105 protein-coding genes and 1 other annotated feature (1 of these 106 running past the window's edge) are annotated in these 115343 nt (G+C 49.3%); of the genes, 29 read left to right on the forward strand and 76 right to left on the reverse strand.

The window, feature by feature from the left end:
- Window positions 1-144: 144 nt before the first annotated feature.
- The 10 genes from IJG50_05150 to infC form a co-directional block, all read right to left on the reverse strand.
- Entirely contained in the window at window positions 145-1164 is a 1020-nt protein-coding gene (locus IJG50_05150) for a radical SAM protein (protein MBQ3379237.1), read from the reverse strand.
- Window positions 1161-1862 carry a ribonuclease III gene (locus IJG50_05155; GenBank protein MBQ3379238.1) on the reverse strand — a complete coding sequence of 234 codons (702 nt, stop codon included), beginning with the start codon at window positions 1860-1862 and terminating at the stop codon, window positions 1161-1163. The genes IJG50_05150 and IJG50_05155 overlap by 4 nt, the downstream gene beginning before the upstream one ends.
- A 225-nt stretch (window positions 1863-2087) precedes the next feature.
- Window positions 2088-3104 (reverse strand): phosphate acyltransferase PlsX, encoded by a 1017-nt coding sequence (gene plsX, locus IJG50_05160; protein ID MBQ3379239.1) that lies wholly within the window; start codon window positions 3102-3104, stop codon window positions 2088-2090.
- Between the two features lie 15 nt (window positions 3105-3119).
- Window positions 3120-4427, reverse strand: coding sequence for a methylenetetrahydrofolate--tRNA-(uracil(54)-C(5))-methyltransferase (FADH(2)-oxidizing) TrmFO (gene trmFO, locus IJG50_05165; protein MBQ3379240.1), 1308 nt, complete (start codon window positions 4425-4427; stop codon window positions 3120-3122).
- The gene (gene topA / locus IJG50_05170) at window positions 4387-6525 is read right to left on the reverse strand and encodes a type I DNA topoisomerase (protein MBQ3379241.1); all 2139 of its coding nucleotides are present in this window, start codon (window positions 6523-6525) and stop codon (window positions 4387-4389) included. Before topA ends, trmFO begins: the two co-directional genes overlap by 41 nt.
- 103 nt (window positions 6526-6628) lie before the next feature.
- Window positions 6629-7837: a DNA-processing protein DprA gene (gene dprA, locus IJG50_05175; protein MBQ3379242.1), complete on the reverse strand. Its 1209-nt coding sequence runs from the start codon at window positions 7835-7837 to the stop codon at window positions 6629-6631.
- A gap of 25 nt (window positions 7838-7862) precedes the next feature.
- On the reverse strand, window positions 7863-8639 hold the full coding sequence (locus IJG50_05180) for an RNA methyltransferase (protein MBQ3379243.1): 777 nt from the start codon (window positions 8637-8639) through the stop codon (window positions 7863-7865).
- 128 nt (window positions 8640-8767) lie between these two features.
- Window positions 8768-9121: a 50S ribosomal protein L20 gene (gene rplT, locus IJG50_05185; GenBank protein ID MBQ3379244.1), complete on the reverse strand. Its 354-nt coding sequence runs from the start codon at window positions 9119-9121 to the stop codon at window positions 8768-8770.
- A gap of 58 nt (window positions 9122-9179) precedes the next feature.
- Window positions 9180-9377 (reverse strand): 50S ribosomal protein L35, encoded by a 198-nt coding sequence (gene rpmI / locus IJG50_05190; GenBank protein MBQ3379245.1) that lies wholly within the window; start codon window positions 9375-9377, stop codon window positions 9180-9182.
- A 38-nt stretch (window positions 9378-9415) separates the two neighbouring features.
- Window positions 9416-9907 carry a translation initiation factor IF-3 gene (gene infC / locus IJG50_05195; protein MBQ3379246.1) on the reverse strand — a complete coding sequence of 164 codons (492 nt, stop codon included), beginning with the start codon at window positions 9905-9907 and terminating at the stop codon, window positions 9416-9418.
- Window positions 9908-10267: 360 nt separating this feature from the next.
- Here infC and IJG50_05200 point away from each other — a divergent pair, with 360 nt between their 5' ends.
- Window positions 10268-11695, forward strand: coding sequence for a nicotinate phosphoribosyltransferase (locus tag IJG50_05200; protein ID MBQ3379247.1), 1428 nt, complete (start codon window positions 10268-10270; stop codon window positions 11693-11695).
- Window positions 11696-11757: 62 nt separating this feature from the next.
- Here the strand turns inward: IJG50_05200 and IJG50_05205 are convergent, their stop codons facing one another.
- From IJG50_05205 to IJG50_05240, 8 genes are all read right to left on the reverse strand, one after another.
- Window positions 11758-13323 (reverse strand): CTP synthase, encoded by a 1566-nt coding sequence (locus tag IJG50_05205; protein ID MBQ3379248.1) that lies wholly within the window; start codon window positions 13321-13323, stop codon window positions 11758-11760.
- Window positions 13324-13395: 72 nt separating this feature from the next.
- On the reverse strand, window positions 13396-14322 hold the full coding sequence (locus tag IJG50_05210) for a hypothetical protein (protein ID MBQ3379249.1): 927 nt from the start codon (window positions 14320-14322) through the stop codon (window positions 13396-13398).
- A 135-nt stretch (window positions 14323-14457) separates the two neighbouring features.
- Window positions 14458-14802, reverse strand: a complete 345-nt coding sequence (locus IJG50_05215) for a DUF3795 domain-containing protein (protein MBQ3379250.1) — start codon at window positions 14800-14802, stop codon at window positions 14458-14460.
- 57 nt (window positions 14803-14859) lie between these two features.
- Window positions 14860-16137 carry a GTPase ObgE gene (gene obgE, locus IJG50_05220; protein ID MBQ3379251.1) on the reverse strand — a complete coding sequence of 426 codons (1278 nt, stop codon included), beginning with the start codon at window positions 16135-16137 and terminating at the stop codon, window positions 14860-14862.
- A 74-nt stretch (window positions 16138-16211) separates the two neighbouring features.
- Window positions 16212-16496, reverse strand: a complete 285-nt coding sequence (gene rpmA, locus IJG50_05225) for a 50S ribosomal protein L27 (protein MBQ3379252.1) — start codon at window positions 16494-16496, stop codon at window positions 16212-16214.
- 3 nt (window positions 16497-16499) lie between these two features.
- A complete protein-coding gene (locus IJG50_05230; protein ID MBQ3379253.1) occupies window positions 16500-16820 on the reverse strand; it encodes a ribosomal-processing cysteine protease Prp in 321 nt (106 codons plus the stop codon).
- Between the two features lie 3 nt (window positions 16821-16823).
- Window positions 16824-17135, reverse strand: coding sequence for a 50S ribosomal protein L21 (gene rplU, locus IJG50_05235; protein MBQ3379254.1), 312 nt, complete (start codon window positions 17133-17135; stop codon window positions 16824-16826).
- Window positions 17136-17423: 288 nt separating this feature from the next.
- Window positions 17424-17843 carry a YegP family protein gene (locus tag IJG50_05240; protein MBQ3379255.1) on the reverse strand — a complete coding sequence of 140 codons (420 nt, stop codon included), beginning with the start codon at window positions 17841-17843 and terminating at the stop codon, window positions 17424-17426.
- 211 nt (window positions 17844-18054) lie between these two features.
- On the opposite strand from IJG50_05240, the gene IJG50_05245 reads away from it, so the two are divergent.
- Genes IJG50_05245 through IJG50_05260 form a run of 4 tightly spaced genes read left to right on the forward strand, consistent with a single transcriptional unit; the run spans window position 18055 to window position 19999 of the window.
- Complete coding sequence (locus IJG50_05245) at window positions 18055-18597, forward strand: ribonuclease (GenBank protein ID MBQ3379256.1); 543 nt, start codon at window positions 18055-18057, stop codon at window positions 18595-18597.
- 2 nt (window positions 18598-18599) lie between these two features.
- Window positions 18600-18908: a barstar family protein gene (locus IJG50_05250; GenBank protein MBQ3379257.1), complete on the forward strand. Its 309-nt coding sequence runs from the start codon at window positions 18600-18602 to the stop codon at window positions 18906-18908.
- On the forward strand, window positions 18905-19660 hold the full coding sequence (locus tag IJG50_05255; protein ID MBQ3379258.1) for an SDR family oxidoreductase: 756 nt from the start codon (window positions 18905-18907) through the stop codon (window positions 19658-19660). Before IJG50_05250 ends, IJG50_05255 begins: the two co-directional genes overlap by 4 nt.
- Entirely contained in the window at window positions 19661-19999 is a 339-nt protein-coding gene (locus IJG50_05260; GenBank protein MBQ3379259.1) for an arsenate reductase family protein, read from the forward strand.
- A gap of 18 nt (window positions 20000-20017) precedes the next feature.
- Here IJG50_05260 and IJG50_05265 read toward each other — a convergent pair whose 3' ends face one another.
- The 37 genes from IJG50_05265 to IJG50_05445 all read right to left on the reverse strand — a co-directional run bounded on the left by IJG50_05265 (window position 20018) and on the right by IJG50_05445 (window position 64665).
- On the reverse strand, window positions 20018-20842 hold the full coding sequence (locus tag IJG50_05265; GenBank protein MBQ3379260.1) for an HAD-IIB family hydrolase: 825 nt from the start codon (window positions 20840-20842) through the stop codon (window positions 20018-20020).
- The gene (locus IJG50_05270; protein ID MBQ3379261.1) at window positions 20829-21773 is read right to left on the reverse strand and encodes an RluA family pseudouridine synthase; all 945 of its coding nucleotides are present in this window, start codon (window positions 21771-21773) and stop codon (window positions 20829-20831) included. The genes IJG50_05265 and IJG50_05270 overlap by 14 nt, the downstream gene beginning before the upstream one ends.
- A complete protein-coding gene (lspA, locus tag IJG50_05275; protein MBQ3379262.1) occupies window positions 21742-22215 on the reverse strand; it encodes a signal peptidase II in 474 nt (157 codons plus the stop codon). The genes IJG50_05270 and lspA overlap by 32 nt, the downstream gene beginning before the upstream one ends.
- A gap of 63 nt (window positions 22216-22278) precedes the next feature.
- A complete protein-coding gene (gene ileS / locus IJG50_05280; GenBank protein ID MBQ3379263.1) occupies window positions 22279-25071 on the reverse strand; it encodes an isoleucine--tRNA ligase in 2793 nt (930 codons plus the stop codon).
- Between the two features lie 98 nt (window positions 25072-25169).
- A complete protein-coding gene (locus tag IJG50_05285; protein MBQ3379264.1) occupies window positions 25170-25643 on the reverse strand; it encodes a DivIVA domain-containing protein in 474 nt (157 codons plus the stop codon).
- A 39-nt stretch (window positions 25644-25682) separates the two neighbouring features.
- The gene (locus tag IJG50_05290) at window positions 25683-25913 is read right to left on the reverse strand and encodes a YggT family protein (protein MBQ3379265.1); all 231 of its coding nucleotides are present in this window, start codon (window positions 25911-25913) and stop codon (window positions 25683-25685) included.
- A 72-nt stretch (window positions 25914-25985) separates the two neighbouring features.
- Window positions 25986-26312: a cell division protein SepF gene (locus tag IJG50_05295; protein ID MBQ3379266.1), complete on the reverse strand. Its 327-nt coding sequence runs from the start codon at window positions 26310-26312 to the stop codon at window positions 25986-25988.
- A 71-nt stretch (window positions 26313-26383) separates the two neighbouring features.
- Window positions 26384-26857, reverse strand: a complete 474-nt coding sequence (gene sepF, locus IJG50_05300) for a cell division protein SepF (protein MBQ3379267.1) — start codon at window positions 26855-26857, stop codon at window positions 26384-26386.
- A gap of 12 nt (window positions 26858-26869) precedes the next feature.
- Window positions 26870-27574, reverse strand: coding sequence for a YggS family pyridoxal phosphate-dependent enzyme (locus tag IJG50_05305; protein ID MBQ3379268.1), 705 nt, complete (start codon window positions 27572-27574; stop codon window positions 26870-26872).
- Between the two features lie 11 nt (window positions 27575-27585).
- Window positions 27586-28830, reverse strand: coding sequence for a hypothetical protein (locus IJG50_05310; GenBank protein MBQ3379269.1), 1245 nt, complete (start codon window positions 28828-28830; stop codon window positions 27586-27588).
- A gap of 10 nt (window positions 28831-28840) precedes the next feature.
- Complete coding sequence (miaA, locus tag IJG50_05315; GenBank protein ID MBQ3379270.1) at window positions 28841-29785, reverse strand: tRNA (adenosine(37)-N6)-dimethylallyltransferase MiaA; 945 nt, start codon at window positions 29783-29785, stop codon at window positions 28841-28843.
- A 36-nt stretch (window positions 29786-29821) separates the two neighbouring features.
- Window positions 29822-31753 carry a DNA mismatch repair endonuclease MutL gene (mutL, locus tag IJG50_05320; GenBank protein ID MBQ3379271.1) on the reverse strand — a complete coding sequence of 644 codons (1932 nt, stop codon included), beginning with the start codon at window positions 31751-31753 and terminating at the stop codon, window positions 29822-29824.
- Window positions 31754-31755: 2 nt separating this feature from the next.
- A complete protein-coding gene (gene mutS, locus IJG50_05325) occupies window positions 31756-34335 on the reverse strand; it encodes a DNA mismatch repair protein MutS (protein ID MBQ3379272.1) in 2580 nt (859 codons plus the stop codon).
- A gap of 109 nt (window positions 34336-34444) precedes the next feature.
- On the reverse strand, window positions 34445-34834 hold the full coding sequence (locus IJG50_05330) for a YlbF family regulator (protein MBQ3379273.1): 390 nt from the start codon (window positions 34832-34834) through the stop codon (window positions 34445-34447).
- A gap of 33 nt (window positions 34835-34867) precedes the next feature.
- A complete protein-coding gene (miaB, locus tag IJG50_05335; protein MBQ3379274.1) occupies window positions 34868-36325 on the reverse strand; it encodes a tRNA (N6-isopentenyl adenosine(37)-C2)-methylthiotransferase MiaB in 1458 nt (485 codons plus the stop codon).
- 72 nt (window positions 36326-36397) lie between these two features.
- Entirely contained in the window at window positions 36398-36811 is a 414-nt protein-coding gene (locus IJG50_05340; GenBank protein ID MBQ3379275.1) for a hypothetical protein, read from the reverse strand.
- 118 nt (window positions 36812-36929) lie between these two features.
- On the reverse strand, window positions 36930-38228 hold the full coding sequence (locus IJG50_05345) for a glucose-6-phosphate isomerase (GenBank protein ID MBQ3379276.1): 1299 nt from the start codon (window positions 38226-38228) through the stop codon (window positions 36930-36932).
- 128 nt (window positions 38229-38356) lie between these two features.
- Window positions 38357-38830 carry a VanW family protein gene (locus IJG50_05350; GenBank protein ID MBQ3379277.1) on the reverse strand — a complete coding sequence of 158 codons (474 nt, stop codon included), beginning with the start codon at window positions 38828-38830 and terminating at the stop codon, window positions 38357-38359.
- A gap of 135 nt (window positions 38831-38965) precedes the next feature.
- Window positions 38966-39289: a hypothetical protein gene (locus tag IJG50_05355; protein MBQ3379278.1), complete on the reverse strand. Its 324-nt coding sequence runs from the start codon at window positions 39287-39289 to the stop codon at window positions 38966-38968.
- A gap of 255 nt (window positions 39290-39544) precedes the next feature.
- Window positions 39545-40012, reverse strand: a complete 468-nt coding sequence (locus IJG50_05360) for a nucleoside deaminase (protein MBQ3379279.1) — start codon at window positions 40010-40012, stop codon at window positions 39545-39547.
- Window positions 40009-41238: a hypothetical protein gene (locus IJG50_05365; protein ID MBQ3379280.1), complete on the reverse strand. Its 1230-nt coding sequence runs from the start codon at window positions 41236-41238 to the stop codon at window positions 40009-40011. The genes IJG50_05360 and IJG50_05365 overlap by 4 nt, the downstream gene beginning before the upstream one ends.
- Window positions 41239-41247: 9 nt before the next feature.
- On the reverse strand, window positions 41248-42714 hold the full coding sequence (locus IJG50_05370; protein MBQ3379281.1) for an MBOAT family protein: 1467 nt from the start codon (window positions 42712-42714) through the stop codon (window positions 41248-41250).
- Window positions 42715-42723: 9 nt separating this feature from the next.
- Window positions 42724-43914 (reverse strand): beta-hexosaminidase, encoded by a 1191-nt coding sequence (locus IJG50_05375; protein ID MBQ3379282.1) that lies wholly within the window; start codon window positions 43912-43914, stop codon window positions 42724-42726.
- Between the two features lie 134 nt (window positions 43915-44048).
- Entirely contained in the window at window positions 44049-45584 is a 1536-nt protein-coding gene (gene rho / locus IJG50_05380) for a transcription termination factor Rho (GenBank protein ID MBQ3379283.1), read from the reverse strand.
- 53 nt (window positions 45585-45637) lie between these two features.
- On the reverse strand, window positions 45638-46498 hold the full coding sequence (gene folD, locus IJG50_05385; protein ID MBQ3379284.1) for a bifunctional methylenetetrahydrofolate dehydrogenase/methenyltetrahydrofolate cyclohydrolase FolD: 861 nt from the start codon (window positions 46496-46498) through the stop codon (window positions 45638-45640).
- 2 nt (window positions 46499-46500) lie between these two features.
- Entirely contained in the window at window positions 46501-47331 is an 831-nt protein-coding gene (gene lgt / locus IJG50_05390) for a prolipoprotein diacylglyceryl transferase (protein ID MBQ3379285.1), read from the reverse strand.
- Between the two features lie 16 nt (window positions 47332-47347).
- The gene (locus tag IJG50_05395) at window positions 47348-48652 is read right to left on the reverse strand and encodes an insulinase family protein (protein ID MBQ3379286.1); all 1305 of its coding nucleotides are present in this window, start codon (window positions 48650-48652) and stop codon (window positions 47348-47350) included.
- A complete protein-coding gene (locus IJG50_05400; protein MBQ3379287.1) occupies window positions 48645-49931 on the reverse strand; it encodes an insulinase family protein in 1287 nt (428 codons plus the stop codon). Before IJG50_05400 ends, IJG50_05395 begins: the two co-directional genes overlap by 8 nt.
- A gap of 92 nt (window positions 49932-50023) precedes the next feature.
- Entirely contained in the window at window positions 50024-57538 is a 7515-nt protein-coding gene (locus tag IJG50_05405; GenBank protein MBQ3379288.1) for a hypothetical protein, read from the reverse strand.
- 130 nt (window positions 57539-57668) lie between these two features.
- Entirely contained in the window at window positions 57669-58520 is an 852-nt protein-coding gene (locus IJG50_05410; GenBank protein MBQ3379289.1) for an RnfABCDGE type electron transport complex subunit B, read from the reverse strand.
- A 27-nt stretch (window positions 58521-58547) separates the two neighbouring features.
- The gene (gene rsxA / locus IJG50_05415; protein MBQ3379290.1) at window positions 58548-59132 is read right to left on the reverse strand and encodes an electron transport complex subunit RsxA; all 585 of its coding nucleotides are present in this window, start codon (window positions 59130-59132) and stop codon (window positions 58548-58550) included.
- A complete protein-coding gene (locus IJG50_05420; GenBank protein ID MBQ3379291.1) occupies window positions 59132-59758 on the reverse strand; it encodes an electron transport complex subunit E in 627 nt (208 codons plus the stop codon). Before IJG50_05420 ends, rsxA begins: the two co-directional genes overlap by 1 nt.
- Before the next feature lie 16 nt (window positions 59759-59774).
- Window positions 59775-60377: an RnfABCDGE type electron transport complex subunit G gene (locus tag IJG50_05425; protein ID MBQ3379292.1), complete on the reverse strand. Its 603-nt coding sequence runs from the start codon at window positions 60375-60377 to the stop codon at window positions 59775-59777.
- Window positions 60374-61330 (reverse strand): RnfABCDGE type electron transport complex subunit D, encoded by a 957-nt coding sequence (locus tag IJG50_05430; protein ID MBQ3379293.1) that lies wholly within the window; start codon window positions 61328-61330, stop codon window positions 60374-60376. The genes IJG50_05425 and IJG50_05430 overlap by 4 nt, the downstream gene beginning before the upstream one ends.
- A 102-nt stretch (window positions 61331-61432) precedes the next feature.
- Window positions 61433-62794 carry an electron transport complex subunit RsxC gene (rsxC, locus tag IJG50_05435; GenBank protein ID MBQ3379294.1) on the reverse strand — a complete coding sequence of 454 codons (1362 nt, stop codon included), beginning with the start codon at window positions 62792-62794 and terminating at the stop codon, window positions 61433-61435.
- Window positions 62795-63002: 208 nt separating this feature from the next.
- Complete coding sequence (locus IJG50_05440) at window positions 63003-64196, reverse strand: trypsin-like peptidase domain-containing protein (protein ID MBQ3379295.1); 1194 nt, start codon at window positions 64194-64196, stop codon at window positions 63003-63005.
- Between the two features lie 118 nt (window positions 64197-64314).
- On the reverse strand, window positions 64315-64665 hold the full coding sequence (locus IJG50_05445) for a nuclear transport factor 2 family protein (protein MBQ3379296.1): 351 nt from the start codon (window positions 64663-64665) through the stop codon (window positions 64315-64317).
- Between the two features lie 159 nt (window positions 64666-64824).
- On the opposite strand from IJG50_05445, the gene IJG50_05450 reads away from it, so the two are divergent.
- From IJG50_05450 to rsmI, 9 genes are all read left to right on the forward strand, one after another.
- Window positions 64825-65661, forward strand: coding sequence for an epoxyqueuosine reductase (locus tag IJG50_05450; GenBank protein MBQ3379297.1), 837 nt, complete (start codon window positions 64825-64827; stop codon window positions 65659-65661).
- On the forward strand, window positions 65649-66698 hold the full coding sequence (locus IJG50_05455; protein MBQ3379298.1) for a peptidoglycan bridge formation glycyltransferase FemA/FemB family protein: 1050 nt from the start codon (window positions 65649-65651) through the stop codon (window positions 66696-66698). Before IJG50_05450 ends, IJG50_05455 begins: the two co-directional genes overlap by 13 nt.
- Window positions 66699-66715: 17 nt before the next feature.
- Window positions 66716-68005 (forward strand): alanine racemase, encoded by a 1290-nt coding sequence (gene alr, locus IJG50_05460; protein ID MBQ3379299.1) that lies wholly within the window; start codon window positions 66716-66718, stop codon window positions 68003-68005.
- Window positions 67956-69320 (forward strand): aminotransferase class I/II-fold pyridoxal phosphate-dependent enzyme, encoded by a 1365-nt coding sequence (locus IJG50_05465; protein ID MBQ3379300.1) that lies wholly within the window; start codon window positions 67956-67958, stop codon window positions 69318-69320. Before alr ends, IJG50_05465 begins: the two co-directional genes overlap by 50 nt.
- Entirely contained in the window at window positions 69317-70321 is a 1005-nt protein-coding gene (locus IJG50_05470) for a DNA polymerase III subunit (protein ID MBQ3379301.1), read from the forward strand. Before IJG50_05465 ends, IJG50_05470 begins: the two co-directional genes overlap by 4 nt.
- Window positions 70314-71177, forward strand: coding sequence for a stage 0 sporulation family protein (locus IJG50_05475; protein ID MBQ3379302.1), 864 nt, complete (start codon window positions 70314-70316; stop codon window positions 71175-71177). Before IJG50_05470 ends, IJG50_05475 begins: the two co-directional genes overlap by 8 nt.
- A 122-nt stretch (window positions 71178-71299) precedes the next feature.
- A complete protein-coding gene (locus IJG50_05480) occupies window positions 71300-71470 on the forward strand; it encodes a 4Fe-4S binding protein (GenBank protein ID MBQ3379303.1) in 171 nt (56 codons plus the stop codon).
- Between the two features lie 84 nt (window positions 71471-71554).
- On the forward strand, window positions 71555-72289 hold the full coding sequence (locus IJG50_05485; protein ID MBQ3379304.1) for a tRNA1(Val) (adenine(37)-N6)-methyltransferase: 735 nt from the start codon (window positions 71555-71557) through the stop codon (window positions 72287-72289).
- Window positions 72290-72291: 2 nt separating this feature from the next.
- On the forward strand, window positions 72292-73149 hold the full coding sequence (gene rsmI, locus IJG50_05490; protein MBQ3379305.1) for a 16S rRNA (cytidine(1402)-2'-O)-methyltransferase: 858 nt from the start codon (window positions 72292-72294) through the stop codon (window positions 73147-73149).
- 64 nt (window positions 73150-73213) lie between these two features.
- Here the strand turns inward: rsmI and fba are convergent, their stop codons facing one another.
- From fba to IJG50_05565, 15 genes are all read right to left on the reverse strand, one after another.
- On the reverse strand, window positions 73214-74143 hold the full coding sequence (gene fba / locus IJG50_05495; protein MBQ3379306.1) for a class II fructose-1,6-bisphosphate aldolase: 930 nt from the start codon (window positions 74141-74143) through the stop codon (window positions 73214-73216).
- Between the two features lie 86 nt (window positions 74144-74229).
- Window positions 74230-76059 carry an ABC transporter ATP-binding protein gene (locus tag IJG50_05500; GenBank protein ID MBQ3379307.1) on the reverse strand — a complete coding sequence of 610 codons (1830 nt, stop codon included), beginning with the start codon at window positions 76057-76059 and terminating at the stop codon, window positions 74230-74232.
- Window positions 76060-78174 carry an ABC transporter ATP-binding protein gene (locus IJG50_05505; protein ID MBQ3379308.1) on the reverse strand — a complete coding sequence of 705 codons (2115 nt, stop codon included), beginning with the start codon at window positions 78172-78174 and terminating at the stop codon, window positions 76060-76062.
- Window positions 78175-78276: 102 nt separating this feature from the next.
- Window positions 78277-78816 (reverse strand): MarR family transcriptional regulator, encoded by a 540-nt coding sequence (locus tag IJG50_05510; GenBank protein ID MBQ3379309.1) that lies wholly within the window; start codon window positions 78814-78816, stop codon window positions 78277-78279.
- A gap of 157 nt (window positions 78817-78973) precedes the next feature.
- A complete protein-coding gene (locus IJG50_05515) occupies window positions 78974-79804 on the reverse strand; it encodes a hypothetical protein (GenBank protein ID MBQ3379310.1) in 831 nt (276 codons plus the stop codon).
- Between the two features lie 14 nt (window positions 79805-79818).
- Window positions 79819-80556, reverse strand: coding sequence for a 16S rRNA (uracil(1498)-N(3))-methyltransferase (locus tag IJG50_05520; protein MBQ3379311.1), 738 nt, complete (start codon window positions 80554-80556; stop codon window positions 79819-79821).
- Window positions 80557-80642: 86 nt separating this feature from the next.
- On the reverse strand, window positions 80643-81611 hold the full coding sequence (gene prmA / locus IJG50_05525) for a 50S ribosomal protein L11 methyltransferase (GenBank protein MBQ3379312.1): 969 nt from the start codon (window positions 81609-81611) through the stop codon (window positions 80643-80645).
- A 75-nt stretch (window positions 81612-81686) separates the two neighbouring features.
- Entirely contained in the window at window positions 81687-83018 is a 1332-nt protein-coding gene (locus IJG50_05530; GenBank protein MBQ3379313.1) for a 4-hydroxybutyrate--acetyl-CoA CoA transferase, read from the reverse strand.
- A 92-nt stretch (window positions 83019-83110) separates the two neighbouring features.
- Window positions 83111-84445, reverse strand: coding sequence for a 4-hydroxybutyrate--acetyl-CoA CoA transferase (locus tag IJG50_05535; protein MBQ3379314.1), 1335 nt, complete (start codon window positions 84443-84445; stop codon window positions 83111-83113).
- A gap of 107 nt (window positions 84446-84552) precedes the next feature.
- On the reverse strand, window positions 84553-85884 hold the full coding sequence (locus IJG50_05540; GenBank protein ID MBQ3379315.1) for a 4-hydroxybutyrate--acetyl-CoA CoA transferase: 1332 nt from the start codon (window positions 85882-85884) through the stop codon (window positions 84553-84555).
- 50 nt (window positions 85885-85934) lie between these two features.
- Window positions 85935-87263 carry a 4-hydroxybutyrate--acetyl-CoA CoA transferase gene (locus IJG50_05545; protein ID MBQ3379316.1) on the reverse strand — a complete coding sequence of 443 codons (1329 nt, stop codon included), beginning with the start codon at window positions 87261-87263 and terminating at the stop codon, window positions 85935-85937.
- Window positions 87264-87288: 25 nt separating this feature from the next.
- Window positions 87289-88620, reverse strand: coding sequence for a 4-hydroxybutyrate--acetyl-CoA CoA transferase (locus tag IJG50_05550; protein MBQ3379317.1), 1332 nt, complete (start codon window positions 88618-88620; stop codon window positions 87289-87291).
- Between the two features lie 30 nt (window positions 88621-88650).
- A complete protein-coding gene (locus IJG50_05555; protein ID MBQ3379318.1) occupies window positions 88651-89985 on the reverse strand; it encodes a 4-hydroxybutyrate--acetyl-CoA CoA transferase in 1335 nt (444 codons plus the stop codon).
- 252 nt (window positions 89986-90237) lie between these two features.
- On the reverse strand, window positions 90238-90975 hold the full coding sequence (locus tag IJG50_05560) for a hypothetical protein (GenBank protein ID MBQ3379319.1): 738 nt from the start codon (window positions 90973-90975) through the stop codon (window positions 90238-90240).
- 79 nt (window positions 90976-91054) lie between these two features.
- Complete coding sequence (locus IJG50_05565; protein MBQ3379320.1) at window positions 91055-91786, reverse strand: hypothetical protein; 732 nt, start codon at window positions 91784-91786, stop codon at window positions 91055-91057.
- Window positions 91787-91953: 167 nt separating this feature from the next.
- On the opposite strand from IJG50_05565, the gene IJG50_05570 reads away from it, so the two are divergent.
- The 7 genes from IJG50_05570 to IJG50_05600 all read left to right on the forward strand — a co-directional run bounded on the left by IJG50_05570 (window position 91954) and on the right by IJG50_05600 (window position 102487).
- Entirely contained in the window at window positions 91954-92337 is a 384-nt protein-coding gene (locus IJG50_05570) for a GntR family transcriptional regulator (GenBank protein MBQ3379321.1), read from the forward strand.
- Window positions 92334-93230, forward strand: a complete 897-nt coding sequence (locus IJG50_05575) for an ABC transporter ATP-binding protein (GenBank protein MBQ3379322.1) — start codon at window positions 92334-92336, stop codon at window positions 93228-93230. The genes IJG50_05570 and IJG50_05575 overlap by 4 nt, the downstream gene beginning before the upstream one ends.
- The gene (locus tag IJG50_05580; GenBank protein MBQ3379323.1) at window positions 93208-95409 is read left to right on the forward strand and encodes an ABC transporter permease; all 2202 of its coding nucleotides are present in this window, start codon (window positions 93208-93210) and stop codon (window positions 95407-95409) included. Before IJG50_05575 ends, IJG50_05580 begins: the two co-directional genes overlap by 23 nt.
- Window positions 95410-95986: 577 nt before the next feature.
- Entirely contained in the window at window positions 95987-97327 is a 1341-nt protein-coding gene (locus IJG50_05585; GenBank protein MBQ3379324.1) for an MFS transporter, read from the forward strand.
- A 525-nt stretch (window positions 97328-97852) separates the two neighbouring features.
- Complete coding sequence (locus tag IJG50_05590) at window positions 97853-99202, forward strand: MFS transporter (GenBank protein MBQ3379325.1); 1350 nt, start codon at window positions 97853-97855, stop codon at window positions 99200-99202.
- A gap of 714 nt (window positions 99203-99916) precedes the next feature.
- On the forward strand, window positions 99917-101272 hold the full coding sequence (locus tag IJG50_05595; GenBank protein ID MBQ3379326.1) for an MFS transporter: 1356 nt from the start codon (window positions 99917-99919) through the stop codon (window positions 101270-101272).
- Window positions 101273-101506: 234 nt separating this feature from the next.
- Window positions 101507-102487: an MFS transporter gene (locus tag IJG50_05600; protein MBQ3379327.1), complete on the forward strand. Its 981-nt coding sequence runs from the start codon at window positions 101507-101509 to the stop codon at window positions 102485-102487.
- Between the two features lie 170 nt (window positions 102488-102657).
- Here IJG50_05600 and ruvX read toward each other — a convergent pair whose 3' ends face one another.
- Together ruvX and csaB are read right to left on the reverse strand one after the other, a co-directional pair.
- Entirely contained in the window at window positions 102658-103080 is a 423-nt protein-coding gene (ruvX, locus tag IJG50_05605) for a Holliday junction resolvase RuvX (protein MBQ3379328.1), read from the reverse strand.
- A 13-nt stretch (window positions 103081-103093) separates the two neighbouring features.
- Window positions 103094-105319 carry a polysaccharide pyruvyl transferase CsaB gene (gene csaB, locus IJG50_05610; GenBank protein MBQ3379329.1) on the reverse strand — a complete coding sequence of 742 codons (2226 nt, stop codon included), beginning with the start codon at window positions 105317-105319 and terminating at the stop codon, window positions 103094-103096.
- Window positions 105320-105550: 231 nt separating this feature from the next.
- Between csaB and IJG50_05615 the strand changes: the two genes are divergently transcribed.
- The 8 genes from IJG50_05615 to rplL all read left to right on the forward strand — a co-directional run bounded on the left by IJG50_05615 (window position 105551) and on the right by rplL (window position 110210).
- Window positions 105551-106444: a LemA family protein gene (locus IJG50_05615; protein ID MBQ3379330.1), complete on the forward strand. Its 894-nt coding sequence runs from the start codon at window positions 105551-105553 to the stop codon at window positions 106442-106444.
- Between the two features lie 265 nt (window positions 106445-106709).
- Window positions 106710-106859 (forward strand): 50S ribosomal protein L33, encoded by a 150-nt coding sequence (rpmG, locus tag IJG50_05620; protein ID MBQ3379331.1) that lies wholly within the window; start codon window positions 106710-106712, stop codon window positions 106857-106859.
- 20 nt (window positions 106860-106879) lie between these two features.
- Entirely contained in the window at window positions 106880-107101 is a 222-nt protein-coding gene (gene secE / locus IJG50_05625) for a preprotein translocase subunit SecE (protein ID MBQ3379332.1), read from the forward strand.
- A 70-nt stretch (window positions 107102-107171) separates the two neighbouring features.
- Window positions 107172-107699: a transcription termination/antitermination protein NusG gene (nusG, locus tag IJG50_05630; GenBank protein ID MBQ3379333.1), complete on the forward strand. Its 528-nt coding sequence runs from the start codon at window positions 107172-107174 to the stop codon at window positions 107697-107699.
- Window positions 107700-107827: 128 nt separating this feature from the next.
- Window positions 107828-108253 carry a 50S ribosomal protein L11 gene (gene rplK / locus IJG50_05635; GenBank protein MBQ3379334.1) on the forward strand — a complete coding sequence of 142 codons (426 nt, stop codon included), beginning with the start codon at window positions 107828-107830 and terminating at the stop codon, window positions 108251-108253.
- Between the two features lie 67 nt (window positions 108254-108320).
- Window positions 108321-109010 carry a 50S ribosomal protein L1 gene (rplA, locus tag IJG50_05640; protein ID MBQ3379335.1) on the forward strand — a complete coding sequence of 230 codons (690 nt, stop codon included), beginning with the start codon at window positions 108321-108323 and terminating at the stop codon, window positions 109008-109010.
- A 29-nt stretch (window positions 109011-109039) separates the two neighbouring features.
- Window positions 109040-109184: a sequence feature (ribosomal protein L10 leader region), on the forward strand.
- A 31-nt stretch (window positions 109185-109215) separates the two neighbouring features.
- Window positions 109216-109752 (forward strand): 50S ribosomal protein L10, encoded by a 537-nt coding sequence (locus IJG50_05645; protein ID MBQ3379336.1) that lies wholly within the window; start codon window positions 109216-109218, stop codon window positions 109750-109752.
- 68 nt (window positions 109753-109820) lie between these two features.
- Entirely contained in the window at window positions 109821-110210 is a 390-nt protein-coding gene (gene rplL, locus IJG50_05650) for a 50S ribosomal protein L7/L12 (protein MBQ3379337.1), read from the forward strand.
- Window positions 110211-110267: 57 nt separating this feature from the next.
- Here the strand turns inward: rplL and IJG50_05655 are convergent, their stop codons facing one another.
- The 4 genes from IJG50_05655 to IJG50_05670 form a co-directional block, all read right to left on the reverse strand.
- Window positions 110268-111716 (reverse strand): hypothetical protein, encoded by a 1449-nt coding sequence (locus IJG50_05655; protein MBQ3379338.1) that lies wholly within the window; start codon window positions 111714-111716, stop codon window positions 110268-110270.
- A 14-nt stretch (window positions 111717-111730) separates the two neighbouring features.
- Complete coding sequence (nrdG, locus tag IJG50_05660) at window positions 111731-112264, reverse strand: anaerobic ribonucleoside-triphosphate reductase activating protein (protein MBQ3379339.1); 534 nt, start codon at window positions 112262-112264, stop codon at window positions 111731-111733.
- A gap of 1 nt (window position 112265) precedes the next feature.
- A complete protein-coding gene (locus IJG50_05665; GenBank protein ID MBQ3379340.1) occupies window positions 112266-114593 on the reverse strand; it encodes an anaerobic ribonucleoside triphosphate reductase in 2328 nt (775 codons plus the stop codon).
- Between the two features lie 151 nt (window positions 114594-114744).
- Window positions 114745-115343: the 3' portion of an MBL fold metallo-hydrolase gene (locus tag IJG50_05670; GenBank protein MBQ3379341.1), read on the reverse strand. 388 nt of this gene lie beyond the right edge of the window; 599 of the gene's 987 nt are visible here — the last part of the coding sequence; its start codon lies beyond the right edge, outside the window — the gene reads right to left on this strand; it ends in the stop codon at window positions 114745-114747.

Here is a 115343-nt window from a genome sequence, read left to right on the forward strand (position 1 = left end):
GCAGCAATTCACGAATTTTCTCCCTCCGTGCTCGTTCCTCGGAACTGCGTTTTCTTCTGCTGCTCATAATTAAACCTCCAATATGGTGCTTCTATTTTACACCTTATCGGAGGTTTACACAATTTTCGGGACGGCCTCTCTTTTTTATATGCTCTTTATGATCACTTGAAAACCCTTAAGGCTGTCGTCCTCTCTTACTTTGATATGATCGAGTGAAAAGCGCTCTTTAAGCTTTTCTATATTGCTTCGTTTGTATCCCGTCATCTTTGACGACGCGCGCGCCGGAACGCGTATCTCAATGCGCGTCGGCCTGCCCAAACGCTCTATCTCGCCGCAGGCGGCGTTATAAAACACGCGCGAATAGCAAAGCTCGCCGAGCGACGGGTGGTATGCGCCCAACACCTTGCCGGAAGACAAGATCTCGTTTTCCATAAGTCCCACGCGCAGTATCGTTATATTTTCGCGCACGAACATCGGTATAAGCTCGGCGCACAGGCTTACCGCCTCAGATACGCTCTGCGGCTCGTACTCGCCGCGTTCGGCCATATCCCAAAGCGCCGTGCCGGGGAGCACTACGCAGGGGTATATCCTCACCGTGTCAGGGCGAAGCGCGATAAGCTCGCGCGCCGTGTAAAGGCTCGTTTCACGGTCGTCTCCCACAAGGCCCGTCATCATCTGAAGCCCCAAAGAGAAGCCGGCGTCCTTTATAAGGCGCGCCGCACGGCGCGTATCGTCGGCAGTATGACCGCGGTTCGACAGCGAAAGCACGCGGTCGCTCATCGACTGCGCGTCCAGCTCTATCGCGGTAACGCCGTAAGCGCGGAGCTCTGAAAGTATTTTTTCGTCTATCGCGTCGGGGCGCGTTGAAAGGCGTATCCCGTTGATCCTTTTCCTGTACTCGTGCGCCGCCGAAAGAAGCTCGCGCCTAAGCGCCTCGTCTATCGCCGTAAAGCTGCCGCCGAAAAAGGCCGCCTCAACGTGAACGCGCCCGGGCAGTTTTTCTGTATATTCAAGCGTTTTTTCGATAAGCTCGCGCACACGGCCGCCGTTTGGAACGTATGTATTCATCGTTATTTTATGCTGATCGCAGAAAACGCAGTCGTTCGGGCATCCCAAATGCGGCACGAATATCGGCACGTTTATCGTGCGAATGCGCTCGCTCACTGCTTTATTTCCCCCATCAGCACGAGCGCAAGACGCGCCGCGTCCTGCTGCGCCTCTTTTTTGCTTCGTCCCCTTCCGGAAGCGAAAACGTTGTTATTGAGCATTACGTCCACTTCAAACACCTTTAAGTGGTCGGGACCGCTCTCGCTTTTTAATTCGTAGCTTAAAACTTCTTCTTTATTCTTCTGCACGATCTCCTGAAGCATCGTCTTATAGTCTTTGAGCGACTTTCCGGTCGCCGCCTTCTTTATCGGCTCAATAAAGCGCGGCATGAAAACATGACGTACGGCCGAAAGCCCACCGTCAAGATATACGGCTCCCATAAGCGCCTCGTAAGCGTCGGCCAATATGGACGTGCGGCTTCGTCCGTTCGTCGCCTCTTCGCCTCGTCCGAGATATAAAAATGCGCCTAAGTCCAGCTCCTTTGCGCGTTCGTAAAGCGAACGCTCGCATACTACGTTCGAGCGTATCTTCGTAAGCTCGCCCTCCGGCATATTATAATAATGCTTATAAAGATACTCCGAGACCATTATGCTTAAAACGCTGTCGCCCAAAAATTCAAGACGCTCGTTCGAATGACCGTGCTTCGCATGATTTTCATTGGCGTATGAGCTGTGCGTCAGCGCGTTTTCAAGTATCGATATGTCTTTGAATCCATATCCTATTTTTTCACAAAGCTTCTCTTCTCTTTTGTCCATGAGTCCTCCTTTTATTGCTTTAACGAAAAAATAAGACCATATCAAAAATCGAGAGATACCCGCGTTCTTTGATACGGCCTGCTTTTTTGCAAAAAGCTCTATTCTTTATTATGTCCGTTCTTCGTCCCCGCTTTCGATAAAGACCGCCGTATGCTTTTTAAAACTCCTTAAACGTGCGGCACACGCGACCGCACGTTTAAATCATACTCCATAAAAGCTCCGCTGTCAAATGCTCGGCTTTTTTCTTTCGCCGTCGGAGGCTTCTATGCCCTTTCTTATCTCATTTGTCACGTCGGCTTTAACATAGTCGCTCACATTGATTATCGTGCTGTAGAATGTGCGCGCGTCAGACGAACCGTGCGTTTTGAACACCGGCTTTTTAATGCCTAAAAACGCCGTGCCGCCGACTTCTTTATAATCGTACCGCTTTTTTAAATCGGTAAACGAATCTTTTACCATCATTGCGCCGAGCTTTGCCTTCGTTCCCGACATGAACACGTCTTTAACGCTGCCCATCAGCACCTTTGCAAGTCCCTCATACAGCTTTAAGGCCACGTTGCCGGTAAAGCCGTCGGTAACTACTACGTCGGCGCCCGAATACGGCACGTCGCGCCCTTCGATATTTCCTATAAAGTTTATATCCGCTTCACTTAAAAGCTTATATGCTTCAAGCTGAAGCTCCGTGCCCTTGGTGTCCTCGGCGCCCACGTTCAAAAGTCCCACTCTCGGATTTTCAATGCCCTTTACCATGCGCATATATATGCTGCCCATAACGGCGAACTGCATAAGCATCTGCGGAGTGCACACGATATTTGCGCCTGCGTCTATAAGCATGAACGGCCCGTCCTTTGCGGGAAGCAGCGGAGCGAGCGCTCCTCGCTTTACTCCCGCTAAGCGCTTGACTATAAGCGTGCCGCCCGCAAACAGCGCGCCTGTATTGCCGGCGCTTATAAAGGCGTCGCCTCTTCCTTCGGAAAGCGCCCGAAGGCCCGTCATCATAGACGAGTCGGGCTTATTTTTAACGACCGAGGTGGGGTCGTCGTGACCGTCTATGACAAAAGGGGCATGAAGTATTGAAAACCTGCCCTGAGCTCCCGCCGCCGCGATCTCCGCGCCAAGCTTTTCCTCATCGCCCGAAAGCGTTATCTCTATATCGCTTCTCTCATTCATCGCCATAAGCGCGCCGTCTATCGCTGCGCGCGGGCCCAGATCGCCGCCGTATGCGTCGATAATTATATTCATATATATACACCTGCCTTAAATATCAAAGCTCTTTTTTAACTCCTCTATTTTTAAAAGCGCGCGTTCGGAGATTTTTAAATTCTTCTCACGCTTCGGCTTCACCTTATATCCAAGCGGCGACATTATGCCGAAATTCACGTTCATCGGCTGAAAATTCACAACGGTCTCGTCGCTTATATAATGAGAAAGCGCGCCTATCGCCGTGTCGCGCGTAAAATCTATGGGGCTTTTGCCCGAAAGTATGCGCGCAAGATTTATACCGCACAAAAGCCCGCTCGACGCAGACTCCACATACCCCTCGACGCCCGTTATCTGACCGGCGAACCATATATTTTTATCATCCTTCATACGATAGGATTTGTCAAGTATGCGCGGAGAGTCGATGAATGTATTGCGGTGCATGACGCCGTATCGCGTAAAAGCGGCGTTATTAAGCCCGGGTATCATGGAAAAAACGCGCTTCTGCTCGGGGAATTTTAGGTGCGTTTGAAATCCCACCATATTATAAAGCGTACCGTCGGCGTTGTCGCGCCTAAGCTGCACCACGGCATACGGCGTATTGCCCGTATGCGGGTCTCTAAGCCCTACTGGCTTTAAGGGGCCGAAAAGCAGCGTTTCTCTTCCCCTCGCCGCCATTACCTCAACGGGCATACATCCCTCGAATACGCGGCTGTTCTCAAATTCGTGAAGCTCGGCGCATTCCGCGCTCACGAGCGCATCGTAAAAAGCGTCGTACTCCTTTCGCGTCATGGGACAGTTTATATAATCGGGCGTGCCCTTGTCGTAGCGCGACGCAAGATAAGCCTTGTCCATATCTATAGACTCGTATTCTACTATAGGCGCCGCCGCATCGAAAAAGTGAAGGCTCTCGCGTCCCACCTTTTTTCGTATCTGTGAAAAAAGCTCGTCATCCGTAAGCGGCCCGGTGGCTATTATCGTGGGAACGTCCGCGTTTATTTCGGTCGCTCTTTTTGTAACTACCGTGATATTCGGCTCGGACTTTATGCGCTCTGTCACGCTTTTTTCAAAACCTTCGCGGTCAACGGCCAGCGCGCCGCCCGCAGGCACGCGGTTCTCGTCGGCGCACTGCATTATAAGCGACGAAAGCGCGCGCATCTCATGCTTTAAAAGACCTACCGCGTTCTCGAGCGTGTCGGCTCTTAAGGAATTGGAGCATACAAGCTCTGCAAAGCCGCTGCTTTTATGCGCGGGCGAAAAATATTCGGGCTTTTGTTCAAAAAGCTCCACCTTCACGCCCCGGCGGGCAAGCTGCCACGCGGCCTCACTTCCCGCCAGTCCCGCTCCTACTACCCTTGCCTGCACCGTCTAAGCTCCTCGCGTAATCGCAATCCTCGTTCATACAGTAGAGCTTTCTGCCCCAGCGCGTCTTTTTAAGGATCATCCCGCCGCATTTGGGACATACCTCGTTTGTAGGCTCATCCCACTGTATGAACTTGCAGTCCTGATTTTCACATGCGTAAAAGACCTTATTGGTCTTCGATCTTCTCTTTATTATATCGCCGCCGCATTCGGGGCATTTCACGCCTATCTTCTCGACTATAGACTTTGTATTGCGGCATGCGGGAAAGCCCGGACACGCCAAAAAGCGCCCGTTTCGTCCCATTTTATATACCATTTTTCTTCCGCAAAGCTCGCAAACGACGTCGCTTTCCTCATCAGGTATCTTAAGGCTGAGATCTCCGAGCTTATTTTCGGCTTCCTTTAAGGAAGTGTCAAAATCTCCGTAGAACTCGGAAAGCACGCTCGTCCACGAACGGTCTCCCTCTTCTACCTCGTCGAGCTTTTTCTCCATATTCGCGGTGAACGACACGTCTACTATATCGTCGAAGTTCTCCTTCATTATTTTAGTCGTAAGCTCGCCCAGCTCTGTGGGAACAAGCATCTTCTTGTCGCGCACAACATATCCGCGTGCGATTATAGTAGTAACAGTAGGCGCATAAGTGCTTGGACGGCCTATCCCATTCTCCTCCAGCGTTTTGATAAGCGTAGCTTCATTGTAGCGTGAAGGCGGCTGAGTAAAGAGCTGCTCCGAATGTATGGCTTGAAACTTCAGCTCGTCTCCCTCAAAGATCTCGGGAAGGCTCTTTTGACGTCTGCCCTTTTGGGCGCTCTGCGCTTCGGTATCCGTAGTATCTACGTATACGGCCGTATATCCGGGAAATATAAGAGTGCTTCCCGAAGCCTTGAAGATATGGCCGTTAGCCTCTATATCCGCGCTTGTCGCCGAATATACGGCGCTCGACATCTGACTTGCTATAAAACGCTCCCATATAAGCTTATAAAGCTTGTAATTATCTTTGGAAAGACTGTTCTTAAGCTTCTCGGGCGTAAGATCTGTATATGTCGGGCGTATAGCCTCATGCGCGTCCTGCGCGCCCGACTTTGCCTTATAGATACGCGGCTGCGGCGGATAATACTCTTCGCCGTACTGCGATATTATAAGATCGCGCGCGGCCTGTCTTGCCTCGTCGGAAATGCGCAGCGAGTCGGTCCTCATATAAGTGATAAGACCTACCGAGCCGCGTCCGGGAATGTTTACTCCTTCGTAAAGCTCCTGTGCCACAGACATCGTTTTGCGCGGCTGAAATCCCAGCTTGTACGACGCCTCCTGTTGAAGCGTGCTCGTTATAAAAGGCGCATACGGCTTTTTTTGCTTCTGTGCCTTCTTTACGCTTTTTACCGTATACTGCGCGTCCGTTACGGCGGCAAGTATTTCGTCTGCCTGCTCTTTGTTTTTCACCGTTTCCTGCTTTTTTTCGCCCGAGGGAGCGTAATACTTTGCGTTGAACGAACGCTTGTGCTTTGCGCTTAAAAGGTCAACGTCAATATTCCAGTATTCCTTCGGTTCAAAACTGTTTATCTCCGCTTCTCTGTCGACCACGAGCCGCGTTGCGACAGACTGAACGCGTCCGGCGCTCAGGCCTTTTTTTACGGTGCGCCAGAGCACGGGGCTTATCTTATATCCCACTATCCTGTCGAGCACACGGCGCGCCTGCTGCGCGTCCACAAGGTTTTTATCTATAACTCGCGGATTTTTTATGCCGTTCTTTACGGCTGTCTTCGTTATCTCGTTGAACGTAACGCGGATCGGCTCGTTTTCGTCAAGCCCCAATATCTGCGCAAGATGCCACGATATCGCCTCTCCCTCGCGGTCGGGGTCGGTAGCGAGAAAAACCTTATCGGCTTTCTTTGCGTCTTTCTTCAGTTTAGCGATAAGCGAACCTTTGCCGCGTATCGATATATATTTAGGCTCAAAGTTGTTTTGCACGTCAACTCCGAGCTGGCTTTTAGGCAAATCTCTCAAATGGCCCATCGAGGCCTCTATTGTATAGTTGCTCCCCAGGTATCGACCTATTGTACGCGCCTTTGAAGGAGACTCTACAATAACAAGATATGACATCGGATCATTCCTTTCGTCTGTAACTTTGATCACATGTTTAAGGATCATTCGTTTCCATGAACTGTAAACGGCGTATGGCCGCTAATCATTCTACCACAAGATTTTAAATAATAGAATACCGTTTGTCTAGTTTTTTTAATATTATTCCTTCCATTTCCAGTTTGATGAGCGCCGCAGCAAGCTGCGACGATGAGGCTTCTGACCTTGAAAGCATTTCGTCAAGCGTCATATCGCTTTCACAAAGCATGGAAAGCACGTCTCTTTCCGATTCCTCGTATTTATCCAAATCAATATTGTTTTGTTTTTTACCGTCTTCCAATACGGCCTTTTTTACCTCTTCCTTGGAAACGCGCACCTCCGTTTTCGGCGCGGGCTTTTCATCGGGATCGCTTTTATATTCCGAAATACGCCTTGTAAGGTTTTCGCGCATCACCGGTATGAAGTATCTGTACTGGCTTACGATATCGTAAGCCTCCGTAACAAGATACGCGCCCTCCTTTATAAGCGCGTTCGACCCCTCGCAGAATTTGCTAGTTATCCTGCCCGGCACGACGAAAACGTCGCGTCCCTGCTCAAGCGCATGCCTTGCCGTTATCAGCGCTCCGCTCGTCCGGGGCGCTTCAACTATCAGTACGCCCTGCGACAGTCCGCTTATTATTCTGTTCCTTGTGGGAAAATTCATTTTCGCAGGCGGCGTGCCCATCGGATACTCGGATATTACGGCGCCGTTTTTTGATATGGCCCCAAAGAACCTTTTGTTCTCGGTCGGATATACTATGTCTGCTCCGCAGCCCATAACGGCTATCGTGCGGCCGTACGACTCATATGCTCCCTTCAGCGCGGCGGTATCTATGCCGCGCGCTCCGCCGGAGATCACGGTAACGCCCGTTTTTGCCAGTTCACTCCCGAAATATTCGGCGGCGGCAATTCCGTATTCGGAACAGCTCCTTGTACCTACCACGGAAATGCAAAGCTCCTCGTCTATATTTCCAAGGTCGCCTTTCACATATAATATGTGCGGCGGACAGTAAATATTTAAAAGACGCACGGGAAATTTTTCCGAATAGCTCGGTATGACGCCTACTCCCGCTTTATGGCATCTTTCAAGCTCCCTTTTTGCCTCGTCAAGGCTTTTATTGCTTAAAATGCGCTCTATCGTATCCTGTTTAAGACCGCCCACAGATACGAGCTCGCCCTTTGTTTTGCGGTAGACCTCCTCTGCGCTGCCGAAAGCGTTTATAAGCAGGTCGAGGTCGATGTTTTTAACTCCCAAAAGAAGAGTAAGCCACAAATGATATATAAGCTTGTCCATAACCTTCACTCCCCGTTTTTGCCTGTTATGCACGGCGCCCTGCCGTTTCCCACATGATAACGCCTGCCGAAACGGCGGCGTTCAAAGATTCCGTTTCTCCGCTCATCGGTATGATAACGGCGTCGTCGCATTCATTTAAAGCCTCCAAAGATACGCCTCTCGCCTCGTTTCCGATAACAAAAGCCGAAAGCTTCGAAGGTTCAAATCCTCCCAGCCTTTTTGCGTCTTTTTCAAGCGCGGCCGCGTATACGCGCGCTCCCATGCTTTTAAGCTTTTTTACGGCGGATACGGCGTTTGGCTCGTAAAATACCGGCTGTCTGAACGCGCTGCCCATAGTGGCGCGAAGCGTCTTGTCGTTATATACGTCGGCGCACGCTCCGCAAAGCACTACGCCGCGTACTCCGAAGGCCTCCGCCGTGCGTATCACCGTTCCAACGTTCCCGGGGTCGGACACCTCGTCGAGCAATATATAAACGCCGTCTTCTTCGCCGGTGCTTCTTATTTCTTTAAAAACTCTTTTCTTAATTAGCGCCGTTATCCCCTGCGGCGCGGACGTTTGTGAAAGCAGCCCTATTATCGAATCGTTCACCGTTATCGTGCGAACGCCGCTTTCGCCCATATCGGGCATTTTACCGCCGTAAGCGTCGGATATAAGCAGCGCCTTTATCTCAACGCCGCTCTTTATCGCCTCGGATATCAGCTTATATCCCTCGATAAGACAGAGCTCGCTCTTTTTTCCCGCTTTTTTAACGGCGTAAAGCTCCTTTATATAAGGGTTTTTTCTGCTTGTTATAATTTCCATACGATGCGCTCCGCTTTTTTCTTTGATTATACTTGCAAACGATATGATATTTCAAGCCGCATTTTCTTATCCATAAATAAAACGTCCGCTTATTGTTAAAAACGGACGTTTTACGATAGTGCTTTTTATTAAAGAGCCGCCTTTGCCTTCTCAACGAGCGCCGTGAAAGCCGCAGCGTCGGAAATGGCGATCTCGGAAAGCATCTTTCTGTTGATGTCGATGCCCGCCTTCTTAAGGCCGTTCATAAATCTCGAATAATTTATGTCGTTCATCTTGCAGGCTGCCGAAATTCTCGTTATCCAAAGACGTCTAAAATCTCTCTTTTTCTGTTTTCTGCCTATATATGCATAAGTAAGCGACTTCATTACCGCTTCGTTGGCGGTACGATAGAGCTTGCTTTTCGCTCCTCTGTAACCCTTCGCAAGCTTTAATACTCTCTTTCTTCTCTTTTTGGTGCTTAAGCCACCCTTTACTCTTGCCATTTCTTATATCTCCTTACTGAATTATCGAATTTCGTTTGTATCTCTTACCGCCTAAAGCTTATGCATAAGGGATAAGCTTCTTGATGGTGGGTGCATTAGCGTCGGATGCGTATATGCCCTTTCTTAATGCTCTCTTTCTCTTGGTAGACTTCTTCGTAAGAATATGTCTTCTATATGCCTGCGAACGCTTTACTTTTCCGCCCTTAGTAAGGGAAAATCTCTTTTTTGCACCGCTGTGCGTCTTTATTTTAGCCATTCTCTATGTCCCTCCGCAAAAAATTGTTTTATGAAAAATTATTTAGCCGTCAAAAACATGACCATACTGCGACCTTCCAGCTTGGGCTTTTTATCGACCGAAGCGACTTCGCTCATAGCCTCTGCAAAACGGTCTAAAAGCTCGACGCCCTGGCTCTGATGCTGCATCTCACGCCCGCGAAATCTCACGGACACCTTCACCTTGTCGCCGTTCTGAATAAATTTAAGCGCATGCTTTACCTTTGTATTAAAATCATGCACGTCTATCATGAGCGACAGGCGTATCTCCTTTACCTCCGTCACCTTCTGGTTTTTGCGCTGTTCCTTTTCCTTTTTGGAAAGCTCAAAACGATACTTGCCGTAATCCATGATACGACAAACAGGCGGATTGGCCTGCGGGGCGATTTTTACAAGGTCAAGATTTTTTTCTTCAGCGATGTCCATGGCCTTTTTTATGTCCATTATGCCAAGCTGACTTCCGTCAGCGTCGATAAGACGTATCTCCTTATCGGTTATCTCATCGTTGATCATCAAATCCTTGAAGCTAATAATTAAACACCTCTTCTAAAATATTAAACAAAAACGGGCGCACATAATGCACCCGTCAAAATACAAGAAAAAACAAAAGTTATTTTCCGATCGTATTGACCCGGCAACGAGATCGCCAAGGTGAGACGGGCGCACCGCCTTCTTTGTTCCGATACATAATATCACAGCCGCTTTTTAATGTCAAGCGTTTTATTCATGATTTGTCGGATAATTAAAAAACGCAGACTCATTTTCTTTATTTTTTAATTGATTTATTAAAAAAGCGTGATATACTATAGTTTAATATGACCCAAAGAGGTGTTTTAAATGGCAAGATCAAACGGTCTCAGGCTCAATATGTCGATGCTCAGCGACTTTTACGAGTTTACGATGAGCAACGGCTTTTTCCAGGGGAAAATGCGTGACCGAACTGCATATTTCGACGTTTTTTTCAGAAAAAATCCCGACAACGGCGGTTTTTCGATAATGGCGGGTCTTGAGCAGGTAATAGAGTATATAAACAATCTCAAATTCACGAAAGAGGACATTGAATATCTGCGCGGCAAAAAGATGTTCAACGAGGAGTTTTTAAAGTATCTTGAAAACTTCAAGTTCACCTGCGACGTGTGGGCCGTGCCCGAGGGAACGCCGATATTTCCCGGAGAGCCGATACTTACGGTGCGCGGCAACGTAATAGAGGCGCAGCTTCTCGAAACGATGATACTGCTTACGCTGAATCACCAGTCGCTTATCGCGACAAAGACGAACCGCATCGTGCGCGCGGCGCAGGGGCGCTCTGTCATGGAATTCGGCGCGCGGCGCGCTCAGGGCGCCGACGCCGCAAATTACGGCACGCGCGCGGCGTACATAGGCGGCGCAAGCTCAAGCTCGAATACGATAGTCGACCGCGAATACGGCGTGCCCGCCTCCGGCACGATGGCCCATTCGTGGGTGCAGCTTTTCGACTCGGAATACGAGGCCTTCTATGAATACGCAAGGCTTTATCCGTCAAGCTGCGTTCTGCTCGTCGATACGTACAACGTGCTCAAATCCGGCATACCTAACGCGATAAAAGTATTCAACGAAGTGATCGTGCCCTCCGGCAACAGGCCCGTGGGGATACGCCTTGACTCCGGCGATATCACGTATCTGTCGCGCCGCGCCCGTCAAATGCTCGACGAGGCGGGATTTCCCGACTGCAAGATAGTCGCTTCGAATTCTCTCGACGAATACGTTATCCGCGATATGCTATTGCAGGGCGCGCAGATAGACTCGTTCGGCGTGGGCGAGCGTCTTATAACGGCAAAGAGCGATCCCGTATTCGGCTGCGTTTACAAGCTCGTTGCCGCTGAGGACGAAAACGGCAATATCATACCTAAGATAAAGATATCGGAGAACGTGACGAAAATAACCACGCCTCATTTTAAAAAGCTCTACCGTCTTTTTGAGCGCGGTACCGACAAGGCCATCGCCGACGTTGTGGCCCTTCACGACGAAGTGATAGACGATACGAAGCCTTACGAGGTGTTCGACCCGGCGTTCACGTGGAAGCGTAAGAAGATAGAAAATTACTACGCAGTCGAGCTTATGACAAGGATCTACGACAAGGGCAGGCTCGTCTACGATATGCCCTCGCTTAAAGAGATCCAACAGAAATGCCGCTGCGAAGTCGATAAGCTGTGGGACGAGGTAAAGCGTTTTGAAAATCCGCACAATTATTACGTCGATCTCTCGCAGAAGCTTTGGGATATAAAGGACGCGCTCATCGCAAAGAACAAATTCGTGCTTTGACGAGCATAAATTTACGGCCTGCATCGTTTTGATGCGGGCCGTTTTTATTACTCATGTTTTAATTATTCCGCGCAGACCTTTATGAAGCTCTTAAAGAGCGGATGCGGTCTGTTCGGGCGCGACTTGAACTCCGGATGGAACTGTGTTGCAACGTACCAGCGCTTATCGGGAAGCTCGGCTATGTCGGCGTACTTGCCGTCGGGGGCAAGGCCCGAGAATACCATTCCGGCCTTTTCAAGCTTTTCTTTATACACAAAATCAAGCTCATAAAGATGGCGGTGTCTTTCCTGTATGCGGCCGGAGAAATACGCCTCGTGCGCCTTAGTGCCGGGGCTGAGCAGGCACGAATAAAGCCCAAGCCTCATGCCCTCGCCCTTTATGTAAAGCGGCGACTTCGTATCGGGGTCAAATTCTACTGAATTTGCATCGGGTATTCCGGCAACATTTCTTGCGAATTCTATAACGGCAAGCTGCATGCCCTCGCCCAATGCGAAAAGCGGCACGTCGTTCTCTCTTGCAAACCTAAGCGCCGCAAGCTTTCCTTCGATACCTCCGTCGCCTATCGCTCCGGGAACTACTATACCCTGGCAGCCTGCGAACTTTTCTTTTGCGTTCTCGTAATTAAGCCCCTCCGAAGGCACCCACTCGATATCGACGCTCACGCCGTTTGCAATGCCTCCGTGGAAAAGCGCCTCGGCAACGCTTAGGCAGGCGTCGTGAAGCTCGTTATACTTGCCCGCTATCGCCACCTTAACGCACTTTTTCGCCGTTTTTATCTTCTCGACCATGGCGCTCCATTCCGCAAGGTCCGGCTTTGTTTGGGGGAGGTTTAAACGCTTTAAAACTACTTGGGCAAGTCCCTCCTTCTCCAAAAGGAGCGGCACCTCGTAAAGCGTGTCCGCCGTGGGGTTAAGTATCACGCAGTCGGGCTCTATATTGCAAAATAGCGCTATCTTCTCCCTTACGTCCTTTGGCATCTCGCTTTCGCAGCGGCATACGATAACGTCGGGCTGGATGCCGAGGCTTAATAACTTCTTCGCGCTGTGCTGCGTCGGCTTCGTTTTAAGCTCGCCCGAGCCGGAAATATACGGCACGAGCGCAACGTGGATATACATACAGTTTGAGCGTCCCACGTCCTTCATTATCTGGCGTATCGCCTCTAAAAAGGGCAGGCCCTCGATGTCGCCGACAGTGCCGCCTATCTCCGTTATTACGAAGTCGGCGTCCGTCTCTCTCGCCACGCGGTGTACGCATTCCTTTATCTCGTTCGTTATATGAGGTATTACCTGAACGGTGCGTCCGCCGTAGTCGCCGTGGCGCTCCTTCAATATAACGCTCTTATATATCTTTCCCGTAGTTATATCGGAATCGACGTTCAGATTCTCGTCGATAAAGCGCTCGTAGTGACCTATGTCGAGGTCGCCCTCCGCGCCGTCGTCCGTCACGAATACCTCTCCGTGCTGATACGGGCTCATCGTTGCCGGATCGACATTAAGATACGGGTCGAACTTCTGATTTCTCACCTTATATCCGCGCGCCTTTAATAGGCGTCCCAAAGACGCGGCCGTTATTCCCTTTCCGAGTCCCGAAACGACTCCTCCCGTTACGAATACGTACTTTACAGGCATATAAAAATCCCCCTAAGAGCATACTTGATTTTACATATATTTTATTAGTTCAAACCGTTTCTTCGGCCGTCTCTACTTCGTCATCTCCCTGTAGGCAGTCAGGGGGATCCAGCTGTTTTTGTTCATCACGAAGATACTGAGCTTCTCCACGCTGCCGTCGTTTTTTATAGTCGCGCCGGCGTTGTAGATGTTCTCAAGCTCGCTCGGCGTAAGCTTTACCATTTTGATGCCTAAAAACCGGCCGTCCTTTGCAAAGCTTGCCATAAGCACCAATATCGCATCGCTGTCGGCTGACTCGCCCGTCACCTTTATCCTGACTTCCGTATAAAAGTCGTCTTCAGTATCGGGAAGCTTCGTGGGAGAGACTGTATTATCGGTGCTTGCGTAGAGTATATCTATATCCCGCTCCACGGCAGGCTTTGTATTAAGTCCGCATACGGCGTCGATGTCCGCGCCCGGCCAATCGCCCGCGGGATTGTTTCCCGTGTCCGTCAGGCGCACATAGAGGATGCTTGCGCTTGTCGGAACTTCTCCGTCTTTAAAGTCGAGCCCTGCGGTGCGTCCCTCAGCCACTCCGATATCGTACCATGTGACCATATCCTCGCTTACCTCTACGCGTGTCTCCTCCACATAGCCGCCGACCTCAAAAATGTAGATGTCGTCGCCTTCGCCGTCGTAGATCGGCGCGTCAAAGGCAAGCACAAGAACGCCGTTGATCCCGAGACAGAGATCGCCCGTGCTTGAGTTGCTGTCGTCGGCGTCCGGCAGGCCGAGAGCTATAACGGGATCCGTATTGGCCCCGGTACGCCAGGGAGAGCCGGGAATGAATTCAACGACTCGGCTGGCAAAGGCGCTCACAGGTACGGTAACAAAGTTGCCCTCACGATCGGTGAATTTGTACTGATCTCCGTCAACGTATCCTTCCTCGGCAGAAGCCGAGACCGCCATTGCAATACATAAAAGGAGCGCAAGTAACAAAGAAAGAATGCGTTTTTTCATTGCCGTTTCCTCCTATAATATTATTAGACAGACAGTTCCTTTAAGTATTTTATACAAAACGGCGAAAAAGGTCAATAAAATTCGCGTATAAACCGAAAAAAGAGACGGCTTCGTCCCTTTTTTCATCGATGTATTTTATTCGCCCTTTATCCTCTTTAAATTCTTAAGAGCGTCGCTGTTATTTGAAATGACTATTGCGGCCTTTTCGCAATTTTCAAGCTCGGCGCAGTCGCCGCAGGTAACAACGCCTTTTTTAACGGCGCACCGGCGTATCGGGCAGAGGCTTTGGCAGTACACGGTCTTTTTGCCGTCCCTTCGGCAGCCTTCGCAGTTTATATGCTCCGGCAGAATAGGCGCATTATTGAGTTCTGCCCACAGCTTCGCCGTTTTTTCGCGCAGCGCCCAGTCGTCGTTTACCGTTGCGATATATGCGTCGCATTTTTCGCAGTCAAGCCCGCAGTATGCGATCATTGTATTCATAATATTTCCTCCCGCCGCCGCGTCCGTGCGGCGTTATATATGCGATCGATGCGGCGTTTACTCCATAAAGTCGAACTCTAAATTGTACATGATGACGGTGTCGCCGTCCTTAACGCCGGCCTCGGTGAGCTTGTCGATAACTCCCGTGCGTCTCAGCGTGCGCTGGAAATACGCCATGCTCTCGTAGTCGTCCATGTTGACGGAATTAAGAAGCACGTAAAGCCAGTCGCCCTCGACGACGTAAGCGTCTCCCTCGCGCGTTATCGTAATGTCGTTCGGGTCCTCGGCTATCGGCTTTTCGGGCTCGAAGTAATCGGGCTCAAAGCGTTCGGGCTTCGGTATTTTCGACAGCCTCTCAGCCGCGGCGTTTATCACCTCGCGCGTGCCGGACGCCGTTGCCGCCGACATGGTATAAAACTCGTATCCGAGCTTTCGCACATAGCTTTCAAACTTTTTAAGGAGCGCATCGTCTGTGATTATGTCAACCTTGTTGCCTACGACGATCTGCGGCCTCTCTGAAAGCTCGGCGCTGTAATTTTTAAGCTCTCTGTTTATCGTTTCAAAGTCCTCTATCGGGTCGCGTCCCTCGCTGCCCGACACGTCCACTATATGGATAAGAAGGCGGCAGCGGTCAACGTGCCTTAAAAAGTCGTGTCCCAGTCCCACGCCTTCGCTTGCGCCCTCGATAAGTCCCGGTATGTCCGCCATAACGAACGAAAGCTCGTCCGATATGCGCACTACGCCGAGATTCGGCGTAAGCGTTGTAAAGTGATAATTGGCTATCTCGGGGCGCGCTGCCGATACCACCGAAAGGAAAGTCGATTTCCCCACGTTGGGAAAGCCCAGTAATCCCACATCGGCAATGAGCTTTAACTCCAATATAACGTCGCGCCTCTGACCCGGCAGTCCCGCCTTTGCAAAGCGCGGAGTCTGGCGCGTAGGCGTGGCAAAATGCGTATTGCCCCAGCCGCCGCGTCCGCCCTTGGCCGCGATGAACGGCTCGTCAGACGACGACATGTCCCATATGAGCTTGCCCGTTTCGGCGTCTTTTATGAGCGTGCCTTCCGGCACCTTGATAACAAGGTCCTTCCCGTTCTTTCCGAAGCACTTCTTCTGTCCGCCGCCCTGGCCGTCCTCGGCAAAATATTTGCGCTTATATTTAAAGTCCATAAGCGTAGACATATTTCGGTCCACAACGAATACCACGTTGCCGCCTTGCCCTCCGTCGCCGCCGTCAGGGCCTCCCGCGTTTATATATTTTTCGCGGTGGAACGACACCTTGCCGTGGCCGCCGTCGCCGCCTTTTATCGTTATTTTTGCGACGTCTATAAACATATGCGTCCTCCTTGCCTGCGCCATATAAAAAAATCTCAGACCGCAGTCCGAGATTTTTTAAGCCCTTACTTATATTACTGCTCGATCGCGTAAACGGATACTTTCTTTCTGTCTTTACCCATTCTCTCGAACTTTACCTTGCCGTCTATAAGAGCGAAAAGCGTATCGTCGCTGCCCTTTCCTACATTGGTTCCGGGATGGATCTTCGTACCTCTCTGACGAACGAGGATGTTGCCTGCAAGCACGAACTGACCGTCTGCACGCTTTGCGCCGAGACGCTTGGACTCGCTGTCGCGGCCGTTCTTCGTGGAGCCAACGCCCTTTTTATGTGCAAAAAACTGTAAGCTTATCTTTAACATTACCTACACCTCCAAAATACAGAATTTGATATTTTCATTGTAATCTTCGCTTAGTATCTCCATATGAAGCGCGAATGCAGCAAGCAATATCTGAGCGCCGTCATTGTCGGGAGACGTTCTGAGCGTGATCTCTGCGGTCTTTTCGTTTACCGATACATCCGCTTCGGCTCCGGCTACTTCCGTTATGCCGTTCGCCGCGAACTGAACTGCCGACGAAACTGCGGAGCAGACTATATCTTCTCCTTCTTCGTCGTAGCCGCTGTGATCGGCTACCGAAAATCCGCAAAATCTGCCGTTCGTTTTAAATACTTTAACGGTAGTCATCGGTTACGCGTTGATCTTGGTTATCTCAACCTTGGTATAAGGCTGTCTGTGACCCTGCTTGCGTCTGTAACCCTTTTTAGACTTGTACTTGAAGATGATAATTTTCTTAGCCTTACCGTTCTTGGCTACATTGGCCTCAACAGTTGCGCCGTCAAGCACGGGAGCGCCGACCTTCAGACCGTCGTCGGTCCCAACTGCAAGCACCTCGTCAAACGTAACGGTACCGCCTTCCTCAACGGGAAGCTTTTCTACAAAAATCGTGTCGCCTTCCTGCACCTTGTACTGTTTTCCGCCTGTTTTGATTATAGCGTACAAAAAGATGCACCTCGCTTTCTTAAAAACTCGCTGTATACGGCAGGGCGTGACCTTTAAAAACCGTAGACACGCGGCTAAAGGAAAGTATAACACTAAAAATATTGCTTGTCAAAGGTTTTTTGCGTGAATATATAATAATTATTTATATAACAAAACAGGCTCATGAGCCGCCTTAGCCGCTTGCTAACAAAAACAGAGGGGAGGCCGGACAAATCCGCCTCCCCTGCCGTGTCGTGCGCTCGCTTTCGCCGCATCGAACAGTAAGCGGGAAAAGTAAAACGAGATATTTTATTTCTTCTTAGCCTTAGCCGCTTTCTTCGGAGCCGCCTTTTCCTCTTCCTTTGCCGTCTCCACCTTGGCGTCGGCTGCGTTCTTCTTAACGGAGTCTATGCCGTTTACACAGCTCTTCATCGCCTTGTAGCCCTCGCTTACGGCGATTATCTGGCCGTTGGTAGCCTTTAAACGGAATCTGAACTCGCCTGCTTTGTCTTTGTATATCTCAAATTTGGGGTGCTTTTCCTTGGCAAAGCCTTCAACGGTCTGATCCTCTACCGCAGCTTTCGGAGCGTTTTTCTGAACGCTGGCTATGCCCTTTTTGCAGGAATTGAGGCTTTTATATACCTCGGAAGTTGCGATCACTTCTCCGTTTCCCGCCTTAAGGTCGAACTTGATGCCGGTTTTAGTTGTTTTAATAACAAATTTGCCCATGAGTATACCTCCCCTGATATTTTTTTGTTTATTTAATATAATAGTACTCTTTAATTCGACAAAAATCAATACAATTTGCACATATTATGCAATATTTTTCGCCGTAAAAAATTGAAATGCGCGCACATAGGCAGTATAATGAACGAAGGAGTGTGATTTTATGAAATTCAAAAGGATCGCAGCGCTGTTTTTGGCGTTTATTATGCTTATCATGTTCGCCGGATGCGGCGCTTCCGACAGCGGCTCGGACGAAAGAGGAGCGTACGACGACCCATACGAGGAAGAGCAATACGACGACTCGTATGACGACACTTATGATGAGCAGTACGACGACTCGTATGACGAGCCGTATGACGAACGATACGACGAACCGTACGCACAGCCCGAGGAGCAAATGGAGCCGCTTATAGACGAAAACGGAAGCTACACCCATGCAGAGGACGTGGCGCTGTATATCCACACCTACGGCCGTCTGCCCTCGAACTTCATCACGAAAAAAGAAGCGCGCGCTCTCGGCTGGTCCGGAGGCCGACTTGAAAAATATGCCACCGGAATGTGCATAGGCGGCGACAGGTTCGGAAATTACGAGGGGCTTTTGCCGGATAAGAAAGGGCGGACGTATACGGAATGTGACATTGATACGCTGGGCGCAAAATCACGCGGCGCAAAACGCATCGTTTTCTCAAACGACGGCCTTATATATTACACCGAAGACCATTACGAAAGCTTTACGCTGCTTTACGGGGAGGAATAGATATGACTACTGTAATTATCGACGGAAGCGCGGTTAAAAGCCACGAAGATATACATACTATATTCGAGACCTCGCTTAAACTTCCGCCATGGTACGGGCGAAATCTGGACGCGCTTTACGACTGTCTTACCGACATGTCGGAAAGCGTAACGATACAGCTTAAAAATCTGCCTGCGCTTGAAGCGGCGATGGGCGCGCGATATCCGGCGCTTCTTCGTATGCTTTACGACGCATCGGAAGAGAACCACAGAATAACCATACGGGAAACAAACGAGGATAAAGACGATCTAAAAGGAGAAAAATTTCCGTGAAAGCATTGATAACGGGCGCAAGCTCCGGCATAGGGCGCGACTTTGCGCGCGCGCTTGACAAAATGGGATACGATCTTATTTTAGCCGCAAGGCGCGAAGACCGCATGAAAGAGCTTGCGGCCGATCTTACGCACGGCGCCAAGATAATACCCGTCGACTTATCGATACGCGAAAACTGCTTTAAGCTTTACGAGCTTACAAAGGACGAAGATATAGACCTTCTTATAAACAACGCAGGCTTCGGCATATTCGGCGCGTTTTCCGAGATAGACCTTGGGCGCGAGCTTGAAATGATAGACGTTAATGTATGTGCCGTCGATATCCTGATGAAGCTTTTCCTTAAAGACTTCATAAAGAAGGACTCGGGGCGCATACTGAATGTTGCGTCTGTCGCCGCCTTTATGCCGGGCCCGCTTTTGTCGTCGTATTACGCCTCCAAGGCTTATGTTCTAAGGCTTACCGAGGCCGTAAGCTACGAGTTGAAAAAACGCGGCAGCCGCGTTCGCCTTTCCGCTCTTTGCCCCGGCCCGGTAGATACCGAATTCAACGATACGGCAGGCGTAAAATTTGCGGTAAAAGGTCAGAACTCCGCCGCCGTAGCTGAATATGCGCTAAAGAAAATGTTTGAAGACAAGGTGACGATAGTTCCCGGCGCGGCATTTAAGGTCGGCAGCTTCCTTACGCGCCTTATGCCTAAGGGCGTACTTTTATCAATAGGCTACAGCTTCCAAAGACGAAAGGGAGAGAGATAAATGAACATACAGATATACGGAAAATCAAAGTGCTTCGATACGAAAAAGGCAGAACGCTACTTTAAGGAGCGGCGCATAAAGTATCAGTTCATAGATATAATGCGCTATCCCATGAGCCGAGGCGAATACAGAAGCGTTAAGGCCGCCGTTGGCATGGCGGCGCTTATAGACGAAAAGTCAAAGGATTACGAGCGGCTTTATATAAAGTATCTCTCGCCCGAAAGCGCGATAGAGGAAAAGCTTTTGGAAAATCCGGGGCTTATGAAAACTCCCGTTGTGCGAAACGGCAAAAAAGCCACCGTGGGCTACGCTCCCGAAGTCTGGAGCGAGTGGGAATAAAATTTGCGGCAGGGCGCGTCACCCTGCCGTGTTTTTTATAATATCTATTACGTCCGCTATCGCGCCGTCAAAGCTTTCGCTCACTATGGCGTCGGCCGCGCATTTCACTTCATCGACCGCGTTTTTCGGCGCTGCCGCAAAGTCGGCGGCCGAAAGCAGCTCTAAATCGTTAAAATTGTCTCCTACGGCGTATACCTTTTTAAATCTGTCCCCGCAGGCTTTTAAAAGCTGTGAAAGCGCGCCGCCCTTCGAAGCGTCGGCGGGCAGTATCTCAAGAAAAATATCCTCCGAAAAAACAAAACGATAGTCGGGATATTTTTCCTTTATGCCGCTTTTTTCGATCCTCTTTGAAACGGCGATAAGCTCATTTGGCTCGTCCGTAAGTATGCCCTTATAAAGCGGCGCGGGCACGTCATGAAGCGGCGAAGCATAATAATCCTTGGAGTCGCGCGCCTTGTGTACCTCCGTCATAGCGTTGCCGCGAACGACGCACATGCCTCTGCCCGTGAATATTTCCACGCCCACGCTTTCTTCAAGCGCCATTATATCGAAAAGCATCTCCTTTAAGCGTTTTTCGTCGGAATAACGCTCCCAAACAACGCGCTCTGCCGCCGCGTCGTAGATCATGCAGCCGTTTACAAGAATGCACGGCGCGTTTATTTCGATCTGGCTTGTGACGGATTTTATCGAGTTTTTGTTCCTGCCCGTAGCAAGACAAAAAGCGCCGCCTTCCCTTATGAACTCGGAAACGGCGCGTCTGTTTCGTTCGCTTACGCGCATATCTTTAGACATAAGCGTTCCGTCAACGTCGGTTATGAGTAATATACCGTTATATTTCTTCATTCGTCCTTTCCTTTTTCTTTAAGACAAAATCTTTAAAATACTTGGGCGGCTCAACGTCGAATTCCATGCGCTCGCCCGTTCGCGGATGGGTAAGCTCAAGATGCACGGCGCAAAGAAGCTGCGCATCCTCTCCCGACTTGTCGTTCTTTGCCCCATAGAGCGGGTCGCCCGCTATAGGATGGCCTATCGAGGCCATATGCACGCGGATCTGATGTGTGCGTCCCGTTTCAAGCTCGCACATAACAAGCGTATATCCGTTTAAGTATTCAACGACTTTATAATGCGTTACCGCCTCGCGCGAAGCCGCGCCGAAGGCGGCCATCTTTTTTCTGTCGGCCTTATGACGGCCGATGGGCTTGTTCACCGTGCCGTCTTGCCGCACACGTCCCAGTACTACGGCCATGTATCTGCGCCGTATTTTATGCTCCTTCAAATCGTCGGAAAGCTTTATATGCGACTCGTCGTTCTTCGCCGCCACCAAAAGCCCCGAAGTGTCCTTGTCGATGCGATGGACTATCCCCGGGCGAAGCTCTCCGTTGATCCCCGAAAGCGACTCTCCCGCATGGTACATGAGCGCGTTTACGAGCGTGCCGTCCTCATGGCCGGGCGCGGGGTGCACCACAAGCCCCTTGGGCTTATTTATCACTATGATATCGTCGTCCTCATACACTACGTCGAGCGGGATATCCTGCGCCGTAAGCGACGTCTGCTTCGGCGGCGAAAGCGTTACGCTTACGGCGTCGCCCTGTCTCAGCTTGTAATTCTTTGTGCGGTTTTCGCCGCCCGCCGTGACGAGACCTCCGTCTATCATATGCTGGCAGGCGCTTCTCGTTGCGCCGAGCTTCTTGGAAACGAAAACGTCGAGCCGCATTCCCGCTTCGGCGTCCGAAACTATAAACTCAGCTTTCTCCACGTCGTTTTCTCCCCGCATGCGTAAGATCCTTAAGAGCGTATATCACTAAGATCACCGCGCCTATGCTTATAAAAGAATCGGCCACATTGAATATCGGAAAATTGATTATCCTGAAATCTATCATATCCACCACGTAAGAAAGGCGGACTCTGTCTATAAGATTGCCTATTGCTCCTCCGATTATGAACAGGAGGCTCCATCGAAGCAGCGCACTTGATCTGTAATACTTTATCAAAAGAATGAGCGCGACGACAACGAACACCGCCGAGATTACTATAAGCAGATCCGTATGCGACGTAAATGACGAAAACGCCGCCCCCTTGTTTTCGGCATAAGTGAACTGTATCGCGTTCCCGACGACAGGTATGGAACCTGTGAATCTCAGCGAGTATGACGCCCACCATTTTACTATCTGGTCAAACGCGATTATGAGAATAATGACGATTATATTAAGTGGCATGTTTATCTCCGTTCGGAAAGAAAGCGGCACAAACGTGCCGCTTACATATTTACTTTACATCTTTTATCCCACAATGCCTGCGCAGCGCTTGCAAAGCGTAGGATGATTTGAATCATCAGAAAGCTCGTCGACATACATCCAGCAGCGTTCGCACTTATGACCGTCGGCCTTTTTAACAAGCACGGATATGCCTGCGAATTTTTCGCCGGGCAGCGCGTCCGCGCTCTCGCCCTTTTCTACGTGAACGTGAGACGCTATGAATATCGTCGGAAGGTCTTCCTTTATGGAATCTACAAATTCGTATGATTCGTCATTGCAGAATATCGTGACCTCGGATTCAAGCGAAGCGCCTATGATCTTTGCGGCGCGCGCGCTTTCAAGCGCTTTCTTCGCGTCCTCTCTTAAAAGAAGTATCTTCTCCCACTTTTCCTCTAAGGCCGCGTCCTCGTACTGTCCGCTGTAAGACGGCATTTCGTTAAAGCTTACGCTGCCTGTGTCATGCTCCTTCGTGTGCGGCATATACTGCCATATCTCCTCCGCCGTAAAGCAGATCGCCGGAGAGAGTAAAAGCACGAGCGACTCGAGTATCTTATACATTGCCGACTGAGCCGAACGGCGCGCAAGTCCGTGTGTCTCTTCAATATACAGCCTGTCTTTGATTATGTCAAGATAAAAATTCGACATGTCTACGACACAGAAGCCGTGTACGGCGTGGAAAACGCCGTGATACTCCGATGCGTCGTATGCCTCGCGCACGCGCTTAACAAGCTTTTCAAGCCTCATAAGCGCCCACCGGTCTATCTCATACATATCCTTAAAATCTACCATATCGGTATTGGGGTCGAAGTGCGTAAGGTTGCCTAATATAAACCTTGCCGTGTTTCTTATCTTTCTGTACGACTCCGAAAGCTGCTTTAAGATATCCTTTGAAAGTCTTACGTCAACGCGGTAGTCGGAGGACATTACCCAAAGTCTTAAAATATCTGCGCCGTATTCCTTTATTATATTGAGCGGGCTTATTACGTTGCCGAGCGATTTTGACATCTTCTTGCCCTCGCCGTCAACAACGAAGCCGTGCGTGAGCACCGTTTTATACGGGGCCACTCCGCGCGTTGCCACAGAAGTGAGCAGCGACGACTGGAACCAGCCTCTATACTGATCCTGACCCTCAAGATACATGTCGCTCGGATAGCGAAGGTCGTCTCTTACCTCCAAAACGCCGCGGTGCGACGAGCCGGAGTCGAACCATACGTCCATGATGTCGCTTTCTTTTCTGAAATGATCATGGCCGCACTTTTCGCACTTGGAGCCCTTCGGCAGTATCTCCTCTGCCGAATACTTGTACCATGCGTTCGAGCCCTCTTTTTTGAACAGAGCCGCAACCGCAGCTATCGTATCGTCGTTTATAAGCTCGTGGCCGCATTCCTCACAATAGAATATCGGTATCGGAACGCCCCATACCCTCTGGCGCGAAATGCACCAGTCGTAGCGGTCGCGCACCATGCCGGTTATTCTTTCCTCGCCCCATGCGGGTATCCACGTTACCTTCTTTACTTCCTCTACAGCCTTGTCGCGGAATTTATCTATCGACGCGAACCACTGCTCAGTCGCGCGGAAGATTATCGGCTTTTTGCATCTCCAGCAGTGCGGATACTGGTGCTCTATGTCGAAATGCGCCAAAAGAAGTCCTCTGCTCTCTAATTCCTCGATTATGAGCGCATTTGATTTTTCGTAATATATGCCGGCAAACTTGCCTGCCTCCTCGGTAAGATAGCCCTTTTCGTCAACGGGTACCGCAACGGGTATGTTGTACTTCTTGCCCACGGTAAAGTCGTCGGCACCGTGGCCGGGAGCCGTGTGAACGCAGCCCGTGCCGGCTTCAAGCGTTACGTGGTCGCCCAAAATAACGGTGGAATCTATATCGGGAAGATACGGATGCTCGGCTACCATATATTCAAACTCGGAGCCCGTCATTTTTGCTATGATCTTATATTCCTCTATGCCCGCCGTCTTCATAACGCCGTCGGTAAGCTCCGACGACATGATATAATACTCGCCGTTTGCCGAAACTACGGCATATTCAAAGTCGGGATTGAGCGCTATCGCACGGTTCGCGGGTATGGTCCACGTCGTAGTCGTCCAGATAACGAAATACGTCTTTTTAAGGTCGCCCGTTATGCCCGAAAGCTTTCCCTTGTCGTCCTTAACTCTGAATTTTACGAATATCGAAGTGCAGGGGTCGTTATCGTATTCTATCTCGGCCTCGGCCAGAGCCGTCTGGCAGTCGGGACACCAGTAAACGGGCTTTAAGCCCTTGTAGATGTAGCCCTTCTTCGCCATTTCGCCGAATACCTCTATCTGCTTTGACTCAAATTCCGGACGAAGCGTGAGGTAAGGAGTTTCGTAGTCGCCGATGCTGCCCAAACGGACGAACTGCTCCTTCTGATTGTTTACATAACCTAGAGCAAACTCTTCACATGCCTTGCGGAAGGTTATCGGGTCTACCTCCTCACGGTTGAGCTTAAGCTTTTTAACGGCCTGAAGCTCTATCGGCAGTCCGTGCGTATCCCATCCGGGAACGTAAGGCGCCTTAAAGCCCGACATGTTTTTATATCTTATGATAACGTCCTTTAATATCTTATTCAGGGCGTGACCGAGATGTATGTCGCCGTTTGCATAGGGCGGCCCGTCGTGGAGTATAAACAGGGGCTTGCCCTCGTTTTTCGCCATTATCTGCTCGTATAATTTTTCATCCTGCCACTTTTTTAATATTTCGGGCTCTCTCTTCGGAAGATTTGCCCTCATCGGAAAATCGGTCTTCGGCAGGTTCACCGTGGCATTGTAGTCGTTTGCCATATCTCTAATTCTCTCCTTTTATCCCCCGCATCGGGGCCTCTGTAATGAAATATAGGCGGACTTTTTATGTCCGCCGTAATTTTGATAATTATTATAACTTACTGCCCGTCCTCTTGTTCGCCGCTTTGGTCGATCCCCGGGATCGTTTCGAGCATCGTTATCTGTGATTTATACAGCGACAGCAGACGTCCTTTGAATATCTGCGTCTCTCTTTTTACCTCTTCAAGCTTTCGCTTCTCCGTAAGTATCTGAAGGTTTACGTTGTTCATGGCGCGCTCGGCTTTTTCTCTTGCATCTGCAATTATAGCCTCGCCCTGACGGCGGGCGTCCATGGTAACGGAATCTCCCATGCGCTGCGCCGATACAAGCGCCGCCTTAAGTGACTCTTCCGCTTCGCGGTATTCCTGTATCTTATCGGCAAGTATGGTCATTTTATGCTTTAAGTCGCTGTTCTCCTGCAAGATCCGCTCATACTCTGACGCGACCTCAGAGACAAAAGCATCTACATCGTCTATCTTGTACCCGTGAAGAGCTTTATCAAATTTGCGGTCGGTTATATCCTGCAAAGTCATAACATCACACCTTTCACCAATAAAATAACAAGCCGCCCCTTAAAAAAGGCTGTAATAATACAAACGTCTGATCATTCTTGAAACCAACGCTAAAATAAAATATGCTGCCACCGGAGAAAAATCGACCGGAAACTGACGCAAAAAAGATGAGCGCATCATCAGCTTTCTTATCGGCGCAAGTATCGGTTCCGTTATGCGTACTATCCAATATGTAACCTTATTTGGATTTATACGTATCCACGAAATGACCGCGCGTATTATGATAAGCATCTGAAGGATCCATAATATGCCCGTTATAAGGCTTACAAACGCTCCTATACGTCACTCCTCCTTTTCGTCTCCTTAGAACGAAATGTTGTCGAAGGATGCGCCGCCCAACGAACCGCGCATCTCGTTAAGCGTCTCAACAAAATACGGCGTAACTACAAAGGTGCTGGCCGCGATCTTTGAAAGAGTAGCGCTGTTTGCATAAGCCACTCCCGAAAGAAAATCCACTACGCGTCTTTCTATATCCTGCGGCGCGTTCTCAAGATTCACTACCACGAGCTTCTTCTCGTTTATACTGTCCGCAACGTCTCTTGACTCGGCAAATTTGCTTACCTTTGAAAAAACAGCCTCCAGCTGCGCCCCTTCTATAGCCTGGCGGGTGTTATCTGCATCTTCATACATGGAAGTATCATTCCTTTCCTAATCTATCTCTTTGAAAGCAAAATCTTTTAAACTCGTGAAATCAAATCGCATCAAAAGAATATTCCGCTGTTTTCGATCTCGTCAAGTATCTCGCCCCTCATTTCCACGTTATAGGGGATTATTATAAAGGTGCTTGAGGCAACCTTCTGAAGTCTGCCGCTGTTTGCATATGCAACTCCCGACAAAAAGTCGATAAGTCTTCTTGAAGTTTCGTTGTTGGCAGATTCAAGGTTTAAAACAACGGTTTTCTTCGTATTCAGATGATCGGCGATCTCCCGCGCATTCTCGAACTGCTCCGGCTTTACCAAAACGACCTGAAGGTTTGATGCATTAGGCACCGAGGAAGACACAGATGTGCTGAAAGAGGGTCTGCTCCTCTTAGGAGGCTCCGGCGTGGGGTCGGGAGTATAGACAGGCGCCTCATCCACCGCTTCATCGTCTTCGGGGTCGTATATGCCCTCGCCCTCGAGTTCATCGGGATCGTCCATACCTACCATATCCTTGAATTTCTTTAAGATACTCATAGCTAATCTCCTTTATCCGTTGTTTATATTTTCAAAAAATGCTGTTCCGACTCGTATCATATTTGAGCCGCATTCTATTGCCAGCTCAAAATCTGAGCTCATTCCCAGAGAGAGTACTTCCATTTTTATATTATCTTTTATATTATCATATTTTTTTGCGCGCGTGTCAATAAATAATTTATACATATCCGAAAAGCATTGGCGTATTTTTTCTTTATCGCCGTGAAGAGGGCCTATTGACATAAGCCCCCTTACCCTTATGTTGGGAATTTTAGCTATTTCCGCTAAAAAGTCGTCGAGCTCCTCTTTTTTTATGCCGTATTTATTTTCGTCTCCGCTTATGTTTATCTCTACAAGCGTGTCGACAGTGACGCCGCGGTTTACGGCGATACGCGATATCTCTTTTGCAAGCCTTATGCTGTCTAGCGACTGGATAAGGTCTGCGCGTCCCACTATCTTAGCCGCCTTGTTCGTCTGCAAATGTCCGATAAAGTGGCATTTCGCCTCATCATGGAGCGCTTCATATTTTTTTAAGAAATCGGGCGCCCGGTTTTCTCCTATTATCCTCACTCCCGCTCTTAGGGCTTCTCTCGCCGTTTCGGCGTCAACAGATTTTGAAACGCATACTATCTCTATTTCATCGGGGCTGCGTCCGCACCTTTCGGCTGCCAAGCGCACACGCTCCTTTATTTTTTCATAATTCTCTTTTACTGTCACGGCTCTTTCACCTACCTCATAACCTTGCCTTCATATATATCCGTACCCTGCACTATTATCTGGTCTCCCAAAAGCAGAGCGTTGTTTGATGTGTTATCTTCCCTGACGATATAATAATCGCCCTCAAGATACTGCGTCTGTATCTCCCTGAATCGCGCTATTGAGCCGACAAGCACAAAAACGCCCTCCTTGCCGTCTATCATTCTTACTGCGCTCTTCGGCACTCTTATGCCTGAATACTGCGCCGTTATTATCTCCGCCTCGGGCATACGCTCAAGGTTCATCGCGTTCGAGGTATAATTCGACTTGAACCTCACAACGTACGTATTGTCATACGGTCCGATCATTTCGGACACCGTGGCGGGATACAGCATATCCTCCGAGCCCTTGAACCTTATCTGTACGCTCTGGCCCTTTTGGAAATTGTCGGCGATCGATTTGTCCGCAAGCGCCACGTAATAAAACTCAAAGCTTGCGACCACCTTTCCTATGCCGTACATCGTAAGGTCGTCCGGCTGCGAAGCCATCAGATCCTTTATCGCCGGCACGTCGTAATATTCCATCGTATAAGTATTCAATCGCTCCTCATATCCGTCGAACGTCCTCGAAAAATATCCGCCTATCGGCGCGTATATCTCGCTTAAAACGCGGCTTTCCGACACGCCTATCTCACTTAGCTTCGCTGCTATTTCGTCTATCTCGCTGTCAAAGCTCAGCGCCTCGCCGGCAATGTATCGCTTTCTGTTTATGAGCATTCTTATCTCGTTCTTCATGGAGCTTGAGCTTCTGTAGTCGCCCTTTTTATTATAGTTCATTATAAGCTGTATATTTCTGTCCAGCGAAAGGTCGTTCATCCTCGCGTCGGTGCTGCCCACCTGGGCGCTCGCCAAAACGTCGGTATAGCTTGCAAGCTCAGCCTCAAGCGCGGCCGCCTTCTGGCGGTTGTCTATATCCTCCTGAGACGGATAATACTGCGCCACAGTAGCGCCTCTCGCAAGCTTTTCGCCGTTGTCAACGATATAATCTATCATGCCCTCCCTGCCGTAGCCGTAAAGCATCTCCTCGTCTCTAAACACAACTCCCGTGACGTTATACGACTCCGTAGCGACTCCGCGCGACGCGCTCTCCGTGGGAACGCTCCTAAAAACGGCGTTGTATCCCTGAACGCACAAGAACAGCACGAAAGCTGCCGCCACAAAATATATTATGAACGAGCCCATGCTCGTAGTGCTTTGCTTATTCTCATCTCTGTTCATATTTCACCTTTTATTTCAAAAACTCGCCGACAAGCTTTTCAGCGTCGCGCCGCATCGCCTCAAAGCCTCCGTCTCCGTCCGCATAAAGCCAATTTATATCATTATTTCTGCGAAACCACGTAAGCTGACGCTTTGCATAGCGCGTAGAAGCTCTTTTTATGCTTTCAATAGTATTTTCCAGCGTTTCCTCTCCGCGAAGAAAGGGGAAAACCTCCTTGTATCCTATGCCTCTTGACGCCGTGGATGATAAAAACCCGTCTATGCGCGATAAAGTATTTACTTCTTCCAATAGCCCCGCGCGCATCATTTCGTCTACACGCGCGCGTATACGTTCATACATAAGCGCGCGGTCATGGTAATTAAGACCTATATAAAGCGGAGCGTATCTGCTTTCCTGCAATTTCGAGCATTCTGAAAAATATGATTTCGTCTTGCCCGTGACATGGTATATCTCAAGAGCGCGGATTATGCGCTTTTCGTCGTTTATGTTTATCTTCTCAGCCGAGCTCGGATCGATTTTTAAAAGCTCAGTATAAAGCGGCGCCGTGCCCTCGTTTTTTATGCGCAAGCTTAAAGCCGCTCTATACTCATAGTCGTTTTCTATGGGAGAGAAGTCTACGCCTCCGATAAGAGAATCGATATAAAGGCCCGTGCCTCCCACCAAAAAGGGCAGCTTTCCTCTTTTGTTTATATCGGCTATACATTCGCCGGCCATTTTACAATAATCCGACACGTTGAAGCTTTGGGCCGGATCCACAACGTCCATCATATGATGCGGTATGCCGCCGCGCTCGCGTTCGCCGGGCTTGGCCGAGCCTATATCAAGCATTCTATAGACCTGCATGGAATCGGCATTTACGACTTCGCCCGAAAACTTTCGGCACAGCTCTACCGAAAGCTTTGTTTTTCCCGTAGCGGTAGGGCCGCATATAACAACTACACGTATCTTTTCCATAATTATACCAAAAACTATATAAAAAACATACTGCGCCTATGTGCGCGAAAACTGTTTTTTCAAATCGTCATTTGTAAGCTTCAGATAAGTCGGTCTGCCGTGCGGACAGTATTTATATCTTGAGTCTGATAAAACGAGCTTAGAAAGCTCCTCCATCTCTCTTTTCGACGTCACATACCCCGCCTTTATCGCCGCCTTGCAGGCAACGGTTTTAAGCATTTCTTCCGTTGCAGACGCGCTTTTCCTATCATGCGCGCGTTCGATATCGGCTATAAGCTCATATATGAGCTGCTCTGTATCGGCCTCTGCCGCATCAAACGGAACGGCGCGTACAAGCACGGTATTCGTGCCGAAGTCCTCTATATCAAATCCCATATTCGAAAGCGCTTCTTTTCCCGACATGACGATCTCAAAATCCTTGGGCGACAGCGTTATGCTTTCCGGCGAAAGAAGGATCTGTGAAGCAGCCTCGCTTCGACCGCGTATCCGTTCAAAAATTATGCGCTCATGGGCGGCGTGCTTATCGATAATATACGTTATATCGCCGCTTTGAGCTATGATATATGTTGAATAGAGCTCTCCCACGACAAAAACATCCGGCGTTATTTCTTCGCCTGTGTTTATGATCGGATGATCGGGATACGTCTCATTTTTAAGAGTGTTCCCAAACTTGGGCGTTTTGTTTTCTTTTCTTATATTCGCTCTTATGTCCGCACTGTCCGGATCATATACATAAACGCGGTCTGTCATGATGCCGTCCGGCGTGTCGTCGGGCTTTTTCGGCGCATCTTTGGAAAGATCGGGCAAGGTCAGCGCGCCGCCCTGTTTTACGGCGTTTTTTAATACGCTGTCCTGCCTTAACGAAAAAGCGTTTTGCGCTTTTTCATCCTCTGCTCGCGGCGATATGAACGCCGTCTGAATCGGTGCGGATCCAAAGTCGGCCGCCGTATACTTCGGGCCTATGCGCGCAGGCTTTACGCCGCTTTCGGAAAGCGCGCTCTTTACGGCAAAATATACCGTATCAAAAAGGTCTCTCTCATTTGAAAACTTCACTGTAAGCTTTTCGGGATCGACGTTAACGTCTACCGCGGAAGGCGCGATCTCGATATGAAGCACGGCCACGGGGAACCTGCCTGTAAAAAGATTGGGCGAATATGCTTCCGAAAGCGCCGCCGACAAAAGCTTCGAGCGCACAAATCTTCCGTTTATATAAAAATTCTGAAACGACCTGTTGTTTTTTGCGGCATACGGCGCGCACACAAGTCCGCTTACCTTTATGCCCGATTTTTCATAATCGACGTCTGTCATGCCGTCTAAAATTCTTTTGCCCCATACGGCGTAAACGGCGTTTTTAAGCTCTCCGTCACCATAAGTCTGCATTACCGTATTGCCGTCGCGTATGAGCTTAAATGCTATAGAGGGATTTCCCAGCGCGATGCGCGACATTATATCCGAAATATGCGCCGCTTCCGCCGAATCGCGCTTTAGGAATTTAAGCCTTGCGGGCGTATTGTAAAAAAGGTCGCGCACGATCACCGTAGTGCCCGTGGGACATCCCGCCTTTGAGATAGAAAAGATCTCGCCGCCCTCGGCTCTTAAAAGTATTCCCGCCTCGTCGTCTTTTGTTTTCGTAAGTATCTCCATGCGCGAAACGGCGCAGATCGAGGAGAGCGCCTCGCCGCGAAAGCCGAGGCTCGTTATCGCCTCCAGCCCAGCCTCGTCTGAAAGCTTGCTCGTCGCATGACGAAGCAGGCAAAGTCCTGCGTCCTCCTTGGTCATGCCGCAGCCGTTGTCGGAAACGCGCATGAAAGCGCTGCCTCCGGCCTTTATCTCCACGCTTATACTGTCCGCTCCCGCATCTATTGAGTTTTCAACAAGCTCCTTTATAACGGAGCCGCTTCTTCCCACTACCTCTCCGGCAGCGATAAGCGAAGCTACATGTTTGTCGAGGACCTTTATCTTACCCATGACTATTTCCTCTTTAAACGTTTTTTAAGCTCATAAAGCCTGCCCAGCGCGTCCATCGGCGTAAGCTCGTCGGGGTTTATCGCTATAATCTCTGCGCATATCTGCCTGTACTGTTCATACTCGGGAGGCACACAGGCGGGAGCAGGCACCTTTCCCGCGTTTGCGGCGTTTTCTTCCTCCAGCGAGCAAAGCACCTCTCTTGCGCGCCGTACAACGCGCGAAGGCACGCCGGCCAGCGCCGCTACCTCTACGCCGAAGCTACCGTCAGCCGCTCCGGGGCGTACTTTTCGCAAAAACTCCACCGTGCCGTGTTCTCTTACGGCCGATACGTTGTAATTCTTGATCCCGTCAAAATCGCGCTCCATTTCGGAAAGCTCGTGATAATGCGTGGCGAACATCGCGCGCGCGCCCAGTCTCTCCTTTGAATTTACCTCCTCAACAACGGCGCGCGCGATAGCCATGCCGTCGTAGGTGCTCGTGCCGCGTCCTATCTCGTCAAAAACGAGGAGCGAACGCGAAGTTGCGTTCTTTAAAATATTCGCCACCTCGCTCATTTCAAGCATAAAGGTGGACTGTCCGGCCGAGAGGTCGTCCGAGGCTCCAGCCCTCACAAAGACCTTGTCTGCGACGCCTATTTTTGCGTACTTCGCCGGCACGAAGGAGCCCATCTGCGCCATTATCGTGATTATTGCGCATTGTCTCATGTACGTAGACTTGCCCGCCATATTAGGGCCCGTTATTATCATCGTCCTGTTTTCCGCGCAGTCGAGATATACGTCGTTGGGGACGAACACCTCCGATGGATTCATCTTTTCCACCGAAGGGTGGCGTCCCTCTTTTATTATAAGCTCGTCTCCCGTATGGATAACGGGGCGCGTGTAATCATACTTTAACGCCGCCTCCGAAAGCGCGCAGGCCGCGTCAAGCCTCGACAGCGCAGAGGCTATGTCCTGTATGCGCCGCATCTCGGCCTTTACTTCGTCTCTTAATGAACAAAATATCTCATATTCAAGCTCTATGGCCCTGTCGTGCGCGCCGAGCACCGTGTTCTCGAATTCCTGAAGCTGCTTTGTCGTATACCGCTCGCTGTTTGCCAGCGTCTGCTTTCTTATGTATCCGTCCGGCACGAGGTCGTAATAAGATCGCGTGACCTCGATGTAATAGCCGAACACGCGGTTATGCGCTATCTTCAGATTTTTTATGCCCGTTTTTTCGCGTTCGTCGGCTTCAAGCTTCGCTATGTATTTTTTGCCGTTCTCGCCTATATCTCTCAGTCTGTCGAGCGTCTCGTCAAAGCCGCTTCTTATTATGCCGCCCTCCTTTATCTGAACGGAGGGCTCATCCGTTATCGCGGCGGATATTTTCGTATAGAGTTTTTTCAGATCGTAAAGCTCGGAATTTATCTTTTTTATATATCCGCATGAAAGCGAAGAAATAGTCTCCTTTATATTCGGAATGCACGCAAGCGAGCGCGCGAGCGCGTTTAAGTCGCGCGCGTTCGCTCTTTGATATGCTACCTTCGACATGAGCCTTTCGATATCGTATACCTCGTCGAGGGCATCACAGACCTCGCCCAAGATATACGGATTTTTATGAAGCTCGTCAACGGCGTCGAGACGCGCGTTTATGCGCGCGGGATCGAGCAGCGGCATCTCTATGCGCTTTTTTATGAGCCTTCGTCCCATCGGCGTGCGCGAAAGATCGAGCACCCATAAAAGCGAGCCGCGCTTGTCTCCGCGCATCGCCCCGGTAAGCTCAAGATTTCTCATTGTGGACATATCTATGTCCATGTATTCGTCTATCTCAAAAAACGATATATTCGTAAGGTTTGAAAGCGCGCCTCTTTGCGTATCCGTAAGATACATGATAAGTATATGTGCGGCGCTTGCAGCCCCGCGCGCATCGGCGCTCATAAGCTCATCGGGCAGCACGTCTCCAAACTGCTCTTTAAGCGCAGCCGCGGATAAAAGCGCATCGGGAGTGTAGCTTATCTCCTCGCCCGAAACGCCGAGCCGCGTTTTCACAAACTGCATAAGGCTTTTGTTTAAAGCAGATCCCCTGTTTAATAACACCTCTTTCGGCAGGAATTTATAAAGCGTATCGCATATGCTCTGCTCGTTTTCGCCCTCGATGCGGCACACATGCATCTCACCAGTTGAAATGTCGCAGAATGCCGCGCCGCACGACGTCGGCGACGTAAACACGGCCGCGATAAAATTATTGTCGGATGCGGCGACGAGCGGATCCTCGATAAGAGTTCCCGGCGTTACCACTCGTATCACTTCTCGCTCCACAAGTCCCTTCGACTGCTTCGGGTCGGTAGTTTGTTCGCATACGGCTACCTTGTATCCTTTTTCAATGAGCCGTTTTATATAGCTCTCGGCGCTGTGATACGGCACTCCGCACATGGGCGCACGAACGCCCTGTCCCCACTTTCGCCCCGTAAGCGTAAGCTTAAGCTCACGCGCCGCAATGTCGGCGTCGTCAAAGAACATCTCATAGAAATCGCCCAATCTGAAAAAGAGCAGATGATCCTTATGCTCTGCCTTAAGTCTGTAATATTGCTCCATTATAGGAGTCATCTTAGGTGACTTGTCACCGCTCACTGAAATTCCTCCCGAAAAAGGTGTGATTTAAGAAAAAGCGGGCGGACAAGCCGCCCGCTTATCATTATTATCAGAGACGTTTATTTTAGTGGCATCCTGCGCAGCCGGAGCAGTCTCCGCCGCACTCGTCGCTCGAACCTGCAAAGCAGGAGCTTATCGTGCGAATGATATAGTTCATTATCTGCTGAACCTCGTTGTTGGCATCGGTCATATCCGACATAATGGGGCTTGCCATGATCTCCTCATATATGCTCATTATCTGAGAATTCTGCGTCTCCATCTCTTCGTTCGACGCGCCGTCATTCTGCATCTGAACGAGCTTCTGACGCTGCATCTCAAAGTTGCCCACCTTGTCTCTGAGCGCTTCATCTGCCTCAAACGCCTCGTTTGCGGCCAGAAGTCTTTTGACCTGCTCGGTCTCTCTCATAAGCTCGCCTATTTCCACTGCTTTAGATAAAATAAGATCCATCGACATTTTAAAATTTTCCTTTCGTTATATAAATATTTTTTATAATTTTCCGTATAGCGACCATGTGTTGGCCTTTATTATCTCAAGGTCGCAGAACTTCCCCTTAAGGTCCTTCGTCCCCTCGAAATTCACTGTTTTTCCGCCGTCAGTGCGTCCCGTCATCATATTCGCATCGGTACGGCTCTCCCCCTCTACCAAAACTCGCACGCGGCGATGAAGCAAAGCCTTGTTTTTCTCAAGAGAGATACCGTTCTGAAGCGCCGTAAGCTCGTCGAAGCGGCGTTTTTTTACGTCTCGCGGCACCTGCTCATCCATAGCGGCGGCGGGAGTTCCGGGCCGCCTTGAATAGAGAAAAGTAAAGAGCATATCGAACTGCCCCTCGCGAACGAGAGCAAGCGTATTTAAAAACTCGTCCTCCGTCTCGGACGGAAATCCCACGATAACGTCGCTCGTGACCGTAAGGTCGGGCATATAAGAACGCGCAAGCGCAAGCTTGTCAAGATACTGCTTTTTCGTATATCCGCGGTTCATCGCACGAAGCACCCTGTCGTCTCCCGCCTGGAACGGAAGATGCAGATGGCGCGCCGCCTTTTGGCATTCTGCCATAGTGCGAAAGAGCTTCCCCGTCGCGTCCTTCGGATGCGACGTCATGAACTTTATGCGAAAGTCGCCCCGAATATCGTTTATGCTTCGCAGCAGATCGGAAAAGTCTATATCTTCACTAAGGTCGCGCCCGTAGGAGTTTACGTTCTGCCCCAAAAGCATGATCTCCTTAACGCCCGACTCAAGCGCCGCAGTGACTTCATCAAGTATCTTTTGCGGCTCGCGCGAGCGTTCGCGTCCGCGCACATAAGGCACGATGCAGTACGAGCAGAAGTTGTTGCAGCCGTACATTATGGATATATTGGCCGAAAACCCGTTGTCGCGCAGTATCGGCAGCCCCTCGTATATGCGTCCGTCGGTATTTAGAACGTCGAACGTGCGGCCGCCGTCTTTAAGCGTATTTAAAAGTATTTCGGGAAAACGCGCCAGCGTGTGCGTGCCGAATACGGCGTCAACGTGGGGATAGCGCATTTTTATGCGGCGGGCGTTTTCTTCTATCTGCATCATGCAGCCGCATACGGCTATCTTCATATCGGGATTCTTTCTCTTTTCGTGCACAAGCGCGCCCACGTTTCCGAACAATCGCATCTCGGCCCCCTCGCGCACGGCGCAGGTGTTGAACACGACCAGATCGGCGCCGCGTCTTTCCGAAACGAGCCTGTATCCCATCTCAAGGAGCATTCCGCGCAGCCGCTCCGAATCGTTCTCGTTCTGCTGGCAGCCGTACGTCACCACGCAGGCAGTATGATCCCTGCCGCGAAGCGCGCCCTTTTTAGATATTATTTCACGCACCGCCAAAGCATACTCTCTTTGCCGCATCATGTCAATTATTTCGTTTGGCAATGGTCCACTCTCCGATTTTCCTAAAATACCTTGTTTTTTATCATAACACATAAACGCAATTAAAAAAAGACTCTTTATGAGTCTTTTTTTAATTTTAAATAAATATTAACATTTGGGCCGCCGTCAGCTTATTATGTACTTTTTGGAATCACCCATATTTGCGGGGTCCATACTTGCGGAAATGAAGAACTCTATTCCCGTTCTGTCGGAAAACTCCGCCATCTCTTTTATAAACACTTCAAACAACTCGTCGGTATTGTTTTTAACGATCTTAAAAAGGCCGTCAATATAAATATTCGTTATATCGTAATTTCCTGCATGAAGTCCCTTCACAAAACCTGTGAATCTGTCGTAATTCTGTAAGTCGTACTCAGATGCGTCCACAAGTCTTATATCGCGGTCGAGATCATACATGAGCTGATTCGATTTTTCGATAAATACTACATTTCCTTTTGCCGTCTTAACGGTATTGTTGGCGTCGCTTATTATTTTCTTCGTTTTACCCGAGCCTTTAAGTCCTGCAACAATCTTTATCATGGCATTCACTCCTATAATGTTTTTGGGTAATAATATAATACTACATCTTATCGGCTTTTTCAATCAAATACGCATATTTTTTTAAAGTAATGTATATTTGACCTCTTTATTCGCCCGATCACTTCATTGGCTTATTCAAAAATTTTCTCATATAACGTTTGTAAGCCTCTACTCCCGGCTGATTGAACGGATCCACGCCCAAAATATATCCCGACAGCGCGCACGCCTTTTCAAAGAAATACGTAAGGTATCCGTATGAATATGCGTCGGCGCGCGGGAATGTGACGGTAAGATTAGGTACGCCTCCGTCGCGATGCGCCGCAGCCGACGATATCATCGCATAACGGTTTATTTCCGACAGCTTCATGCCTGAAAGATACGAAAGAGCGCCGTCCTTCGCGCTGTCCGAAAGCGTTATATCGGAAAGCGGGGAGTCGGGCCATAAAAGCGTTTCGAACTGGTTCTTCGTGCCGTCCTGTATATACTGGCCAATCGAATGAAGGTCGGTCGAGAACGTGGAGAACACGGGGAATATGCCGCCGCCGCTCTTTCCCTCGCTTTCGGCAAAAAGCTGCTTTAACCATTCGCCGAAGGCATGAAGATTTGGCTCGAACGAGGCGAAAACTTCAACGCATTTGCCTTTACTGTAAAGATAGTTTCTAACGGCAGCGTATTGAAGACATAGATTGTCTTCAAACTCAGGCTCCATAAAATCGCGGTAAGCGTCGCGCGCGCCGCGCATTACCTCGTCTATATCTACGCCGCATACGGCCATAGGAAGAAGCCCTACCGGCGTGAGCACCGAATAACGTCCTCCCACGCCTGGGGGAATGTCGAACGATTCATATCCGCGCTCGTCTGAAAGCTCTCTTAAAAGTCCCTTTGTCGGGTCGGTCGTAACGTATATCCTTTGCGCCGCCTCGCTTTCGCCGTAACGTTCTTTTATAAGCTCCAAAAATATCTTGAACGCCAGATCCGGCTCAAGCGTCGTGCCTGATTTTGATACCACGTTTATGGAAAAATCACGTTCTCTCAGCATATCCATCACAGAGTTTATGCTGTCCGGCGACAAATCGCATCCGCTGTAAAAGATCATCGGCGTATCCTTCGCCGTAAGGTTGTAATTTCGCCCCTTTATGAACTCTATGGCTCCCCGCGCGCCCGCGTATGAGCCGCCTATCCCTATGAGCACAAAGGCGTCAGAGCTTTGTTTTATCCTCTCCGCGCATTCTTTTATTCTATTAAGAGACTCATCGCTCGTGCTTTCGGGCAGGTCGTGCCAAATCGTCATGTTCGCTCCTGCGCCGTTTTTTGATATAAGCGCGTAATACGCGTCAAGCGAGCGTATTTTATACGCTTCAAATTCCGCCAAAGAAAAAATATCGCCGCAATTTTTAAAATCAATATTAAAGGACATTATTTCACCTCATTAAAAGTCTTTCGTCTGTTAATTGTTCTAATTAAGATTATACTCTTAAAAGCGCATGTTATCAAGATTATTATGTCGTATTGCGCGAAACGAAAGAATTAAAGGGGGCGCCAAGATCACGCCCCCAGGCTTGTCAGCGTTACCGTAAGCTCGTCGCTTCCCAAATAAAAATCCATTCTTATCGGCTTGTCTGTCGAATTTAAAAACTTAAGATCAAGCTCGCCGTAATATACCGTGGCGTCTTCGCCTTTCGGCACATAGTCAACTAAAAGTCCGTGCTCGTGGCGCTCCGTTACGGTAAGTCCGGCGTCCTTCGCCGCTTTATAAAGCGCGGAGCTTACCTGGCATATACCTCCGCCGACTTCTTTTTCCTTTTCATTGTCCTTAAAAACAACTGCCTTCTTAAAACCGCGCTCCATTGTACGCCGCCCGACGCTCTCGTTGAATGAAAACTCTTCTTTGGGACCAAGCACCTTTCCCTGAAGCGTCTCCACGGTAAGGCGTATATTCTCTATGCGCCCCTCGCGCTTGTCCAAAAGCGGCGTAACGACACTTATAAGCTCGGTTTCGTAAGTTACGGCTTCGTCCAAAGCTTCGCTCTCCTTCGTCTGCTGCGCCGCGGCGTATATATTTTGCGTTATTCTTTCTCCTGCCTGAGTTTGCGCGCAGGATGCGCAAAGCGCCGCTAAAAGCAAAAAAGCAAATGCCGACACTTTTCTCATACGCTAAAACGACTGAAAATCCGTCAGTATCCTGTATTTCCCGTACCAATCAAGCGGCATGGGTCCGAGCGGCGTATAGAATCTTATATAAGAAGGCTCTCCCGCAACGCCGCCTTTATCATCAGCCGCACGGCTTCTTTGTGTGCGCGTCCCCAAAAAAAGCGCGCCGTCCATAACGTCCGCCGAGCCGGTCGTCTCCGTTATGAGCGCGCCGCTTTGGCTTCGGCCGACGCCTTCATAAGAGGTCACGCCGTTTCGAGCGCTCTGACACCCAAAAAGAGAAATCGCGATAAGGCATACGACGGCTGCAGCTGCAAATTTTTTCATATCATCTCTCCTTTTTACGAAGCACACGTCTTCGCAAGCGTATTATTTGCCGCCAAACGAGAGATTAAACTTGAAAAAATATATAAAAAAACCTCGATCGCTCACATCGAGGTCTTTTGTGGGGAGTTAGGGGGAATCTTTATTAAAAGTTTGAGGTTTCTTTTTACACTTATATAATAAACCTTCCCTTTCCCCATTTCATGTATAATATTTGTTTAAAATGTGAACTTTGTGTAAAGGCATGTAAACAAATTATTAAATGTCCGCACTTTTTCGCATTTTTTCAAAAAAGCGCGATATTATACGCGCGCAGTCGTCTTTTAAAACGCCGTACTCTATTTTCGGCTTCGGCGCCATATCCCAATCGAACAGATTGAATTTTGAGCCGCACGCTCCCGTTGTAAAATCGAGCGCGCCAATGTATATTTCATCTATCCGCGCAAGCATTATCGCTCCGGCGCACATGGGACACGGCTCCAGCGTTACAAAGATCGACGCGCCCTTTAAATTCCGCCTTCCGAGCCTTGCGCATGCGTCCTCAATGGCCACGATCTCAGCATGCGACGTGGCGGACGCGCGCGCCTCTCTTAAGTTTCGGCCCCTTCCTACGATACGGCCGTTTTCAACAACGACGCATCCTACCGGCACATCGCCTGCGGCGGCGCACTTTTCGGCCTCCGTGAGCGCTTCTTTCATATATGACTGTTTTTCTTCTCTTGTCATGGCCGTTCTCCCTGACTTACGCATAATCCGTCAAAGTGTGCGTCGTCAAATACTTCTGTATTGTACATAACTATAACGGCGTCGAAATCGTGCTCGCGCATGACGTTTTCGGCAATGGGCGCGCCCGTGTCGCGCGGGTCCAAAAGCCACAGCTCGGAGATGCACGTTGAAAGATATGCGGCAAGCGGCAGCGCGAACGAATCCTTTATTATTAGGAGCTTTATGTCGTTTTCGGCGCTGTTGTTTTTTATTTTCATAAGGCCGTAATCATATCCGAAATACGCGGCGTATCTGTTGGCCGTTATGTCTTCGTCCGAAAGTATGCTCTCCCTTGCTACCGCGTCGCCGAAACCGCCCTCCGCGAGCGGCCAGTCGGGACGGCGCACCATATCGCTTACCACATAATCAAAGCTGTCCTTCGGCGCAATGAATGTATAATCGTCTACTCCGGCTATAAACTTACCTACGCGCCTCCCCTGGGAACCTAAAAAGCACTTTTTATAATACGTTATATCATAGTTTTCAATATTTCTGTGATATCCCGAAGGGTCGCAGTTTATTTTGAAGCGCGAATAAAGCTCAGCCGCGACCTCTCCAAACGCCCAGAAGGCCGTTTCATTTGTCCAGTGATGATCTGTCGCATAAAACATATCGGCATAAGGGATGCCGCTGCCCGAAAGACGTTCTCTCAGATCCAGCGTTTCAACTCCCGCTTCGCCGAGAAATGATATAAGCTCGTCTGCATCCTCATTGGAATCGTTCCTTGCTCCCGGCGGGAATACGGTGTATCCGCGTATGCGTTTATTCGGCGCCTGGATATAGATAAACGGTATGCCCGCCGCCTTTGCTTTGCCGGCCAAAGTCAAAAGCTTTTCGCCGTATTCGTCTTTATATGCGCGCTTCTCGGAAAAATGGAGCTTGCCCTGCATATCCTTTATGAGATAGCCGTAAGCCGCATCCTCGAATATATGCGAGCCGGAAAAGACCTCGAATGCGGAGTATAGGTTTAAAAAACCGTCAAACATAAAAAGCCTGTCTTCAAAGATGTTGCCTTCCGAGCTTTCTTCCGTCTTTATATCTTCCGCTTCAACGCTGACATCTGCGTCGTCGCCGCTTTCTTTGGCAAAGGAGGTTATGAGCGTCATAATACCTACAAAAAACACAAGGAATGTAAGTATTAAAGCCGTTACGCGCTGTTTAACTTTTTTTCGTATATCGTTATTCATATCGTCCGCCTAAAAATTAAAATAAATAAACGGGTTATAAGTGTTCTTTAAAAGGAATGCGGTACACAGAAGCAAAAGCGCTGCATAGGCCGCAGGATATATTATATCCGCCGCAAGCGACAGAGCGCGCCGAGGCGCAGTCTGCTCTTTGAAGGCGTTAAGCTTTTCGGATATATACGGCGCAAGCGGGCACGATAAAACAGCCCCCAAAATAAGATACCAGCCTTTTCCCGTTGCAAACATAAGAAAATCATCGGAAACGAACGGCACTCCCGCGCCGCCGAACATGGCTCCCATATACGAAAGCGCGCCAGCAAGCGTATCGGCACGGAAAATGACCCAGCCGAACACCACGACAGCCATTGTATAAAGATGCCACAGCGCGCGCGTTTTAGGAGGCGAGTCCGAAGCATTTTTCAGCGCGTCGGGGTAGAGCATTTTTTCCATTACAAGAAATACAAGATAATAAAGGCCCCATACTATGAAATTCCACGAAGCACCGTGCCATACGCCCGTTAAGAGCCATACGACGAAGAGATTTATTATAAGCCTTATGCGGCTCTCCACTCTCGAGCCGCCCATAGGTATGTAAACATAATCTCGGAACCATGTTCCCAGCGACATGTGCCATCTGCGCCAGAACTCTGTTATGCTCTTTGAAATATAAGGATAGTTGAAGTTCTCAAGAAATTTGAAGCCGAACATCTGCCCCAGGCCTATCGCCATGTCGGAATATCCCGAAAAGTCGAAATATATCTGCAGCGTATACGCCAAAGCGCCGAGCCACGCCGTCATGACAGACTCCGGCCCGCCGCCCGAAAAAGCCGCGTCGGCTACCGGCGCCATCTGATTTGCTATAAGCACCTTTTTTGCAAGACCCGCAACAAAGCGGCAAAAGCCGTAGGAAAAACCGGCAAGAGTCTCTTTCCTGTTCATTATCTGAGCGGCAACCGTTTGATATCGTACTATCGGTCCCGCTATAAGCTGAGGGAAAAAGGCTATATAAAGCCCGACGTTCAATATGTTTTTCTGCGCGCGTCCTTTTTTTCTGTATACGTCGACAACGTAGGATATAGACTGGAAGGTAAAAAACGATATGCCTATCGGCAGATCTATCACCGGCACTTTAAGCCCCGCGCCGAACATCACGTTTATGTTCTCGCAGAAAAACATAAGGTACTTAAAGATAAAAATAATGCCCAAATTGAAAACAAGCGTAAAAATCAGAACGAGTCTTGCGCGCGGCGTTTCTCTGTACTTTGTTATCATAAGCGCAAAATACCAGTTCGCCGCTATTGACAGAAGCATTACAAAAACGAAGCGTGGCTCGCCCCAAGCATAGAAAAATATACTTGCCGCAAACAAGAGCACGTTTCTGTAAGTCATTTTTTTTAAGAACGGCTTAAACACGGCATAGTACAATAAAAGTACCGCCGGAAGAAAGCCGTAAATAAATAATGTGCTTGAAAAAAGCATATCTCTATCCTACTTTATTATACCTGATTTAAGCTTGGCTGTTACTACGTGAAGCGCCGCGTCGTACAGCCTCTCCTCGCTTATCGTTCCGTTCTCGACCGCCTTCAGAACGGCGTTATACTGCGTTGTAAAATCCGAGGATATCAGCATATCGTTGCCTGCGTTCACGGCAAGCACCGCCGCCTCGGCCGTGTCTGCAAACTGTCCTATCGCATCCATAACAAGGTCGTCTGTTATGATAACGCCGTCAAACGAAAGCTCGTTTCTTAAAATATCGTGTACGTTTCTTGAAAGTGAAGCGGGGTACTGCCCGTCCATGCAAAGGACGCTGTTGTGGGAAACGAGCACAAACGGAGCCCCGGCTTCTATGCCTGCACGAAACGGCAGAAAGTCTTCATTTATAAACTGCTCATAGGGCCTTTCGTCAACGCTTATGCCCGTGTGCGTGTCAACATTGCCGCCGTATCCCGGAAAATGCTTTAAAACGCTCATTATCCCTTCGTTCTTCATTTCGGTACACACCAAAGACACATACTCCGCCGTTTCGCGGGCGCCCTGTCCGAAGGCGCGGTCGTACATAAAGTCGTCAGGGTCTGTAGATATATCGCATACGGGCGCAAGGTTCATGTTTATGCCCAGTCCGAGTAAAAGCTGCGACTTTTCCCGTGCGTCGGAGGCGATAAGCTCAAGTCCCCCTTCTTTATACAGTCTCTTTGGAGACTTGAATCTTTCCGCTCTGAACGCCTCATACATGCTTACACGCACGACAGAGCCGCCCTCCTCGTCAACGCCGAAAATAAGCGGAATCTTTGCGTCGGCCTGAAGCGACGACGTAAGAGCTCTTATCGTGTCCGGCGTCTCTTCTTTAAAGTCCTTGCCGAACATTATAAAGCCGCCGGGGCAGTATTCCGCAGTAAGCTCTTGCGCCGTTTCCCCGTAAAAGCGTACTAAGAATATCTGCGCCGCGCGCTCGGGAACGCTCATTTCATCGACGATCTGACGCGCGCGAAGAAGCGTAAGCTCGTCGGGCGAAAGCTCCGGCTCGGGCTCGGCTTCTATATCTTGCACGCTTTCTTCTTTTACGGCATCCTTATCCGCTTCGCTTTTATCGCCGTCCAAAGTGGAGGCCTTCCCGCAGGCGGATAATGTGAGCAAAAACGCCAAAACTATCAAAATGAGCGAATAAAGCCTATGTTTCATAAAATCACCTTTAAGATACGGTTTGATATTTATAATTTTTTATTATATCACAAAAAGTGTTGAAATGCAAAAACACTTGATACTGTCTTTTGCATTTCAACATCGGCAGTTGTCCGTTTTCTTTGAAAACAGAGTTATATTCTGCTTTTTAAGAGCACATCAACAAGTTCGGCATTTGAATTTGTCGCTATGATCTTGGAAACAAGCTTTTCGTATATATCCGTTCCGCTGCCGCCCAAGGAACGCCTGAGCGACCAGAGAAAATCAAGCTCGCGTTTACTAAGGAGCAGTTCTTCCCGTCTTGTGCCCGAACGGTTTATGTCGATAGCCGGAAATATGCGTCGTTCGCTCATCTTTCTGTCAAGATAAAGCTCCATATTACCCGTTCCTTTAAATTCCTCGAAAATAATATCGTCCATACGGCTGCCCGTTTCGACCAGGGCGGTCGCAAGTATCGTAAGCGATCCTCCGCCGTCTATATTTCTCGCCGCGCCGAAGAACTTCTTCGGGAACATGAGCGCGCCCGCGTCAAGTCCTCCCGAAAGAGTGCGTCCCGTAGGCGGCGTAACAAGATTATAAGCCCTTGCAAGCCTCGTTATGGAGTCTAAAAGTATCACTATGTCCTTTTTATGTTCTACCTGTCTCATCGCGTAGGCAAGCGCCATTTCCGCGACCTTTATGTGATGAACGGGCTCCGAGTCGAATGTGGAATAGAGCACCTGGGCGTTCGTGCTGCGGCGCATATCCGTGACCTCCTCGGGACGTTCGTCGATAAGCAGCACGATAAGCTCGCATTCGGGATTGTTGCGGCTTATGCTGTTGGCTATCTGCTTTAAAAGCGTAGTCTTGCCCGTTTTGGGCGGCGCAACTATCATTCCGCGCTGCCCCTTGCCGATGGGAGCGACAAGGTCAGTAAGTCTCATGGAATAATTCGTCCTGTCGGTCTCAAGACGCATACGCTCGTCGGGGAATATGGCTTCCAGCCGTTCAAACAAAACTCGGCGTATTGCAGCGTCGGGCTTGTCGCCGTTTATCGTCTTTACGAAGATCATCGATTCGAATTTGTCTTCCTGCGGCTTTCTTACTACGCCCCAGAGCTTGTCGCCCTGGCGAAGACGAAAACGTCTTATCTGGGTAGGTGAAACATATATATCCTCCGGCCCCGGAAGTAAATTCTGGCCGCGCAAAAAGCCGAAGCCCTCAGAGAGCATGTCAAGCACGCCTCCCGCTTCGCGGCGGCTGTCTGTGGTCTGCAGTTTTTCCTGCTGCGGCGAAAGCATGCCCACGCCGTACGCTTTAGACTCGCCGCTCTCGCCCGCAACATCGTACCCTTCATATTCAGATAAACTGCCGTTATCTTCTTTGGCGTCGACTGATGCGTCGGCTGCCGAGTCTGCGTAATTCTCGGCGCGCCCGCTTTCCCCCGCATCGGAAATCGGCTGAGTCTTTACGGGGATCCTCGGCAGTTTTGCAGGCTCTTCCCCCGTTTCGGCGCCTTCGCGCGCTTTAAGCTTTAGGCCTGCTTTCAGTGCATTCTCGTTTTGGAGCATAAGCTCGTAGATCTTTTCTACAAGCTCGGCCTTTCTGTATGCCGTTACGCTTCTTATGCCAAGAGCACGCGCAGTTTCTTTTAGCTCTGCAAGCGTTTTATCGGATAATTCCCTGCGCACATCTTTGCTCGGCACCTAAACACCTTCTTTCATATATTCAGCTTACGCGGTCTCTACGCATTTTTCTTTGCTTTAAGCTCGGCCGCTTTTATCGTATTTTTAAGAAGCATGGTTATCGTAAGAGGACCAACGCCTCCCGGAACGGGAGTTATAACGGAGGCGACCTCCTTCACGTTCTCAAAATCCACGTCGCCGCAAAGCTTGCCGTTCTCATCGCGGTTCATGCCCACGTCTATTACAACGGCTCCTGGGCGCACCATATCGGCGGTTATCATCTTTGCCTTGCCCACGGCCGCTACGAGTATCTCGGCGCGGCGCGTTACCTCCTTTAAGTCCTTCGTACGCGAATGGCACAGCGTTACGGTGCCGTGTCTGTGAAGAAGCAGCATTGCCTGCGGCTTGCCGACTATGTTGCTTCGTCCCACTACTACGCACTCTTTACCCTTTACGTCAACGCCGGCTTCGTCTATTATCTCCATGACTCCTGCGGGAGTGCAGGGCAGAAAATCAAAATCGCCTATCATTATGCGTCCTACATTCTGCGGATGGAAAGCGTCAACGTCCTTGTCGATGCGGATATTCTCGATAACTACCTTTTCGTCAAGCTGCCCCGGCAGCGGAAGCTGCACGAGTATTCCGTGTACGCTGTCGTCGTCGTTGAGCTTGTTTACCAAAGAAAGAAGCTCTTTAGAAGTGGTGCTTTCGGGCAATTCGTATACGTCCGATCTTATGCCCACCTCTTCGCAGGCCAACCGCTTGTTCTTCACATACGTTTTCGACGCCGGGTCCTCGCCCACTATTATTACAGACAGCGACGGGCATACGCCCTTTTCTTTAAGCGCCTGTGCGTCTTTTTTTATCTGTTCTCTCAGTTTTTTGGAAAGTGCTTTTCCGTCAATTACTTTTGCCGACATGATCAACCTATCTCCCTGTGCTTTGTTTTTATTCTTGCTATGATTATGATAACGACCGCGCAAACGAACGAGACCGCCGCAAGCGCCTGAGAGACCCTGACGCCCGTATCGAACAGATACAGGCTGTCGGTCCTTATGCCCTCGATGAACATACGACCGAGTCCGTACCATGCGATATACATGCAAAGGATCTCGCCGTTGAATTTCTTGCGCTTATAATAGATATGTAAAATGAGAGCCCCCAAAAGATTCCATATGGATTCATACAGAAACGTGGGATGTACGCAGATGCGAGCATGAGCCGCCAGATCGTAGATCTCCATGCGCCACGGCAGCGTCGTTATCTCGCCGTAGGCCTCTCTGTTGAAAAAGTTGCCCCAGCGTCCGACGCCCTGTCCTATAAGAAAGCTTACCGCAACGCAGTCGCTCACCTTCAGAAAGCTTATCTTCTTTATCCGACATATTATGAACGCGCACAAAAACGCACCTATGACCCCGCCGTATATGGCAAGTCCTCCGTCGCGTATGGACACGGCGCGTATAAAATCAAATTTTCCGTCTGTAAAATATAGGGAGCTATAAAAAATCACATAATAAGCTCTGGCGCAAATTATTGAAACGGGAAGAGATATTATGAGTACTATAAGAAAATCGTCCTCTTTTATCTTCTCATATCGCACTCTTGAAAGAGCATACAAAAGCCCTAAAACAAAACCTATCCCTATAATAACGCCATACCAATATACAGAAAAACCAAAGATCTCAAAAGCCGTTCTGGACGGGTCGACACTTATACCCAGTCCGGGAAATGATATAGAATTATCTGCCGTCAATGTATCTTACCTCCGCTCAACTTTGTTTGCCGTTTGCGGGACATATCACCGACAGCGCTGCAAGCTCTTTTCTGAAATGAGTCACGAGACGTTCCTTCGCCTCTTCTTTCGATATGGATCTTATCAGCTCTGCGCCTTCGAACATATCGATATCATTAAAATAACATGAAATCAGGCTGTTTGCAATATTGTCCGTAGAATTAAACTGAAAAATCATTCGTGAGTATACGTTCTTTTTTGCGATATTGAAAGCATCCTCGTCAAAATCGGCGCAAAGCTCCTCTATCCTCTCAAAAATCGCATCTCTTACCGATTTCGGGTCCTCGCTTTCGCCCTCGAATATGCTCAAGGCAAAGCTTCGCTCTCTGTAATACTCAGATCCGAAGCTTCTGTTTATAAGGCCGCGTCCGAACAAGTCGCTGTAAAGGCCGGTGTCTTCGCCCGCTATCATTTCAAGGAGTATCTCCGTAATATGATCGTTCTTCTGAGCCTCTCTGCCCGTAAACACGCCGCATATGTCTTTAAAACCGAGCTGGAATTTCGGTATCGCAACTTCAAGCGGCTGCTCGGTATAGTCGCCGGCTATGCCTTCGGGCTCCGAAACTTTCTTTCTCTCTATGTTTAACGCCCTCTTCGGTATTAGCTTTTCATCCATCGCCGATATGACGTCGTCTATGCTCACATCGCCTGCAATACACAGCACCATATTTGAAAGATCGTAAAACGTATCATAACACGTATTAAGTATCTCGGGCGTTATATGGGAGATGCTTTCCACCGTGCCCGCTATATCGACGCGCACGGGATGCTCGACGTAAAGAAGGTTCAAAAGATTGTAAAGCACTCTGAAATCGGGATGATCGTCGTACATGCGTATCTCCTGACCTATGATGCCCTGTTCCTTTTGTACGTTTTCGTCTGTAAAATACGGCGACTGCACAAAATCGAGAAGTATATTTAAGTTTTCTTTAAATCTGTCGGTGCAGGAAAACAGATATGCCGTCTTGTCAAAGCTCGTATAAGCGTTCGCCTGCGCGCCCGTAACGGCGTATTTCTCAAAGGCGTTGCCGTCCTTTCCTTCGAAAAGTTTATGCTCCAAAAAATGCGCGATACCGTCTGGGACCGTTATCATGCCGTTCGTATGCTCCGACCCAAACTCGCGGTCTATCGAGCCGTAATTTGTCGCAAATACGGCGTACTTCTTTGAAAAGCCGCGCTTTGGAACTACAAGCGCAGTAAGCCCGCTTTTATGGTCTATGCGTATAAGTTCCTCTCCTAAAGCCTCGTATTTCTTTTTTGTTATTTTCGTTTCGTTATTCATTGCCCTCTGCCTCCGCCGTTCCTTTCAGGAAGTATATCGTATCATATTTTATCGCGTTCGCCGCCGCGATTATCTCATCGAGCGTCACGCGCTCAAGCTTTTTAAGAAGCTCGAGCGGAGACGACGCGCCTCCGCTTATCGCTCCGGTGATATAATAATCCTCTGTCTGATATCCCGAATCGAGCGTTGAATTTATCATAGTCGCCAGCGCGGCGCGTGCGGCCGTAAGCTCGCCCTCGCTTATTTCTCCGCGCTTTAAGGCCGAAAGCTGCACCTCTATCTCTTTAAGCGTTACCCCAAGGTTTTCGTTCTCAATGCCTGCGGCTATTATCATAACGCCCTTTAGCTTATCTATATTTGAGCGGACATAATAGCACAGCGAAAGCTTTTCTCTTACGTTCATAAACAGCTTTGACACGGGCGTGCTGCCGAAAAGCGCATTAGCAAGTACCAAAGCGGGATAAAGCTCGTCGCCCTCGACTATCCCTGTGCGGCAGCCTATGGCAAGCTTGCCCTGAGCTACCCGAAGCTCCTCGGTCACTCGGCGCGTCTCTTTTACTTCGCCCGTGACCTTTACGGCCGGCAGCGCGCCGATCATTCGCACAGGCAGTTTTTTTACATATTCAAACGCGCTCTCAACTTCCTTCTCTTTTTCGCTTCCCACGTAAAATATCTCAAGCTTAGCCTCGTTTATAATATCAATATAATGACGATAAAGCTCGTCGGGCGTTATTTTTTCAACGTCGTCTGCTTCGCCGTATGCAGAAAGAGCGTACGGCTCGCCTTTGCACATTTCCTCGGTGGCGCGTTTTATCGAATATGATATCTTATCGTTTATCTGCGCCGCTATATAATTCTTTAAGTTGCGCTTCTCGCTTTCTACGTACTCCTCTAAAAAAGCGCCGTCTTTAACAAGCGGCTCAAAGATCATCTTTTCCATAAGATTTACGGCGTTTCTTAATATATCCTCGCCCTCGAACGCAAACGAATTGTTTATCATCGTGCAGTAAAAGCCGAATATCTGACATTCGCCGCGTTTTCTTACGAGCGGTTCAAGACGCATGCCGTAATTCTTGGAAAGCTTTAAGTTTATCTCGCGCTGCGTTTTAAACTCGCTGCACCCGCGTCTGAGCACCTGCACGAGCAGCGCGTTTTTTGCGTTTTCCCCGCGAGAGAGCGGGCGAATGAAATTTATGCTCAAAAAGCCCGTCTTAAATTTATCCGTGGCTATTATATTAAGCCCCGCGTTATTTTTAAACGCAATACGTTTATGATCCATTTATGTCACTCCCAAGTTGTTTTTTATCGTTTATGCACAGATATGCACATTTTTTCGCTCTAAGACTCAGTATAGCATCATTTGAGCTTTTTTTAAACCTCAACGAGCACCTTGTGAAATTTTTTATCCCCCGAAAGAGGTATTTCATTGCCGCTCATTATTTCGCCGTCAAAAGTAACGCGCACGGCCGCGTTCTTTTTTTGGATATTTCTGTATTCTATCGAATATTTTGCTTCACGGTATTCGAGCGTAAGCTTTGCCGCGTCCCATTTTGAGGGAAGATGCGGCAGAAAGCTAAGCGTGCCGCCTTTTATTCTTATGCCGAACAAGTCCTCTATCGTCACTATATAATACCATGACGCCGCACCGGTATACCAGCTCCAGCCGCCTCTGCCTGCATTTTCGCCCGCAGAACACACATCTGCAGCTATAACATAAGGCTCCGCGCCGTAATGAAGGGCCTTCTCTTTTGTGTCTGTATGGTTAAGCGGATTCTGCATGGACAAAAGCTCGTATGCCGTGTCGTTTTCTCCCGCCCAAAACAGTGCGCGGCATAACCATACCGACGCATGCGTATACTGACCGCCGTTTTCTCTTACTCCCGGCGCATATCCTTTTACGTATCCCGGGTTTTTGGGGCTGTCGTCAAACGGCGGCCAAAAAAGTCTTACTATCCCGTGCTCCCTGTCGCACAGCTCTCTTACGGCTGTACTAAGCGCAGTAAGCTTACGTTTTCCGATGCTCTCGGGTTGCGAGATCACGCTAAAGCTCTGAGAAAGCGAATCTATTTGACACTCCGAGCATCCACGCGCGCCCAAAGGCTCGCCGTCGTCGTAAAATGCGCGTATATATCTGTCGGAGTCCCACGCCTCGCGTTCGATGCTTTCCGAAAGGCGGTGCGAAATATCTCTGTACTTTATCGAAAGCTCGCAGCGTCCCATTCTTTCGCATACGTCCGAAAAGTCTGAAAGAATGCCCGAAAGGAACCACGACAGCCATACGCTTTCGCCTTTTCCTTCCTCTCCGACCTTATTGAAGCCGTCGTTCCAGTCGCCTCCGCCTATCCTGCAAAGCCCGTGCGCGCCGAACGAAAGCGACGCCTCCACTGCGCGAACGCAATGCTCGAACACGCTTGCGCTCTCGCCCGACATTTTCGGAGTAGCGTAGCTTTCGCTCTCGCTTTTATCCAAAGGCGGCTGGGTGATAAAAGGCGCATACTGAGAGAATATATCGTGATCTTTTGTAAATTCCGCGTAGCGCATAACCGTATATACGAGCCACAGCCTGTCGTCGCTGTAACGGCTGCGCACGCCTCTGTGCGATTCGTTCTCTTCTTTAGGCTGTATCGGATGCCACCAATGCTGCACGTCGCCCTCGACAAACTGGTGCGCGCAGGCATAAATTATATGCTCTCTTACAAGATCCGGATCTATATACATTACGGATAGACAGTCCTGAAGCTGATCTCTGAATCCCCATGCGCCTCCGCACTGATAAAACGAAGTGCGCGCCATTATGCGGCATATATACGTTTGATATAAAAGGGGCCCGTTAAAAAGCATGTCGAGCTTTTCATCGGGAGAGCTTATTTTTATTTTTCCGAAAAGGCTGCCGAAGGTCTTTTTTACGTTCAAAAGCTCGCTTCTCATGTTTCTTACGTCGGCGCGTTCTATTGCCTTTAAAAGGTCGCTCTCTTTTGAAAATGCGCCGAGCATTATCACAAACGAAGCGCTTTCGTTTGGCGCAAGCTCTTTGTCGCAGCACACCGAAAAGCAGGCGCGGCGCGTGTATCCCGTCTTTTTGGTATCATATCGTCCTTTCAGCACATCCTCATATTCACAAGTAAAGGCGCTGAGCGTATCGCAGTAAATATATGCCCTGCTTTCGGGAAAATCCGAATTTGCGGCATTTTTGGCCGTAACGGCCTTTGTTTTTTCATCGTATGACGTGACGATATGACGAAACGAATCGTTTTCAACGGCGCCGAGCAAAAGAGGAGCCGTAAACGCCGTGCGTATACTTATGGGCTTATCCGTATCGTTATATATATCTATGATGCGGCACACCGCGTCCGTCTCAAAAGGTATGAACACGGTCTCACGCGCGCGCACGCCTTGGCCCGAAAAAGAGTATTCCGCCGCGCCGGCAGTATATTTTACATGCCGCTTGCCCCGGCCTTCGGGCCTTTCCAAAAGGCGCTCTTCGCCCGAAAATATAAGTCTTGTCGTCTCGGTCGGAGGTTCGCAGATCGCGTCGAACGTCATAGGCGTAAGCTTGTTTTCGCGCGCATTGTCTATAAACGAATATCCTCCTCCCGCCGAGGTAAGAAGCGCGCCCGCGCGCCCGTTTGACAATATATGCGAGTACGGCGCCGCAGGGACCGAAGCGACAACATATCCGTTCTCGGAAAAACCGCCTATCCCGTTTTGCAGTTTAAGCTGCGAAAGATCCCAACCGGGCGCGCATCTTTCAATATGCGCTTTCGGCGCGCTGCGGCTCGATCTGGATATCTTGTCCTCGCCGAAAACATATGCGGCGCACGACATTATAAGCGTCTCGTCCTCATGCGGTATGGCAAGCGTGTTTATGATATGCACGCCGCCGTGCGCATCTAAAAGCGAAAAAAGCGCGCAATCGTGAGCCGTTTCCCTTATAAAAGTCTCCAAAGGCCTCAAATACCCGCCCTGTTCTTTATACGGAACAATGAGATCGGCTTCAACTCCCCGCATGTAAAAAAGCAAAAGCATTTTAAACGCCTCTCTAAGCCCATCGCCGTCCTCTTCGCCTTTAAGCACATATATAAGTATCGGCAGATCGCCCGATACGCAGTACTTCCACAGCGCACATTTGGGCTGCACGTTATTTACGATATATTTTGACAGCGCATCTCTTTGCGGCATATTTAAATAAAGACACGGCAGTATATCCAAAGCGCGTCTGCGTATTTCGGCGCCAAGCCTGCCAATATCGTTCTCTGCCGCCGCGCGGGCAAGCGCCTCGTTACAGAGCGCCTCCTGCTCACCTTTATTTCTGTGCGACCTCGCAAGCGTTAAAAGCTCTGAAAGATCCTTTCCGGACGCTATCACAGCGCCAAGCGTAAGGCTTTCGTCGTTTTTAAGCGTTTTTTCGGCGCGCGAAAATACGCAGGGGTCTATCACGCCGCCGAACGTCTGCTTGTTAACTCGCAAAGCCTCGTGCAAAAGCTCGGCTGCATTCGAAAGCCTTTCTCGCACGTCTCTTCTGTCTGTCGTTATCAAAAGCTCGTCGGTATCTCCGAAGAACGCCGCGACAAGATAACTTTCCGCGTTCTTTTCGCCGCGGGAGCGCCGTTTCACAATAAGCAGTCTGTCGCTTTCATTATAGCTTGTTTCTATAAAAAGGTTTGAAAACGTGCGGTGCTCCTCATCCTGTGAAAACGATGCGATGACCGGCTCAAAATACATCGAAAGACAGACGTTGCGCGTTCTCTTCAGCGCATTCTTTACCGTGGCCGTTCGTATCTCAAGAGGCTTTCCCGCACCTGATAAAACGTCCAGCTTTGTTATAAAGCCGTGCCCTTCGGCCGAAAATTCGGCGCTGTGCGTCAAAAAGCGCACGCTGTAAAAAACGCTTTTATCGTATGCGGGCGAAAACGTTAGCCCCATGGCGCTTTTTGTATCTTTTTCCCCCGCAAAAAAGAAGATCCCCTTAGGATCCTCCGCGTGAAATCCTCTGCGTGAAACTAAAACTCCTTCAGACCTTGTAAAACCGGCGCCCGCATCTGTTATGACGCTTGAAAAACGCAAGGACCCCAATACATGCGCGCGCGGCGCGAAAGCGTCTATATCCTCGGCTTCAAGCTCAAAGCGCGCGCTTTCGGCCTTGCTTACCCCCGTCTTTTTTAAATACGGGTATTTTCTTTTTTCCGCCTTTATATTAAGTTCAGCCCTTTCCTTTAAAAAAGGTGAGAACGCGCTCATCCTTTTGTCCGACATAAAGCGCCTCTGCATTATATTCCCAAAAACGGCGTTTGCGCATGATACAAGGCTCATGCCCAGATGGTGCGCCATATAAGTCTTTACGGGAGCATAATGCTCACCGCTCGCCCTGTTCTCAAAATCAAGCGCTTCATAAAAGCCGTATCTGCCCGAAGGACTTATGTTCGCCATAAGCCTTAAATTATCAAAAGCCGCCCTCTTGTCCGTTAAAAGCGCAAGATATGACGAATAAGGCGAAATAACGAGCGATCCGTCGGCGTCGCGTCTTTTGGCGATGTCGGGTATACCGAACGCCTTGTACTGATATGCAAGACTGCCGTCAAATGCGCAGTAAGCGCTTTCCGATATGCCGAAAATATTATTTCTGCCCACACGCGCTCTCTGGCAGAACACAGAGAATCTTAAGCTCTCGTAGATGAGCGAATTATAATACGGCGGCATGAACAGCGCGGGCATGAAATATTCAAACATCGTCCCCGTCCATGAATAAAGCCCTCCGAAGCGCCCCACCTTTGCGCAGTCGCGCGAGAGCGCTTTCCAGTGTTCGGGCGGCACATGGCCTAGCGCGCAGGCGATAAAACTCGTCTGGCGCGCTTCCGACGCGAGCAGATCGTAATACGCCTCGTCCGCTTTTCCCTCGCTTATGTTACAGCCCACATGAAAAAGGCGCCTCTCTTTTGAATACAATACGGAAAAATCCGCCTCTTTGATGAGTTTCCCTATGCTTATTATAAGCTCGTTCGGCGCGCCTAAGTCCTTTAAGCCCTCTTTGAGCGTTATAAGGCAGGCTGCGAAGTTTCCGCTGTCTACAGTTGACACGTAGTTCGGCGAAAGCACAGAAAGCGAGCGCGTATCGTACCAATTATAATGGTGACCGTGGTATTTTTTCAGCTTCAATACGGTTTTTATCGTGTTTTCGACATAAGAAAAAAGCTCGGTTTTATCAATGAAAGCAAAATCATACGCCGCAAGCATGCTTACAAGCGACAGCCCTATATTTGTGGGCGACGTTCTGTGCGCCGCTCCTATATAAGGCTCGACCTGAAAATTGTCGGGAATGAGATAATTGTCAAACGGCGTAATAAGATCTTTAAAGTATCCCCACATGGCTTTTGCCTGCGCCCTAAGCTCATCTTTTTGCCCGCTTGAGAGCGCGTCTTTTGGGCGCACGTCACGGCTCATCGCATAAGCCGCCGCGGGAGCAGCCGCAAAAATGATCGCCACTGTTAGCGACAGTATGGTGTGCGGGAAAAAAAGAAGCGCTGCCGAAGAAAGCGGACATACGAACATGTATCGTATATATGCGCCTAAAGTGTCTCCCTTCGACGAAGCAAACTGTGTGCTCGACCACTCAAGCATATTCTTTTTCGTGACCATAAGCCGCCACACGCTTATAAGAGCGCAGCTTATATTTTGCACCGCTTCAAACGGCAGTATCGCAAACGATGTTAAAGCTCTTAGCGCACTTCTTTGTATTCCGCTCAAATGACGCGAAAACGGTCTTGTAATCTGCTTGGCTCTTATTCGTGCGATCATGCTGCCTAAAACGGGGAGAAACAGATTTATTATCATCATGGCAAACGGAATATATCCGAACGAAGGGGCCGCGGCCACAGTTGCCGCCGTAGTAAACATCATGCCGGCCGGCATGAGCGAACGCAGCATCGTTTCGGCTATCTTTACTCTCCCCAAAACGCCTATGGGATTTTTAACCTTTTTCCCTTCTTTGTTTCTCACTCTGAAAAACAGCCACGGCAAAAGCTGAAAATCGCCGCGCGTCCAACGCGCCTGGCGCACAAAAAACGATTTGAAGTCTTTAGGCTCTTCGTCGCTCCATTCCACATCGGAGACAAAACCCACACGGACATAGGCGCCTTCAAGCAGATCATGGCTTAAAACCGCGTTGTCGGCTATAGCACAAAACAGCACGCGCGAAAAAACACGCGGAGAAAAAAGCCCCTTTCCTATATATGTGCCGTCTCCGAAACGGTCCTGATACTTATCTCCTCTCAGATCGGAATAAGACGAAACTCCGCCCGCGCCCGATATCATCCTTAAAAACAGCGAAGCATCTTCACCGCACAGGTTTGGAACGATCCGCGGCTGAAGTATGCCGTATCCCGCCGAAACGCGCGCATTGTCGGCCGAGATCTGCGGCGCGTTCATCGGGTGTGCCGCCGCTTCTATAAGACGTATCAGAGAATGCGGAGTAGGGCGCGTGTCAAAGTCGAATGTCACAACGTGCTCAAACGAAGATATATCCCGCTTACATATTATTTTTGAAAAAGTGCCGCGCTCTTTTTTGTCGATAAGGCGCGAAAGCTCTAACAGAGCTCCGCGCTTTCGCTCGTAAGACATATATTTTTTATCTTTTTCATTGTAAATGCGGCTGCGGACAAAAAGACAGAACGGTTCGCTTTCATATTTTTCGTTTAGCCGCTCTATAACATTGCATGCATAAGCGACGAGCTTTTCGTCCTTCTCGCAGTATTGGGTCTCGCTGTCTTTCAGATCTCCCAGAATGCCGAAAGATATATTGTCGTCTCTGTTTGAAAGATAGTATTCCTCTAAAAGAACGCCGAAGCGGTCGATCGACGCGCACGAATCTATAAGCAAAGATATCACCGCAAGCGTGCGATGGGAGTCAGGTATTCCGTCGGAAAAATCCATGCGCAGCACCTCCGCAGGCGGGCTTTGAGAAAGGCCGATGCGCGCTGCAAGCTTTTTTACGATATCAAGAATAAAAACAGAAGCGAAGACCGTACCAAGCGCGCTGCCTGTAAAAAGAGCCGTAAAAAACGCGCCTATCGCGGTGAGCGCCGTAATATAAAATATATGCGCCGACGCCGCGTCACGCCGCTCTTTGTTAAGCTCTGATATCCCCTCGGTAAGCAAAAATCCCACGTGCCGTTTTCTTTCGTCCGTTTCGATTTTTGCCGCATGAACTACGATCCTTGCCGCCTCCGTCTCGCTTATCTTTTCAAGACGGGCAAGCTTTTCTATGCGGCTGTGATAGTAAAGGCGCGTTTTTTTATCCATACGCGGATATACGTAAGAAGGGTCGCGCGAAAGCGCGCTTTCAACAGGGCTTGCCTCAAAAAACACGTCGGAAAAATCCATGGAAGAAAGTTTAGAAAGCGACGTTACGCCGTTTTTAAAGAGCGCCGCATTCTCCTCGTTTTCCCCTGCCAGCCTTACCGCAAGCGCAAGCTTCAGCATAATATCAAAGCAGCCCAGCTCGCTGTTTTTAAGCTCATATTCACAGGCCGCGTTTTTTAGATATCTTGAAAGCTCCTCTTTTTTTACAAGGTTCTCATGCTCGGAAGCGTACCTGTATGCCAGCATAAACGAAATGGGGTACTTTACGCCGGATACCTTTACCGAGCGCATTTTTCCTAGTTTTCCGGCTTCGCGCAGCGCCTCCCCGACCGTCTGCGATATCATATCCTCGTTATCGTAAAGCCATGCCATGCTCTCGGTGCGCGGGCGTCTTTTAAAGGCGTTTGCCTTATTGCGAATGACCGCAAGAGACAGACGCGCAAGGCTGCACGCCGTCCGCGCCGACGTTGTGCGCTTTCTGATATCGATACAGCTTAAATCATCTTCCGAAACAAAACCTCTTGCAAACATATTCTTTCTCCGTTTAAGACCGATAAGTTTTTTGAATTATTCTGACCCTAAAGAAGAAAAATATGCGTCTTTAAGCTCCAAAGAAAAACGGCGGTGCTTTTTCGCACCGCCGCCACAGCCGTTATTTTATTTACTGCTTCGGGGTCACCGAAACGGGCTCGTTTGCCTTGTCGAAGAATATCGCCTTGTTCTTGTCTATCTTTATTATCTTCTTCGGGCACTTCTCAACGCACTTGCCGCACTCTATGCATTTTGAATAATCGATCTTTGCAAGGTTGTCGGTAACGGTTATTGCACCCGTTTCACATACCTTCGTGCACATACGGCAGCCTATGCAGCCGGCCGTGCACTTTTCCTTCATGGCCGCGCCCTTGTCGTGCGAATGGCACATTACGAAGATATTGCTGTCGTAAGGCACCATCTCTATTATCTTCTTGGGGCAGGCGTCGCGGCACATACCGCAGGCCACGCATTTTTCCTTGTCAACTACGGCTACGCCGTCTTCGATGCTTATAGCGCCGAATTTGCACACCTTTACGCAGGTGCCCAGACCTATGCAGCCGAATTCGCAATACTTTGTGCCGTTGCCGAATCTCATTGCCGATACGCAGTCGGTCACGCCGTCGTATTCATACTTAAGGCGGGCAGCTATATTATTCTTTCCGGAGCAAACTACGCGCGCGCCGTAACGAACGGCGTCGGCAGCCGGAGACATGCCCATTATGCTTGCTATACGGTCGGCAGTCTCTTTCGACGATACGGGACAGGAGTTGGGCTTCGCCTTTCCCTCAACAATGGCCGTAGCCAGCGCGTTGCAGCCTGCAAATCCGCAGCCGCCGCAGTTCGCGCCGGGGAGAGTCTCCGCTATTTCGCCAATACGCTCGTCTGTATCAACGGCAAACACCTTGGACGCTATGCCTAAAATTATGCCGAATATAAGTCCGAGTATTGCGAGCGTTCCTACGGCGTATACTATGTTCATTACATCTATATTCATTATACACGCCTCCTACATAACCTTGAGACCCGAGAATCCCATGAAAGCGATAGCCATGAGCGAAGCGCTTACAAGCGCTATCGGCAGACCTTCAAAGCTCTTGGGGATATCGGAATACTCAAGTCTTTCACGAACCGACGCAAACAATACGATTGCCAAAGTGAAGCCTATCGCAGCCGTAAAGCCGTATACTACGGATTCGATAAAGTTGTAATCGTTCTGGATATTGAGAAGCGCAACGCCCAGCACGGCGCAGTTCGTCGTAATGAGCGGCAGATAAATGCCGAGCGACGAATAGAGCGCCGGCATCATCTTCTGAAGCGCCATCTCTATAAACTGCACCAAAGATGCGATTACGAGAATGAATACGACTGTCTGCATAAATCCAAGTCCGAAACGGTCAAGGATAAAGTGCTGTATAAGCCACGTTATAGCAGAAGCTATGGTCATTGTGAACGTTACCGCCATGCCCATGCCGCTTGCTGTCTCAACTTTTTTGGAAACGCCCAAGAACGGGCAGATACCTAAGAATTTGTTGAAAATAAAGTTTTCAACGAGTACTGCGCCGAGGGCAATAGAGAATAATGACGTCAGCATTATGCATTACCCTCCTTCTTCTCTTTTTTCTTTCTCTGGATCACCTGGATCACCGCAACGATTATCGCAAGTACCAAGAATCCGCCGGGAGCCATGCCTATTATCGAAGCGGGCTCGAACGCGGGGCCGAATACCTCGTGGCCCAAGAACGTGCCGGAACCGAATATCTCGCGCACCGTCGCTATAATAAACAGCGCGAACGTAAAGCCGAGTCCCATCGTAAGTCCGTCAAAGAAGGACGCGCCTACGGTCCTCTTGGAAGCGTACGCTTCCGCACGGCCGAGTATTATGCAGTTTACGACTATAAGCGGTATGAAAAGACCGAGCGACTTTGAAAGCGACGGAACGTAAGCCTTCAAAAGCAGGTCAATCATCGTAACGAATCCCGCGATTATTACGATATATGCCGCTATTCTTATCTTTTTCGGTATCACCTTTCTCAGAAGCGATATAACCACATTCGAGGCAATGAGTACGACCATTGCCGAAACGCCCATGCCTAGTCCGTTCTCAACGCTGGAGGTAGTTGCCAGCGTGGGACACATGCCGAGCGTCTGTACGAGCACCGGGTTGTTCGTAAGTATGCCCGATTTAAACATTTCGCCTACTTTAAAGTTTTTAGCCATATCCTTCGCCTCCTCCCTAATTTGCCTGTGCCGCAACTTCTGCGGCAACGTCAATTGCTAAGTTTACGCCCGTAGTTACCGCCGTGGACGAGATCGTAGCGCCCGAAATGGCGCGTATCTCCGACGGGCCGGGTTCACTGTTCTTTATTACCGCAATAGGCCCTGTGATGCCGTCATACTGCGTAATAAATTCTTCTTCCGTCACGCGCGTGCCGAGTCCGGGAGTCTCCGAGTTCGTCGAAAGAACGCGCACGCTCTTTACAGAGCCGTCGGGAAGCACGCCTACCATGAGGTCGATAGCGCCTCCGAAGCCGTTCGGCGAAGAAGCGACGGCGTATCCCATTATCTCGCCGTCTGCGCCGTATGCGGCGTAAACGGAGGAGATGCGCTTTTTGTCAACGTCGGCGGGGACCGCAAGCTGTTCTGTACTCGAAGCGTCGGGATAAATGCTTGCGATAGCGTTATCTATCTCAAGCTGAGCCTGATATGCTATCTGATCCTTTGTTATCGAATTTACAAATCCCAATACGAGCGCGACACAGAAGGTTATGATGAACAGTATTATGCCGAGCTTTGCAATGCCGGCTTCTTTCTTTTTAGGTTTAACTGCCTGCGTCATTTTTTATCCCCCTCTCCGAATGCCTTCGGCTTCGTATGGGTATCTATGAGCCATACGCAGGCATTCATAAGAAGAATCGAATAAGACACGCCTTCGGGATATGAGCCGAAATATCTGATAAATACCGTAAGCAGACCGCAGCCTACTCCGAATATGATCTGTCCTTTTTTAGTTACGGGAGAAGTAGCATAGTCCGTCGCCATGAATATAGCGCCCAGCATAAGGCCGCCGCTTAAAACATGCGAAAGCATGAACTCAAGGTTGTTGTTGCCCTTTGCAAATATGAACGTAAGAACAGCGACCGTAAGTATGTAAGCAAGCGGGATACGCACGGATATCACCTTGCGTATAACGAGATACGCGCCGCCTATAAGAAGGCAGAGAGCGCTCGTTTCGCCTATACATCCTCCCACGTCACCTATAAACAGGTTAAACAGGCCCGCGTCCGGGATATTGCCCGCCTTTAACGCAACGAGCGGAGTTGCCGTTGCTATCGCGTCCGTCGCCGGAGTAGCGAAAAGCGGCAGCACCGTATGCGGAGCCGTCCATGTAGTCATAATTACCGCCCATGAGAATAAAAACGCACGTGCAGCCAGCGCGGGGTTCATAAAGTTCTGACCCAGACCGCCGAAGAACTGCTTTACAACGATTATTGCAAACGCGCCGCCCACTATACCTATCCACAGCGGCGCGGCCACAGGCAGATTATATGCAAGGAGGATACCCGTGACTACCGCGGATAAGTCTCCTATGGTATTGTAGCCTTTTTTTGTTATCTTGTTATATGCCCATTCCGACACAAGGCAGGCCGCTACCGTTATGATAATGTGCATGAGGGCTCTGGGTCCGAAGAAATATACTCCGACTACGCCGGCAGGCACGAGCGCGATTATAACGTCGCGCATTATCTTTGTTACGGTCTCATCCGACCTCATATGCGGCGATGATGACATGACATAGCTTGTATTCAAATACTCACGCCTCCTACTGATTATTTTATACGACGGACAAACGCCCCTTCGTATATATCGGCAATTTAAAATAATGTAAAGAAATTATGAAGCTTGTTTTTCCGCTTCTTTCTTCGCTTTTTCTTCCTCGGCGCGCCGACGTCGTATTTCCCCAACCTTGGCCTTCGCGTCGCGGATGTTCTGAACGAGATACTTTTTGCCCGGACATGTAAAGCTGCATGTGCCGCATTCTATGCATGACATAACGTCATACTTTTCAAGCTTTTCGTAATCCTTCTTTTCGGCATACATTGAAAGCATCACGGGAAGCAGGTTCATCGGGCACGCGGATATACATTTGCCGCATCTTATGCAATACGTGCGATCGGGCTTCGGGGCGCTCTTTTTCGTAAGACAGAGTATGCCGGAGGTAGTCTTTACGACCGGTATGTCCGTGCGGTACTGAGCCATTCCCATCATGGGACCGCCCATTATCACCTTCGCGGGCTCTTCCTTGAAGCCGCCGCACTTTTCAAGGACATAATCGAAGGTCGTGCCTATTCTTACTCTGACGTTGGCCGTTGAGAATACGGCGTCGCCCGTTACTGTCACTATACGCTCGTAAAGCGGCTTTCTTTTCTGGATCATCTCATAAACCGCAAATACCGTACCTGCATTCATGATTATCGCGCCCACCTCGCTGGGAAGCTTTCCGGTAGGGATAACGCGCCCCGATACGGCATAAACGAGCTGCTTTTCGCCGCCTTGGGGATACTTTGTCTTAAGCGGTACGATCTCGATATCGCTGCGGTTTTTAACCATATCCTGATATCTGTCGATAACATCCTGCTTGTTATCCTCTACGGCGAAGTATATTTTTGAGTTGAATATCTTCGTTATCGCCGTAAGACCGTCGATTATCTCATTCGGATACTCCATCATAAGACGGTAGTCGTTCGTAAGATACGGCTCGCATTCCGCGGCGTTTATGATCACGTAATCGATATTCATCTCCGCGCAGGATATTATTTTCGACGACGTGGGAAAGCCCGCGCCGCCCATGCCGACTATTCCGGCCTCGCGTATGAGCGAGATAAGCGTTTCACGGTCAAGATCCGCAAGACGGTCATTGAAAGAATAATCCTCGAACGGCTCGTCCTGATGATCGTTCTCGATTATAACGGACATGACCTCCACGCCTCTCGGATTGGGACAGGGCTTTATCTCAAGCACCTTACCCGAAACGCTTGAATGTACGGGAGCTGAAATAAAGGCTTTGGAATCGCCTATTTTCTGCCCCATTTTAACATGGTCTCCCACTGCCACCAGCGGCTCGCACGGCGCCCCGATATGCTGTGACAGAGGGATGATCACCTTATCAGGCGCGTCGATAGTCACGATGGCTTTGTCTTTTGAAAGCTCTTTAAAATCGTGAGGATGTGCGCCACCCTTAAAGGTTCTTTTCAATTCAAATCACCTCTTATCCTAAACTTTTACATCATAATACATGTTGTATCATAGTATAACCTTTAAAATTGTATCACCCTTGAAGCGTAAATGCAATTAGTAATACTAAAGTATTTTTTAAATTTTGCGCAATTACTATATGTAACTTTAAAAAAACCTTTTTGTGCTTGGATAATAAAAAGAGGGCTTTCGCCCTCTTTATATATTCTTACTGATCTTTCTCAAGCGCAAGCCTTAAGTCTATTTTCAGCGCGGCCCCGTCGCGCCATATGTCCAGCGTTATTTCATCTCCCGCCTTAAAGCGCTCCTTTTCAAAATTAAGCTCCGACATGCCCGTAATGCTCTTGCCGTTTATTCCCGTTATAACGTCGCCCTCTTTAAGCCCCGCGTCCTTTGCAAATCCGCCCGGACTTACAAAGTCAACGTAAACGCCCCTGGGCATACCGTAAAAATCCGATGCGCTTTTTGATATATCGTGCCCCGATATGCCTATGACCGGTCTGCTTCTTACGTGTCCCGCTTCTATCAGGTCTTCTATTATCGGTTTTGCCGCATTTATGGGTATGGCAAAGCCCAGTCCTTCCGCGTCCGACGAAGCTATCTTTACGGAGTTTATTCCTATCACTTTTCCTTGGCTGTTTATAAGCGGGCCGCCCGAATTTCCCAAATTTATCGAAGCGTCCGTCTGTATCAGCGTCATTATCCTGTCGTTTATCGTAAGATCTCGGTTCACGGCGGAGATTATGCCTGCCGTTACCGTTCCCGAAAGCTCCATCCCCATGGGATTTCCTATCGCCACGGCCAAATCGCCCTCCTCCACCTCGTCCGAATCTCCGAACTCGGCGCATATAAGCCCGTCCGCCTCGATTTTAAGCACGGCAAGGTCGCTTTTTATATCGCGTCCCGCAACGCTTGCCGTAAACTCGCGTCCGTCGTAAAGCACGACAGCGGGGTCGTAGGAATCCTCCACGACGTGAGCGTTCGTCACGATATATCCGTCCTGCGTCATTATTATACCGGTTCCCGTGTTCTTTCCTACAAGCGTAGTGCCTCTGTAAAGGCTTGACACCACGCCGACTACGGCAGGCTTGTTCTGCTTTATTATCTCTTTTATCGAAAGCAGATCATTGTACGGTGTGTCCGCCTCAGAAGATACAGATGTTTGCGTCTTCACTATGCTTCCGTCTTTCGCGGCATATGCCTCCTCTGCCAAAGCCTCTTTGCTTTCGGTCGCGTCGGCTTTTTGCGGCGCAAAAAAGCCATATCCTCCCGCCGCAAAAAGCGCGCCCGCCGCCAACGCCGAGATCGCGGACGCAAGCGCCGCGCGCTTTATTAAAACGCTTTTTCTTTGCTCCCGAAACAAGTTTGGCGCCTTGGCAGGCTCTTTTTTCTTGTCTGCCAACAAAACCACCTCCGATAACAGGTATGATGCGCATTTTTGCGGCGTTTTATGCTTTAAAGGCAAAAAAGCCGCCGGAAGCGATATGCTCCCGGCGGCGTTGTCTTTATGTTTTTGATCCTTACTTCTTTTTCACTACTGCGGCGAAGGTCTGAGCAACTATCTTGTCGTTCTCAACAACAAAGGTATCAGACGCGAACGGAATGCTTACATGATCGCTTTCGAGCTTCCAGATGCAGTAGCCTATTTTGCCTTCCGCTTTTTCCAGAAGTATCTCAGCCTTTGCGTCGGGCGTAAGAAGGTTCTTTATAGTGCCCTCGAAATTAGCGCGAAGAGCGTCATGACCCTTTAAAACGCCCTGCGGAGAGATCATTATAGCGTCCTGTGCGAAATCCGCCATAACGCCTTCAAGATTCTTGCCTATAAGATTCTCGCTGTGCTGATGTATTATTTCCAGTGTAGTTCTTGCCATGTTGATATACCTCCCATTCTTTTGGTAATTCTATTTTACCATTACAAATTTATAAATTCAATCCCTTTGTCAAATCAACGCAAATTATTTATAAAAATTACGCGAGATGGTGTTTTCTTTCGATATTTTTGTTATAATGATACGATAGGAGTGATATGGTTGGCTATATGCGACGTGCTCGGCCGCTTTAATATTACAGAATACTGCGTCGTGCCGATAAAAAATGAGTTCGTGATATACCCGCATAAGCTCGAAGGCGTAGGCTTTTCGCACGATACGGCGATAGTGTGCCTGTTTTCTTATTTTGTATCACGCTATCCAAAAAACGCCGTTCTCTCCCGATACGCCGCCTGTCCCGATTATCATCATGTGATAAGACGTGTCCTTTCGGGCGTGTGCACACAGCTTTGCGCGCTTTATCCGGGCTTTCGTTTCTCGTATTATACCGACGACTCGCCGTATTCCGAAAAAGATATGGCGGCTTTCGGCGGTCTCATTATACGCGGAAAGAACGACATAGGCTTATCACAAAAATTCGGCCAGCTTTTCTTTATAGGCGAAATAGTGACAGACGCGCCGATAGCGCACGAATACAGAACGCCGCCCGTCTGCTGCAAGGACGCGCCGTGCCTTCGCGCCTGTCCCACGGGCGCGATAAACGAAAACGGCTTTGAGCGCACACGCTGCCTTTCGCATATAAGCCAAAAAATCGGGCGCGAATTTTCGGATGCGGACGCGGCGCTTTTTGCCCGCGCGCGCTACGCGTGGGGATGCGATATCTGCCTAAACGCCTGCCCCAAGAATAAATCGCAGGACGACACTCCCATAAAGGAGCTTCACGATATTGCGCCGTATATTTCCATAGAGGAAATATGCGGGCTTTCAAACCGCGAATACAGAGAAAAATACCGAGGCAGAGTGTTTGCGGGACGCGGCAAGGCCGCTATGATGCGAAACCTCAGACATTTAAAGGAGAACAACAAGTGGAATTTTTAAACGATATAAACACGGCCGAATATGAACAGTTCATACAAGGCCATAAAAAAGGAAATATAATGCAGTCGGTGCTCTGGGCGCGCCTTAAAGACAACTGGACGCGCGAGGGCGTCATAGTGCGCGGCGAGGACAAAAAGATAAAGGGCACCATGCTCCTTCTCATAAGGAAGGTGCCGGGTCTTCCGTATACCATAATGTACTCCCCTAGAGGCCCCGTTTGCGACGTTCACGACGAAAAGACGTTTTTTGAGCTCGTAGCGGGTGCAAAGGCTTTGGCAAAGAAGCATAGATCCTACGTTCTCAAAATGGACACCGATGTGCTTTCATCCGACAAGGAATATGAGCGCATAGCGCGCGCAGCCGGTTTTTCGATATCCGACTCCAAGAATTTTGAGGGTATACAGCCGCGCTATGTATTCCGTTTGAACGTTGAAGGCAAGACCGAGGACGAGGTCATGACGATGTTCCACTCTAAAACGCGCTACAATATCCGCGTGGCAAAAAAACGCGGCGTTGAAACGAAGATAGAAGGCACAGAGAGGATACCCGATTTTTATAAAATAATGCTTGAAACGGGCGTGCGCGACAATTTTATGATACGCTCTGAGGGATATTTTAAGAAAATGATGGAGTCACTCGGCGAGCACTGCCGCCTTTACATGGCATATTACGAAGGAAAGCCCATAGCGGGCACGCTTGCGCTTCATTACGGAGACAAGGTCTGGTACCTCTACGGCGCAAGCTCGAACGAATACAGAAACGTCATGCCAAACTATCTTCTCCAGTGGGAGATGATACGCTGGTCCATAGAAGAGGGCTGCCGTATATACGACTTTCGCGGCGTGTCCGGCGATATAAGCGAGGACAACCCGCTGTATGGTCTTTACCGCTTCAAAAAAGGCTTCGGCGGCGATTTCTGCGAATTTATCGGCGAGCTCAATCTCGTATTCTCGCCGTTTATAAACTTTGCGATAACAAAGGGCGAGCGCGTATTCAGACGTATGCGCAAGCAGGTATTCATAATGAAAAACAAGTAAAAACCTTGGGGGCATTTATGAACGCACTTATAATCGAAAAGGACAAGCTTAAAGCGAATATTGAAATCGTCAAGGACACGGTGGGCGTGCGCGTTATCGGAGTTTTAAAGGGCAACGGCTACGGACTCGATATCGTTAAGTTCGCCGAGGTCTTGCGCGAATGCGGCATAGACATGTTTGCCGTCTGCGAGCTGTGGGAGGCGCGCGCTCTCAGAGAATGCGGCTTTGAGGAGGAGATACTTCTCATGCGCTCAACGGCGATAGAGTCGGAGGCGCGCGAGATATTGGAGCTTGGGCTTACGGCAACGATAGGCTCCAATGAAGCCGCCGTTATGCTAAACGGCGTGGCCGGCGACGCGGGAGAGATCGTCTCCGCCCATATCGAGCTTGACACGGGCTTCGGCCGTTACGGCTTCGGAAGCGCCGACCTGGAAAAAGTGGTGAACATCAGCCGCTTCATGGAGAATATCGAGCTTACCGGCGTCTACACTCATTTTTCAAACGCCTTCGGAGACAAGCAAAGCACCGAAGTGCAGCTCGAGGCGTTTCTTTCCATGCTCAACCTCATGGAGGGAGACGGGCTTTCGTTTCCCATGCGCCACGCCGCCAATTCCTGCGCGGCGCTGAGGTTTCCCAATACGCGCCTCGACGCGGTAAGGATAGGCTCCGCCTTTTTAGGCCGTCTTCCAATACGCAACGAATGGGGCCTTTATAAGATAGGCTATCTTTCGGGCGACATTACGGAGATACGCTGGCTCGAGCCGGGACAGAACGTTGGCTATGCCAACGTATTCAAGGTAAAAAAGGCCACGCGCTGTGCGGTAGTGCCCATTGGATATATTGACGGCTTCTGCATGGAAAAATCAAAGGATACCTTCCGCGGCAGCGACGTGTGGCGATATATGTTCGGCGATTTCAAGCGCTTTTTTACGAATAAGAGGCTCTACGCCGAAATAAACTCGAAAAAGGTCCGCGTGCTCGGGCGCGTATGTATGTGCAACGTCGTGCTCGACGTTACTAAAATAAACTGCGCCGTAGGCGACAGCGTTATATTCGCAGTAAATCCGCTTTTCGTTGACAGCGGCGTTCTCAGGCTTTATATAAGCGACGAGGATGACACAGGCGAAAAAAAGCGAGGCTTTATAAGACGCTTCCTCCCGATATTTACAAAAAAGGATGACGGCGAGGCAGACGAATATTACGAAAATGACGACGACGCCGAGGCCGAAAAAGCAGCAGAAGCAGACGATGATCAATATGGGGACAAGGAACTTGAAGCGGCAGACGACGATGAAGATATACGATAATCTTTTTGAATTTGCGCACAGCGGCGCGATAAGATTCTTTATGCCGGGTCACAAGGGCGGAGCGTCTTTAGGCAGCAATTATCTTTCCTCCGTAATGCCCTATGATGTGACCGAGCTTAACGCAACAGATGACCTTTTTGATCCGAAGCATGTTATAGCAGAGTCTCAACGCGCGCTTTCGGACAGATTCGGCGTTATGGCGGCGCATTATCTTACCGGAGGCTCAACGCTGGGGCTTTACGGCGCGCTTTCTTTGTCGGCGCGTCCCGGCGACCGTGTGATATTTGACCGCGGCTGTCATAAAAGCGTTATAGACGCGGCCGTGCTTTTAGGCTTAAGACCCGTTTTTCTGGGCGCCGAATACAGCGCGGAGGGCATACTTCTGCCCCCGTCTTCCGCCGACGTCTACGCTGCGCTTGAAAAATATCCCGACGCGTCTTCTGTCGTTATAACAAGCCCGTCATATTACGGGCTTTGCGCAAGTTTAGAGATGATACATGCAATAACCGACGCCGCCGGAGCAGAGCTTATAGTTGACGCGGCTCACGGCGGAAATATGCTGTTTATGGATCGTCTTCCGCTTTGCGCCGAGTTCACGGTGGTATCGCTCCATAAAACGCTGCCTGCTCTTACGGGCGCGGCCGTGCTTTTTTCAAACAAATATCCGGCCGAAGAAATAACAAAGCGTCTTTCGCTTTTTTCCACCTCCAGTCCTTCGTATCTTATACTTGCGTCGGCGGAAAAGTGTATAACATATATGGACTCAGAGGGGCGCGAATCGCTTTATGCGCTTGCTGAGAAAGCGGCCTATTTTACGGCATGGCTCGATATTTCCACTCCGTTTTCCCATATAGAACAGGCGTCCTCCGATATAACGCGCATAGTCATACATACTGGGCGCACCCTCATGAGCGGATACGAGCTTTACGATTCGCTTGAAGATGAGTTCGCCATAATCTGCGAAATGGCCGATGATGAAAACGTGGTGCTCATCCCCAGCGTGGCAAACTCCGCCTCTGATTTTGAAGCGCTCCAGGCGGCGCTTTTGAGTTTAAGCGCGCGCGCAAGAAAAAAATTCTCATACGCTCCCCCCGATCCGCCGCCCGATCCCGTCTTCGGCATGGATATGAGAGAGGCTTTTTTTTCGGACAAGGAATATATAAGCCCGCGCGCGGCAAACGGACGCATATCGTGTGAGACCCTGACGAAATATCCTCCCGGTATACCGTATCTTATGCCGGGTCAGCTGATAGGCCCCTACGAGGCCGCGCTTATGGAGCGTCTCGGCGTAAGGAAGGTGTCTGTCGTAAAATGATGCTCGACTGTTTTTACGGAAATACGGCGCCAAAAGACATGCTTAAAGCCGCATTGAAAGCGGATACGCTTTCTCACGCTATTCTTATCGAAGGCGAAAGCGGGCTCGGCGCCGGATATCTTTCAAATCTTCTGGCCGCAAGCATACTTTGCCCAAAAGGCGGCTGCGGAAACTGCATATCATGCCGAAAAGCCAAAAAAGGCATACATCCCGACATAATAGCTCTCGACAAACAGGGTGAAGCCATAAAGGTAGAGGATATACGTGAGCTTTCAAGAACGGCAGCCGTATATCCGAACGACGGCGAAAGAAAGGCGTATGTAATATATCACGCCGAAAAAATGAACCCCGCCGCGCAGAACGCTTTTCTGAAGCTTTTGGAGGAACCGCCTTCGTTCGTTACGTTCATACTATGTACGGAAAATAAATATAAATTACTTGACACCGTGCTTTCACGTTGTGTATGCTTAAAAGTATATCCCGTAACTTTCGACGAGGTCACAGACTTTCTTGTAAAGAACGAAGGCTTAAAGCCCGAGGAAGCGCGCCGTCTCGCTTCGCTTTCTTACGGCTTTATAGGGCGCGCCCTCTCGCTTCAGGGCAAGCGCCGGTTAAAGCGCGACAGCGAACAAAGAGAGCTCTGCCTTGCCGTTTTTGAAACGCTTTGCTTCGGCAGCGAATACGCTTTTTTAAAGCTGGGAAAACAGTTTTTGGCAGAGCGTGACAAAGTAAAAAAGGGAAATGAAGATGCGGGCGTTATCTTTGACATGATGGAGCGTTTTCTGTCCGATGCGCTGCATGTTTCACGGGGCTTCCCCGCAGTAACGTTTACAGACGATCTTGAGCGTATAAAAAAACTGAACGGACGTCTTTCTGAAAAAGGCATTTCAACGCTCTATGATATATGCGAAGATACTAAAAATCAAATTTTAAGAAATATAAATTACAGCGCATGCATAAATTCTTTTCTGGTGCATGCGTGGGAGGCAATAAATGATTGAAATAATAGGCGTAAGATTCAGACCCGTCGGCAAGATATATTACTTCGATCCTGCCGGCATGAAAATCGACAAGGGCACTAACGTCATTGTCGAAACGGCGCGAGGCGTTGAATACGGAGAGGTAGTTATACCGAACCGCCAGATCGACGATTCACATGTGACCTCGCCGCTCAAACCCGTAATAAGAACAGCAACTCCAAGCGACGACGAACACCTTAAAGAAAACTTTGCGCGTGCGCGCGAGGCGTTTAAAATATGCGAAAAAAAGATCGCCGATTACGGCCTTGAAATGAAGCTTATCGACGCTGAATATACGTTCGACAACAATAAGATACTGTTTTATTTCACGGCCTACGGCCGCATTGATTTCAGAGAGCTTGTAAAAGATCTGGCAAGCGTTTTCAGAACGAGGATAGAACTGAGACAGATAGGCGTGCGCGATGAAGCAAAATACGTGGGCGGCCTAGGCGTGTGCGGCAACCCTCTGTGCTGCGCGACTTTTTTGGGCGATTTTCAGCCCGTGTCGATAAAAATGGCGAAGGAGCAAAGCCTGTCTTTAAATCCCACAAAGATATCCGGCACCTGCGGCAGACTTATGTGCTGTCTTAAATATGAGCAGGAGGCATACGAGAGCATTATGAAAAGCACGCCGAAAACGGGAGCGTTCGTCTCAACGCCCGACGGCAACGGCACAGTAGTTGAGGTCAATCTTATAAAGGGAGAATTAAAGGTGCGTCTTAATTCGGCGCCCGACGCCGTTCCTAAAACGTATACGCGCTCCCAGGTAAAGACGATCAAGGACGGCCGAATAATAGTAACTAAGGAAGAAATAGCCTCTTTAAAAAATCTCGAGTAGAAACTAACTGATAATTTTTGTTAATTTTTTTGAAAATCTTTCGTTATAGCTCGTAAATATAGTTGATTTTTTCACAAAGCGTGCTACAATATAGATACAAAACATTTACGGAGGTGCAAATTATGCCTTACATGATTACAGATGAGTGCATCAGCTGCGGTGCGTGCGCAGGTGAATGCCCCGCTTCGGCGATTTCCGAGGGTGATACCAAATTCGTTATCGATGCAGGTGCGTGCATAGATTGCGGTGCATGTTCAGATACTTGCCCGACCGGCGCTATCAAAGAAGCATAATAGAATAATTATATAGAGGAAATATTATTATTCTGCGAAAGCCTGTGCCCTGCACAGGCTTTTCACATATGTACGGAGGATAAAATGCTGCTTTCCGAAAACGAGAGACTTGATGATCTGGGGCTTGGCGGCCTCAGGCTTATACAGGATAAAACGCAGTTCTGCTTTGGAGTAGACGCCGTACTGCTGTCTGATTTTGCGCGCGTCAAATACCGCGGACGCGCGCTTGATCTCGGCTGCGGAAACGGTATAATACCGCTTCTTCTTTCGCATAAGACAAAGGCATCTTTTATAGCGGGAGTAGAGCTTCAAAGCGCCGCAGCCGCTCTTGCAAAAAGGAACGTCGCTCTCAACGAACTTTCCGAGCGCGTAAAAATATTCGAAGACGACTTAAAAAACGTAAGCGAATCATATTTCGGCTTCGCTTTTGACAGCGTTGTGAGCAATCCGCCGTATATGGAGCCTGCGCGCGGCGAAAAAAACGCTTCACAGGCGCAAAAGATCGCGCGCCATGAGATAGCATGCACTGTTGACGACGTTATAGCGGCAGCATCGCGCTGCCTTAAATTCGGCGGGCTTTTTTATATGATACACCGCCCCGAGAGGATAGCCGACATAATCACCTCGATGAGAAGATACACAATCGAGCCGAAACGGCTCCGAGCCGTACATCCGAAGGCGGGACAGAACGCCTCGATGCTGCTCATAGAGGGGCAAAAGGGAGCGCACCCGTCGTGCATAATGCTTCCTCCGCTGTATATCCATAATTCGGACGGCAGCTACACTGACGAAATAAACGCAATATACGAAAGGGCATAAATATGCAAAAAGGCAGATTATACCTCGTCGGTACGCCGATAGGCAATCTTGACGACATGACGTTTCGTGCGATAGAAACTCTTAAATCGGCAGATATAATAGCCGCCGAGGATACAAGAAACACACTTAAGCTGCTTAATCACTTTGATATAAAAAAGCCGCTCGTAAGCTATCATGAGCATAACAAGCGTGCCCGCGGCGAAGAGCTTTTAACGCTTATGGAGGAAGGCAAAAGCTGTGCGCTCGTGACCGATGCGGGCATGCCCGCCATATCCGATCCCGGCGAGGAGCTCGTGAGCCTTTGTCATGATAACGACATAGAAGTTAAGGTGATACCGGGGCCCAGCGCAGTAGTATGCGCAGCAGCCGCGTCAGGGCTCGGCGGCGGCAGATTTACCTTCGAGGGGTTCCTTTCGGTGTCGAACAGACGGCGCAGAGAGCATCTTTCTGCCTTAAAGAACGAAAAGCGCGCAATGGTATTTTATGAGGCTCCTCACAAGCTTGCTCAGACGCTTCGCGATCTTGCCGACACATTCGGACCCGACCGGCGCATATCGCTTTCGCGCGAGCTTACGAAGAAATACGAGGAGACAGTGCGCATGACTATAGGCGAAGCCATAAAAAAATACGAGGACTTAAAGCCGCTCGGCGAATTTGTTCTCGTCGTTGAAGGGCTTGGCGAAGCAGAAGCGCTTAAAGCATTAAAAGAAGATGAAGCCGGAGAAAAAGAGCGCGCGCATGCGATAATTTCGCGCCTAAGAGAAGAAAAAGCATCTAACCGCGATATCCTGGCCGCCGTAATGAAAGAAACGGGGCTTAAGCGTAACGAAGCTTATGAAATGATATTAAAAGACGAATAATGCGCATTATAGCAAATATAAAAACGCCGCAAGAAAATTCTTGCGGCGATTTTTAAATTACTTGTTATGCCTTGCCTGCGCAGCCGAGCACGTTTATGAGCTTATGTCTTACGACTTCTTTTATATTTGCGCGCGCCGGCTTTAAATACTGTCTCGGGTCAAAATGCTCGGGATGCTCAACGAAATACTGTCTTATCGAAGCCGTCATTGCAAGTCTAAGATCGGTGTCGATATTTATCTTACATACGGCCATGCCCGCTGCCTTTCTCAGCATCTCCTCCGGCACGCCCTTTGCGCCCGGCATCTGTCCGCCGAATTTGTTTATTATCTCAACGTATTCCGGCATAACGGATGATGCTCCGTGAAGCACTATCGGGAAGCCCGGCAGCCTTCTGCCCACTTCTTCAAGGATATCGAACTGAAGTCTTGCCTCGCCTTTGAATTTATACGCGCCGTGCGAGGTGCCTATTGCTATTGCAAGCGAATCGACGCCCGTGCGCTCAACAAATTCCTGTGCCTGAGCGGGGTCGGTGAACATTGCGTCTTTCTCTGACACGTTTATATTGTCTTCTATGCCCGCAAGCTTACCGAGCTCGCCCTCTACGACTACTCCATGAGCATGCGCATAATCAACTACCTGCTTCGTCAGCTTTATATTGTCCTCAAAGCTGTGCTTTGAGCCGTCGATCATTACCGAAGAAAAGCCGCCGTCAACGCACGACTTGCATATCTCAAAATCTTCTCCGTGATCAAGATGAAGCGCAATGGGAAGACCTGTATCCTCCAGCGCAGCTTCGACAAGCTTTACAAGATAAACATGTTTTGCGTATTTTCTCGCACCTGCCGATACCTGAAGGATCAGCGGCGCTTTCTCCTCCATAGCAGCTTCTGTTATACCCTGTATAATCTCCATATTATTGACGTTGAACGCACCCACGGCGTATCCGCCCTCATAGGCCTTTTTAAACATTTCCGTCGTCGTAACCAGTGGCATTTCTTTTCACTCCTTTTCAATACCATGTTCTATATAAACATAATATCAATATTATCGAGCTATTTCAAGTGATTTTAAAAAAAGTGTTATTTTGTTGTTTTTAGATCTTCTCCTGCGAACTGCGCATTATACAGCTCGTAATAAAATCCTTTCTTTTCCAAAAGCTCTTTGTGCGTGCCCTGCTCTATGATATCGCCCTCATTCATTACCAGTATCATGTCGGCGTCGCGTATCGTGGAGAGACGGTGCGCGATAATAAAGCTTGTGCGCCCCTTCATAAGATTATCCATCGCCTTCTGTATAAGCGCCTCGGTGCGCGTATCTACGGAGCTTGTCGCTTCGTCCAATATAAGTATCTTAGGATCGGCCAACACGGCGCGCGCTATCGTCAAAAGCTGCTTTTGTCCCTGCGATACGTTTGACGACTCCTCGTTAAGCTCGGTATCATAGCCTTGGGGCAGCGTCATGATAAAGTGATGCGCCGAAGCTGCCTTTGCCGCGTTTTCCACTTCTTCGTCGGTCGCGGTAAGCCGTCCGTAGCGTATATTCTCACGCACGCTTGCGCTGTAAAGCCACGGCTCCTGAGTTACCATGGCAAACTGTGCGCGAAGGTCTTTTTTCTTAAATCGCGTTATATTCTCTCCGTCAATAAGTATCGCGCCGCCGTTTAACTCATAAAAGCGCATCAAAAGATTTACTACCGTAGTTTTGCCCGCGCCCGTAGGGCCTACTATGGCCACCTTCTGTCCTTTCTTTATATTTGAGGTAAAATCCTTTATGATGATCTTGTCCTTGGAATATCCGAAACGCACATGGTCAAAGCTTACATTGCCCTGTGTTTTTGACGCATCGGCGGGCTCGGCGTCGTCCGGCGCTTCCTCAGTCTCCTCAAGAAACTCGAATACGCGCTCTGCGGCGGCTATCGTCTGCTGTATCACGTTTGAGATGTTTGCAATTTGCGAAAGCGGCTGCGTAAAATTCTTCACGTATTGTATGAACGCCTGAATGCTGCCGACCGTGATGCGTCCCGTAATTGCGAAGTATCCGCCCATTATCGTTGCGGCCACATATCCGAGATTGCCTATGAACATCATTATCGGGTGCATAAGTCCCGACAAGAACTGCGATTTCCACGCCGAAGTATAAAGCTCTCCGTTTAATCTGTCAAAAGAATCCGCCGACTTTTTTTCCGCTCCGAAAGCCTTTACTACTACATGGCTCGAATACATTTCCTCAATATGGCCGTTCACATGGCCGAGATAGCGCTGCTGATCTGTGAAGTATTTTTGAGAACGCTTTACTATAAGCATCATTACAAGCGCCGAAAGCGGTATTATGCACAGCGTCACTATCGCCATAACGGGGCTTATCAAAAGCATCATTATGAATACGCCTACAAGCGTTACTATCGATGAGATTATCTGCGTAAGGCTTTGATTTAAGCTGTTCGTTATGGCGTCAACGTCGTTCGTTATCAGCGAAAGCACCTCGCCGAAGTTTTTGCCGTCAAAATATGAAAGCGGCAGGCGCGATATCTTATCGGATATGTCGCGGCGAAGATTATACGTCACCTTCATCGAAACCGACGACATGAAAAAACCCTGAAGATATGAAAACAGCGCGCTTAAAAGATATATCCCTATAAGCAGCAAAGCCGTTTTTATTATCGCCTCAAAATCTATGCCTCCCGCTCCCTGCGCCATGAGCATAACGCCCTCGTATATGCGCGTAGTGATAGTGCCAAGTATCGCGGGACCTATTATGGTGAACACGGTGGATGCTACGGAAAATATTACGACCGCAAGCAGCATCAGCTTAAAGTCGCTCATGTATTTTATGAGCTTCTTTAACGTTCCCTTAAAATCCTTCGCGCCGCGCCCGTGCGGCATGGCTCTCATCGGTCCTCTTCCCTGCATTTACACCGCCTCCGTTCCAAGCTGAGATGCGGCTATTTCGCGGTATACCCTGCACGACGCCATAAGCTCGTCATGGCGTCCCGCGCCGACTATCCTGCCCTCATCGAGCACGAGTATCTGGTCTGCGTCCATTATCGTGCTTATCCTCTGCGCTACGATTATTACCGTTGCTTCCTTAACGTAACGTTTCAGCTCGGCACGAAGGCGCGCATCCGTCTTAAAATCGAGCGCGGAGAAGCTGTCGTCGAATATATATATCGGCGCCTTTCTGAGTATTGCGCGCGCTATGCTGAGTCTCTGGCGCTGTCCGCCCGACACGTTGGAGCCGCCCTGAGCTATAGGAGAAAGTATGCCGTCGTCTTTTTTATATACGAACTCCGCCGCCTGGGATACCTCTACGGCGCGCTGTACATCGTCTTTTGACGCGTCTTCTTCTGCAAATTTAAGATTGGATTCTATCGTGCCCGAAAAGAGCAGTCCCTTCTGCGGCGCATATCCTATCTCACGCCGAAGCTCGCTCTGCTTTAAGTCTCTTACGTCAACGCCGCCCACCTTTACGGCTCCGGAGCTTACGTCGTAAAAGCGCAGTATCAGGTTTAACAGCGTCGTCTTTCCGCTTCCCGTTGCGCCGATAATGGCTGTCGTGCGTCCCGGATACGCCGTAAATGTTATGTCGCTGAGCACATCATGTCCCGATCTCCCGTATTTAAATGAAACATGGTCAAACTCTACTACGCCGCGCATATCCTTTATCATCTCTTTCGGCGTATCGCAGTCCTTTATGCCGGGCTCCTCCTTTAACACTTCGTATACTCTGTCGCCCGCAACGCTTGCGCGCGGCACCATGATGAACATAACGGATATAATAAAGAACGACATTATTATATGCATGGCATACTGTAAAAACGCCATCACGTCGCCCACCATGAGCTCTCCGGTGTTTATTCTTCCCGCGCCTGCCCAAAGCACTAAAAGCATGGTAAGATTCATAATGAGCATCATCATCGGCATCATAAATACCATTACGCGGTTTATAAAGAGATTTGTCTTTGTAAGAGCCGCGTTGGCTTTATCAAAGCGCTCATGCTCGAACTCCTCGCTTCCGAAGGCGCGCATTACGGTAACTCCCGTCAGATTTTCGCGCGCAACGAGATTAAGCTTGTCTATAAGCTTCTGAATTATTTTGAACTTCGGCATCGCGATAAAGAATATGATTATTATCATAGCGATGAGTATGCCAACCGAAAGCGCGACTATCCACGTCATTGAGACGCATCGGCTCACTACCATTATTACTCCGCCTATGCCCATTATCGGCGCGTAGATCATTATGCGCATGGCCAGCGTCGTAACGAGCTGTATCTGCGTTATGTCGTTCGTCGTGCGCGTTATGAGCGACGCCGTAGAGAATTTGTCAAATTCGGCGTTTGAAAAGCTTTCGACCTTATTGAACAGATCGCGCCTTAGATCTCTTGCAACGGCGGAGCTTACGCGCGACGAGAAAAAGCCCACCCCTATCGCCGCCGCAACGCCCAAAAGCGAAACGAGCAGCATTACGCCTCCGCTTTTATAAATAAAGCTCATCTGCGCCTTATCAGCGTCGCCCCCTGCGCGCGTATAAATCGCACGCACCAGGGTAACGGCATTCTGCTCGCGCACCGACTCCTCGGCCTTTGCCGCTTCATCGGCCGCCGCGAGCACACGCGCCATATCGCTTACATCTGCCGATAAAAGCACGTCGGCGTCTTTGTTGTCTTCGCTTTGCGAAAGAACGGTGAGCGTCTGCGCCGCAAGCGATACGGTGCGCTCTACGGCTTCTGTATCTGCTGTTTCCTTTAAAATATATATGCCGGCCTCGTTATCGCTTTTTTCATAGGAAGCTGCCAAGACCTCGGAGTCTTTGTCTGAGCTTACGCTTAAAATAAGCTTTAAAGCCTCTTCGTCTATGCGCTTTGGCGCAAACGACTCTACGCCTGCGCGCTGTATTCCCGTATTTACGATATTTGCCATGTAATTAGGCAGATTTAAGTCGCACATCGCCTGTGTAAACAAAAGTATGAGCGACAATATGATAAGCCCTATATAAGGTTTTAAATATCCTGTAAGTTTAAGCATATACCCACTCTCCCGTGGTGCAGATTATGAAACATCTTAATAATTATTTCAAACAAGGCCTAAATTGTCAATATGACTTTTAATTACAAATGTTTTTCTCTCTCAGTCCGCAATAAGCTTTTCAAGCAGCGCTATCAGCGTGTCTTTTTCGTCCTCCGTTAGGCTTTTGCAAAACTGTGCCGCTGCCTTCTGGCGCTCGTCTGCGACCTCGTACGCGCGTGCGCGCCCCTTTTCGGTAAGCACGATAAGCGTAGAGCGCTTGTCCTCGGGATTTGCCCTGCGCTCGATATAGCGGTCGCTTTCCAGACGGTCTATTTGCTCTGAAAGCGAGGACGGGTTTATCCCCAGCTCCTTTGCTATATCCTTTTGACGCATGCCGCCCTCACCCGCGTCGAGAAGTATCATAAGTATGAGCTCCCGGTGGAAGAACGGCGCGGACGGCCTGTGGCCGAAGGGAGGATGAAATCCCGGAGGCGGCATCTTGTGTCCGAGCCTTTGTGCAATATGCGGCGGCATCTTGTGCATACCGTGCGGCGGCATCTTGTCCATAGGCGCGTCGTATCCGGCTAAAATGCCCATGCGCGCCTTGTGCCCCGTTTTTCTCAGCTTTTCAATTATTATCTGTTCCTTTGTCTTTGCCACACATATCTTCCTTTCAATATATTTAATTCGGTACCGAATTAAATATATAACGTATGCCCTGTCGCGTCAAGTGGTTCGGTCCCGAATTAAAAGATTCTTTACAAAATACGAAATGCGCCGGAAAACGAATGTTTCCCGGCGCAGAAGCCGTCAAATACTATTTCTTCATCATGACATAAGTATAATATATAAACATTATGAACCAGAAGCCCGCAAGCACGAATATGCCGTAAAAGAGTATCTGCGAATAGAACAGCGAAACTATAAGGCAGGCTGCAAATATAGCCGGCGCTATGAAAAGAGGAGGGTATGACGCATTTTGCGACGCTATGTGCTTAGACGTCTTCGATTTTGTCAGCCTTCCCTGATTCTTCTTCGACAGCGCTATGATGACGCATTCTATAACGGCAAGGGCGATAAAGATTATCAAAAAGCCTGTTTCGAACGATTTAAGAGCCGATGAGAACGACCCATCGACGCCCGCTGCCGCAAAGCTCAAACGATACATAAAGTAAAGCAGCGCGCCGCCTATCGCCGTCGTGAGAGATACCGTGAAGAACTCTCTCATATACAGCTTGTATATCATGTATATAAGGAACCACACGGGAATAACAACGTACATGACCTTTATCGCGGACACATCGTACTTGTATATGAGCGCCGAAGCCGCGAAGAACACGATGAACGTGGCAAGCGCATTGCCGCCCGTTACGATCTTGTACTCCTCGTCCGTCTTTCTTACGCGCCGCACGATGAAAAATACGAGCGAGGCCGCAAGCAGCGCCGCCGAAACGTAGAATATGACCTTTATCGCCGCAAATCCCATTACGATATTGGTTATCCCCGTTATCGAATTGTAAAGGAACATCAAAATGAAAATATACGCGACCGATAAAGCCAGAAGCGCAAGCAGTCTCGAACCTATGACGTTTTCCTTCCTCTGCTTTTCGTCTTCAACGATTATTTTCTTCTCGCCTCTTCTCGCCAAGAATATCCTCTCCTTTATAAGTTATGCGTGATATGCATGATCACGGCCTGTACGGCCAGCGCCGCCGTTTCAAGCCGCAGTACGCGGCTGCCGAGTCCCGCGATGTGCGCGCCGTGCGACGACGCGTATTCGGCCTCTGCCGGTGAAAATCCGCCCTCGGGCCCCACAAAAAGCGCCGCGCTCTTCACACCGCGCGCGACCGCGTCGTCTACGGCGCCGTTTTTCTCCTTTTCGTGAAGAAAGACGACCGTGCCGCATCTTTCGGCCTCTTTTATCGCCGCTTTAAACGTAAATATGCCCGAGACCTCCGGTATTATTCCGCGTCCGCACTGCTTTGCCGCCTCGCGCGCCGTCTTTTGCCACTTATCAAGCTTCTTTTTGACCTCGCGCGCGTCCTTCGGGCATTTTGCCACACTGTTCTCGCCCTCGAACATAACGACGCGCGAAACGCCGAGCTCCACCGATTTCTGTATTACGAAATCGGCCTTATCTCCCTTCGGGAGCGCCAAAAACAGCGTAAGCGCAAGCGACGGTTCTGCCGTATTCGCCCTTTTTTCAAGAATATCGCAGACCACGATCTCGCGCGTGATTTCGGAGATCCTGCAGGTATAGTCGCTTTTCATGCCGTCGCACACCGTTATTACGTCGCCCTTCCTGTGGCGCAGCACCTTCGTTATGTGCGAAACGTCGTCCGTATCTATTATTATTCTGTCGTTTCCTATTTTAAAAGGTTCCGCAAAGAATTTCGGCAATGAAAAAACTCCTGTCTTCATGCATACAGCTTATTATACTAAACCGAATATGATTTGTCTATATTTTTATCGCCGCTTCGAAAATTTCACTTTTCCATCACAATGGCGCACCAATCGGAAAGCGAGCTCTTTTTGATGACAGCAAAGCCCGTATTTTTAAGCATCTGTTCCACCTCGTCCGCGCGCTGAGAGATAAGCCCCGAAACTATGAGCGTGCCCCCCGGCTTTAAGAACTCAAAAAATCTTTTTCTCATGGCGATTATTACGTCCGCGACGATATTCGCCGCAACAACGTCGTATCCGCCGCCGATGGCGCGGCAGAGCGCCTCGTCCTCTAGGATATTGCCGAAATACGTTGTAAAGCGTTCCTTCGGTATGCCGTTCTTTACGGCGTTCTCAAGCGCCGTTTTTGCGCTGTGCTCCTCTATGTCGACGGCGGTGACTTCGCCCGCGCCCAAAAGCGCGGCCGCGATGCCTAAAATTCCCGTGCCGCAGCCCATGTCGAGCACTCGGTCGCCGGGGCTGACCGTATCCTCGAGCGCCATAAGGCAAAGCTTTGTCGTATGATGCGATCCCGTGCCGAAGCTCGACGCGGGGTCTATCTCAAGTATTATCCTGCCGTCTGAGAGCGTGCATTCCTCCCACGAGGGCTTGACCGTAAAGCGGCGTCCCACGTCAAACGGCTTGAAATACTGCTTCCAGTTGCCGTCCCAGTCCTCCTCGCGCACGTTTGAAAGCTCTATTTCAAGCCTTCCGTACGCGCCGCTTTCGTCGCTTTCCTTTAAAGCGCGCACCTCACCCGATACCGTGTCGAGCATTGCCTTTCCCTGCGCGTCGTTCGTAAGATAAAGCTTTACCTTCGATTCGGCATCCGACATCGTACGCATAAGCTCGTCGTCCACGTAGTCCCAGCGCGGCGTCGTCTCCTTTAAAAAGTCGCGAAAATCCTCGGCATCCTCGATTACGAAGCCCTGTATGCCCGCCATGATAAGGCGGGCGGTGAGTATCTCTATGCCCTCGGTCGAGGTATATATTACAGCCTCAATAAAATCCATTTTAATTCCTTTCCGCTGTGAGCGACCGAAAGAAAAGCGGCTTTCGCCGCGTTTTCTTGGTTTTTCGTTTAATTCTTATAAAAGCCACAGACGCTTCGCGTCCTCCTCAAGCTGTGCTCTGTAATCGGGATGCGCCACGTTTATGAGCGCACGTGCGCGCTCGCGAAGCGTAGCGCCGCGAAGAGCGGCGATGCCGTATTCGGTGCATACGAAGTCGACGTCGTTTCGCGAAAGCGATACTACCGCGCCTTCGGGATGTACGGACTGTATATTCGATATGCGCTTTCTCGAGCCGTCGGGCTGCTTTATGTCGCGCGTTGAGTGAAGCGCGATTATCGAGCGGCCGCCGTGCGATTCCTTCGCGCCGATTATCGTCTCGGTCTGACCGCCCGTGCCCGATATCTGGCGCGTCTGGATGGCCTCGGAGCAGCACTGTCCCATCAGGTCGACCTGAAGCGTCGTATTCACGGATACGAAGTTGTCGTTTCTTGAAACTACCTCCGGCAGGTTTACATAAGCCACAGCCAAATGGAGTATGTTCATATTGTTGTCAACGTAATCGAAGAGCTCCTTCGTGCCCGCCGAGAACGAGGTGACTATCTTGTTTCTGAAGTAATTTTTTCTTCTGTTCGTAACGGCGCCGCACTCGCAAAGGTACATAAGGCCGTCGTTAAACATCTCGGTATGTATGCCGAGATCCTTTTTATGCGCAAGCTCCATCGCGCAGGCCGACGGTATGCCGCCTATACCCAGCTGTATCGTGTCGCCGTCGTTTACCATTTCCGCGATGGCCCGGCCTATCTGCCTGTCGATCTCCGACGGATTGGGCTTCTGCGCGTAGAATATCGTCTTTTCGTCGGAATTGTATATCGCCGTAACCTCGGAAATGTGAAGATGAGTATCTCCGAACGTGCGCGGGCATGCCTCGTTTACCTCAACTATGATCTCGTCGGCGTATTTCTGCCACATTCTCGGCGCAAGGCCGTTCGTAGCGGTGGAAAAATAGCCGTGCTTGTCCATCGGAGATACGGAAACTACCATTCGCCTTATGGGGCGGTTAATGCGCTTTAGGTGATATATAACGTCCTTCGCGGAATTGCGAAGATGTACGGGCACGTACGCGGAGCGTCCCTGCGTCTGAAGCGGAGAATAATTGCGGCCGAAGAAGGTGCTCTCAACGTGTGCAAGCTCCTTATATTCGGGCTCGAAGAACTTGGGCGTGAACGTAATGTTGCCCATCTGCACGCAAAGCCCCTTTACCTTGCCCTGCGCCTCGTGAAGGCGCTTTAAAAAGGTCTGTGGCTCGGCGCTGTTGTTTATGATGGTTATATACTCGCCGTCCTCGAGCATCTCGTAGACGTGCTCGATGGTCGTGAGCTTCTTTTTATACATATCCTGATACGTCATTTGATATCATTCCTATATTCAGATTTTTTTATTTCGCCATTTGGCCGCGTGCTGCCTGCCGCCAAATGCCGAACATAGGTTCGTCTGCCATTTCAGATGAGCCAGAGCCGCTTTGCCTGCTCGGTAAGCTCTTCTCTGTAATCGGGATGCGCGATATTTATGAGCGCCTGCGCACGTTCGCGAAGCGTTGCGCCGCGAAGCGCCGCCATGCCGTACTCGGTGCATACGAAGTCGACGTCGTTTCTCGTAAGCGATACTACCGTACCAGCGGGATGAACGGGAATTATCGTAGAGATATACTTTTTCGAGCCGTCGGGCTGCTTTATCCCGCGCGTCGAATGGAGCGCTATGACGGAGCGGCCGCCGTGCGCCTCCTTTGCGCCGATTATCGTCTCGGTCTGTCCGCCCGTGCCGGATATCTGCTCCGTGAGCACGGCCTCTGACGAGCACTGACCCATAAGGTCTATGGCGAGCGTCGTATTGACTGAAATTATATTGTCGTTCTTTGAAAAGTTCGCGGGATGGTTCACATAGAGCGCGTCAAGATGAATCATGCCGGGATTGTCGTCCACAAAGTCGAATACTTCCTTTGCGCCTGATGAAAACGCCGCTACGATCTTATTTTTAAATAAGCTCTTCTTTTTATTCGTTATGGCGCCCGCGTTATAAAGGTTCATAAGGCCGTCGTTGAACATCTCGGTATGTACGCCGAGGTCGCGCTTATTCACAAGCCCGTTTGCGCATCCCGAAAGTATGCCGCCGATGCCTAACTGTATCGTGTCGCCGTCATGCACGAGATCGGCGATCATGCCGCCTATCTCTTTGTCCTCGTCCGTAGGAGGGGGCGAGGGATAATAATTTATCTTGTTGTCGTGCGAATTATAAATGTAATCGACCTCGGAAATGTGAATATAAGTATCTCCGAAGGTGCGCGGGCAGGCTTCGTTCACTTCAAGTATGACCTTGCAGCCGTAAGAAAGATACGTGCGCATCGCAAGGGCGCACGAGCCGGAACAGAAGTATCCGTGTTTATCCATGGGAGTGACCGCTATTATAACGTAGTTCATGGGACGGGATATCTGCTTCAGATGATATACCGTATCGACGCCTCTGTTCCTCAGATGCATCGGTATGTACGATGCACGCCCGCTCCTTTGCAGGGGTACGCGTGTTCTCGGAAAGAACGGGCTTGAAAAATCGCATAGGTCGGCATATTCGTCCTTATATATCTCAGAAAACCGGATCGTGGTGAAGGTGGCCTGAATATGAAGATTCTTTCTCACGCCCTTGAGCCTGTGCAGAAACGTAAGAAACGTTCTCGGCTCCGCGCTCGACGTAAGACAGCAGATATAATCGCCGTCGTTTAACATCGCGTAAACGTCATCCAGCGTTCTTAGTTTCTCACGGTACATTTCCTCGTAGCTCATGGCTGCATATTTCCTTTCGGGCTTTAAGCTTTGAATTTTTTTACTGTAAGGTACATTTTTTTGGCGGCGCGCGGTGCGCGCCGCCAAAACGTAAGGCGTATTTTAAATCAGAGGAGCCAGAGTCTCTTAGCCTGCTCTTCAAGCTCTGCCCTGTAATCGGGATGAGCGATGTCTATCATTGCGCGAGCGCGCTCTCTGAGGGTCGCGCCGCGGAGTGCAGCTACGCCGTACTCTGTAACAACGAAGTCAACGTCGTTTCTCGTAAGGGAAACAACGGTGCCCTGCGGCTGTACGGGGAGTATGGTGGAAATGCGCTTCTTCGAGCCGTCGGGCTGCTTTAACTCACGGGTGGAGTGGAGAGCGATGATGGACTTGCCGCCCTTCGATTCCTTAGCGCCGATGATAGTCTCAGTCTGGCCGCCCGTACCGGATATCTGGTTCGTAAGAATAGCCTCTGACGCGCACTGACCCATAAGGTCTACCTGGAGCGTGGTGTTTACGGAGATAACTTTGTCGTTTCTTGCGAATACTTCGGGGCTGTTTACGAATGCGACCTGAAGGTGGAGTACGTTCGGGTTGTCGTCGATGAAGTCGTAAACGTCCTTCGAGCCTGCGGAGAACGAGGTCACGAACTTGTTCTTGAAGTAGTTCTTCTTCCTATTCGTGATAGCGCCGTTCTTTGCAAGGAATACGAGACCGTCGTTGAGCATCTCGGTGTGAACGCCCAGATCCTTCTTGTTTACGAGCTCCTCGGCGCATGCGGACGGGATACCGCCGATACCGAGCTGTACGTTGTCGCCGTCGTTAACCATCTCGGCGATCATCTTGCCTATCTGTCTGTCCTGATCCGACGGCGGGATCTTGGGGAGATAGTTTATCTTATTGTCTTCCGAATTGATTATGTAGTCGACCTCGGAGATGTGGATGTAAGTATCGCCGAAGGTACGCGGGCAAGCCTCGTTTACCTCAACTACGATCTTACAGCCATACTCAAGGAACATACGCATAGCCATTGCCGTGGAGCCGGAGGTGAAGTAGCCGTGTTTATCCATCGGAGAAACGTCGAGTACAACGTAGTTTATCGGCTGGCCGATGTGCTTTAAGTGATATATAGCGTCCTTACCGGTGTTGCGAAGGTGCAGCGGGATGTAGAACGCGCGGCCCTGTCTCTGAAGGGGCGTGAAGTGACGCGGGAAGAAGGAGCTTACAAAGTTGCCTATCTCGGAATACTCTTCCTGGAATACCTGTGCCTTTAAGCTGGTAAGACCCATCTGGAAGTGAAGATCCTTTACTTTTCCCTTTAATTCATGCAGATGTGCGAGAAACGTTCTCGGCTCTGCGCTCGAATTGAGGCAGTAAATGTAGTCGCCGTCCTTAAGTAACGAATAAACGTGGTCCAACGTCGTAAATTTCTGCCTGTACATTTCCTCGTAGCTCATTATTTAATCCTCCATTATAATAAATCTGTTAATATTTTTTATAAAACGTGTTATATAAGATACCATCTTTTAGCTTCCCAAAGAAGCTCTGCTCTGTAATCCGGGTGAGCAATATTTATGAGCGACAAAGCTCTTTCCTTGAGGCTCGCGCCTCTGAGCGCCGCCATGCCGTACTCGGTGCAGACAAAGTCTACGTCGTTTCTCGACAGCGTGACCGGAGTCCCGTAGGGAAGCGTCGGAACAATCGTCGATATACGTTCCTTTGTGCCGTCGGGACGCGCAAGCATGCGCGTGGAGTGCAGCGCGATCACAGCGCGGCCGCCGGGCGATTCCTTTGCTCCTATCGTCATGTCCACCTGACCTCCGGCGCCGGATATCTGCATTCTTCCTACAGCCTCGGACGCCGTCTGTCCCATAAGGTCGACCATAAGAGCCGCGTTGATCGCGACGAAGTTCTCATTTCTCTTAGCAACCCACGGCGAGTTCGTAAACGTGGAGCTAAGGTGCAGCACACCGGGGTTGTTGTCGATATAATCGTACGTTTCCTTGCAGCCCTGCGTAAAGGCGGTCACTACTATATTGGGAAAGTAATTCTTCTTCCTGTTCGTAACCGCTCCGGCATTGATAAGATCCACAAATCCGTCGTTCAGCATTTCGGTATGTATGCCGAGATCTTTCTTATGCGTAAGCTCCGAAACGCAGGCCGACGGTATGCCGCCTATGCCGAGCTGGAGCGTGTCGCCGTCGTTTACTATCTCGGCTATCGCCCTGCCGATAAGCCTGTCTGTCTCGGACGGCTGTACTTTCGGCGGGTAAAACAGCTTATGATCTTCGCTTTCGTAGATCATGTCTACTTCCGATATGTGAAGATAAGTATCTCCGAACGTGCGTGGACACGACTCGTTTACTTCGACTATAACTCTGTCTGCGAAATCTATGATCTCACGATAATATCCGGCTGTGGAACCTGTCGAGAAGTATCCGTGCTTATCCATGGGCGATACGGAGAAGATAGCGATATTCATTCGCTGTCCGTTTCTCATCAATCTGAGTGGGGGCTCCTGTCCCATATAGCGAAGATGCATGGGTATAAGCGTGACCATTCCCGACTCGTGCAGCTTTCTGTAATTCTTGGAAAAGAAGCCGCTCTCTATCGAATAGAGGTCATGATATTTCTCGTCGAACATCTGCGCCTGACTTGTAAGCTGGTTGAATTGGAGAATAAGGTCCTTTCGCTTGCCGTGCAACGTGTGAAAGTGATTGAAAAACGTCAGCGGCTCACACGACGCGGTACCGCAGAATATGTAATCTCCGTCCTTTATCGAATCGTATACGCCCTCAAGCGTCTTTAATTTTTTTAAATACTGCTCTTTGTACATCTTTCCTCCGTTCCGCGGCAGCTCTCTACATGAGGTACCACTTCTTGGCTGCTGCCGTAAGCTCTTCTCTGAAGTCCGGATGGGCAATATTTATAAGAGCGTTCGAGCGCTCCTTGAGGCTCGCGCCGCGAAGCGCCGCTATACCGTATTCCGTTACCACGAAGTCCACGTCGTTTCTCATAAGCGAGATGGCCGTTCCGCTCGGATGAACGGGATATATGTTCGATACGCGCTTTTTCGTGCCGTCCTTCTGCTTTAATTCGCGCGTCGAATGAAGCGCCACTATCGACTTGCCTCCCAAGGACTCTTTCGCGCCCACGGCCGTATCGGTCTGACCGCCTACGCCGGAGATCTGGTTCGTGCCGATAGCCTCCGACGAGCACTGACCCATCAGGTCTATCGCAAGCGTCGTATTTATCGAAACGAAGTTGTCGTTCCTCGAAATTATCGCCGGATTGTTTACGTATGCCGAACGCAGATGAAGGATGTTCGGGTTGTTATCGATATAGTCGTAAACATCCTTTGAGCCCATGGAGAACGTGGTGATTATCTTGTTTCTGTAGTAATTCTTTTCCGTGTTGGTGACAGCGCCCGATTTTAAAAGATGAACGAGGCCGTCGTTTAACATTTCTGTATGGATGCCTAAGTTCTTCTTCTTTTCAAGCTCTACGGCGCACGCAGTGGGTATGCCGCCTATGCCGAGCTGCAGCGTGTCGCCGTCCTGAACGAGTCCCGCGATCGACTTGCCGATTATGCGGTCGGTCTCGCCCGGTTCTCTTACGGGGAGATAAATTATCTTGTTGTCCTCGCTGTCGATTATCGTATCGACCTCGCTTATATGTATATAAGTGTCGCCGAAGGTGCGCGGATTGCTTTCGTTTACCTCGACTATGATGTGGTCCGCGTATTCAACGAGGTCGCGGATGTTTATCGCAGTCGATCCTGAGGTGAAATATCCGTGCTTGTCCATAGGCGATACGGTGAGCACCATAAAGTTTATACGGCGTCCCGTGTACTTATAGCGGTAAAGCGGATCGAGACCGGCGTTCCTTAAATGCATCGGCATGTAGGTGGCGCGTCCCGTCTTCTGAAGCGGGGTGAGGTATCTCGGGAAAAACAGGCTCTCAAAGCTTATGAGGTCTGCGTACTCGTCGTCGCATATCGTCTGTCTTTCGGAGGAAAGGCCGGCGTACATCACGAGGCCGTGAAGCTTGCCGCTCATCTCATGCAGATGACGCTTGAACGTCAGCGGCTCGGCGCTTGCCTCGCACGTCCAGATAAAATCTCCGTCTTTAAGCAGCGCATAGGCTTCGTCGAGCGTTTTTTTCTTTTTTTGATACTCTTCGTAGATTCCCATGTGTTTGCTTCCTTTATATTGAATTTTTTATTACATGAGGTACCATTTCTTAGCCTGCTCTTCGAGCTCCGCTCTGAAGTCGGGGTGAGCTATGCTGATAAGAGCCTTCGAGCGCTCCTTTAAGCTTGCGCCGCGAAGTGCAGCCATGCCGTACTCGGTGCATACGAAGTCTACGTCGTTTCTCATAAGCGAGATAACGGTGCCTGCCGGATGAACGGGAACTATGTTCGATACCATCTTCTTCGAGCCGTCGGGCTGCTTTAACATTCTCGTGGAATGAAGAGCGATTACCGACTTGCCGCCGAGGGATTCCTTCGCGCCTACCGCGGTCTCGGTCTGGCCGCCTACGCCGGAAATCTGGTTCGTACCGATAGCCTCGGACGCGCACTGGCCCATAAGGTCTATCTGCAGGCAGGAGTTAACGGAAATAACGTTGTCGTTGCGTGCGAACACCTTCGGGTTGTTCGTGTATGCAACGTCGAGATGGAGCACGTTCGGGTTGTCGTCTATGTAATCGTAAACGTCCTTCGTACCCATGGAGAACGTGGTGATTATCTTGTCGGGGAAGTAATTCTTCTTCTTGTTGGTGATTGCGCCGGCCTTTGCGAGATATACAAGGCCGTCGTTTAACATTTCGGTGTGAACGCCCAGATCCTTTCTTACTGCAAGCTCGCGTGCGCACGCGGTGGGGATACCGCCGATGCCGAGCTGGATGTTGTCGCCGTCCTTGATGAGGTCTGCGATCTGCTTGCCGATAGCCTTATCGTCTTCGTCGGGCTCTTTAATGGGCATATAGATTATTTTGTTGTCCTCGGAATGGATTATTGCGTCAACCTCGGAAATGTGAATGTAAGTGTCGCCAAAGGTACGCGGTGCGTTCTCGTTTACCTCAACGATTACCTTGTCTGCATAGTCCATCCACGTTCTGTGGTAGCACGCGTATGAGCTTGAGGTGAAATAGCCGTGCTTGTCCATCGGGGAAACCGCGAGCACGTATGCGTTTACGCGCTGATTGGTTATGTTCTTGTAGCGATATTCGGGGTCAACGCCGATGTTTCTTAAATGCGACGGCATATAGGTCGACATGCCCGCTCTCTGAAGAGGCGTTAAGAAACGCGCGAAGAACGAGCTCTGCACGTTCCACATGTCCGCGTACTTGGGGTCGTATGCCGGCACGTTTGCAAGCGCCAGGTTGATATGCATCGTAAGGTTGTGAAGCTTTCCGTGCATCTCGTGAATGTGCTTCAAAAAGGTCACCGGCTCCGCCGTTGCGGTACCGGCGTAGAACAGGTCTCCGTCCTTCAACATGCTGTACGCGCCTTCAAGCGACGTCAGCTTCTTTTGGTATTCGCTCTGATAGTCCATCTTTGCCCTCCGTAAATTTATTTTGTATAGTTATTGACAGTTGTTCTTATATCCCGCGTGAGCGCAGCGGCAAAAAAGCGGCGGGATACAATGCCATAATAAAGAGACGGCCATATTCCGGCACAGTCTCATACATTATAAAATATACCGTAATATGTCCGTCAAGTCAATACCGATATTGAATTAGAACGCTGATTTTTTTCATATAAAAAATTATGCATATTGCTGTGAAAACAAGCCTTGTTGCGCAGGTCATCTGCGTTCGAAAAGCGTCTCAAAGCTCGTTTTTCCCGAGGGTTTTATGCCGTTTACGATTATCTTCTTGTCATCCTCGCCCTTCATTATGCTCATTTCCTCGCCCTTTCTAAGCTCCGAAAGGAAGCGTATCACCATGCGCCCAAAACCGCGGTCAAAATCGTCTCCCGTGAACGTATCCGTTGCAAACGGCGCGTAGCAGGTGTTGTTCACGTGTCCCAAAACGTCCGTCTCGTTTCGGCGAACGACGCGCTTTTCGTATTCTTTAAGCTCCAGGTCGTGCTCTATCTCGAACGAGGGGTTCTTTACGGGGCACGGCGCGTCGGCAAATTCGCGTGTGAGCGGCGTGCTCAGATCCTCGGGATAAAGCGCGCGCCTCTCTTTCAGATCGACAGCCATATAATAATTAACCATTCCGAAAATGAGTCTGTCCTTCGAGTCCGTAAATCTGTAATTGCAGCGTATAAGGCGTCCTTTTGGCGGCGCCGGCCAATATTCGCCGTTTACGTACCCCTCGTAGTCAAGTCCTCTTTCGCCGAATTCGCATACGCTGTCCACCATCATAATGACGCGGCCGCTCTTCATAAGGTCGCGCACATAAAAGCCGTTCGTTATGCTCCACTCCTCCGCTATCGCCTGCGCGACTCTCAGACACGACGTCGGATTGAAGGAGCCGTCCTTCATGTAATCGTAGGACAAGGTGCTTATTTTTGACGTGTATATTTTTCCTGCCATATCTTCCTCCAAGCAAAAACTATAATAAATAATTATATTAAAAACCGGCGCTTTTGTAAACGATTATTGACAAACTATGTCAACGTCTTTCAAAATACGCCTCAAATCCCGTCTTTCCCAACGAGTTCATACCTTTAATATATATACGTTTTTCATCCGAACCCTTCATTATCGTGATCTCGTCGCCGCGTCTTAACTGCGCGCTGTAACGTATCACCATGCGCCCAAAGCCGCGCCGTATATCCTCGTCGGAGAACGTATCCAAAGCGTATTCGGCATAATAAGAGTTGTTCACGTGTCCCAGCGCATCCGTCTCGCCGCGTCTTACGATGCGCTTTTCAAAGAATTCGAGCGGCATATCCGCGTCTATTTTAAAAGAAGGGTCTTTTATCGGGCAGCGGTCCACTCCCTCTCTTAACGGCGTACCAAGATCTTTAGGATAGAGCGCCCGCTTTTCTTTTAAGTCCACTACCATGAAATAATTTATTATACCGAAAACGAACTCGCCCTCAGAATCGGTAAAATATCCGTTGTATTTTATGAAACGCCCCTCAGGGTCGCTTGCCCAGTACTCGCCGTTTACACAGCTTTCGAAACCTTTTTTCGACGTTCCAAACTCGCACACCGTATCCGCCATCATCAGAACGCGCCCCGTTTTCATCAGATCGCGCACGTAGAAGCCGTCGCCCACGCCCCACGCCTCGCCTATCGACTGCGCAATGCGCTGACATGACGCGGGCTTTATGGAACCGTCGGAAAAATAGTCGAATGAAACGGTGTTTATCTTTGCGCGCCTTATTATGCCTGCCATAATATCTTCCTCCCGTCAAATGAACGTCTGTTTATTGATATTATAATGCAACGCGCTGCCTTTTGTAAATAAATCAAAAAAACGCTTGACAAACGAGCCGTATGCATTTACAATACAACTGTACTACTCGTTATAGTACACCTAACACGGTAAAGGAGGTGCAGCGAGTGATAGACATTGACGTAAAAAGCCGTGTGCCGATCTATAAGCAGATATATACTCAGATAGAAACGCTTGCCCTTACGGGCATATACGAGCCCGGCAGCCAGATAATGTCCGTCCGCCAGCTTGCAAAGCTAATAGGCATAAACCCCAATACTATAACAAAGGCGTATTCCGAGCTTGAACAGAACGGCATAATATATTCCGTGCCGGGACGCGGGAGCTTCATATCTCCCGATTTAAAGGTAGTAGGCAAGGAAAAGCAGGAAGAAGTGCTCTCTGAACTTAACGCTCTCGCTCAGACGGCCGCATCTTTGGGCGTGCCCGAAGAAAGAGCGCTTAACGAAGTGAGGGCGGCGTACACAAATGCGAAAGAGGTGACAAAATGATACAGGCAGTAAGCGTAAGCAAGACCTTTCCGGGCGTAAAGGCCATAGACAACCTTTCATGCTCTATCAAAAAAGGCTCAATATACGGACTTATCGGCTCGAACGGCAGCGGCAAGTCAACGCTTCTTAGAATGCTTTCGGGCATATACAAGCCGGACAGCGGCCTTATAAAGATAGACGACAAGCCCGTGTTTGAGAATATATACAACAAAGGGCGCACGTTCTTTTTGTCCGACGACCCGTTCGTTATCTCGAATTATTCGATAAAGGACATGGCGCGCTATTATAAGATATTTTATCCGAACTGGAGCGACGAGCGCTTTTCAAAGCTTCTCGACGTGTTCAAGCTGCCGCCCAAGCGCCCGATAAAGAACTTTTCAAAGGGCATGCAGAAGCAGGCGGCCATACTTCTCGGCATGTCTACGCAGCCCGACTATTATTTCTTCGACGAGACGTTCGACGGGCTCGACCCCGTTATGCGCCATCTTGTGAAGCGTCTTTTAATGGAAGAGATAGCCGATCGCGAGGTCACTGTGATCATGACGTCGCATAACTTAAGAGAGCTTGAGGATATGTGCGACCACATAGGCCTTCTGCACAACGGTCATATCATCTTCGAGCGCGATATAGACGATATGCGTCTGTCTGTTCATAAGATACAGATGGCGTTTCGCGAGCCGCCGCCGAAGGAGGCGTTCGACAAGATCGAATATATGCACTTCGAGCAGCGCGGCAGCGTTATTCTCATGATAGTGCGCGGAAGCGAGGACGAGGTGATGGAGCGCATGAAGGCGTTCGATCCCACGATACTTGAAATGATCCCGCTTACGCTGGAGGAAGTATTTATATACGAAATGGAGGTGGCAGGCTATGACCTCGAAAAAATGCAGTAACGGCGCGCTCGTAAAAGAAAACCTGCGCCGCTTCTGGTGGGTGAGCGCGCTTTATTTCATCGCGCTGTTCTTTGCGATACCGTTTAAGCTTTTAGTATCGCTTCAAAGCATACAAAACGAGCTTTTGTGGGCAGTCGAGCGCGCCGCCGAGCAGGGCGTCAGAGTGTCCGATATATACACCTACAATCTTTTTAACTTCACGGGCGGAGCCGAGGCCGTCGCCTTTGCAATAATCCCCGTATTCATCGCAGGTCTTTTGTTCTCATACATGAACAAAAGAAAAAGCACGGACACCGTGCATGCGCTGCCGATAAAGCGCGCAAAGCTTTTGTCGCTCAACGCGCTTTCGGGCCTTCTTTTATATACGCTGCCGCTTATACTCACATGTGTAATAAGCGCGATAATAATAACGAGTTCGGGACTGTGGCTGTATATACCCGTGTCGCAGATGCTTCTGTGGCTTATTGAGTCGGTGCTGTATCTGTCGATATTCTTCGCCGTGGCGTGCTTTTTCTCGATCCTCTCCGGCAGCGTTATAGTGATGGCGATACTTACCTACATTTTCTCGTCGCTTCCCATGATATTCTACGCTGCTGTCACGGGCACGGCTTCGATATGGATGTACGGCTATAATATGCCCTCCGACGCGACCTTCTTTATGGACATATCGCCAGCCTTCTACGTGTTCAGAGGCGCCATAGACGGCGTGTACGCCCCGCAGGCGCTTCCCACGGTACTGTATATCGTATTTATCGCCGTGATGTTCCTTCTTTCGTGCCTGCTCTATCAGAACAGACGAAGCGAGAACACGACCTCGACGATAGCGTTCGGCGCGGCAAAGCCGATAATAAAATATATCCTTTCGATACTTTTCGCCGTGCTTTTCGGCTCCGGCATATATCTTATGGACTCAAGAAGAAACATCGTTTCGCTTATCGTGGGATATCTTGTCGGCGCGGCCATAGCGTACCTCGTTATACACGCAATTATCCACAAGGATATACGCGCCATAAAAACGGGCAGACGCGGCTTTATAGTGCTGCTCGTCATCGTGTTCGCAGGCTCCATGGCGCTCACCTTCGACGCCTTTGGATATCAGAAGCGTCTGCCCGAGCCCGACGAGGTAACGGCAGTATACTTCGACCCCTTCGGCTATCGGAATTCCGGCCCGCAGTACGGCACCGGCTACAAGACTCCCGAAAACAAGGAGCTTATATACAAAATACACCGCTCGTGCATCGACGCGAAGTTTGGCTCCAATTACAGCTTCACGACGGACAGAACGGAAAATCCCCCGCTCTACCGGCAGACGCCCGACACGCCCGAAAAATACGAAGTGGGCCAGTATTACTACACGATAAATACCGAGATAATATACGACCTTGGCGGCCGCGAGCTTACAAGGAGATATCTGCTCACGCCCGAGGCTTACGAAACGTATCTGCCCCGCCTGCTTGCAAGCGAGGAGGGAAAGCGCAACACCTTCGCAATACTTAACGAGGAGATGTTCGTATATCCCGAAAAGCTCTCCGTCGTTGACGTTTACGGCAATTCGCATAAGATTACCGACAAAAATCAGGCAAAGCTCATAATAGACGCGCTCAAGGCCGACGTTCTGGCAGATGAAACGCCGTTCTCTCCCGGGCTTCAGAAGCCGTCGATAGGCAGCATTGAATTTACCGCGCTGCTCGTCGATAAGAACGGCAAAAAGGTGAACGCCGCAGACGACGACGTCATCGTAGACTACGCGTACCCTGCGAGCGGATCCGTGGATGAAACAAACACGAGCTATCCCGTAAAATCCTACTATCATAATACTATTGAGGCGGCCGCTCAGTGCGGGATCGAGCTTTCGCAGATAAGCGTATCCGATATAAACCTTATACGCCTGTATGCGAATATAGATGCATTCACTCCCTTAAAGGGCGAATGGACGGATGAGGATTATAATAAAGAGAACACGGTAAGCATAACGGATCCCGAAGAGATAGCCCATGTTTACGGTGCGCTCAGAGAATATCCGCGCATGTCCGCCGCAAGCTTTGAAGAGGCCTTTTATCAGACGGAGGTCGTGACCAATGCGGGAGGCACGACGAATACGCTCTACTATCAGGTAGACGTAAGCGCCCTGCCCGACTTCGTCTTCGAGAGAATCGGGGTCGAGAACCCGAACAAATAATACGCCCATCCTTTCACCATATTTTAATATAACCCCGAAGAGGGCCGCGCAAAAGCGCGGTCTTCTTCACTTTTTGCGTATTTTGATATCGGTTGTTTTGCCATGTTCCAGGGGAGCCCGCCGAACAGGTGCGGCTCTCCCGGGGCTTTTTATAAAGGACAAAAGTATTATATCTGCTCGTCATATATGGTTATACATAAGGATACTTTATAATTATCTGTATATAGTTATAAAGTATTATTTTTTTATAGTCTTTTTTTATTATTTTTCCGCGCTTCTTGTTTCAAGAAATTCATAATTTCTTAATATTTAATTCTTTTATACGAGCGGTTTTTTGTTAATATTTACATATTAAGGGATATAAAATGATGCTTATTGTGGAAATTGTCTGAAAAAATATTGACATTTGCCCCCAAAGATAATATATTAAAGATAATAAAATAAGCATTGTGCATATATAAAAAACATGCTTTTTTATGGAAAAAAACATGTTTTCGGGGATTTATGGCATCGTTTGTAGGCGTAATCAACGCTTATTATACAATTATTTCATTCATTTTTTAAGGAGGGAATTTTTATGTCAGAAGCTTTAGCTTCAAAAGGCGTCAGCAGCGGCACCAAATGGCGCATCCTGTTGTGCATATTCCTGTTCTACTTCTTCGGCCTCGGTTTTACGAACCAGTTTTTCAACGTAGCTCTTAAGACCATGATCGAAGATATGGGCTGGAATGCAACTCAGGGCTCGTCCATCGCCAATGCAATGTTCATAGGAATGATCTGGTTCGTTTTCGTGGCCGGTATCTTCCTCGACAAGTTCAGCGTTAAGAAGATGTTCGTCGTTGAAATATTCCTCGTTGCGGTTGCATTCGCATTAAGAGGCGTGGCTCAGGGATTCGTATTCTTCTTTGCTCTGATGGTTGTTTACGGTGTGCTCAGCGCATTTTACATCCCCACGGTAATGAAGCTCGTTTCGCTGTGGTTCGACGGTAAGCAGATCGCTCTCGCGAACGGTATACTTACCTCCGCCAGCCCGGCAGGACAGCTCGTTGCAAACGTTGTCGGCTTCAAGATCGCGCTGGCAATCGGCGGCTGGAGAACGATGTACGTTGTGACCGGTATAATCATGATAGTGGTTGCACTTCTCTCTATCTTCCTCGTAAAGGAAAGAAAGAGCGAAGACGCAGCTTTGGCATCGGCAATACTCACGAAGGAAGACCTTTCGCTCGGCAAGAACATCAAGGGCGTTGCGGGAACTCCCAGCCTTTGGATCTACTGCATAGCAAACGGATTCTTCTTAGGCTTCGTTTATGCAATCATGGCTTACCAGAACTATGTATATCAGGCTGACCCCGGATGGGGCCTCGACCCGACCGTATCCGGTACCATACCGGCATTCTCCAACTGCGTATCGATGTGCGCATACACTATTGTACCTTTACTCTTCGCAAGACTCAAGATCCAGAAGTGGTGGGGCGTTGCGGCTATCTTCTGCGCTATCGGCGCTGTTACGCTCGTTACCATCATGTGGTGGTCCTACAGCTATGTTTACGCTTGCATTTCGATGGCCGTTTCCGGTCTGCTCTACGGCTGCTGCCTCCCGGCTCCGAAGGTTCTTATGCTTCAGCTCCCCGAGGTTTCCGGCCCGCGTGCAGGTACGGCAATGGGTATCTACACCACTTTGGAGCGCATATGCGTTGTTGTATTCGTCGGCATTATCGGTCCGAAGATCCTCGCTTGGGATCCTTCCGTTCCGGGCATGTCCCCGTTCGTTGGCAAGCTGCAGATGATGATGTACATTCAGCCTGTACTTCTTGCTCTTGCTCTCCTTGTTAATAAGAAGCGTTACGGCAACATCTTCGCACACGTTGCAAAGAAGGAAGGCTCGCTGGCCGCACAGCACGGCGCGGAGACCGATTAATGATCTTCGGTTAAAAACAAGAATGACATAATAAGCGTTTCTACAAAAAACGCGAGGGAGTCCGCCGAAAGGCGCGGCTCCCTCGCAGTTTTTTTGCTCTTTTTTTCGTAAATAAATCCTAATTCTTTTTTCGTATAAATGACCGTAACTATTGCTTAGTATTTTTTGATATTTTGTAGTATTTTATTATTATCGGAAAATATTAGTTTGTTCACCATAATTTCTTATAATATGTATTTATACTGTAATTATCTGTAATTATTATACTGCAGCACATTCTTAATTGTATTATAATGACGTTTTTTATGGATAATATATGGAAAACTATTGACATAACAGACTTAAAAAGAGTATATTAAGCATACAGAAATCTATATTTTATGCGAAAATCGCGTGATTCTATATGAATCATATGCTCATTTCCTATATCTTTCGGCAAAATTTTGGCAAAAAACTTAGTTTGTAGGCGTGACCAACGCTTATTATACAATTATATCATTCAATTTTTTAAGGAGGGAAATCTTTATGTCAGAAGCTATTGCTTCAAAAGGCGTCAGCAATGGCACCAAATGGCGCGTTATGTTGTGTATCTTCCTGTTCTACTTCTTCAGTTTAGGATTTACCAACCAGTTCTTCAACGTTGCACTTAACCCGATGATCACTGATATGGGTTGGGACGCAGCGCAGGGCTCCGCCATTTCGAACGCAATGTTCCTCGGTATGATCTGGTTCGTTTTCGTAGCCGGATTCTTACTCGACAAGTTCAGCGTTAAGAAGTTATATGTTTTGGAAATCTTCCTCGTAGGCGTGGTATTCGCATTACGCGGCGTAGCACAGGGCTTCATATTCTTCTATGTTCTGATGATACTCTACGGCGTGCTCAGCGCATTCTACGTTCCTACCTGCGTTAAGCTCATCTCGCTGTGGTTCGACGGCAAGCAGATCGCACTTGCAAACGGTATACTTACCTCCGCAAGCCCCTGCGGTCAGCTCGTTGCAAACGTTGCCGGCTGGAAGCTCGCAATGGCGATCGGCGGCTGGAAAACCATGTATGTTGTAACCGGTATCTGCTGCGTTTTAGTTGCAGTTCTCGCCATCTTCCTTGTTAAGGACAGAAAGAGCGAGGATGCGGCTCTTGCATCGGCAATACTTACGAAGGAAGACCTTTCCTTCGGCAAGAACATCAAGGGTGTTGCTTCAACTCCCAGCGTGTGGATTTACGTCATTGCAAACGGCTTCTTCGTAGGCTTCGTTTATGCTATCATGGCGTTCCAGAACTACGTTTATCAGACCGACCCGGGATGGGGACTTGACCCGTCAGTATCCGGTACCATCCCCGCATTCTCCAACTGCGTATCAATGTGCTGCTACGTACTCGTTCCTCTGCTCTTTGCAAGGCTGGGAATTCAGAAATGGTGGGGCGTTGCCGCAATATTCTGCGCTATCGGCGCGATCACGCTCGTTACCATCATGTGGTTCTCGTACAGCTACGTATACGCTTGCATTTCGATGGCAACGTCCGGTCTCTTATACGGCTGCTGCCTCCCGGCTCCGAAGGTACTCCTTCTGCAGCTCCCCGAGGTTTCCGGCCCGCGTGCCGGTACCGCAATCGGTATCTACACCACTATAGAGCGTCTCTGCGTTGTTATCTTCATCGCAGTCATCGGCCCGAAGATCATCTCCTGGGATCCGTCGATGCATGATGGTTTAGGTTCGTCCACGCTGGTTGGTAAAGTGCAGATGCTCATGTACATCCAGCCGATACTTCTTGCTCTTGCTCTTATTGTTAATAAGAAGCGCTACGGCAACATCTTCGCTCACGTTGCCAAGAAAGAAGGCTCGCTGGCTGCAGAACACGGTGCAGAAACCAATTAACAGTCTCCAATTAAGAACAGCAATGATATAATAAGCGTTTTCTACAAAAAAGGTTCGGCTGCGGCAAAATATTTTGCCGCAGCCCTTCTTTTTTTATATGCGAGGTGTTCCAAAGCCGCTAAGCGCCCCTTCCCCTCCGCAAGTTTAAAAAATTTTTTTAGCTTTTGGGGTATTTTTACTTCCCGGTTTTTTTCAGGAGAAAAAAGTATGATATTATACCGATTTTTTTAGATCTCTCAACATACTTTACTGTTTTTATGAAATTTTATTATTCTTTTCTTCATTATATATGATGTAAATTTGTACCTAATAAAAAAATATTATACAAAACAAATTATTATTAGAAACTGACATTTTACAGGAGCGTCTAACCCTTTTTTCGGATGGCTTTAATTAAAATGTAATTACAAATCCGCGGCAAATAATAATTTTTTACATAAGCACCTTTGGGCGATTTGCCAAATATATCAAATGATCAGCTGCGTCCGTTTATTGATAATGGCAAAACGCCTATTGACATTTTAATTCCATATTCGTATATTATAACATATACTGTATACCTTCTCTAGAAAAATCAATTTAATGTATATCAATCTATATTCAATTTTATATTATAGAAGATATATGTATTTATTGAATATAATAGTTTGTTTGTAGGCGTAAACAACGCTTATTATACAGTTATATCATTCATTTTTAAGGAGGGAATCTTTTATGTCAGAAGCTATTGCTTCAAAAGGCGTCAGCAATGGCACCAAATGGCGCGTAATGCTCTGTATATTCCTGTTCTATTTCTTAGGACTCGGATTTACAAATCAGTTCTTTAACGTTGCCCTCGGTCCGATGATCGAAGACATGGGTTGGGACGCAACCCAGGGTGCGGCGATATCGAACGCGATGTTCCTCGGCATGATCTGGTTCGTTTTCGTAGCCGGATTCTTACTTGACAAGTTCAGCGTTAAGAAATTGTTTGTCCTTGAAATATTCCTCGTAGGTATTTTATTCGCCTTAAGAGGTTTTGCACAGGGCTTCGCTTTCTTCTACGCGCTGATGATCCTCTATGGTGTGCTCAGCGCATTCTACGTTCCTACCTGCGTTAAGCTCATCTCGCTTTGGTTCGACGGGAAGCAGATCGCCCTTGCCAACGGTATACTTACCTGCGGCAGCCCGGCAGGTCAGCTTGTTGCGAACACCGTCGGCTTCAAGCTCGCGCTGGCAATCGGCGGATGGAAGGTAATGTACATCGTTACCGGCGTTCTCGTTCTGGTCGTTGCGGTTATCGCTATCTTCCTTGTAAAGGACAGAAAGAGCGAGGATGCGGCCCTCGAGTCCGCAATACTTACCAAGGACGACCTTTCCTTCGGCAAGAACATCAAGGGTGTTGCTTCAACTCCGGGAGTTTGGGTATACTGTTTAGCTAACGGCTTCTTCGTAGGCTTCGTTTATGCTATCATGGCGTTCCAGAACTACGTTTATCAGAACGACCCCGGATGGGGACTTGATCCGACAGTATCAGGTACGATACCGGCATTCTCCAACTGCGTATCAATGTGCTGCTACGTTTTAGTGCCGTTGGTATTTGCAAGGCTCGGCATCCAGAAATGGTGGGGCGTTGCAGCTATCTTCGCCGCTATCGGCGCGATCACGCTCGTTACGATCCAGTGGTTCGTATACAGCTATGTATTCGCTTGTGTTGCAATGGCAACGTCCGGTTTCTTATACGGCTGCTGTCTCCCGGCTCCGAAGGTACTCCTTCTCCAGCTCCCCGAGGTTTCCGGCCCGCGTGCCGGTACCGCAATCGGTATCTACACCACTATAGAGCGCGTATGCGTTGTTATATTCGTAGCAATCATCGGCCCGAGAGTACTTGCCTGGGATCCGGCAATGCACAACGGCGAAGGCATGTCCTTCTTAGTTGGCAGGATTCAGATGCTCATGTACATTCAGCCTATACTCCTTGCTATTGCACTGTTTGTTAACAAAAAGCGCTACGGCAACATCTTTGCACACGTTGCAAAGAGAGAGGGCACTCTGGCTGCACAGCATGCGGCTGCGGAAGAGTCCAAATAAGAGAAACTTCCTTTGCGGCAGACGCCGCATAACTGCACGCATAATTACAATTGATATAATAAGCGTTCTACAAAAAGGTTCGGCTGCGGCAAAGTATTTTGCCGCAGCCGTTCTTTTTGTATGCTCGGCGTTCCAAAGCCGATAAGCGCCTCTTCCCCTCCGCAGTTTAAAAGTTTTTTAACCGTTTATAGATAATCGCAAAACGCCTATTGATATTTTGTCCGTAAAGACGTACTGAGCGCGTTCTACATTCCCACCGTAATAAAGCTCGTTTCGCTCTGGTTCGACGGCAAGCAGATAGCTCTCGCAAACGGCGTTCTCACATCGGCAAGCCCCTGCGGTCAGCTTGTTGCAAACCTGGTCGGCTACAAAATAGCGGTGGCCATCGGCGGCTGGAAGGTTATGTTCATCACCACCGGCGTTCTTATGCTCTGCATATTCGTTATTTCAATATTCCTTGTTAAGGACAGAAAGAGCGAAGACGCAGCTCTCGAGTCGGCAATACTCACGAAGGAAGACCTTACCTTCGGGCGCAATATAAAAGGCGTTGGATCCACTCCGGGCGTTTGGATCTACGCTCTTGCAAACGGCTGCTTCCTTGGCATGGTATATGCTCTTATGGCATACCAGAACTACATCTATCAGACCGATCCGGGCTGGGGCCTCGACCCGTCCGTATCAGGTACGGTACCTGCGTTCTCCAACTGCGTATCGATGTGCGCATATACCCTTGTTCCCCTGTTTTTTGCGCGGCTTGGTATCCAGAAATACTGGCAGATTGCCGCGATATTCACCGCCATCGTTGCTGTATGCGTTGCATCCTCCGGCTGGATCGCTTACAACTACGCATGGGCATGCGCATCCATGGCTATATCCGGTCTTATGTACGGCTGCTGCCTGCCAGCTCCTAAGGTACTTATGCTCCAGCTTCCCGAGGTTTCCGGCCCGCGTGCAGGTACTGCAATGGGTATATACACCACAATGGAGCGTGTCTGCGTAACGGTGTTCGTTGCGTTCCTCGGCCCGAAGATCCTCGCCTGGGATCCTTCAGTTCCGGGCATGTCCGTTCTCGCCGGCAAGTTCCAGCTAATCATGCTCATCCATCCCGTTCTTCTTGCTCTCGCACTTCTCGTCAACAAGAAGCGCTATGGCAACATCTTTGCAATCGTTGCAAGGAAGGAAGGCACGCTGGCTGCAGAGCATGAAGCAAAATGATCCTTTTGGGCTGATTTTTAAAACAGTATAATTCGTTTGTATAATAAGCGTTTTTTGATCCAACGAGAAAAGACTGCGGCAAAACGATCGCCGCAGTCTTTTCTCTTTCTATTTGGATCTTATTAAAATGTCCGCTTTCCTGTTTTCCCCAAGCGCCGAAATATTCTGTGCTATTTTCCTCCCGCAAAATCGAGATACGACTGCAGTATTATCACCGCCGCCACCGTATCGACGGCTTTTTTTCGTTTCTTGTTTCGCACGTTCGCTTCGTTCAAAACATATATCGCGCTTTTCGTAGTCCCCCGCTCGTCCCAAAGCACCACGGGCACATCGGGCATGCGTTCTTTAAGCTTTTCTGCAAACTCCTCTGTTTTTTTAGCGCGCTCGCCTATCGTATTGTTCATGTTTTTGGGATAGCCCAAAACGATTTTTTCAACGTCATATTCCTTTACATAATTTTCTGCGGCGTCTATGACGCGCTGTGCGCTTCGTTCGCTTAAAGTGCCGACGGCGTTTGCGATTATCTTCATGGGGTCGGACACCGCAAAGCCCGTGCGCGCGTCGCCGTAATCTATGCCGAGTATTCTCTTCATGCGTTCTCCCCCGTCAAAAGTTTTTGCGTCCCAACAGCTCTATGGCATACTTGCTGTTTAAAAGCGCACGCTCTTTTAACGACGCATACGACGCTCTCATCGCGGCAGTCGGCCTTTTGTCAAGCGCGCAGGCCAGCGCGTCCGAAATGCTTACATACGTTGCGTCGTCAATATTCACAAAGTCGGGAACGTGCACGCTGTCAAGAAAGCCTCTCACCTTTTCATCGTATACGATACCGCAGAGGCGGACCCCCGCCGCCGTGCCGAAGATAAGCGAGTGGAGCCTCATTCCCAGCACAAGCTCGCTTCGCGATATAACGCCTATTATATCCTGCGCGTTGTACTTGCCGCTCAAAACGAGAGCGTCCGTATTCATAAGCGCCATAACACGTTTTGAAATATCCCGGTCAAACGGCTCGTGAAACGGTATGAAAAGCGCTCTGAATCCCCTTTGAGCGTATATTTCGTCAAGTGCGCGCGCAAGGTCGCCTTCAAACGACGCCGGGTTGTTCTTCCAATTACGCACCGACACGCATACGAACTTGTCCTCGGGCGGTATGTTTTCCGCGCGCAGTATCTCGTCTATGCGTTCGGGTGCGGGCGGATCGATAGTAAGCGTTATGTCGGCCGTTTCATATATATCGGGCTTTGTTACGCCTATCTCATTTAAAAATGCGTGCGATATGCTTTCTCTAAGCGTTATAACGTCCACATTGTTTACTATCTTTTTTACTATATATCTGTTGAATTTCTTGTTTACGGGACCTACGCCGTTTGAATAGAGCATGGTCTTGGCGCCCATTATCTGCGCACAGAACAGCACGGAAACATAATATATGAGCGACTTCGTGCTTGTAACATCCTGTATAAGATTTCCGCCGCCGTATATAAGCGTTTCCGAGTGTTTTAATGTGCGTATCACGCTTATGATATTGAACCTGTCAAAAAAGTCGATATCCTTCTCATTTCGCAGCTTCATCGACATATTCGACAGTACGCAAAGCGAAAGCCCCGGCTGGATGCTTAAAAGATTCTGAATGACAGCGTCTAAAAGCGCGTCATCGCCGCTGTTATTAAAGCCGTAATATCCTAAAATGAGAAAATCGTACTTTTTGCCGTAAGAGCGCCCTCTGACCTTTTCGTATACGCTTATCGCGTCGTCTGTCATTCGCTCTATTGAATAACGCTCCATGACGAGCGCGCGCCCCGCCCTTCTGACTCTTTCGCTTGTTTCGGCGTCCTCGGAAAGCGCGCGAAGAATGTCTGAAAGGAATACTTCGTCGGCGGGCTTTTCAAAACCTCTGCATGTGAAGTTGTTGTTTATGCAGGCATCCGTCATATCCTCGCTGTAAAGCCCCATATAGCCGAAATCACCCGCAAGCAGCACGCGCTTTTCGCAGCTCATCGCCTCAAGCGCCGCGCGCGACACGGCTATAACGAGCGAGGCTATGCGAAGCAGGCGGTCAACATCGGTGCGTGCTCCCGTAAGATATACGACCTTTCTCGGAAGCAGGGAATTTACGGCTTCGACTTCGCGGGAAAGCTCCTCGAATCTGTCCCCTGCGCCTATAATCACGATATTCGCGTCGGGCGCGCGCTCAAGTATGCGCGGTGCAAGGCGCGCAAGCCTGAAGGCGTATTCTCCGCTGTCAAAGTTTATGCGTCCCAGGTATACTATGTTCCTGCCTCCTCGCGGGATCGAAAGCTCGTCGTATACGGAATCGTCGGGCTCTCCCGGCGAAAAGCGCTCGGAGCTTATGCCGTTTATCGTCACGGTTATATTTTTTTCATCAAGCTTGTAATTATCCAAAAGATATCTCTTTATATCCTCGCTCACGGCAAGAGTCTTCTGTCCCCATCGCGTGACGTATTTAAGGCCCGTACCCGTGGAATACGCTCCGTGCGCCGTTGTAACGAACACGATATTCTTCTTTTTGCATAAGAAGTGGCATATGAACGCCGGTATCCTCGCGTGCGCGTGGACTATATCCGTTTTCTCCTCGGCGACTATCTGTTCAAGCATCCTGTACGCCCGCAGGATGCTTGCAGGATGCTTGCTTGTGAGCGGCACGCGGTAATGCTTTATATCTGCCGTTTCAAGCACGCTGACATAAGAGCCGCCTCGCGACGCGCAGACAACATTATATCCTCTCTTTTTAAGCGCGCAGGCAAGCTCTATAAAATGTGTCTCGGCGCCGCCTATATCAAGGCTCATCGTCACAAGCAGTATGTTATTCAAAAAAAGCACCTCATAAAAAGTATTCTGTTTTAATAGTATATCTCACGGACGCACTCTTTTCAATAAATGCGCGGTTTTGTTCGTTATTTTCTTTTTGAAGCCTGATATATCCGCAGCCTCCCCCGAAAAAACGTGTTTTTTTCAGTATGTTGCATTAGAAGATTATTTTGCTTGCAAGTGCATGAAAATAATGATATTATTAAAGAAAACTGATTTTCAGAGGTATATAATATGAAAAATACATTCAGCGGCATAGACTTTCATATGTCATCTTCCCTTGCCTTTTTTCTCGACATTATCGGCGTTTTGATACTCGTCGTTGGCATGTATCTTTTTATGTCGTACGTAAAGCTGACCCAGTTCATGAGACGTCTGCGCAGCGACGCGACCAGACTCACTACGAAGTTCGACAGAAGGTACGCGCTGCTTACGGATCTTCTCGCCTGCATCAGAGAAAACGGCGTAGAGGAAAAGGCAGCCGTAAGCGCAGTCGTAAAGGCGCGCGCGCAAGCTTCAAGAGCGAAAAACACGCTGGATCATATCGGTCTCGAGACGAATTTCACTATTTCGCTTTTAAGACTTCTTGTTATACTCAGAAAAAAGTATCCCGAGCTCAACGAGGATATGTGGTATGTTGATATAATGGCCAAGTTCAAAGCGCTGAACAAGTCGATAAACGACGACGGCCGCGCATACAACGTCATGACACGTTCCTACAACGACCTTGTAAAGGCTTTCCCCTCAAAGATAGTGGCGAAGTGGTTAAAGTATAAGCCCGAACCCGTATATTTCTCATTTGAAGAAGCCCGCCTGAAGCTTTCCGGCAAGGAACCCATCCCCGAAAAGGAGCTTCGCAAGCAGGAGTATGCAGTTCAAAATGAGTTGAACAAAAAAGAGAGAGCTGCGCGAAAAGCACAGAGAGCCGAATGGAAAAAGGGCAACCAGAACGAAAAGGAAAAAAAGAAGAAGGCCAAGGAACATGAGAAGGAAGTTTACGAGATCATGAAGCAGCGCGAGGCGGATCTTCAAAAAGAAGAACAGGCCCGCATGGCCGAAAGAGAAGCCCAGAAAAAAGAAAAGGATCTGGCGCGCCGCAAAAAATACGAGGACGAAAAATCAAAGTAAGAAAACATTGCCTCCCCGACCGAACCCGGCGATCGGTCGGGGAGCGTTTTAAGTCAAAATGCCAAATTAGGGCGCACGGAACGAAAGATTTTTTTCCGGTTTATAGATAAAAGCATCGGCAGTATAAAAAACTGAAAAAAACTCTTGCAATCGCAGATTTCATATGATATAGTATTAGGTACCTGTAAAAGGTGCTTTTTTTATTATGCAAAAAAACAGGCGGACACCAGGATAATCATAGATATAAGACGACGGAGGTGCTAAAATGAGAGTAAAGATCACATTGTCCTGCACGGAATGCAAGCAGAGAAATTACAACACGATGAAGAACAAGAAAAACGATCCCGACAGACTTGAGATGAACAAATACTGCAGATTCTGCAGAAAACACACTCTTCATAAGGAAACGAAATAACAGACTTGGAGGTCACTTAAATGGCAGACGCTGCTGCTACCAAAAAGAAAAATATTTTCAAGCGATTTATCCCTTATCTGAAGGAACTGCGCAGCGAGACTAAAAAGATAGTATGGCCCAACAAATCCCAGGTTACGAACAATACGATAGTCGTTATCGTTATGATAGTTATTATCGGAGCGTTCATTGCCGCCATAGACTCGCTTTTAGGCCTCGGTATGTTTGCTTTATTCGGCAGATAATCGCGCTTATATTAAAATTGACCGAAGAAGGAGGTCTCTGCTCGCGCTTTTGCGCAGCAGTTTAAGAAATATGTCTGAAGGCGCAAAATGGTATGTTGTACACACTTATTCGGGCTATGAAAACAAAGTTGCCGCCGACATAGAAAAAGCGGCGGAAACGCGCCGTATGACCGATCTCATACAGGCGGTCAGCGTTCCTTTAGAAAAAGTTGTCGAAATAAAGGACAACAAGCGCAAAGAAGTGGAACGCAAAATGTTCCCCGGATACGTACTCGTTAAGATGATAATTACCGATGAAAGCTGGTATGTCGTTAGAAATACGCGCGGCGTTACCGGTTTTGTCGGCCCCGGCTCCAAGCCGGTCCCCTTAAGCGAAAGCGAGATACTTTCGCTCGGCGTTGAAAAACGCGCCGTATCAGTCGATTACGACATAGGCGACCCTGTAAGAATATTAGACGGCGCGCTTGCTTCCTTCAGCGGATACGTTGAAGATCTGAATATAGAAAAGAATTATGTCAAAGTAAGCGTGTCCATGCTCGGCCGCGCTCTTCCCGTAGAGCTTGAGCTCGATCAGGTCGAACGCGCGGAGCAGGCATAAATTAAGTATATTTTGCGAAAAGGCCTTTCGCATCATATAACTGCGCGGTATCGCGCGGTAAAGTGGGAGAGAGGAAAATTTTTAAGCCTCTCGACTTTTGACCACATTGAATTATGGAGGTGTACTAAGTGGCTCAGAAAGTAATAGGCTACGTTAAGCTTCAGATCCCCGCCGGCAAAGCAACTCCCGCTCCCCCGGTAGGACCTGCGCTTGGTCAGCATGGCGTCAATATCATGGCGTTCACTAAGGAGTTCAACGAGAGAACAAAGAAGGATATCGGTCTCATCATTCCGGTAGTTATCACGGTCTATGCCGATCGTTCCTTCTCGTTCATCACCAAGACTCCGCCCGCAGCAGTGCTTATAAAGAAGGCCTGCAACATAGAAAGCGGCTCCGGCGTTCCCAATAAGACGAAGGTAGCTACTATCTCGAAGGACGAGATAAGAAAGATAGCCGAGCTTAAAATGCCCGACCTTAACGCTTCGAGCGTTGAGACCGCAATGAGCATGATAGCCGGCACAGCACGCAGCATGGGCGTTGTAGTTGAAGAATGATCTGCCCGCCGCGCGCTTGTGGGAGGACAAGTCCGAAAATACCACACTATTTTAAGGAGGAAAACTCGTGAAGAGAGGAAAGAATTATAAAGAGAGCCAAAAGCTTATAGACAGAAGCACACTCTATGAGCCCCAGGAGGCGCTCGATCTCGTTATCAAGACCGCTAAGGCAAAGTTTGACGAAACCGTTGAGCTTCACATAAAGCTCGGCGTTGACTCGCGTCATGCGGATCAGCAGGTCAGAGGCGCCGTTGTACTTCCCAACGGTACCGGTAAGAAAGTTCGTGTGCTCGTATTTGCAAAGGAAGAAAGATTTGAAGAAGCTAAGGCTGCAGGCGCTGATTTCGTAGGCGGCGCAGAGCTTATCCCGAAGATCCAGAATGAGAACTGGTTCGAATACGACGTTGTTATCGCAACTCCCGACATGATGGGCGTTGTAGGTCGTCTCGGTCGTGTACTCGGCCCCAGAGGACTCATGCCTAACCCGAAGGCAGGCACCGTTACGCCCGATATCGCACGCGCCGTTACCGAAGCTAAAGCCGGTAAGATAGAGTACCGTCTCGACAAGACGAACATCATCCACTGCCCCATCGGCAAGGTATCGTTCGGCGTTGAGAAGCTTACCGAAAACTTTGACGCTCTTATGGGCGCAGTTATAAAGGCTAAGCCGGCCGCTGCAAAGGGTCAGTACGTAAGAAGCTGCGTAGTTGCTTCCACGATGGGCCCCGGCGTTAAAATAAATAACGCAAAGTTTTAATTAAAGCTTGACATACTGCGGGCTTTATTATAAAATTATATGGTAATCCAAAGACAGCAGGCGCATTTTGCGTAATTGGTACGTCCTACCTGCCGAGGAGAACTTTAAAGTCTTTTCTTATAGTATAAGTTAAGGGTTCTTTTCGGTCGGAAAGAACCCTTTTTTGCTGTCGAAATCTTAAAACCTTGGGAGGTGAAATCTTAAAATGCCCAGCGAGAAAATTTTAAGCGAGAAAAAAGCCATAGTTGAACAGCTTGCTCAGAAGCTTTCGGCTCCCTCCGGCGTGTTTGTTGACTACAAAGGCATCACCGTTGCTGATGATACCGTGCTCAGACGTGAGCTGCGCGCTTCCGGCGTTGATTACAGCGTTGTAAAGAATACGCTTACGCGCTTCGCCGCTAAAGAAGTGGGCCTTGAAGGTCTTGACGAGATCTTAAACGGCACGACGGCTCTGGCTGTTTCTACTACCGATATGATCGCCCCTGCAAAGATCCTGTCGAAATTTGCAAAGCAGAACGAAAAGTTCACCATTAAGATGGGCTTCGTTGAGGGTAAGGTAATAACCCCCGCTGAGGTTGAAGCGCTTGCACTGCTTCCGTCCAAGGAAGAACTTATTGCAAAGGCTCTCGGCGGCTTGAACGCTCCTATCTCCGGTTTTGTAAACGTACTGAACGGCAACATAAGAGGTCTTGTTGTAGCTTTAAACGCTATCGCAGAAAAGAAGGCAGAAGAAGCTGCATAAAGCTTCCGCGCCTCATCGCCTCATTATCAAACAAAAAATTAAATTCGAATATTATGGAGGAAATTAAAATGGCTAGCGAAAAAGTTGTAAAGTTGATTGAAGATGTAAAGGCTCTTACCGTACTTGAGCTTTCCGAGCTTGTAAAGGCTCTTGAGGAAGAATTCGGCGTATCCGCAGCTGCTCCCGTAGCTGTTGCTGCTGCTCCCGCTGCAGGCGCTGCCGCTGCTGACGCTCCGGCTGCTGAGAAGACTGAGTTCGACGTTGTTCTTGCAGACGTTGGCGCTGAGAAGATCAAGGTCATCAAGGTAGTAAGAGAAGTTACCAGCCTCGGCCTTAAGGAAGCTAAGGAGCTCGTTGACAACGCTCCCAAGGCTATCAAGGAAGGTATCTCCAAGGAAGACGCTGAAGCTATCAAGGCTAAGTTTGAAGAAGTCGGCGCAAAGGTCGAGCTTAAGTAATTTAAGTAAAAACGAAAAACGGACGGGATCTCTCCCGTCCGTTTTTTATTTTATCCATCAGTCGCTGTAATCGGCATAGTGCGCAAGGAACACAGGCTCGCCGCCGTCGAAATAAAAGACGAACTTATCCTTTTCATACGCAAGCGGTATCTCGTCTGCGTATCCCCGGCGAAGCAGCTCGGCTATCGCCTCACGGTACGTCATGCCCTCCTCGTATATGCCGCTTTCGCGTATCAGCTCATCGAGCGCGCGCAGATTCTCAGACGGCGGCCAATCCCCGTGATCGTCCGTCATACTTACGGGCGTGTCGGTCTTTATCATCACGTCAAACTCCTCGATATCGGCAGGCGCAGCCCAGACCGTGTATACGATCCTGCCGTCGCGCACTTCTGTATCGAAGGCGCGCATAACGTATATGCGCTCGTTCGCGTAGCCCCAGCCTGTCGCGGTATATTCCTCCCCGTCGGGGTCGTATTCCCACAGGTTCTCGAAGCTCTCATGTGAAAGCCCCGCCTCATCGAAATGCTTCTTTGCCGTTTCGTCAACTAAAGACGACGGCATCTTAACGCGATCCTCCGCCTTATCTTTTAGCTTTTTTTCGTTCAATATGAACGTGTACATAAGATACTCGCCCGCCCGCTTCGGAGCGCTGCCCTCATCAAAGAACGGCAGATAATCCAATCTGTAATCAACAGCGAACTCAAAGAAGCGCGCCGCGTCAAATTTCGTATGCTCCAAAAACACGGGGTGACCGTCCTTTAAATAAAATCTGAAAGTAATGATATCCGCCGAAACGGGGATCTCAGCCGTTCTGCCCGCGTCCATAAGCGCCGTAATCGCCTCGCCGTATGTCATGCCCTCGCTGTAAAGACCGCTGTCACGTATCAGCGCATTTAAACGCCTCAGTCCCTCGCTGTCGTAGTCGTTTTCCGTAAAGTCTATTACAAAATACGGCGAAAGCTCCATGCCGTTAAATTCATCGGCGTCGAGCGGTCTGCATAATACCGTATATACGCGGCCGAGCGGCGTATCTTCCGTTTGGCAGTCCTCCATAATATACGAAGGCTCGTTCGCGTAGCCCCAGCCCGTCGCGGTATAAGTCTCGGTCTCCTCGTCGTAATCCCACATGCCTTCGTCGCTTGCGTGGATAATATGCGTCGCATTGAAGTATTCTTCCGCCGTTTCATCAACGAGCGCCGCCGGCATCTGAACATAGCCGTCCATATTCGCTTTAAGCTCCTGTTCGTTCATGATAAAGGCGTACATTAGATGATCGGACGACTTTTGCGGCGTTCTGCCCTCATCGAAAAAGGGTACGCAGTCAAATCTGTACTCTGCCGCAAGCCAAAAAAACTCCTGCGCAGTAAGGCTTTCGTTATCATCAGTCTCTACGGTCTCGGCCGTTCCCGCCTGCTCCCCTTCGTCCGGCTTGCCGCCGCTTGCGCAGCCGACAAGCAGGCATATGATAAGTGCGGCAATTATAAAAACAGTCAGCCTTTTTTTCAAACGGCTCTCCCCCTTTATCCGTTCCACCGCTCGGTCGTATCAAGCACGGCCCTTCCTTCCTTTAGACTCTTTGGCACGTCGATTATACGCTGGTTCTTCGAGCCCCTGAAGCGTATGGAAAGGCTTCTCTGCGCTAAAACGAACCTTCCGTCTATAAGCGTATCGCAATATTTTAAAAGCTCCAAAACGCTTTCGTCGTTCTTTGAAAGCTTCATCAGCTCCTCGAACGTGTACCCGCTGTAAACCGCAAGCTCAAGTCCGTCCGCCTTTATTCTTTTTGCAAGAACCGCAAGCGGCGAAGCCTGACAGAAGGGTTCGCCACCTGAAAAAGTTACGCCTTTTATTAACGGATGTTTCTTTATTATCTTATAAACGTCGTCTACGCTCGCAGGCGTACCGCCCTCAAAATCGTGGGTAGTCGGGTTGTGGCAGCCTTTGCAGTGATGAGGACATCCCTGCACAAAGACGGCCACCCTCAGTCCCGGACCATCGGTTATCGAATCGCCTACGATACCCGCCATGCGGATCATTTCGTCGTTATTGTCCATTTTATGCTCCCGTATGCTTTACCCTGTCGCGTTCTTCCGCCGCTTTTGCGTCGTTAAAGCGCTCAAGCGTTCCCACGAGATATCCCGTTATTCTGCGTATGCGCTCAAATTCCGGAAGAACGTCGTTTTCGTGGCGGCCGCATCCGGGGCACTCGTCGCCTATTACTCCCGTATAGCCGCAAACGGGGTCGCGGTCAACGGGATGATTTATCGAACCGTAGCCCACGCCTGCGTCGTGCATCGCGCGCACTATGCTCTCAAACGCCTCGATATTGGACGCCGTGTCTCCGTCAAGCTCAACGTAAGTTATATGACCGGCGTTGGTAAGCGCGTGATAAGGAGCCTCTATCTGTATTTTATCAAACGCGCTTATATTATAGTAGACCGGCACGTGGAAGCTGTTGGTGTAATATTCGCGGTCGGTAACGCCCGGAATTATGCCGAATTTCTTTTTATCTATGCGAACGAAACGCCCCGAAAGGCCTTCGGCGGGAGTTGCAAGCAGGCTGAAGTTAAGACCCATCTCCTTGCTCTTTTCATCGAGATAGTGGCGCATAAAGCCGACTATCTCAAGTCCCAGGTTGCGGCTTTCTATAGATTCGCCGTGATGCTTGCCCGTCAATGCCACAAGCGTTTCGGCAAGACCTATGAAGCCTATCGACAGAGTGCCGTGCTTTAATATCTCGCCCACGTAATCTTTTCTTCCGAGCTTGTCGGAATCGATCCATATGCCCTGTCCCATCAGGAAGGGATAATTCCTCACACGCTTTTTCGACTGTATTTCAAAACGGTCGAGAAGCTGCTGGGAAACGAGATCCATCTTTCTTTCAAGCTCCTCAAAGAAGAAGTCGATATTTTTATTGGCGCGTATAGCTATACGCGGAAGGTTTATCGAAGTGAAGCTCAGGTTCCCGCGTCCGAACGATATCTCGCGCTCGGGATCGTATACGTTGCCCATAACTCTCGTGCGGCAGCCCATGTACGATATCTCCGTCTCCGGACGCCCCTCCTTATAATACTGCTTGTTGAACGGCGCGTCGATAAACGAGAAGTTCGGGAAAAGGCGCTTCGCGCTGACTCTGCACGCGAGCTGGAAAAGGTCGTAATTCGGCTCGCCCGGATTGTAATTGACGCCCTCCTTGACTCTGAATATGTGTATCGGGAATATCGGCGTCTCGCCAAATCCCAGGCCTGCTTCCTGGGCAAGAAGCACGTTCTTTATTACCATGCGTCCTTCGGGAGACGTGTCCATGCCGTAGTTTATAGACGAGAACGGCGTCTGCGCGCCTGCGCGCGAGTGCATGGTGTTAAGGTTGTGGATAAGCGCTTCCATGGCCTGATAAGTCGCGCGGTCAGTCTCTTTAACGGCGCGCTCGTGTGCGTAACCCTGTATTTTCGACGTGAGCTCCTCGTCCTTTAAAAACGACATGAGATACTCGTGTTCAAGCTTTGTATATTCCTCAGACTGTACGAGCGACGGGCGGATACCCTTTTCCTCAAACGTCTTTTTTGCAAAATCTCTTATAGTGCGGTCGTCTATGCCGCTGCCTTCAGAGAGTAGGTCTGCGGCGTTCGCAACGGCCTGGGAATAGCGCTTTACAAACGTTTTTGCAACGCCGTCCGCAAGGCCGTAATCGAAATTGGGTATGCTCTGACCGCCGTGCTGGTCGTTCTGGTTCGACTGTATCGCTATGCAGGCGAGCGCAGCGTAGCTCTGAATATCGTTAGGTTCTCTTAAATACCCGTGTCCCGTGGAAAAGCCGCCGGCGAACAGCTTCTTTATATCTATCTGGCAGCATGTTGTGGTAAGCGTATAAAAATCGAGGTCGTGAATATGTATATCGCCGTTCTTATGCGCCTCGGTATGTTCCGGTCTCAGGATATACTTTACATAGAACTCCTTCGCGCCTTCGGAGCCGTATTTGAGCATGACTCCCATGGCGGTATCGCCGTCTATGTTGGCGTTGTCGCGCTTCATGTCGCTTTCCTCAGCGTCTGCAAAGGTAAGCTCCTCGTATATCTTCATAAGCACGGTGTTCATTTCACGCACCTTTGTGCGGTTCGCGCGATATAATATATACTGCTTGGCAACTCTCGCATAGCCGTTTGCCATAAGCACGCGCTCAACTATATCCTGGATCTGCTCCACGCCCGGCGCGGAATGTTCAAAATGGTCCTCAAGCTCAGACTCGACAAGATGCGTAAGACGATCGCATTCCCCAAGGTCGTCGCGTCCGCAGGCGAGCATTGCCTTATGGATAGCGCTGGATATCTTCTCTGCGCTGTAAGGCACCCTGCGTCCGTCGCGCTTGACTATTTCCTTTATTATCATGTTTCCCTTACCCCCACATATGTGTCTATATCTTGTGTCATATATTTCAAAAATAATAATCTGCAACTACATGTAGTTGCAGATTATATTGTAATCATTATTTTACGTTCTGTCAATAGCAAACGATGTTTATATGATTTTTATTTCTTTAAAGGCTGTATATATATACTCCGTTTTCCATGTTCTTTTTTATTACGCCCGTGTGATAAAGGTGCTCCATATGAGCGTAAGCCTCGCCTGCGGCGAACCACTTCTGCGTTATCGGGAACTTGGAAAAATCTCCGCCGCCGAAATCCCAGTTGAGTCCGTGCGATATCTCATAAACGGTGCGCGGCTTCTGTTTTAACATATCGATACAAAGGCCGAGACGCCTGTCGTGATGGGCGAGAAGCTGGTCAATGCGCTCGTATACGTTTTCCACGGGGCTGCGGTGAGCCGTGAAAACGTGTTTTATATCAAGCGTTTTCACCTTCTTCAAATTCTTTATATAAACGCCCAGCGCGTCGAAATCGTCGCCCCAATATGTAATGTTGGGCGTTATTTTGTTGAGTATATGGTCGCCCGCGAACAAAAGCTTGTGAACGGGCTCGTAAAGGCCTATCTGACCGGGCGTATGACCCGCAAGATCGATAACCTCAAAGTCGTATCCCGCGTAGCGAAGCCTCGTGCCGGGAGTCACTATCTCGACATTTAATTCCACCTTGTTGTTGTGCGCGTAGCCGGGGTGATCGGTATATTTCAGTATCT

It is taken from the genome of Clostridia bacterium (assembly GCA_017405765.1).
GTDB lineage: Bacteria > Bacillota > Clostridia > Oscillospirales > RGIG577 > RGIG577.

Bases quoted from the DNA above. Each gene is read 5' to 3' on its own strand.
- IJG50_05155 (MBQ3379238.1), bottom strand. From the start codon at position 1,862: ATGGACAAAAGAGAAGAGAAGCTTTGTGAAAAAATAGGATATGGATTC.
- plsX (MBQ3379239.1), bottom strand. From the start codon at position 3,104: ATGAATATAATTATCGACGCATACGGCGGCGATCTGGGCCCGCGCGCA.
- topA (MBQ3379241.1), bottom strand. From the start codon at position 6,525: ATGTCATATCTTGTTATTGTAGAGTCTCCTTCAAAGGCGCGTACAATA.
- dprA (MBQ3379242.1), bottom strand. From the start codon at position 7,837: ATGGACAAGCTTATATATCATTTGTGGCTTACTCTTCTTTTGGGAGTT.
- IJG50_05180 (MBQ3379243.1), bottom strand. From the start codon at position 8,639: ATGGAAATTATAACAAGCAGAAAAAACCCTTATATAAAGGAGCTTTAC.
- rplT (MBQ3379244.1), bottom strand. From the start codon at position 9,121: ATGGCAAGAGTAAAGGGTGGCTTAAGCACCAAAAAGAGAAGAAAGAGA.
- rpmI (MBQ3379245.1), bottom strand. From the start codon at position 9,377: ATGGCTAAAATAAAGACGCACAGCGGTGCAAAAAAGAGATTTTCCCTT.
- infC (MBQ3379246.1), bottom strand. From the start codon at position 9,907: ATGATCAACGATGAGATAACCGATAAGGAGATACGTCTTATCGACGCT.
- IJG50_05200 (MBQ3379247.1), top strand. From the start codon at position 10,268: ATGCTCAGCGACTTTTACGAGTTTACGATGAGCAACGGCTTTTTCCAG.
- IJG50_05205 (MBQ3379248.1), bottom strand. From the start codon at position 13,323: ATGCCTGTAAAGTACGTATTCGTAACGGGAGGAGTCGTTTCGGGACTC.
- IJG50_05210 (MBQ3379249.1), bottom strand. From the start codon at position 14,322: ATGAAAAAACGCATTCTTTCTTTGTTACTTGCGCTCCTTTTATGTATT.
- IJG50_05215 (MBQ3379250.1), bottom strand. From the start codon at position 14,802: ATGAATACAATGATCGCATACTGCGGGCTTGACTGCGAAAAATGCGAC.
- obgE (MBQ3379251.1), bottom strand. From the start codon at position 16,137: ATGTTTATAGACGTCGCAAAAATAACGATAAAAGGCGGCGACGGCGGC.
- rpmA (MBQ3379252.1), bottom strand. From the start codon at position 16,496: ATGTTAAAGATAAGCTTACAGTTTTTTGCACATAAAAAGGGCGTTGGC.
- IJG50_05230 (MBQ3379253.1), bottom strand. From the start codon at position 16,820: ATGACTACCGTTAAAGTATTTAAAACGAACGGCAGATTTTGCGGATTT.
- IJG50_05240 (MBQ3379255.1), bottom strand. From the start codon at position 17,843: ATGGGCAAATTTGTTATTAAAACAACTAAAACCGGCATCAAGTTCGAC.
- IJG50_05245 (MBQ3379256.1), top strand. From the start codon at position 18,055: ATGTTCGCCGGATGCGGCGCTTCCGACAGCGGCTCGGACGAAAGAGGA.
- IJG50_05250 (MBQ3379257.1), top strand. From the start codon at position 18,600: ATGACTACTGTAATTATCGACGGAAGCGCGGTTAAAAGCCACGAAGAT.
- IJG50_05260 (MBQ3379259.1), top strand. From the start codon at position 19,661: ATGAACATACAGATATACGGAAAATCAAAGTGCTTCGATACGAAAAAG.
- IJG50_05265 (MBQ3379260.1), bottom strand. From the start codon at position 20,842: ATGAAGAAATATAACGGTATATTACTCATAACCGACGTTGACGGAACG.
- IJG50_05270 (MBQ3379261.1), bottom strand. From the start codon at position 21,773: ATGCGGGGAGAAAACGACGTGGAGAAAGCTGAGTTTATAGTTTCGGAC.
- lspA (MBQ3379262.1), bottom strand. From the start codon at position 22,215: ATGCCACTTAATATAATCGTCATTATTCTCATAATCGCGTTTGACCAG.
- ileS (MBQ3379263.1), bottom strand. From the start codon at position 25,071: ATGGCAAACGACTACAATGCCACGGTGAACCTGCCGAAGACCGATTTT.
- IJG50_05285 (MBQ3379264.1), bottom strand. From the start codon at position 25,643: ATGACTTTGCAGGATATAACCGACCGCAAATTTGATAAAGCTCTTCAC.
- IJG50_05290 (MBQ3379265.1), bottom strand. From the start codon at position 25,913: ATGCTTATCATAATACGCGCGGTCATTTCGTGGATACGTATAAATCCA.
- IJG50_05295 (MBQ3379266.1), bottom strand. From the start codon at position 26,312: ATGTATGAAGATGCAGATAACACCCGCCAGGCTATAGAAGGGGCGCAG.
- sepF (MBQ3379267.1), bottom strand. From the start codon at position 26,857: ATGAGTATCTTAAAGAAATTCAAGGATATGGTAGGTATGGACGATCCC.
- IJG50_05310 (MBQ3379269.1), bottom strand. From the start codon at position 28,830: ATGAACAGAGATGAGAATAAGCAAAGCACTACGAGCATGGGCTCGTTC.
- miaA (MBQ3379270.1), bottom strand. From the start codon at position 29,785: ATGGAAAAGATACGTGTAGTTGTTATATGCGGCCCTACCGCTACGGGA.
- mutL (MBQ3379271.1), bottom strand. From the start codon at position 31,753: ATGGGTAAGATAAAGGTCCTCGACAAACATGTAGCTTCGCTTATCGCT.
- mutS (MBQ3379272.1), bottom strand. From the start codon at position 34,335: ATGACTCCTATAATGGAGCAATATTACAGACTTAAGGCAGAGCATAAG.
- IJG50_05330 (MBQ3379273.1), bottom strand. From the start codon at position 34,834: ATGTCGATGGATCTTATTTTATCTAAAGCAGTGGAAATAGGCGAGCTT.
- miaB (MBQ3379274.1), bottom strand. From the start codon at position 36,325: ATGTGTTATGATAAAAAACAAGGTATTTTAGGAAAATCGGAGAGTGGA.
- IJG50_05340 (MBQ3379275.1), bottom strand. From the start codon at position 36,811: ATGATAAAGATTGTTGCAGGACTTAAAGGCTCGGGTAAAACGAAGAAA.
- IJG50_05345 (MBQ3379276.1), bottom strand. From the start codon at position 38,228: ATGTCCTTTAATATTGATTTTAAAAATTGCGGCGATATTTTTTCTTTG.
- IJG50_05355 (MBQ3379278.1), bottom strand. From the start codon at position 39,289: ATGAAAAAATTTGCAGCTGCAGCCGTCGTATGCCTTATCGCGATTTCT.
- IJG50_05360 (MBQ3379279.1), bottom strand. From the start codon at position 40,012: ATGACAAGAGAAGAAAAACAGTCATATATGAAAGAAGCGCTCACGGAG.
- IJG50_05365 (MBQ3379280.1), bottom strand. From the start codon at position 41,238: ATGAATAACGATATACGAAAAAAAGTTAAACAGCGCGTAACGGCTTTA.
- IJG50_05370 (MBQ3379281.1), bottom strand. From the start codon at position 42,714: ATGCTTTTTTCAAGCACATTATTTATTTACGGCTTTCTTCCGGCGGTA.
- IJG50_05375 (MBQ3379282.1), bottom strand. From the start codon at position 43,914: ATGAAACATAGGCTTTATTCGCTCATTTTGATAGTTTTGGCGTTTTTG.
- folD (MBQ3379284.1), bottom strand. From the start codon at position 46,498: ATGTCGGCAAAAGTAATTGACGGAAAAGCACTTTCCAAAAAACTGAGA.
- IJG50_05395 (MBQ3379286.1), bottom strand. From the start codon at position 48,652: ATGAATAACGAAACGAAAATAACAAAAAAGAAATACGAGGCTTTAGGA.
- IJG50_05400 (MBQ3379287.1), bottom strand. From the start codon at position 49,931: ATGGATCATAAACGTATTGCGTTTAAAAATAACGCGGGGCTTAATATA.
- IJG50_05405 (MBQ3379288.1), bottom strand. From the start codon at position 57,538: ATGTTTGCAAGAGGTTTTGTTTCGGAAGATGATTTAAGCTGTATCGAT.
- IJG50_05410 (MBQ3379289.1), bottom strand. From the start codon at position 58,520: ATGAACATAGTATACGCCGTAGGAACGCTCGCAATACTCGGACTTATA.
- rsxA (MBQ3379290.1), bottom strand. From the start codon at position 59,132: ATGCTGACGTCATTATTCTCTATTGCCCTCGGCGCAGTACTCGTTGAA.
- IJG50_05420 (MBQ3379291.1), bottom strand. From the start codon at position 59,758: ATGGCTAAAAACTTTAAAGTAGGCGAAATGTTTAAATCGGGCATACTT.
- IJG50_05425 (MBQ3379292.1), bottom strand. From the start codon at position 60,377: ATGACGCAGGCAGTTAAACCTAAAAAGAAAGAAGCCGGCATTGCAAAG.
- IJG50_05430 (MBQ3379293.1), bottom strand. From the start codon at position 61,330: ATGTCATCATCGCCGCATATGAGGTCGGATGAGACCGTAACAAAGATA.
- IJG50_05445 (MBQ3379296.1), bottom strand. From the start codon at position 64,665: ATGGCAAGAACTACACTGGAAATAATACATCAGCACAGCGAGAATCTT.
- alr (MBQ3379299.1), top strand. From the start codon at position 66,716: ATGAACGCACTTATAATCGAAAAGGACAAGCTTAAAGCGAATATTGAA.
- IJG50_05465 (MBQ3379300.1), top strand. From the start codon at position 67,956: ATGGGGACAAGGAACTTGAAGCGGCAGACGACGATGAAGATATACGAT.
- IJG50_05470 (MBQ3379301.1), top strand. From the start codon at position 69,317: ATGATGCTCGACTGTTTTTACGGAAATACGGCGCCAAAAGACATGCTT.
- IJG50_05475 (MBQ3379302.1), top strand. From the start codon at position 70,314: ATGATTGAAATAATAGGCGTAAGATTCAGACCCGTCGGCAAGATATAT.
- IJG50_05480 (MBQ3379303.1), top strand. From the start codon at position 71,300: ATGCCTTACATGATTACAGATGAGTGCATCAGCTGCGGTGCGTGCGCA.
- IJG50_05485 (MBQ3379304.1), top strand. From the start codon at position 71,555: ATGCTGCTTTCCGAAAACGAGAGACTTGATGATCTGGGGCTTGGCGGC.
- rsmI (MBQ3379305.1), top strand. From the start codon at position 72,292: ATGCAAAAAGGCAGATTATACCTCGTCGGTACGCCGATAGGCAATCTT.
- fba (MBQ3379306.1), bottom strand. From the start codon at position 74,143: ATGCCACTGGTTACGACGACGGAAATGTTTAAAAAGGCCTATGAGGGC.
- IJG50_05500 (MBQ3379307.1), bottom strand. From the start codon at position 76,059: ATGCAGGGAAGAGGACCGATGAGAGCCATGCCGCACGGGCGCGGCGCG.
- IJG50_05505 (MBQ3379308.1), bottom strand. From the start codon at position 78,174: ATGCTTAAACTTACAGGATATTTAAAACCTTATATAGGGCTTATCATA.
- prmA (MBQ3379312.1), bottom strand. From the start codon at position 81,611: ATGGATTTTATTGAGGCTGTAATATATACCTCGACCGAGGGCATAGAG.
- IJG50_05530 (MBQ3379313.1), bottom strand. From the start codon at position 83,018: ATGACGTATCAGGATATGTATAAAAAGAAGCTCACGACCATCGAGCAC.
- IJG50_05535 (MBQ3379314.1), bottom strand. From the start codon at position 84,445: ATGAGCTACGAGGAAATGTACCGTGAGAAACTAAGAACGCTGGATGAC.
- IJG50_05540 (MBQ3379315.1), bottom strand. From the start codon at position 85,884: ATGAGCTACGAGGAAATGTACAGGCAGAAATTTACGACGTTGGACCAC.
- IJG50_05545 (MBQ3379316.1), bottom strand. From the start codon at position 87,263: ATGTACAAAGAGCAGTATTTAAAAAAATTAAAGACGCTTGAGGGCGTA.
- IJG50_05550 (MBQ3379317.1), bottom strand. From the start codon at position 88,620: ATGGGAATCTACGAAGAGTATCAAAAAAAGAAAAAAACGCTCGACGAA.
- IJG50_05555 (MBQ3379318.1), bottom strand. From the start codon at position 89,985: ATGGACTATCAGAGCGAATACCAAAAGAAGCTGACGTCGCTTGAAGGC.
- IJG50_05560 (MBQ3379319.1), bottom strand. From the start codon at position 90,975: ATGGCAGGAAAAATATACACGTCAAAAATAAGCACCTTGTCCTACGAT.
- IJG50_05565 (MBQ3379320.1), bottom strand. From the start codon at position 91,786: ATGGCAGGCATAATAAGGCGCGCAAAGATAAACACCGTTTCATTCGAC.
- IJG50_05575 (MBQ3379322.1), top strand. From the start codon at position 92,334: ATGATACAGGCAGTAAGCGTAAGCAAGACCTTTCCGGGCGTAAAGGCC.
- IJG50_05580 (MBQ3379323.1), top strand. From the start codon at position 93,208: ATGACCTCGAAAAAATGCAGTAACGGCGCGCTCGTAAAAGAAAACCTG.
- IJG50_05585 (MBQ3379324.1), top strand. From the start codon at position 95,987: ATGTCAGAAGCTTTAGCTTCAAAAGGCGTCAGCAGCGGCACCAAATGG.
- IJG50_05590 (MBQ3379325.1), top strand. From the start codon at position 97,853: ATGTCAGAAGCTATTGCTTCAAAAGGCGTCAGCAATGGCACCAAATGG.
- IJG50_05595 (MBQ3379326.1), top strand. From the start codon at position 99,917: ATGTCAGAAGCTATTGCTTCAAAAGGCGTCAGCAATGGCACCAAATGG.
- ruvX (MBQ3379328.1), bottom strand. From the start codon at position 103,080: ATGAAGAGAATACTCGGCATAGATTACGGCGACGCGCGCACGGGCTTT.
- IJG50_05615 (MBQ3379330.1), top strand. From the start codon at position 105,551: ATGAAAAATACATTCAGCGGCATAGACTTTCATATGTCATCTTCCCTT.
- rpmG (MBQ3379331.1), top strand. From the start codon at position 106,710: ATGAGAGTAAAGATCACATTGTCCTGCACGGAATGCAAGCAGAGAAAT.
- secE (MBQ3379332.1), top strand. From the start codon at position 106,880: ATGGCAGACGCTGCTGCTACCAAAAAGAAAAATATTTTCAAGCGATTT.
- nusG (MBQ3379333.1), top strand. From the start codon at position 107,172: ATGTCTGAAGGCGCAAAATGGTATGTTGTACACACTTATTCGGGCTAT.
- IJG50_05645 (MBQ3379336.1), top strand. From the start codon at position 109,216: ATGCCCAGCGAGAAAATTTTAAGCGAGAAAAAAGCCATAGTTGAACAG.
- rplL (MBQ3379337.1), top strand. From the start codon at position 109,821: ATGGCTAGCGAAAAAGTTGTAAAGTTGATTGAAGATGTAAAGGCTCTT.
- nrdG (MBQ3379339.1), bottom strand. From the start codon at position 112,264: ATGGACAATAACGACGAAATGATCCGCATGGCGGGTATCGTAGGCGAT.